Raw genomic sequence first — 110,633 nt, forward strand, 5'->3', positions numbered from 1 at the left:
CGTCGGCTTTGACTCCGGCACCTCCGGACTCGAAGTCCCCGCGAGCGCACGAGCGACAGTAGTGGTTGTCGCCCTCGTTGACCGTCCGCACCGGGATTCCGGCGACGTACGTGCGTTCGTGGTAGGTTCGCTTGACGCCGTTTCCGACCGGTTCGGCACAGACGGAACAGGGCGTAGCCGGTCCGAAGACCGTCTTTTCGTCCGTCGAACGGACTCGGCCGAACGTCGTCGGCGATTTGAATCCGGGGACGAACTGCGGAGCGAGCGAGAGCGACGTGGCGGCCAAGACGAGGAACGCGAGTCCCACGCCGGTCGAGAGCAGCCCCATCGTCGTCCAGAGGATGACGACGCCGACAATGGCGGCGAACACGCCGAAAAAGGAACTCACGAGGAACCCGATGGCGCTTTTCGCCGACCAGCCGGTCGAAACGCCCTCGTTTTCGAAGTACTCCTCCGAGCCGTCCGCACGCAGTTCGATTCTATCCGCGCCCGGCGAGTAACAGTACCACGCGTAGAGCAGGTTGCCGACGCCGCTGGTGGACATGAGCAGGAGGATGTGGAGGGGAATCGACCCGAACCCGCGGTTCACCATCACCACGCGCTCGCCGTAATCGTGTTTCACGTCCCACCCTTCGACCGTGAGGTCTTCGACCCGGCGGCGAAATTCGGGGTCCTGCGGATGGCGGGTGCCCGCACCGTGTGTGTAGCGGCGACCGTCACCCGCCGCTCCGACCGCACTCCCGCATTGCGAACAGAACGAATCGCCGGGGGAGAGCGCCGAACCGCACTGCGAACAGAAGTTGGAGGTTCCGTGGGGACGCATGGGAGAACCATCTCGGCCGCGGGGCAAGAAGATTGTGTTGAAGTGAACGGTTCGAATCGATGAACGAATCCCCGTTCCGATTTTCAGTGCTCGTCCAGCGCGACCGCGATACCCCTGTTCTCGACGTCCTCCGCGAACGCGGACGAATCGGTTTCGAGTGCGTCGAACGTGTCGTAATGAATCGGCACCACGAGGGCCGGGTCGAGGTCGGCGGCCAACGCGGCCGCCTCGCGCCGGTCCATGGTGAAACTGCCGCCGATGGGCGGGAGGAAGACGTCCACGTCGAGCGCCCGGTGGCCCGAGAGCGCGTCGGAGTCGCCCGGCCAGAAGACGGTCGTCCCGTCGAGCGAGAGCAGGTAGCCGATGCCGAATCCCTTCGGGTGGAACGGCTCGCCGCCGTCCCCGGTGTGCGGGCCGTCCTCCTCGTTGTATCCCGGAATCGACCACGCGTCACAGTCGCCGACCGTCAGATGGTCCTCCTCGCCGATTCGCACTACGTCGTAGGGTAATTCGGACGGCGGGATCACGTCCCGACCGATAGCGTCCGCGTCCACGCCCTCGTAGACGACGACCGTGGCGTCCTCGCCCGCGACGCGCTCGATACCGTCCGAATCGTAGTGGTGGTCGTGGGTGACGAACACCGCGTCGCCGTCCGCCGCGCGGTAGTCCACCGGGTCGGGGTGTGCCGCGTCGGGGCTGTCCGGTTCCCACTCGCCCGTCAGCACGCCGTACCGTCCGGGGTCGATGTACGCGACGAAGCCGTCCGCGGTTTCGAGGCGCACGGTCGCGTAGCCGAACCACTCCACCGTCACGTCGTCGTGTCGAACCGTCATGCGTTTCGATAGGGTGGGTTTGGAAGAAAAGCGTTCGGGTGGCGGCCGAATCGGACGACGGCGTATCGGAGCCGGAGTCCGACCGCGACCCAACAGAGGAGAATCACCGCGGCGATAGCCCATCCCACCACGCCGTCGCCTTCCATCCGGTTTCCCGCTTCCGCTCGCGCGTCCGCCATCGCGTCGTCGGGAATCCCGTGTCGGGCGAGGAACACGCCGACGGGTACGAACACCATGTCGTCGACGTAGCCGAGGATCGGAATGAAGTCGGGAATCGGGTCGATGGGACTCACCGCAAGTCCGACCGTGGCGAGAACGACGGCCTTCGAATACCACGGCGTCCGAGGGTCGCGACCCGCAATCGCCAGCGCCGTGACCCCTGTTCGAGTTCCCGCGCTCGCTCACGCCAGTCGAGCATCGTTCGCGTGCTAGTAGCGTGAGGAAGTAATCATTTCGCCCGAAAAGGGGGGAAAACCGCGAGCGACCGCCGACTCGCTCGTCTACTGCATCGCCGCGAGGCGTTCGATTCGTTCCAGCGAGTCGGCGCTCTCCGGCGTCTTGTCGTCGCGCACGCCGAGGAATCGGGGAAATCGGAGGGCGAATCCGGACGAGTAAGTCGGCGACTCCTGTATCTCCTCGTAGCCCACTTCGAAAACGACTGCCGGAGATATTTCGACCGTTTGGCCGTCTTGCGTGGCGATGTGAGGTTCGAGCAGTTCGGTCAGTTCGGCCAACTCCTCGTCCGTGATGCCCGTCGCCACCTTGCCGAGGGTTTCGAAGTCGCCGTCCTCGGTCCGCGCGGAGAGCAGGAATGTCCCGAGGAAACTCGCCCGGCGGCCCTCGCCCCACTCCGCGCCTGTCACAACAAGGTCGACCGTCTCCACGTCGGGTTTCCGTTTCCGCCAGTTCTTCCCGCGGCGCCCCGGCGAGTAGGTCGAGTCGGGGTCCTTGAGCATGATTCCCTCGTGGCCCGCGTCGAGCGCATTGGCCTCGATGTCGGCGATGTCGTCCTCGTCGCCCGTGACGGTCAGCGCGGACACGCCTCCGGACAGAATCTCCCGCAGTCGGTCGTGGCGCTCGGCGAGCGGCGCGGTGAGCAGGTCCTCTCCGTCGGCGTGCAGGCAGTCGAACGCCCGGAGTTCGACAGCGACTTCCTCTCGGGCGCGGGCCACGTCGTGCTTGCGGCGGAACCGCCGGAGCACCTCCTGAAACGGGAGGGGTTCGCCGTCGTCCATCGCCACGACTTCGCCGTCCACGATGGCCGGTGCGGCGAGGTTCTCCTCGGCGTACTCGACGATTTCCGGCAGCGGGTCAGTCACGTCCTCCATGTTCCGCGAGAAGATTCGGACGTCCTCGCCGTCGTAGTGGAGTTGCACCCGCGCGCCGTCGAACTTCCACTCGACGCCCGCCTCCTCCCAGTCCTCCAGCGCGTCCGTGACGGTGCCCGCTTGCGCCAGCATCGCCTGCACCGGCCTGCCGACTTCGAGTTGCAGTTCGTCCAACCCGTCTTCGCCCTCCGATTCGGCTACGCGGGCGACCCACCCGTAGTCGTTCGACACCTGCAATGCCCGCTGGACGGACTCGACCGGCACGTCGAACGCCGCCGCGATGGCGTCCCGAACCGTCCCCTCGCCGACGCCGATTCGCATCTCCGAGAGGACGAGACGGGCCAGATACCGCGCTTCGTGCGATTCCGTGCGGTTGAACAGCCCGAACAGGATGTCTATCTTCGTGTCCTGACTGCCCGACCCTTCGGCGTTCGCCAACGCGTCGAGTTCCGTGGCGACTTCCGCGACGGTCAGTTCGTCCCGTCCCCCGCCGAAGGCGGCGAGTCCCTGCTGGCCGCCGAACTCGTAACTCGCCGCCACCGCGCCGATATCGCCCATCTCGGCGAGGCGGTCCTCCACGTCGTCCGCCGAGACGTTCTGCCCCGCGGCGCGGGCGATGGCGGTGTAACACAGGTTCGGCCCGATGTCGAGCGTCGTGGAATCCCACGCCGGGAACACCCGTCCCTGCACGAACCGGCCCAGTACTTCGAGGTCGTCGTTCGCCGACGAGAGGAGGTCGGTGACGGCATCGATGATGTCGCTATCGGCACTCAATTCCTCTATCTCCGCGGCCGTGTCGGCGAACTCCCCGAACTCCATTATCGGCCGTTGCCGTCGGTCGGAGTTAAGCCTACGGCTTTCGATTTCGGGGGCGTTCGTGACTCAAACACTCGTTTTACCGTCCCGATATTTTATGGATAAACACTTCGGGGTGGTACGCATGCGACGCCGCGAACTGCTCGTCTCGACCGGGGTTGTCGTAAGCGCAGGTTGTCTCGGGAGCTTCGTGGGCGGGCGATGGTCCGAGGGACACGTTCGTGGCGTGGATTTCTCCGTCCAGAAATCTACCGCGGATACCGAGGTAGACGCACCGCCGACCGTCGAATTTCGGCCCGGATCGAATCGGGTCGTCGTCACGGGAGCGCTTTGGGTCGGTTCTAGCTCGTGTAACGAGGCGAAATTGGACGACGTTTCGTACCACGAACGGGACGGGAGACTCGATGTCTCTGTCACGTCCGGTGAGAAGGACGGCCTGCTACACGACGTCCCGTTCCTGCCGGTCGGCTGTACGGCGGACATGTCCGCGGACGCGTACGAACTCGTCGTCACGTTCCGCGGTTCGTTTCCGAAAACCGTGGTCGCGGTCGAACGCGACGGCGAACCGGAACGAACGAAGGCGACGAAGCCCGTGGATTGAAGCGTCTGGCACTCTCACCCCCTCGCATGACGTCCGACCTTGCGTCGCAGGTAAAAGACGTGGCGACGGTAGACAGGGAGGAGTTTCAAGCTCGTGTCGAGGAGGACGCAGAGGTCATCAAGCGAGAACTCGAAGACGGGACGTTCGACAACCCGCAATCCATCGTCGGGTTCGAGTACGAGTTCTACGCGGTGGACGCGGAGACCAAAGCGCTCTCCCGCGTACCGCGGCGACTGCTTTCGCTCATCGGCTTCGAGAAGGAACTCGGTCTACACAACGCCGAGATGTCCACGAGTCCGCAACCGCTGAACGAACACGGCTTGGCCGCACAGGAGGCGGAGGTGAAAGCCCGCCTCTCGGCGGCGGAAGCGCGGACGGGCGCGGAAGGAATGCGCCTCGTCAGCGACGGCCTGTGGACGATTCCGCCGACCGGCGAGACGGCCACCCGGTATCTCACCGACGGCGTGGACGATAACGGCGTTCAAATCGCGTCGAACATGAGCAACTCGGTGCGCTATCACGCGATGGCGAACACGGAGGAGGCCGTCGGGATGGAACTCGACGCGCCGCACGTCTCGCTCTCGGCGAAGACGGTCATGCCCGAGAGCCTGATAACGTCCATCCAGCCCCACTATCAGGTGCCACACGCCCGCGACTTGCCGACCTACTTCCAGTACGCGGTTCGAATCGCGGCCCCGATGTTGGCGCTCGGGGTCAACTCGCCGTTCTTCCCGCCGGACCTGTACGACGACGTGCCGCCGGAGGAAATCGTGGACGAGGCGTGGATGGAGAACCGAATCCACGTCTTCGAGTCGGTGTTGAACGCGTTCGACCCCGGGAAAGTGCGCTTCCCGGAGGACATCGATTCCGCGGCGGACGCCATCGACAACATCGCGGCGGACCGGACCATCGTCCCGATGCCCGTCTCGCGATCGAACCGCTTCGACGACGAGTTCGCCCACTTCCGGCTGAAACACGGCACCTACTGGCGGTGGGTGCGCCCGGTCTTCGGCGGTTCGACGCGCGCCGACGCGAACGCCCGCATCGAGTTCCGCCCCATCGCCGCCCAGCCGACGGTCCGTGATTCCATCGCGTTCCAGGCGGCCTTCGCGGGGCTGTTGGAGAGCACCTTCCGCCGGGAGCACCCGGTGCACCACCTCGATTGGGTGGTCGCGCGGGACAACTTTTACGCCGCCATGCGCGACGGACTCGACGCCGACCTGTACTGGATAACGAACGACGGCAAGGAGACGACGGAGACGGACGACCTGTTCGCCGACCTATTCGCACACGCGAAGGACGGCCTGCAAGCGCGCGGCCTCTCGGACGAGCAGGCCGCGAAGTATCTCTACCCGCTCCGACAGCGCGCCCGCCACGGCGTGACGCCCGCTGGATGGAAGAAACGAGAAGTTCGGGAACGGCTGGACGACGGCGAGACGCTCGCCGATGCGGTCAGCGGCATGCAACGCGCCTACATCGACCAGCAAAAGGAGACGTTGCTCGACGGCAGTTTCACCGACTGGGATTAGAGTACGTCGTCGAAGTCCTTGTGACCGGTGATATCGACGCCTTCCTCGGTGATTTCGGCGAGGAACACGCCGTTACCGCTGCCCGTGTCGCGCTCGACGGCGCTCTTGATACCGCGGGCCGCGACCGTTTTCGCCTCCTCGTTCGAGAGACCTTCCTCGTAATCCTGTTCGAGGACACCGTAGGCGAGTTGCATCCCGCTGCCCGTGACGGTATAGTCGTCGGACATGACGCCACCGGCGGGGTCGAGGCTGTAGATGTGCGAGCCTTCCTCGTCGATACCGCCGAGGATGGGCGAGACCATGAAGAACGGACCGCCGCGGAGCATGTTGCCCGCGAGCGTCGAGAGAGCCTGCATGCTCATCTGCTCGCCGCGTCGGGATTCATAGAGGTTGGACTCGATGCGCATCGTTCGGATGAACGACTGTGCGCCACCGACGGACCCGGCCATCGTCAGGGCCGCCGTCGGGTGAATCTGCTCGACCTTCTGGACGTTCTTGTTGGAGACGAAACGTCCGGCGAGGCTGGCGCGCATATCCGTCGCCATGACGACGCCGTCGGCGGTCGTGAGGCCGATGGTCGTCGTTCCGGTTTTGTTGATGTTCTCCATGTCCTTTTTCGAGTACTCGTTGTCGGGGAGCGAGCCGATTTCCGGCTCGTATGGACTCGTATCGTTACCGTTCAGGCGCTCCAGATTACGCGAGAAGTCGGAACCGTGCATTGGAGTACGCATTACCCGAACGTAATCCGTCAGCACTGATAAAACCAACCCTTCCGGGGTGTAACGAGGGATAAAACGAGCGGCTATATCAGGGCTGTGCGTCCTTCGTCTTCTCGTAGGACGTCGCCAGGGACGCCACTACTCGGTGCATGGGAAACGGAACCCCTGCCCGTCGAGCGACGAGAGCGACCGGAAGCAGGCAGATTCCGGCCAAGACGCTGAGCTGGTACAGGGCAAACAGTGTCGCGCGTCGAATCGGTTCGAACATTGCAACTTCACCCGGGGCTGAGCCACACCCGTATAAATAGATTATTACCATAATAATTATATAACTATTTATAACGAAGAAGAACCGCGTCCCCGTCTTGCGATTCAACCTTGTTTGTGGAGTGTCCAACTCGATGTGAATTCGCGGGGGTCGAACGCGGTGGTCACGGCGTTCCAACGCCGTCAATATGCGTAAGTTATGCGCATCATCATCGTCTCGTGCGCGGTTGACCCCACGCGAATGGCCGAAAGGATTGACGCACGCCGTACCCTATTGTCCCTCGTGAACGTCGTCGTCGAACTACGACTCCCGCATGACGAGTTCGCACTCGGGGAGTTGTTCTCGTATCGGTCCGACATCCGTATCGAGTTGGAGCGTATCGTGCCGACGCGGGAGTGTTCGATGCCGTTCGTCTGGGTCGCCACGGACGACACGTCATTTCTCGCCGATATCACGCCGGAGACACCGGCGCTCGAATCCATCGCCGTCCTCAGCAAAACGGAGAACGGGGCGCTCTGCCGCCTCGTCTGGTCGGATTCGGCAGAGGGTATCCACGAGATTCTGACCGGACAGGACGCGACGCTCCTCGATACCGTCGGGAACGAGGAGGGCTGGCTGTTCCGGATTCGGTTCCCGGACCACGACACGACCACGCGATTCCGAGAGGCCTGTGACGAACGGTCGATTTCGTACGAAGTCCGGCGCATCTATCCCGTCGACGAGTTTCCGACGAAACGATACGGATTGACCGACGAGCAGCGGGAAGCCCTCTCGACGGCGTTCGCATCGGGGTACTTTCACGTTCCCCGCGAGACCTCGCTCTCGGAACTCGCCGAAGCGCTCGATATTTCGCCGCAAGCCGCGTCCGGTCGCCTCCGACGGGGATTGGAGCGAATGCTCGAAGCGACGTTGTTGCCCCGCAGCGACTCGGTGGAATCACGGGAGGGGTAATAAAGACATGAACCACGAAACCCCAAACATTCCGTTTATGGTACGCCTCCGAACAAAGGATGCGAGCGATATCGTTTTCCGTGCGAGCGCAAGGAGGTATTTGACATGAGCCGGGAGTCGAACGAGCATCGGACGCCCCTCTACGAGACGGTTCACGAGGGGGGTCCGATAGCCGAGACGGTTATCGACGCTATCGCCGAAGTGACTGACAGCAGTTCGACGGAGATAGAACCGCTGTACGAGAGCATCGACCCGGACGCACTGGAGGACCTGTTCGGCCGTCACTCCGAGAAACGCGTCCCGAGGCGGGTCGAGTTTATCCACAAAGAGTTCGCCGTCGTCGTCGAACGAGACGGACGAGTCACCATCTACGAGTCGACGTAGCGCCCAGTACGCTTTTGACCGTGTTCGGCGTATTCGCCCCATGCCAGAGAACGAGTACGACGTGTACCTCGTCCCGAGTGGCAAACGGGGGAGAGATCAGAACATCGTATCGCCGGTCGAAGGCGACGAACTCGAGTTCTACGACACGGGGGTTTGGCTGCACCGAAAAGGCGGGAGAAACTTCTTCCCGTACGACCAGATTCGAACGATTCGAGAACACGGGGGAGAGGAAGTAGAAGCGAGCGAGTAGGCGAGAAAGGAAAGAGTCGAAGGAGTGGGAGAGAGCCGAGAGAAATGTCGAAAATACCCGCCGACTATTCAGGCGTCAGGCCGACGATTTCACGCGAGAAGATGTCGGCGTAGCCCGAGAACGACAGTTTTAGCGAGGGGACGCCGGGGAAGGTTAGCGTCTGAATCCCGATCATCGGCCGTTCGACGTCCGTGCCGAGGCTTCGGAACGCGCTCTCGATGGCGGTGTACAGCTTCGCCGTCTCCTCCACTTCGAGGTCCGAACAGACGCCCGCGATTCGAGTCGGGAGTTCGGCAACCACGTCGCCGTCCCTGACAACCGCCCAACCGCCGCCCATCTCGTTGACGTGGGCGACGGCGCGTCTGAGGTCCTCGCCGCTCCCGAGCGCAAGCACGCCGGGCGTTTCCCAGACGAGGCTGGTCGCAACCGCGCCTTCCACCGGGCCGAAGCCGGTCACGAAGCCGGTGAAACCGGTTCCGTCCCCGTCCGGGTGCCGGTTGAGGAGGGTGACTTTCAGCAGGCCGTCTTCGGGCGCGGCGACGAGTCCCCCGTCCTCGACCGCCGGTCGAACCCGCGTCTCGCCCGAAATCAGGCCTTCGCGGTACTCGACGGCGCGAACCTCGCCGTCGTCCGCTACGTCGGCGGGCACGCGGAACTCCTCCGGGTCGGTGCTGACGTTCACGCTGTCGTAGAAGTGGTCCGGATACTCGTAGGAGCGCGGGGCGACGGTCGTCTCGTGGTTGTTGTAGACGACCTCACCGCCGTTGATGACCGTGGTGACGTTGACGGTTTCCAGGTCGTCGATGAGCAGGATGTCGGCGATGTTACCCGGCGCGAGCGACCCGAGGTTCGGCAGGCCGAAGTGCCGGGCGGGGTTGAGCGTCGCCATGCGGATGGCGTCGGCGGGCGCGACGCCCTCCTCGATGGCTCGGCGCACCACCACGTCCATGTACCCCTCGCCGATGAGTTCGCGGGGCCACATCCCGTCGGTCGAGAGCGATATTTCGGCCGCACCGATTTCTTCGTACGCTTCGCCGACCGCCGCCATGTCGTCCCGAATCGACCCACAGCGACCCACGGCGTGGATGCCGTTCTCGACGCGCTCGATGATGTCTTCGCCCGTTATGGACTCGTGGTCGTCGTCCACGATGCTGGCGAACGCTTGGAGTTTCTCGCCGGAACAGCCAGCGCCGTGGCCGGTGACGGTCTTGCCTTCGAGGTGGGCGCGCTCGTACAGTTCCTCCGTCGGCGAGTCGCGGCCGACGGCGTGAATCCAGTCGGTTTCGCCGACGCCGACGACGCGAGCGTCGCCGAGGAGGTCCGTCAGCGATTCGGCGTCACCCCGCGCCGGTTCGAACGTGTCGATGAGGGGTTGGGGAGGGACCGTGGCGAATACCCGAATCGGGAGGTAGGAGGTCGCGGCGAGCAACTGTTCGACCCCCTCCGCGCCGAATGCGGGGCCGAACCCGGAAACTTCGGTCACGACCGTCGTCGTGCCGCCTTCGAGGGCGTAGTGGTAGGCGTTCTCGAACGTCTGGTGGAGGTCGATGTGCGTATGTGCGTCGATGAAACCGGGGGTGACGACGCGGTCGCTAGCGTTGACGACCGTCGTCTCGTCACCTATCGACTCGGTGCCGTCCTCGGGCAGCGCCGCGACGCGATTGTTTTTGACCACGACGTCGCGCGCCTGAAACTCGCACAGTTCCGGCATGAGGACGCGACCGTTCCGGATCACGAGATCAGCGGGTTCGTCACCGAGCGCGACAGGTTGCAGTTCGTTCATTGAGTTACTCCTTCGTACACGACGACGCCACCTTGTTCGTGTCGGTTCACTTCGCCCCGCTCTTCGAGCACGTCGAGGTGTCCCACCGCCTCGCTCATTCCGGGGAAGTACTCCGTCGCGGGAAGGTCGCCGAACAGTTCGGTCATCACGTCGAACGCAGTCGTCGGGCCGTCGACGAGCGCGCGAACGTTCTCCGTCCGCTCCTCGTGTGCGGCGAGGATTTCGTCGATTCGGCCCGCGGGGTCCGTTATCTCCTCGCGGTGGCCCGGAAGGAGGTAATCGAGGTCCCGGTCCCGGAGCGCCGAGAGCGAGCGATTGAACGCCGGGAGGACGCGCGGACGACGGCCGCCTTCTTCCGCGGGCGGTTGGAGGAGCGGGTTCGGCGTGATGTCGGCGAGCACGTGGTCGCCGACGATGGCCTTCGATCGTCCGTCGTGCTCGAACGTGAAGATGGTCTCGCCGGACGAGTGGCCCTGCACGGACTCCGCGGTCAGTTCGACGCCCTCGACGGTGACGGACTCGCCGTCGTCGAGTTCGAGGTCGGTTTCGACGCCTGGGGCCACCGAGAGGTAGGCTTCCGGCAGGTCGGTGACCGTTTTGGCGGTCGTTTCGGCCATCCCACAGCGGTCGAAGAAGTCGGCGAAGTACTCCTGTTCGTACGTCAGTCGGTCGCCGAAGTCCCGGACGATGGCGGCCGCTTCGGTGCTGGCGACGATGCGGGCGCCCGATTCTCGAAGCCGTTTTGCCGACCCGAAGTGGTCGGGGTGGGGGTGCGTGATGAGCACCTGTTCGATGTCCGCGGGGGTGAGGTCGTGTCGCTCCAATCCGTCGAGCAGCGCGGTCCATGCTTCCTCACTTCCCGGACCCGGGTCGACCAGCGTCCGCCCCGCGAGATAGGCGTTCACCGGTCCGATTTGAAACGGCGTCGGAATCGAAAGCCGCGTAAACATACATTCGTCCTTTCTTGGCCCGCGGTAAAACCGTTTTTGAACCGACACTCCCGCCGAATACCGACGGAACGATTATATCTGACCCGCACGTAGCAACATAATCGGAGAGAACGATGAACGCACACTTCAAAGACGCGTGGCACCACCTCCGACATGCCGGGAGCCATCTCGGGCGTGGAGTGCGCGAAGAACTACGACCCGTCGAGCGAAAGGCCCGCGGGGTGACCGGACGAGAGCGACCCGCCGAGCCGTCACGACGCGAACGAATGCGCGAAAACCTTCGCGACGCGGAGCACAGAGCGAAAGAACGGTCGCGGTCCGCGATGCGGGACGCGAAAAAGCGGATGCGGATGAGCTAACCGTCGAAGCCGATACACTCACACGCGGTGAAATCGCTCTCCTCGACGCTCGGCTCCGACGCGTTTTTTCCATCCACATCGACGCGCCCGCCGAACGTCGAGTTCCGGAACGTCGCGTCGTCGGCCTTGACGAGCACCGTCGTCCCGTCGGCGTCGTGCGTCGCCGTCACGCCGTCGAAGACGGTTCGCGCACCGAGGACGTTGATGCCGTTGCGATTTTCGTCCCCGTTCCGAAACGAGAAACGGCAGTTCCGAAGTTCGGCGTCTTCCCGCCACAGTTCGACGGCGTAGCTGTGTTTCGACCCGTCGCCCGAATCTACGAGTTCGACGTCCCCCAGCACGACCGGCCCGTCTCCGTCGTTGACCTTGATGGGGCGTGCCGACGAGGTACAGTCGATTTTCAGGTCGCGTACGCGGGCGGAGCGACTCGAGACGCGGAGGCCGTCGTTGTCGCAGTTCGGCAGGCGGAGTTCGCCGCCGGAGACGCGGCAGTTTCCGTCCTGTAGCCAGAGGCCGCACCCCGTGTAGTTCGTCTCGTCCACCTCGATTCGAACGTCGTGGGCTTCGTCGCCGTCGCCCAAGCGGAGGTTCGCGTTGCCGTTGTCCTTCCAGCGTCCGCCCTCGACGAGACACGGCCCCGTCCCGCCCGCGAGGTAGCCGCCGTTGTTCACCCACCCTTCGACGCGGCAGTCCCGAAACGTCAACTCGCCGCGGTGGTCGTCGGAGACGTTGACCCCGATGGGGTGGCTGGTCTGGGACTCCGCGGGCGACTGGTCGGGATAGCTCTCCGGGGCGAACGCACAGCCGTCCGGGAGCGAGACGGACACGACGCCCACCCCGTCCGGGTGCGTGACCGCCGCGTAAATCGCGCCGAGGGCCTTCTTCCCCGCCGAGACGCACTCGCCGTCGACGGTCACGCCCTCGATTTTCAAGTCCTCGCTCGCCCGCGCCGAGACGGCTTGCGCGCCCACGCCGTCGGCCGTCATGTCGAACGTGAGGTTCCGGATTTCGACCGTCGTCGCCGACGTGTCGGGCGAGACGCCCCAGTCGCCGCCGACGTCGAGGCAGTACTGCTGGTCGGGGTCGCTCACGACCAGCGTGGCGTGCGGGTCGCCCACCACCGCAATCGCCTCGCAATCGTTGTGGACGAACGGCCCGTCGAGTCGATAGCGACCCTCGGGGAGCACGAACTTCGTCCGCGCCCCCGCGTGAGCCGACAGCACCTCGTTGAGGGGTTTCGACCCGTCCAGAACACCGGTATCCACGTCGGCGACGTTTATAACGGTCCAGTCGGTCATGCTCGGGGGTCGGCATCGACGGCCCTTGGTCGTGGTGGCCGCCCGCTCTCGAAAGCAAGCCTTAAGTCCGGTGCAGGAAAACGATGAACTGCGTTCGGGTCGGTAGTCTAGTCCGGTTATGACAGCTCCTTCACACGGAGCAGATCGGCAGTTCGAATCTGCCCCGACCCACTGAATTTTGATGTGAGTAATCTGACAAGCGGCGCGGATGCGCCGCTTGTCTCTCACACGAACGGCAAATTCACTGGGGGGCAGTTCGAAGTAGACGAGACGTGCGCAACGAAGTGAGCTGTATCGCGACGGAGAAGACGAGACTGCACGCCGAGTGTGATAGTCATCCAGGAGCGCGTTTTCAACTACTCGAGCAGTGGTTTTCGCCACAGAAGTGGCACCAAAGCTACCAAAATTTAGTTCAGGAAATCGTTATTGGACTATGTGACGACATTGGAAGCGTAATGTCCGAAAAATCGAACGCGGAACTACCACCGCTCCCGTACGACTACGACGCACTGGAACCGTACATCTCCGAGCAGGTTCTCACGTGGCACCACGACACCCACCATCAAGGCTACGTCAACGGGTGGAATAGCGCGGAAGAAACCTTAGAGAGCAACCGCGAGTCGGGTGACTTCGGAACGTCCGGCGGTGCGCTCCGAAACGTTACTCACAATGGCTCCGGCCACATCCTCCACTCGCTGTTCTGGCAATGCATGAGTCCCGAGGGTGGCGAGGAACCAACCGGCGAACTCGCCGACCGCATCGCCGAAGACTTCGGCTCCTACGAGGCGTGGAAGGGCGAATTCGAGGCCGCCGCGAAAAACGCTTCGGGTTGGGCGCTCCTCGTTTACGACTCGTTCTCGAACCAGCTTCACAACGTCGTCGTCGACAAACACGATCAAGGTGCACTTTGGGGGAGCCACCCGATCCTCGCGCTCGACGTGTGGGAACACTCCTACTACTACGATTACGGCCCGGCTCGCGGCGACTTCATCGACGCCTTCTTCGAGGTCGTCGATTGGGACGAGCCCTCCGAGCGCTACGAACAAGCTATCGAACTGTTCGAATAGCGAGTCCACGAACCCTCTCGGTTGAGTATCGCTCGTACACTATCCGCTCGATGGGGAAGGTTCCACTTCCTCGACTTCGCCCTCCCACTGCAACCACGAAAGTTTCCAGCGACCTTGGCGAGGGTGAGTAACGTAAATCTGCCCTGATAACTGAAACGAGTACAATCACATGACAACCCGAATTTACGCCGCATTGGACTACGCATTGCTCGTGATCGAAGAACGAGGCGGGAACTGGGACGTCAATCAATACTTCGACGGCGATGAACGGCCGTACGCCGTTACCGTCGATCCATTCGCTCCCGAGCGTGCGTACCTTGGAACATTCAACGATGGACTGTGGCGAACGGTAGACGGTGGCGATTCCTGGTCACAGGTCGGTTCCGAGTTCTCGTCGTCACGGGTCATGGCGGTCGCCGTCGCTGCAGAGGATCGACTACAGGAGTACGGAACGGTCTATGCGGGAACGGAACCGAGTGCGGTATACCGGTCAGACGACGGTGGCGACACGTGGAGTGAATGCCCCGGTCTCAGGGATCTCGATTCGGCGACAGAATGGTCGTTCCCTGGCCGCCCCGACACCCACCACGTCCGCTGGATCGAACCTCACCCAGATAATCCCGAGCGACTCTACGTCAGCATCGAAGCTGGAGCGGTTGTGAGGACCAGCGACCGAGGTGAGACGTGGGTCGATCGCGTACCCGACGGACCATTCGATGCACACACACTCGCAACTCACCCGGATGCACCGAATCGAGTGTATGCCGCCGCGGGAGACGGTCAAGTAGAGGAGGGCCATACGTACGGGGAGAGTACCGATGGCGGGGAATCATGGGGCTACTCATCTGAAGGCCTCGAACATACCTACGGATGGTCCCTTGCAGTCGACCCCGGCGACCCAGACACTCGTGTTATATCGACCTCGCCGAACGCAGGCCGAGCGCACGACATCGAGGACGAAGCGGTTCGAACGCACGACGAGCCCAACGACCCGTACTCGGTTGTCTATCGACGGCAGGAAGAGGAAACCTGGCAGCAATGTACGGATGGCTTCCCGGATCCGGCCGGACTCTTCGTGCCAGTTCTCACGACGAAACCCGATGAGCCGGGTACGTTTTACGCCCTGACGAACCGTGGCCTCTATCGGTCGACGGATTCCGGGGAAACGTGGGACGAAATCGACCTCCCATGGAACGATGGGTACCGTGAACAACAGCCCCGATCCGTCGCTGCGACCAGCATTCGAGACGAGTAATCAGGCGGAAAAGCATCGTTCCGAGGAGTACGTTCCCACCAAATAATCCACAGACTGATGATGATTACAGTATGACCGCGTTAATCGGAACATCGGATGGCGTCTATCGGGCTGATACTTTCCCGTTCGGGACCGTCGAGCAGGTTCTCGATGCGGGCTTCGTCACCGAGATACGGACCTTCGATACCGCGGACGGAATATTCGCGGCCACAACGTCGGGGCTGTACCACTCACCCGACGCCGGCGAATCGTGGAACGATCTGGGGGTGTCGACTGGCTCGGTATGGTCGGTGTCTGCAACAGCAACGGCGGTGTATGCGGGAACGGCGCCAGCACACCTGTATCGATCCACCGACCGTGGACGAACGTGGTCCGAAGTTAACGCGCTCCAAGACCAACCGTCACGGTCGAAGTGGACCGCCCCCGGCGATATCCCTCCTCGACTCCGTGCTCTCGGGATTCACTCGGCCGCCCCCGAGAGGCTGGTGGTCGGCATCGAGGCCGGCAAACTTCATCTGACCGAAGATGGCGGAGAGAGTTGGGTCGAGCGGGACGATCCGATTCCAGACGACATCCACCACGTGCACATGGTTTCTCCGGAGGAATTCATCGTCTCTACCGGATATCTAGGGACGGACGGAGTACAACCGGGTGGCCTCTATCGCACGAAAGATGGGGGCGAGGAGTGGTCTCGTCTCGATTCGGGCGACCGCGCGTATTTTCGGAACGCAATCGTCCACGACGGACACCTATACGCTTCCGCAGCACGCGATGCGCCACCTTCTTGGAGTGGTGGTGCGGACGCGGTGCTGTACGAATCGACTGGCGACGAATCGCTGAAAGAGGTGGCGTACCCCGGTAGTCCGAAGGAGGTTATCGACGCGTTGGCCGTCGTCGATGGACAGGTGATCGCAGGGACGGTGTTCAGATCCGCGAAGACCGATCGAGCGATCGATGCGGGTACGGCCGCTGGGTCGAGCGGCAGCGTCTTACAGCGGACTACGCACGGCGAATGGCGGCGAGTCGGAAGCGTTCCCGCTGGAATCCACTCGCTTGCTTCTCTCTGAGGCCGCGAAAGACGTGACTTGTTAGCATCTTTACCCCGTATTGTAATACCCCTGATGGATACGGAGGAGAACGCATAGGCGATTATTTTGGCACCCCTGGAAAGAATGATGCCTCTATTCATCCACGGGCGGATCTTCCACCATCAGGAAATCATCTACCGAAAGTTCCAGTTGGAAATGGACAAATTTTATATTTTTCGAAACGGAAAAATATAATAATATAACGTGATTGAATCCAAAAGCAATGAGTGAAAAAGAACTCGGGCGACGACGCTTCCTACGATCGACTGCGACCGCCGGAGTCGGGATCGCCGGTGGAATCGCCGCGACCGGAACGGCAACGGCAAACACGGATGAAATACGGGTCTATTCCAATAGTAATTACTGGGAGTATCAGGTGCACACTGCCACAGGCTACGACGACCTAGAAAAGGGTGGTCAGGCTAACAGAGATGACGACATTCTCGGTGTGGGAAAGGACTTCGTGGATGGGCAGGTTAGTGACGGCGGGGTAGACAACTACTGGATGGATTCTGACGATTCGATCACCCAGATTAATGTCACTTATAACGACTACGGATGGCTAACGATCGATGTGACGACAGCAAATCTCAAAGCAGCAGTTTCAGTAGAGAGAGACGGGAATCCGGATTGGCCCGGATACGATTACACCATCGACATCAGTGGGCAGGTGCAACCGCACGATGAGTATTTCGACCCCGGTCAAGATGAGATTCAGAACGGTGACGCCGGTCCGTTTGTCGGAACTGTCGACCCCGGCGACATAGACGCGGTCTGGAGAACGGGCGTTCCGACACGCGTATTTATCGAAGATCCAAATTCACCCGGCCTTGGGTTGACCATCTCTCTCCCGGACTGATCGTGGCCTCATAATTCCGTACAGAGCGTATACGAAACCGCGAAGCAACGCGAGACTGTCGATGAACCGGGCAACAACGATTATCGACGGGCGTCTACTACCGACTTGCGCCGCCGCTGAGCGAACCACTTGCCGGTCAAGGAGAGCGTCTCACCGCGGATTGAGATGATACTTATCGCCTGTATGAAAAAATAATGCCCTTAAATAGAGAAAACTTATCACGTTTGGTGCAGCAGTTCCGGCTATGCCTCGAACGGTCATTTCTCGGAAGGGGATACGCTACGGACTGTTCTTTCTCGGTATGTTCATGATCGTCGCCGGGGTAGTCCTCAGCATCGGTGCACTTCAGTACGAGTTCAAACAGGGTTCGAGCGGGGACTATACGGGGCAACCGGTCTACGAATACGGGATGCTCACGCAGCAGCAGCAGCGCGTCGTCGACGGTGCGCTCGACGGAAAGACGTACGTATTTGATTCCAGTGAGTCGCTTCCCGGTGCGTCCAGTCCCGGTTTTCGGCCGAAGAACGTGAAGGTGCACGTGCGGGGAGCGGACCGCACGTTCACCTATCGAATCGTCTTCCCGGCGACGTCACCGAAAGGGTTGGGGACCATTTCGCTCATCGGCGGCGGACTGCTGGCGATGTTCGAAGCGGTCCGTCGCCAGCACTTCTCGACGTCGTGGCCGTGGCAGACCGGCTGAGGACGCCGCGTCTGTGGTGATGGTCGGCCTCGTGGAGCGGTTTTTGCGGTCGATGTGTTCGCCAACAAAACGAACTGCCGAAACTCCCTACGCGGCTATCCGATGTCCACGCGGCCACAGCCGCATGTACTCGGAGTCTGTCACGCTATCATCCCGACTCGCTCGTCACAACGCGGACCGGTTTTGCGGAGCGGTCGCTTAGCGGTACGCTTTTCTCGCGGACAATCTCTGTCGAACAGGCTTCGGTGACTGTCGGAAGTAAACGAGGTAGGTGTTCCAGCACCTGCCTTTACGGCGTTACCCCGTTCTCTTCGTCCTACATATCTGCGTCCGGAGGATTACTGGCATCGACCGACGGGGTCGGATTCTGTCGGGGCGCGCCGAACTGGTCTCGTCCGAAATCGTTCGAGTCATCCAGCGAAACCATTCATTTTTAACACCACACACAAAAATCCGAAAATCTTGGAACGAAATCGAAAATTGGGGATACCATGAGAGATTTATCTCTTCGCCGTTTTGGGAGGACACGTGATAATCGCCGAAATCACAGTGCAAACACCTGTTCTCGAATATACACTTGCGGCGCATCCCGACGTGACTATCGAGGTGGAGCGCGAGCGGAGCGTCGGTTCGGAGGAAACCGTCCAGTTGTTGTTCTGGGCGCACGGTGACGACCACGACGGGTTCGAAGCGGCCATGGCGGACGATTCGTCGATTGCGGAGTTCGAACAACTCGCCGAGGACGACGGTCGTCGGCTCTACCGCGCGAACTACTCCGAAGCGGTGAGTGCCGCGTCGTCGAATCAGGTGTGGGTCGACCTCGGCGGCGTCCTGCTGGATGCGGTCGGGACGCGGGACGGGTGGGAGGTCCGATTCCGGTTTCCCGACCGCGATGCGTTCGCTTCGTTCGTCGACTGGTGGCAGGACAACTACGACACCCTCTCCGTCGATGCGCTGTACAGCAGCGGGGACGACTCCGGCGGGATGGAGTTGACGGAACTCCAGCACGAAACGCTCCGTCGAGCGCTGGAAGCAGGGTATTTCGACGTTCCGCGACGGACGACGCTCGAAGAACTCGCCGAGGAATTCGACATCAGCGCGCAAGCGCTGTCGGTCCGCCTGCGCAAAGGGACCGCTGCGCTGGTCGAGAACAGCGTGACAGAGGACACCATATAAAGATTTGAGACGTAAACCAGCGGACACACCCTTCGGGAGGCGGAAGAAGCATGCGTAATGGACCACGGACTCCCACTGAGTCGTTCGTTCGACGTTCTCTCTCATTATCGCCGTCGTCTCGTTCTCTACCACCTTCTCGAAACGTTCGACGGCGCCGCCCACCACGACGCGCTGGCCGAAATCGTCGTCAACGAAACGGACGGAATGGACGTCACGGCCGAGGCACGCGACCGCGCGATGACGAGTCTCAGGCACGTTCACTTCCCTAAGTTAGCCGATGCGGGACTCATCGAAAGCGGCCACGAGGAGAACACCGTCCGCTTGCGAACGCTTCCGACGATGGTCGAACGACTGCTGGACCTCTCTTCAGACTACGAGATGGGCACCCCGAGTCGGCACTGACGCGAGTACAACAGTAATAGGAGATAGAAAATCGAGTATCGATTATCCTCCCGTCGTGCTCCGGTTGTTTCGGCGGTAGATGACGACCATCGTGAAGGCGGCGAATCCGACCACGATGGCGAATAGACTGGCGACCCAGACGCCGACCAGTTCGGCGAGATACGGAATGACGAGCAGAGCGAGAATGAGATACTGACGGTGCTCGATTCGGCGAAGTCTTTTTTGTAGCTCGGCATCATCCATACAAAACCGAACGGGAACAGGCGGGAAAATTATTCCCCTCGGCTTCGGGCGTCCCGATAGCTGGCGAGTCCGGAGAAGAGGACCAACCCGACGCCGATGGCTCCCCCGACGAACAGCACCGGCTTCCCCGAAAAGAGGAACAACGCGAGTGTAAACACCCCCATCGCCACCGGAATGGCGGTTCCGACGAGTTCCGTCGCGCTCCGTCCGGCGGACGCTTCGATTTTCATCGGACGAGTGTACAGGGGCGGGACTGAAGGACGTTTTGGACGACCGTCCGGCCGACAGCCTGGACGTCTGGACGACCGACAGTTCGAACGAGCGTTCGACTGACGAGCGATACAGTCACGGGACAAAAGAAACGAGAATCGAACCGTTGGAGGACGCTTACAGGAAGTCTTCGATGTTGTCCGCGACTTCCTCAGGGGTGTCGCCGACCGGGACGCCCGCGTCGTTGAGGGCGTTGATTTTGGACTCGGCGGTGCCGGTGCCGCTACCGGAAACGATGGCACCCGCGTGGCCCATGCGCTTTCCTGGCGGGGCGGTGCGGCCCGCGATGAAGCCAGCGACCGGGGTGTCCATGTTCTCGGCGATGAACGCCGCCGCTTCCTCCTCGTCCTCGCCACCGATTTCGCCGCACATGACGACGGCATCGGTGTCGGGGTCGTCCTCGAAGAGCGAAAGGGCGTCGATGAAGTCCGTGCCGATGATCGGGTCGCCGCCGATGCCGATGGCGGTCGTCTGCCCGATGCCGCGCTGGGTGAGGCTATCCACGACTTGGTAGGTCAGCGTCCCCGAGCGGGAGACGAGACCGACGTTCCCGGACTCGAAGATGTTGCCGGGGAGGATACCGAGTTTGGCCTCGCCGGGCGTGATGATGCCGGGGCAGTTCGGGCCGAGCAGTCGCGTGTCGGTCTCCGAGAGGCGCTTGTACACTTTCGACATGTCCTGCGTTGGGACGCCTTCCGTGATGGCGACCGCGAGGTCGAGGTCCGTGTCGAGCGCTTCGAAGATCGCGTCGCCAGCGAACGCGGGCGGGACGAAGATGACGGACGCGTCGGCGTCCTCCTCTTCGACCGCTTCGTTCACGGTGTCGTAGACGGGCACGCCCTGCACTTCCTGGCCGCCCTTGCCGGGGACGGCACCGGCCACGACGTTCGTTCCGTACTCCATCATCTGTTCGGTGTGGAAACTGCCCTCACCGCCAGTGATACCTTGGACGACCACTCGGGTGTCGTCGTCGACGAGAATGCTCATTGTTTGTCCTCCGCGTTTTCGACGGCACGCTGAACCGCGTCTTCGAGCGTCGCTTCGACCTGAACGAGGTCGGTGTTCAGGATATCCATTCCTTCCTCGGCGTTCGTCCCGGCGAGTCGAACGACGACGGGTTTCGGAATCTCGTCGAGCGATTCGAGCGCCTCGTTGATACCCTTGGCGACCTCGTCACCGCGGGTGATGCCGCCGAAGATGTTGAAGACGACCGAATCGACGTTCTCGTCCGAGAACACCATGTCGAGCGCGTTCGTCACGCGCTCGGCCTTCGCGCCGCCACCGATGTCGAGGAAGTTGGCGGGTTCGCCGCCGTAGTAGTCCACGAGGTCGAGCGTGGTCATGACGAGTCCGGCACCGTTGCCGATGATGCCGACGTTGCCGTCGAGTCGAACGTAGTCGAAGCCGTACTCACCGGCCTTGCGTTCGAGGTCGTCCTCGTAGGAGTCCTCCTCCATCTCGGCGAGGTCGGGATGACGGAAGAGCGAATCGTCGTCGATGTTGAGCACCGCGTCGGCCGCGACGACCTCGTCGTCCGAGGTGACCATCAGCGGGTTGATTTCGGCGTCGTTCGCGTCCTTGTCGGACCAGAGGTCGTACAGCGTCGTCAGGACGCCCGCGACGTCCATGGCGATATCCTTGTCCACGCCCGCGTCGAATACGGCCTTGCGGGCCTGATACGGGTGCATGCCGAACGCCGGGTCGATGTGCTCCCGAGCGATTGCCTCGGGCGTCTCCTCGGCGACGGCCTCGATGTCCACACCGCCTTTCGTGGAGACCATGGCGACCGGTTTGCCCTCGCCGCGGTCCATCGTCACGCCGACGTAGAGTTCGTTGACGAAATCGACGGCACCTTCGACCAACACCTGTTCGACCGTGTATCCCTTGAGGTCCATTCCGAGAATGTCCTCGGCGGCTTCCTCGGCCTCGTCACGGTCTTCAGCGAGTTTGATTCCGCCGGCCTTTCCGCGGCCGCCGACGTGTACTTGCGCTTTCACCGCGACAGGGTAGCCGATGTCCTCCGCCGCTTCGACGACTTCCTCGACACTCTCTGCGAGTGCCGAATCCGGCGTCGGAATCCCCGCGTCGGAAAACACCTCCTTCGCCTGATACTCGTGTAGCCTCATGCGTTCGAAAGGGGGTTTCCGCGCCGCTTAAATCCCGCCGGTTCACGCCCAAGGCGGTTTTTGCCGCGACCGGTTTCGGCGGGCGACTACATAGTCCGCGGTCGTCCATTTCGCCGTATTTACCGCCCCTGTATCGGAGACTTCAGAAGACCGCCGACGTGTCGGAGACGATACCATCGACGCCGGCCTCCGCGAGGGCGGCCGCCCCTTCCTCGTCGTCCACCGTCCACGAGTTCACGGTCAATCCGGCCTCGTGCGCCCGCGTCACGAACGACGCGTCACAGAGGTCCGCTCGGGGGTGTACGCACGCGCAGTCCAAATCGACGGCCGTGTCGATGCAGTTCGGCCCGCGCTGGTTGATGTAGGCCAGTCGAACGTCCGCGTCCAGTTCCCGAAGGTTCCGGAGGACGCGCGAGTCGAACGAGGACAGCAGTATCTCGTTTTCGACGGCACCCACCGCGTTCAACACCCGGTCCGCCATCCCGACGTGTTTCAGTTCGAGGTTGATGGCCGTCCCCGCCGGAACCGCGCCGAGCGCGGTTTCCAGCGACGGAACCGTCTCGTCAGACCCGAGAATCGAGAGGTCTCGGAGCACCGACCACGGCGTGTCCTGGACCAATCCGTGTTCGTCGGTCAGCCGCCCGAGTTTCGCGTCGTGGAAGACGACGAGTTCGCCGGAACCACACCGCTGGACGTCCATCTCGATGGCGTCGGCGCTGTCCGCCGCCCGCTCGAACGCGAGCGGGGTATTTTCGGGATAGTCGTCGGCGAACCCGCGATGGGCGATGTGGTTCGGCGAGTCGGTTGGGGGCATACTGTCACTGTGACCCCTGCGGACTTATTTTCCTTCCCATCGTGGCCCCACACATGCGCGCAGTACGCTATCACGAACACGGCGGGCCGAACGTGCTACAGGTAGACGACATCGAACGACCGGAACCCGACGACGACGAACTGCTGGTGGCGGTCCGCGCCGCCGCGGTCAACCCCGTGGACACCTACTTCCGCGAGGGGTCGTACTCGCCCGGCGACCTCCCGTGGATACCGGGGTCGGATTTCGCGGGCGAAGTCGAAGCCGTCGGCGACGACATCGAGGAGTTCGAGGCTGGCGACCGGGTGTTCGGTACCGGCCTCGGGAACGACCGACCCGGAACGTGCGCGGAGTACGCCACGACGCCGACGGATACGGTCGCCCACCTTCCGAATGGCGTCGGCTTCGAGGAGGGCGCGGCGGTCGCCCTCGTCGGCGTCACGGCGTGGCGGGCGCTCATCGACCACGGCGACCTCGAACCTGCCGAAACCTGCCTCGTGCACGGCGGTAGCGGCGGCGTCGGCCACGTCGCGGTGCAACTCGCCGCCGCGACCGGTGCCCGCGTGACGACGACGGCGAGCGAGGGCTACCACGACCGCCTCGAAGCGGTCGGCGCGAACACGGTGCTCGACTACCGCAGGGAGGACCTCGCGGAGGCGGTGGAAGAGGCCGGGAAATCGGACGTTATCCTCGACCATCGGTTGGACGACTACCTCCAGTTCGACGCGGACGTGGCCGCCACGGGTGCCCGCATCGTCGGCATCGGCAACGAGGACGTTGCGGCCGGGTTCGAGAACGTCCCCGCCGCGCGCTCGAAGGAGCTGACGATAACGCTGATGAGCATGTACAACACTCCGGACATCTCGGCGGTGCTGGCGCGGTTGGCCCGACTCGTCGCGGACGGCGAAGTCGTCCCCGAAATCGCCCGGACGTACTCGCTGGACGAGGTGGACGAGGCACAGCGCGACGTGTTGGAAGAGAGCTTCCTCGGCAAACTGGTCGTGGAACCGTAGCGACGGACGACCGCACCCACGAGGCAGGCAACGCGCTTAATTCGCTTCGCTCCCAACGAAAACCACGATGCAGGACAGGCAGGCCGCTGGTTCTGCCGCCTTCGCGCGGCTCGGGTCCGAGGTTCGGTCGGCGCTCTCCGAGCGAGGCTTCTCGACGCCGACGGAGCCACAGAAGCGTGCGATTCCGCCGCTCGCGGAGGGAAAGAACGGACTCGTCATCGCGCCGACCGGGACGGGCAAGACCGAGACGGCGATGTTGCCGGTCTTCGATTTCCTCGTCGAGCAACGCTCGACTGCCGGTCAGACCCCGGCCGACGATGTTGCGCAATCCGACCCGCGTTTCGGCATCTCGGCGCTGTACATCACACCGCTCCGGGCGCTGAACCGCGACATGCGCGAGCGACTCGAGTGGTGGGGCGATACCCTCGACATCGAAATCGACGTGCGCCACGGCGACACCACGGATTACCAGCGCCAGAAGCAGGCCAACGATCCGCCGGACGTGCTGGTGACGACGCCCGAGACGTTGCAAGCGATGCTCACCGGATCCAAACTGCGGAAAGCGCTGGAAGACGTCCATCACGTCGTCGTGGACGAGGTGCACGAACTCGCCAGCGCGAAGCGGGGCGCGCAGTTGACCATCGGGTTGGAACGCCTGCAGGAACTCTCCGGCGAGTTCCAGCGAATCGGTCTGTCGGCGACTGTCGGCGACCCGGAAGAGGTCGGCAAGTTCCTCACCGGCGACAGGGGCTGTGAAATCGTCGAAGTGGACGTGGGGAGCAAGGTGGACTTCCGGGTGCACGAACCCGAAATCACGAACGAGGACGAGCGGTTAGCGGGAGAACTGATGACGAATCCGAACATCGCCAGCCACGTCCGGGCGATTCGGGACATCGTGGAAACGCACGATTCGACGCTCATCTTCGTCAACACGCGCCAGACCGCCGAAGCGCTGGGCTCGCGGTTCAAGGAACTCGGCGCGAACATCGGCGTCCATCACGGGAGCCTCTCCAAGGAAGCCCGAATCGACGTCGAGGACCGGTTCAAGGACGGGGACCTCGACGCCCTGCTCTGTACCTCCTCGATGGAGCTCGGCATCGACGTGGGGCGAATCGACCACGTGGTCCAGTATCAGAGTCCGCGGGAGGTCGCCCGTCTCCTCCAGCGCGTGGGACGGGCGGGCCATCGAATGGACGAAGTGTCGAACGGGACCATCGTCACGTCGAACCCTGACGACGCGTTGGAGGCGATGGCCATCGCTCGACAGGCAACGGACGGCGACGTGGAACCGGCCCACATCCACCACGCGAGTCTGGATACCGTCGCAAACCAAATCGTCGGTCTGGTCATGGACTTCGGGGAAATCGACGCCCGGCGCGCCTACGAAATCGTCACGCGAGCCTATCCGTTCCGCGACTTGGACGAGGAGACGTTCAAGGGCGTCGTGCGGGAGTTGCAGGGCAATCGACTGGTCTGGCTGAACGAGGAGGCCGACCGACTGGAGAAGTCGGGCAAGACGTGGCAGTACTTCTACGCCAACCTGTCGATGATTCCCGACGAGGAGACCTACACCGTCCACGACATCGCCAGCGGGTCGCAAATCGGGACGCTGGACGAGCGGTTCGTCGTCAACTTCGCGGAACCCGGCGAGGTGTTCATCCAGCGCGGCGAGATGTGGCGCATCGCCGAAATCGACGACGACGAGAGTCGGGTCAACGTCTCGCCCATCGAGGACCCCGGCGGCGAGGTTCCCTCGTGGGTCGGCGAGGAGATACCCGTCCCGTTCGAGGTGGCCCAAGAAGTGGGTGAAATGCGCGCCGTGGCGGGACCGCAGTTCGCGCGCGAGGCTCCCAGAGAGGGGGTCGCTCGGGAGTTCACGAACCGCTACCCGACCGACCAGCACACCGCAGAATCGGCACTCTCGCAACTCGACAGGCAGGCCGAAATCGACGCACCGGTTCCGACGGCAGATCGAATCGTCGTGGAGTTCGCCGCCGGGAAGATAGTCGTCAACGCCTGCTTCGGCCACAAGGTGAACGAGACGTTCGGGCGCGTCCTCTCGTCGCTGGTCGGCCAGCGAACCGGATCCTCGGTTGGGATGGACATCGACCCCTACCGAATCGAGTTGGACGTTCCCGCCAAAATCGACGGACACGAAGTCGTCGAAGTTCTCCACGAGACCGACCCCAAACACGTCGGCCCGCTCATCGAACTCTCGCTCAAGCGCTCGGACACCCTGAAGTTCACGCTCGCGCAGGTCGCCGCGAAGTTCGGCGCGTTGAACCGCTGGGAGGGAAGCGGTCCCGTCTCCATGGGCCGTCTCCTCGGCGCGCTGGAGGACACGCCGATGTACGACGAAGCGGTTCGAGAAGTGTTCCACGACGACCTCGCCGTCGATGCGACCGCGGACCTCCTCCGCGATATTCGGGCGGGGGACATCGAAATCGTCACGACCGGCGGGCGGACCCCGGTCGGAAGCGGCGGGCGCTCCTCGGGGCGGGAACTGCTCGCCCCCGAGAACGCCGACGCGAGCGTCATCGAGACGGTCAGAGAGCGCATCGAGAACGACCGCGTCATCCTGTTCTGTCTGCACTGTCAGGAGTGGAAACGCAAAACGGAGGTCGGGAAGGTCAACGACCAACCCAAGTGCGTCCAGTGCGGTTCGACCAGGGTGGCCGCGCTCAACCCGTGGGCCGACGAGGTGGTCAAAGCGGTGCGGACTGACGACAAGGACGAGGAACAGGAGAGGATGACGAGGCGGGCCTACAACGCCGCGAACCTCGTCCAGAGCCACGGGAAGCGGGCCGTCATCGCGCTCGCGGCCCGCGGCGTCGGCCCGCAGAACGCGGCGCGAATAATCGCCAAATTGAGGGAAGACGAGGACGATTTCTACCGCGACATCCTCGCGCGGGAGCGGCAGTACGCCCGGACGCAGGCGTTCTGGGACTGATGAGGGACAAAGGTCGAAAGCGAGGATTCGAAAACTTAATTCTCTCGTTGAGTTATTTTAAAATATAAATCGTCGTCGGTTCTTCAAAGCGAGTTCTTTTTCGGGCTCGTCGGGTCGTTAGTCCAGCCACCGACCTGAATTCCGTCGGGATAAGCGTCGCGGATGATGGAGAGCACCGTGACCACTGACAATAACTTCGACTGATCACTGACCATAACTTCGACATGGAAACGTTCTACTCGTGGATACTATTAAGCCACTGAGCAACCGAATATTTGTATGGCCGGTCTCTCACGCCGCCAAGCCCTCCTATCAACATTCACGGCAGTCTCGAGTCTCGCGGGGTGTTTGGGACGCCGCACGAAACGCCGAGTCACAAACTCCACGCGGGAGACCACGACGAAGACCGATATCGACTTCTACGCGCACGCTGGACAGAGCAACGCGGGAGGACGCGGGGATGCCACGCAATCCCCCGATTTGTCCCCGGGGACCGCCATCGAATATCGGAATAAATCGGCGAGTTTCGCGGACCCGTTAGACGACCCAGTTCAGGGAGGTGTCTGGAACGGGACGTGGTTCGGAGCGGAAACCGGCAGTGCTTGGCCTTCGTTTTTCAAAGACTACTACGCTCACACCGAACGAAAGGCGTGCTTGGTCGGGACAGCAGTCGGTGGCAGTGCAGAACACCGAGATGCAGAATACCACGCCGGAAAACACTGGGACGATGGCGGAGACCTCTATCCCATGTCGGTAAATCAGATACACGAGGCGATGACCGCACTCGAAACCGACGGCTACAATCCGCAATTTCGTGGAATCCTATGGAGTCAAGGCGAACGCGATGCCACCGAGATAACGGACGGCAATCTCACGAAGTCGCAGTACAAATCGGCGTTCGAAACCATGTTATCGAAGTTTCGCACCGAGTTCCGCTCAAGTCTCCCCTTTTTCCTCTTCCAGACCGGAACGCGAAAATCCGGCGATACGACGGGGATGCAACGGGTTCGGGCCGCCCAAGACGAGGTGGTAACGTCGGACCCGTATACGTACATGGTCTCTGACAAACAGAAGGACCTCCCGTACAACAACGACCTCCACTACACGCAAGACGGTTACAACACGATGGGCGAGGTCGGAGCACTGAACGTCGCCCGACTCGTCCACGGTTCGACCTTCCGGGCCAGATACGGGACAACAGCATAGAACGATTTCGCGCTCGAAAACCCGGACGGGACGACGACATACGAGCGAACGGTGAAGCTGTCGGGGACACTCGGTACTCGATTCACGAGAACGACGCTGACCGACGCCTCGAAAACGGACCTCGCACTGATTCGAGCGCGAGTCGGGGAACGAGTCGCCGAAAAGGAACTCGTCGCACACGAAGAACGAGTTATGTCGAGCGTGAAATACAACACGAGGAGTCAGTTGGGAATCGCGGTCTTCGTTTGAGAGGGGTCGGCCCGCGACCAAATTTCGATGCCGTGCCGGTGTTCGATTTACGTCGGCATTTTTAGCATTCATGTCAGGTGTAGGACAACCGTTTAGACGGTCTACGAAGTACGTCCTTCCGGTGGGGACACATTAGTTGGGACTCCGTTCACGACAGATTGCCCGAACAGCCGACGGTGGTACTCTCGGTGCGACTCCTCGTGACGATTCTCCTGTTCCTGTTCGCCATTCGACTGTTGGGGGCGACGACCGACGCGCTCGCGCCGTTCCTCCAGCGAAATCTTCGTCGAGTCGTCGTCGGCGACGCGCCCGCGCTCGGGGCCAGTTGGTTCGCCTCGTACGTGTTGGCGAACGGCTCCATCGTCGCCGCGCTCTCGCTCTCGCTGTTCAGTTCACACCTCATCGTGCAGTCGCAACTGTTCCTGATGATAATCGGGTCCCGGCTCGGCGCGGCGGCCATCGTCATCTTCATCGGCACGTTCGATTACCTCAACGAGGAACTCGACTCGCTCCGCGAATCGGTGAGTCTGGGCCTGCTCGCGTTCCTCCTCACGCACTCCATCTACCTTCCGGTGTTGGTGCTGGGGTATCTCTCGATGCCGGTGGTTCAAACGACTGTCTCGGTCGAGCGGACCCCGATCGCCACGGGAGCGGCACCACCGGACGTGTTTTCGGCGCTTACCGGCGGTCTCATCGACGTGCTCGGTGCCGGAGTGGCGTTCATCGTGGCCATCCTCTGTATCTTCCTGAGCATGCGCCTGTTCGACCGGATACTGAAGAGCCTCGACAAGCAACGGCTTCGACGCCGCTATCTCTCTCGACTGAAAAACAAGTGGGCGTCGTTCTTCCTCGGCCTCGTCATTACCGGCCTGACGACGAGCGTCGCGTTCTCGCTCGGCGTCATCGTCCCGCTGTACAACCGCGGCCACGTCAAGCGCAACGAAATCATCCCGTACATCCTCGGTGCGAACATCGGAACCTTGGTCGATACGCTCATCATCGCGGTCGCACTCGACACGCCCGTCGGCGTGATGACCGTCGTCCTGTTGTTGAGCATCGGCCTGCTGGTGACGCTCCTGACGCTCGTGCTCTATCCGCTGTACACGCCGTTCATCGACGCCATGCAGAACGAAATCGTCGGAACCAAACTCTACTTCATCGGATTTCTCCTCACGCTGCTCGTCGTCCCGCTGTTGCTCATCGTCCTCGGGTGACGGTCGGCGTCCGGCCCTCTCGATTCCACGCGGCGTCCCGGTACTCCCGTGATTTCGGTGCGAGATTCGTCTCGATATCCGACCCACCCCGGCCGCCTTTCCGCGACACCATCAACTAAGCCGCCGCGCCGAAATCGTCCGTGCATGACACTGCTCCTGACGGGCTACGAACCCTTCGGCGACGACGACGAGAACCCGAGCGAGATGGTGGCGCGCGAACTCGGCGGCGGGGAACTCGGCGCCCACGAAATCGTCGGGGAAGTCCTCCCGGTCGAGTTCGACGCGGCGTTCGAAACGATGCGGGACCGCATCGAAACCCACGACCCGACCGCAATCGTCGCCACCGGCCTCGCGGCGGGACGAGCGGGGATCAGCGTCGAGCGCGTGGGTATCAACGTCAACGACTCGGGGAGCACGCCGGACAACGCGGGCGCGGAGCCGAGAAACGAACGAATCCGTGGCGGCGAGGCGGCGGGGTACTTCGCCACGCTGCCCGTCGTTTCCGTCGTCGAATCCCTGCTCGACGCCGGGATTCCGGCCCGCGTCTCGAACACCGCCGGGACGCACCTCTGCAACAACGCCCTCTACTCGACGCGGGCGTATCTGGAGCGCGAAGACCGCGACGTTCCGATGGGCTTCGTCCACCTCCCCTGTACGCCCGAACTGGCGGCGAAACACGCCGAGGACGGGAACGGAACCAGCGGCGCGTCGGTCCAACCGAGCATGCCGCTGTCGATGCAGTGTGCGGCGATTCGACGGACGTTCGACGTGACGCTTGACGAATGAGTTTCGGGTTCGTTTGCAGGGATTGTAGGTCAAAGAGGATGAGTGATACCGATTTGGATGAGGTATACGACGTTAGATTATATGAAATATAGAAGACTTATATAATATTAAAAATATTCGCGGACATGGATATGTTCGCGACCGCGACAAATATTGGTGAACGGGGTCGCACTACTCTCGCCCGCCGGTTTGGAATCGACACACGAGCGTTGGCAACCTTCCGGATGCTCCTGGGCCTCTTGTTGCTCTCCGATCTGGTTCTCCGGTCGCGCGACCTCGCTGTCTTCTACACCGACTCCGGAATTTTGCCCCGCTCGGTTCTCGAAACGCGGTTCCCCGGGATTTCTCACCTTTCGATCCACACGATTTCGGGAGCGGCGTGGTTTCAAGCGGTCTTGTTCATCGTTGCCGCCATCTTCGCGCTGTTGCTTCTCGTCGGCTATCGAACGAGGGTTTCGACGGCGATTTCGTTCGTTCTCCTCGTGTCGTTACATGCTCGAAATCCAGTCCTCCTGAACGCCGGGGATTCCTTGCTTCGGCGATTGCTTCTGTGGGGTATCTTCTTACCGTTGGGTGAACGTTGGTCGGTCGATTCGCTGTACGACGAGGGTCACGGCGAGCGAGTCGCGAGCCTCGCGTCCGTCGGATTGTTGGTTCAGGTCGTCGTTATCTACACCGCCAATGCGCTGTTCAAATTCCGCGGCGAGTTGTGGATGCGTGGCGTTGCGGTGGAGTACGTGTTCAGTCTCCACAATCTCACCACGTTCGTCGGGGATGCTTTGGCCCGGTATCCGACGATGCTTCACGCCTTCGACAAGCTCTGGTTCACGATGATCGTGACGTCGGCGCTTCTGATACTCCTGACTGGCTGGTCACGGGCAGCGTTCGCATCGCTATTCATCGGGATGCACTTTGGAATGTTTCTCACCATGCATCTCGGTCTCTTTCCACTAATTTCTATCACGGCACTGCTTCCGTTTCTCCCGAGCGTCGTCTGGGATTCTGTGGACCGGTTCGTCGAATCGGTCGTGGGGGCACACGACGAGGCACGTTGGATGAGTTGGTGTGAACGTGTCTTTCCTCACCCTCGGACGCCGAAGGTTCCGAATGACGTCCGTCAGGGAATGGAACGAATCGCACCGCTCATTCTGACATGCCTTCTCGTGTTCGTCCTCGTCTGGAACGCCGCGACGCTCGGGTACGTCCGAACGCCAGAACAGATAGAGGGTACGGTGAATCCGGCCGAACATCGCTGGAGCATGTTCGCACCCGAACCGCGAGGAACCGACGGGTGGTACGTCGTTCCCGGACGACTCGAATCAGGGGAGGAGGTGGACGCGTTTCATCGGTCTGCCGTTCGTTGGGACCGTCCGTCCGACGAGGGGCTAGGATTCCCTAGTCATCGGTGGTTGGTATATCTCCTCGACCTCCAGCGGCGCGGCTACGAGACGCTTCGACCGGCGTTCGCCGAGTACGTCTGTCAACGTTGGAACGAAACCCACGACGATGACCTCGTGAACGTCTTCGTCTACTACGTTCGCCAACCGACGAGGCTCGACGGGCCGGAGCCGACCGAACGGGTAGAAATCACGAATCGCTCGTGCGGTGCTCGAAACCGCGGTACGACGTGATACCGGACTACAGCGTCGGTTGAACGAACTCGCGGGCCGCATCGAAGTGGCGCTGCTCGATGACGATTTCGTCAGCGCGCTCGTTGGCCTCCTCGGGCGTCCACTCGTCGGCCGCTTCGCGGATGGCGCGCATCGACGCGCCGCGGACGAGCGCCTCGATGTCGGCGCCGGTGTACCCCTCCAGTTCCGTCGCCAACCAATCGAGGTCGATGTCGTCGGCGAGGGGTTTGTCGCCCGCGTGGACGGACAGGATTTTTCGACGCCCTTCCTCGCCGGGGGCCGGAATCTCGATGTGGGATTCGAGTCGCCCGGGACGGAGGAGCGCGGGGTCGATGGCCTCACGGCGGTTCGTCGCCGCGAGGACGACGAGGTTCGGGTTCTCGGTCAGGCCGTCGAGTTCGGTCAGCAGTTGCGAGACGACCCGTTCGGTGACCTCGTGGGACTCGCCCCGCTGGGACGCGAGCGCGTCGATTTCGTCGAAGAAGATGATGGCGGGGGAGGCCTGTCGCGCCCGGTCGAACACCTCCCGAACGGACTTCTCGCTCTCGCCGACGTACCGGTCCAGCAGTTCAGGTCCGGCGACGGAGACGAAATTCACGTCGCTCTCGCCCGCGAGCGCGCGGGCGAGGAGCGTCTTCCCGGTTCCGGGCGGGCCGTAGAGGAGGACGCCGCTCGGCGGTTCCGTCCGCGTCGCTTCGAACAGATTCGAGTACGAGAGCGGCCACTCGACGGCCTCGATGAGCGTCTGCTTCGCGTCGTTCAGTCCCCCAACGTCCTCGAAGGAGATGTCCGGTGCTTCGGCGACGAACTCGCGCATCGCGGACGGTTCGACGCTCGCCAGCGCAGTGTTGAAGTCGCCGCGCGTCACCTCGACGGAGAGCAACGCGGTGTCGTCCGCGCCGTCGTCGCGCGCCCGTCGGAGCGCCGCCATCGCCGCTTCCGTGACGAGCGTGTGGAGGTCGGCCCCGACGAAGCCGTGGGTCGTCGCGGCGAGTCGTTCGACCGCCACGTCGTCGGCGAGCGGCATGCCGCGGGTGTGGACTTCGAGGATTTCTCGGCGGCCGCCCTCGTCCGGCGCGCCGATTTCTATTTCGCGGTCGAAACGGCCGCCGCGGCGAAGCGCGGGGTCGATGGCGTCCACGCGGTTCGTCGCGCCGATGACGACGACTTCGCCGCGGGATTCCAACCCGTCCATCAGCGAGAGCATCTGGGCGACGAGTCGGTTCTCCATGTCGCTCTCCTCGTCGCGCTTCCCGCCGAGGCTGTCCACCTCGTCGAAGAAGATGATAGCGGGGGCGTTCTCGTTCGCTTCGGTGAAGATTTCGCGGAGGCGTTCCTCGCTCTCGCCCTTGTACTTGCTCATCACTTCCGGGCCGGAGACGGAGACGAAGTGGGCGTTCACCTCGTTGGCGACCGCCTTGGCGATGAGGGTCTTCCCGGTTCCGGGCGGTCCGTAGAGCAACACGCCCTTCGGCGGGTCGATACCCAACCGGCGGAAGAGTTCGGGGTTCGAGAGCGGCAGTTCGACCATCTCGCGGACGCGCCGGAGTTCCTCGTCCAGTCCGCCGATGTCCTCGTACGCCGCGCCGGTGACGTCGGTCGAATCGTCGGCGTTGGAGGGGGATGTGGAGACGGATTCGACCAGATCCGAGAGGGAGACGTTCACGTTCGTGTCGTTCGTCACGCGGACGGTTCCGCCGGGGTTTGTCCGCGAGACGACGAACAGTCCCGCGTCGCCGAGTCGCTCGATTCGCGCGCGCTCGCCGGACTGAACCGGACGGTCCAGCAGTTCCCGTTTCACCGCCCGCTCCAGCGTGTCAACGTCGTCGAGCGAGAAGTTCGCCTTCGGGACGACCGTGATGGAGTCCGCGTCGGAGACGGAGATGGGACGAACGGAAACCTCGTCCCCGATTCTGACGCCCGCGTTCGTCCGCGTTTCTGCGTCGATCTGGACGGTGTTTTCCGGCACCGTGCTCGCGGCGGGCCACACCTTGACGACCGTCGTTCCGTTCCCCTCGACGGCGACCGTATCGCCGCTCAGCACGCCGAGTTGCTGTCGGGCTTCGTCGGCGATTCGGGCGATACCCCGCCCGCCGTCGCGCTTTTCCGCACCCCGGACGGTAAGCGTAACCGTCGGTGTATTCGTCATATTCCCTACTCGTCACCCCACCGTCTTCAGGGTTTCCCGGAGAAACCCCTTTGTCCGATGCTGCCGATTGTTCAATTATGGTTGTTCGAACCGAGCGCGACGATGCGACGTGGTACCAGTGCGAGCAGTGCGGACTGATGTTCGACGACCGGAGCGACGCGGAACAGCACGAGGAACACTGCGACGCGGAGGACCCGAGCTACATCCAATAGCGGACACGACGTCCGGAGCAGGTGACGGCGCACCGATGGACGGGAGACGGTACACGGCGGCGAATACGCGTCGCCGCCGCACCGACTTTCAGAACCGCCAATAGGTTGAAACGAGTGGCCGTCGGGAACGTACTATGGGGTACGATACCACAATCGGCTGGTCGCTGTTTACCTCCGGCGTCGTCACGCTCCTCCTGAAGGTGCTACCATACGATTCGCTCTATTGGGGGATCGGACTCATCGTCCTCGGTGTGGTTGTGATGTCGCGCCGAATCACGTGATGTTGCGTCCGAGCCACTGTGCGACTGATTACCGTGTGTTTTAGATTCCCTCTAAAACCGATATTTGTCAACCCTAATCCATATATTCTTAACCACGGGCGTTCCACGAAGGAACGAATGGCCGACCACCGGAGCGAATTCCTCAAGGCGTCGTGGGCCAACGTGGTGACGAACGTCCTCAAAATCGTGGTGGAGGGGGGACTCGGACTCGCGTTCGGAAGCCTCGCGCTCGTCGCCGACGCCGCCCACTCGGTGGCCGACCTGTTGGCAAGCGGGGTTGTCCTCGTCTGGGGCCGCCTCTCCTTTCACGGGCCCGATTCGAACCATCCGCACGGTCACGAGCGGGTCGAACCGCTGACCGCCCTGTTCGTCGGCGGGACGCTCGTCCTGCTCGGTCTAAAACTACTGTACGACGCGGGGCAAACGATTCGCTCCGCGCCGGAGGCGACCTACAGCATCGCCCTCGTCGGGGGACTCGCCTTCGCCTTTTTCGACCGCGCCTTCTGTTACTGGTACACCAAACGCGTCAACCGAACCGTCGGGTCGTCCGGCCTCGCCGCGCTCGCCGCCGACAGCAAAAACGACCTCTACACCACGCTCGCGGCGATGGTCGGCGTCGCCGGAATGGCCGTCGGGTTCCCGGTTCTCGACCCGCTCGCGGGCGGAGTGGTCAGCCTGCTCGTCATCCACCAGGGCGTGGAGATTTCGCGGGAGAACGTCAACTACCTCGTTGACACCGCCGCACCGGAACCCGTCCGAGAAGAGATTCGGGACGAAGTGCTCTCCCACGACGACGTTCACGGCGTGCACGATTTCACCGCCTATCACGCCGGAACCGTCCTCGAAATCGAGTTCCACGCCGAGGTCGCGGCCGACCACACGTTCATCGAAGCTCACGACATCGAAACCCAACTCCGAGACTCCCTCGTCGCCCGCGACGACGTGGGCGACGTCCACATCCATCTCGACCCCGAGGGACTGGGCGAGTGGAAGGACGCGGACGAGGACTCGACGTCACCGCTCGTCAACTGAACTCCGGCGGCTACCAGTCAACGACTACTCAGTCCAGCCCCGCCCGTTCTCGGTGTTCCGCGGCCAACTCCTCCGCCCCTTCCCGCGATTGGCACGTCTCCCAGCGGACCTGTTCGGCGTCGCCGTACGTGAGCGCGGTTTTCAACTCGTCGCGTAGGACGCCGACGCCGATTTCCAGTAGCTCGCCGTCGGTTCCCAGTTCGTACACCGCCCAGCGCTCCGGAGCCCGCGCGACCGTCCCCCTGTCGAGTTCTCGCCAGCGCTTTGCGAGCGGCATTATTCGTCGTCCTCGACGAACTCGAACGAGCGCTCGCCCAGTTCGTCCTCCTCGAAGACGAACACTCGGCCCCGCGCGATTTCCGGGCTTGCCTCGACTTCGACGGCGTAGCCGTCTGCCCGGACCGTCACGCCGGGGAACAGTTCCTCCTCCTCGCCGGGTTCGAGGATGACTCGGCCGACGCCCGTCTCTTGCAGGATTTCGTCGTGGGTGTCCCGGTCGTTGACGTAGGTCATGACGCCCTCCGTCTCGGTCGGGTCGGTGACGAGCACCTGAATCAGCTTTCCCGGTTGCGTTCGAAGCGTCCCCTGTACCTTCTTCGGAATTCCGTTGTAGAAGACCTCCCGGCCGTCCGTGTATTCGACGACGATGCCGTCCTCGGTGAGTTCGACGCCGAGCGTATCGGGGGAAACGTCGTTGCGGACACTCATACCCGGCGGTTTGTCGGGGACGGGGAAAAGACCCCCGTTCCGGCGCAACGTTCCGTTCGCAACCGCCGGACGACCCGTGCGGGAGGGCGTGGCGAGCCGCGACCACGAATGAAAATTGATGAATGCCAACATCTACACAATATTATTTTAAAATACCATTTTCTAATCGACATCGTGGAAAGATGGTTTGAAATAAGCCAGTAGTATCAAATGAGTGGAACCGTTACGCACGGACGATGAACACCGTGGTGATAGCTGCGCGGTTGGCCGCCGGACTACTGTTGATACTGGCGAACGGGTACTTCGTCGCCATCGAGTTTGCGCTGACCCGCGTCCGCCAGTACTCCGAATCGGAGTTCGACTCGCCCGACTTGCGGAGGGCGTGGGAAATGACGGAGAACCTCGAAATCTACCTCACGAGCTGTCAGGTCGGCATCACCGCGTCCAGCATCGCGGTCGGTATCGTCGCCGAACCGGCGCTGGCCGCCATCTTCGAGCCGATATTCGCGGGGACGTGGTTGGCGTCGGTCGGAGCGGGGGCGCTCCTCGGATTCCTCATCATCAACCTCGTCCACCTGACGCACGGGGAACAGACGCCGACGTACCTCGGCGTCGAACGCACGAAGTTCGTCTGTCGATACGGCGCGACCCCGCTGTACTGGTTCCACCGGGCCATCGCCCCGATAATCACGCTCGGCGACGGGGTGGCGAAGTGGACCCTGCGTCTGTTCGGCGTCGAAATCACCGGCGCGTGGAAGGACGCGGAAGCCGACGCCATCGAGACCCGCGCCGACCTCCATCAGGAACTCGGCTCCGTCCTCGAACGAGGCGACCTCGCGGACGAGCGCCATCGGGAGGTCTTGAACGCGCTCGCAATCGGCGAGATACCGGTTCGAGACGTCATGATTCCGCGCGAGGACATCGTCTCCCTCTCGACGTCCGATTCCCTCGACGAGAACGTCGAACGCGCCAAGAACAATCCGCACACGCGGTTTCCGCTGGTCGGCGAGTCGCTCTCCGAGTACCACGGGAACGTCTACATGCCCGCGCTGTACGGCGCGGACGACGCGCTCCGGTCGGGCGAAACGGACATCGAGGAGGTGGCACACCCGCCGACGACCGTCGCGGCGGACGAGTCCATCAGCGACGCGGTGGACCAGTTCCAGGCCGAAAACCAGGAACTCGCGCTGGTGGTGGAGGACGGGAAAGTCGTCGGCCTCATCACTGCAACCGACGCGTTGGAGGAAATCGTCGGCGAACTCGAGGACCCGACGGACGAACCGACCGAATCGTCCGCGGCCGCGTGACGGCATCACGTATTGCGTCTACCGCCATCCTCAAGACGGATACCCGCGAAGGCCGACCATGCACGGCCGCGCGAAAGCACCCGCCGCCGGGACGATACTCAACGCACTGGCGACCGGTGTCGGGTCGGCGTTCGCCATCGACATCACGACGACCGCGGAGGTCGAACTGGACGATTCCGGCGAGATACGCGGCGAAATCGCCGACGCTCCCGACGCGGACGCTCGACTCATCGAACGCTGTGCGGAACTCGTCCTCGACGTCGAAGACGAGGCGTTCGGCGCGACGGTCCGCACCGAGAGCGACGTGCCGATGGCCTCCGGCCTGAAGAGTTCGAGCGCCGCGGCGAACGCGACGGTGCTGGCGACGCTTTCGGCGCTCGACGCCGAGATGCGGCGCGAAGACGCCTGCCGAATCGGCGTGCAGGCGGCCCGCGACGCGGGCGTGACGGTTACCGGCGCGTTCGACGACGCCAGCGCGAGCATGCTCGGCGGCGTCACCGTCACCGACAACTCGACGGACGAACTGCTCGCGCGCGACGAGGTGGACTGGGACGTGCTGGTGTGGACGCCGCCGGAGCAGTCGTTCTCCGCCGGCGCGGACGTCTCCCGGTGTCGGCAGGTCGCGCCGATGGCCGAACTGGTGGCCGAACTCGCGCTCGACGGCGACTACGGCCGGGCGATGACCGTCAACGGCTTCGCCTTCTGCGGCGCGCTCGGGTTTTCGGCCGACCCGATGGTGGAAGCCCTGCCGGACGTGGCGGGCGTTTCGCTGTCCGGAACCGGCCCGAGCTTCGTCGCCGTCGGCGGGCGAGAGGTTTTAGCGGACGTACGGAAAAGCTGGCAGTCATTGGAGGGCACGACATGGCTAACGACGACGCAAACAGACGGAACCCGAACGATATGACGCTCGACGAACTGCGCGACGAAATCGAATCCATCGACCGCGAACTGGTGGAACTCATCGCCCGACGGACCTACGTGGCCGACACGGTGGCGGAGGTGAAGTCGGCCCAAGACATCCCGACGACGGACGAGTCACAGGAACAACGCGTGATGGACCGGGCGGGCGAGAACGCCGAGAAGTTCGAAGTGGACTCGAATTTGGTGAAGGCGATTTTCCGGTTGCTCATCGAACTGAACAAGGTGGAGCAACGTGACAAGAGATAACATATAGCACGATATAACGGCGGGGTGTATACCTTCCACTCTCAGAAGCGTCCGTAGTATTAACTCAATTTCCCGTGATGTTCGTAGCATGTTCCCCGAATCTCTCACTACCGACCGTCTCCGTCACGAACGGCTCTGTCACGAGAATGTGGAATTGTTCGAATTCTATCGTATCTGTTCGACGGAAGACGGAATCGACGAGATAACCCGATACATGCCGTGGTCGCCCCACGAGACAGTGAACGAGACGAAGACGTTCATCGACGAGACCGAGCGCAAGTGGAACGACGGAGAGAGCCTGAAATACATCATTCGCCCAAAGGACGATGAGGAAGGTTCGGGAAAGTTCGCCGGGTTGACCGGATTCAAACTCGATTGGAGTCGCCGCACCGGAACGCAGTGGATTTGGCTCCGTAAACCGTTCTGGGGACGGGGGTATAACGGCGAAAGTGCCCTCGCCCTCATCGACCTCACGTTAGAGCGATTCGACCTCGACATCTTTGCAATCACTCACGCCGTCGAGAACGAACAGTCTCAGAGTGCCATCGAGAGGTACATCGAAGAGGCAGGTGGCCAGAGGGACGGACTGCTTCGGAACTGGGTGCCACACGACGACCACGTTTCTGACGAAATTCGGTACACGGTGACGCAAGAACAGTGGCAGGCAGGTGAGACGTAGCGCGAGACATCTGCCGCCTCCTAAGGGGAGCAGAGATGACACTGTCTGTTCGTAAAAGCGGCAAAGTAGACGAAATCTGTAACGTCAGTCTGCGACCTGAACAAGGTGGAGCAACGAGAAAATCGGTGGCGACTGACACAACGCACAGTTCGAAAATCGCCACGAAGAGCTATTACTGATTGCGTCCATCTGTGTCGTGGACGAAAGTGAATGGTCACAAAACAAAGCCGCAGAGTACCGTTTCCCGACAGTTGGTGGGTTCCGATCTTGTCGATACCCATTTCGTTCCTCATTTGGCTGTCGGTAACTCTCCTGAACGCCGCCTTCGCACAGCATATCGGACTACAGGTTTCAGGATATCTGAGTGAGACGGCATCAGTGCTAACCGCCGTGAATTACGCACTCTCCGTGTTCGCCCCGTTCGCACTCTACTACGACCGAACGTATGTGAGCGAGAAATCGAAATGGACGCCAACCCTCCTCTACTTGTTCATCTTTGTTCCGCTGTTGAACGTACTGATTTCGACCTCCTATTTGGCCCGCCGACACCGGTTCGTTGGAACTCCGTAGTTCGTTCCACCCTGAAAATAGAGGCAATCCACATAGGATTTGTCACATCAGTGAGGATCTGGACAAGGTGGAGCAACGAGAAATCGATGATCGAGGTGGGGATTCTAGCGAAACATCGGCGGCGGCGTACTCTTCGGCGGGTTCTCCCTCCTGAAAGTCGGCATCGAATGGGCTCGCTTCCGCGCCGAACACGCCGCCGACCCCGGCGGACTCGCGGCGTGGTTGGCACCGCAAAAGTCAGGCTCAATGTTGGGGGACTGAGGGGAACGACCGCTCTCGCGTGGAGACGCCGTATCGAACGGCGAGCGACTTCGTGAGACTTACCGAGTGACGCGAATCGTCGCCAGCTCTTCGTCCGTAGCGTTCTCACGCCACTGCGTTTGCGAGATGGTGTACGTGCGTAAGTCCCGTGGGCCGCCGGAATCGCCCGGAGGAAGCCAATTTCGGAGGATGCCATCGTACTGCCCGCCGTAGGCATCGACGTACTTCTCGATTGCGCGTTTCGACCGCTCGTTTTCGGGTTCGTGTCCGACGCTCACGAGTTCGAGGTCGAGCAGTTCGAAGGCGACGTACAGCATCGTTCCCGCCCGCTCTGCGGAGTAGCCGCGTCCCCAGCACGGCTCTCGAACCCAAATTCCGAACGACGTCTTGCGTTTGTCCCATTCGAGCCACAGCTCTGCGACGCCGACGAATTCGTCGTCCGCGTTCGACCGCATGGCGTAGGTCGCCCGTTCGCCGGACTCCCACGCGTCCCTGACTTCGGTCAGTTCGTCCATCGTTTCCTTCGGTGTCGCGTGCGGCGTCTCCCCGAGCGGGCGCATCACGGTATCCATCTCGCCGGAGCGGTGATACTCGTAGAGGTCGAGGACGTCGACTGACTCGTGTAGCGGCACGTACCGAAGCCGTTCACTTTCGATAGTCGCCAGAAACAAAGTAGTAGGCATGGGCGTGGATACTGCGGGTTCTCCGACGGGGGCTAAAAGCGACGCGGTGCTCTTCGATGGAACGGCCAATCCGGAGTTCGAAAAAACGACACGGGAGACGGAATCCGTATCGCCAGTTCGATACCCGACCAAATCCCTCAGGGGAGTGGAATCCACGCGGCGCTCGGAAATACACCGGCCATCGCGAGGGTGCCGATGATGAGTGACGTTCCCACGATGCTCGCCGCGGGGGGGTCGAGATGCGTGTCGGCGTGAGCGTAAAAGATTCGTTGTGTGATTTCCCCGAAGAGAGCACCGATAGTACCGAATACGGCCCCTAACAGCACCGCCTCTCCGAGTGGAAGTGCTCCGGCGAGAGTTGCGGGAGTCAGCGACCCGAGCGGCGCGTCGACGCTCGCCAGTACCGCGGTACTAGCTGGGAGCGACATATGGTGTGTCACCGGTATTTCGGGAACGCCCGCATTCACGAACGCCAGTGCAACCACACTGATGCCGAATGCGAGGAAGGCACTCCCGGTTACGTACGTGATATATCCCCCGAGAACGCCGACGACGGTTCCGAGCATCAACACGTTTTCCCACCGACACTGATAGGGCAGCCACGGTTCGACCGATTTCCCGCCGTCGGTTTGGACGGAATCCCCGGATTCACCGCTCTGTGCACGCTCGAAGGGTGACATGTCGAACAGATAGCGCGGTGCCGCACCGATGAGGCTGTAACCGAATACGATTCGGTGGACGAGTGCCGACCCCACGACACCCAACGCCACCGGGTCGAGTGGAAGACCGAGCGTCGCCGAGAGCGTCGCTATCCAATATCCGACGATACCAAAAACACCCCCGACAGCCAGCACGTCGGGCTTGCTACCGAGTCCACGTGTCACTTCCTTCGCCGGGTGATAGTCGAAATCGGTATCGATATCGCCCTTCTTTGCGGCGTACGCGACGGCGGCGGCACCCCCGCCGAACGCCACGTGCGGTCCGAGGACGACGCCGAAGGCGATAGACCCCGTGATGTCTATCGAAGCGAGACCGAGTTCCGCCGTCCGTCCTAAAAGAGCATAGAGTTCACCGACGATTACCAGCAACCCTGCGAGCGTGAACGAGGGGAGCGCTCCGACCGCGGCACCGAACGCGCCGCCCGCGAACGCGGCGGCGATCATCTCGATGGCCCAGAGTTCTGAAAAACTCATCGTGCCCGTTAGACTCCTCGTTCAGTGGCGTTCTCGGCGAGTTCGTCGAATAGTTCCGAGACTCTCCGCTCGATGTCGTCCCGTATTCTCCGCACCACCTCGACTTCCCGTCCGTGCGGGTTATCGAGCGCCCAGTCGCGGGCGTCTCCCCGCCACGTCATCGGACAGACGTTCTCCGCGGAACAGCCCATCGTGATAACGACGTCCGCGTCCATCGTCTCGTCGTGCGTGATTTTTCGCGGAGTCCGGTCTTCGAGGTCGAACCCGTTCTCGGCCATCGTTTCGACGACGACACCGTGGACGTGATTCGCGGGGTCCGTTCCGCCGGTGACGATGCGTACCCGGTCTTCGAGTTCCCGTCGGTCACGCTCTCGCTCGGCGAAAGCGGTCGCCATCTGACTCCGCCCCGCGTTCTGGACGCAGACGAACGCGACCGTGACGGCTCCACCGTCGTTCCGCTCCGTCATTCGCTCCCGTCCCGTCGTGGTTTCCGACCCGTTATCGCGGCGGAGACGATGTACTCGTCGAGGTCGAGGCTGTCGTCCCATTCGCGGATGAACTCCCCGCTATCCTCCTTCGGCGTTATCTCGACGTCGACGAAACCGGCCTCGGTTAGCATTCCTCGCAGTTCGTCGATAGTCGACGCGCCACCGACGCAGGCGGCCACGGATTCGGGATCCGTCCGAACCGCGTCCGGGATGGGGGCGGTCATCACGACGTCGGAGACGGCCACCCGTCCGTCCGGGCGGAGCGCCCGAAACGCCTCGCGGAAGACCTGCGGCTTGTTCGGCGAGAGGTTGATGACGCAGTTCGAGATGACGACGTCGGCCGTCCCGTCGGAGACGGGGAGGTGTTCGATTTCGCCGAGACGGAACTCGACGTTCGTCGCGTCGTTCTTCACGACGTTCTCCCGGGCCTTCTCGACCATCTCGGGAGTCATGTCGACGCCGATAACCCGCCCGGACTCGCCGACCTCCCGTGCGGCGAGGAAGCAGTCGAATCCCGCACCGGACCCGAGGTCGAGCACCGTGTCGCCCGTTTCGAGCGACGCGATGGCGTTCGGATTTCCGCACCCGAGTCCCAAGTCCGCGCCGTCCGCTACCGAGTTCACTTCGTCATCGTCGTAACCGAGTTGCTCCGAACTCTGCGTGGCCGATTCGTCACAGCAACCGTCTCCGTCGGCGCAACCGTCCGTCTCCGTGGCGATTCGGGCGTACCGGTTGCGAACGGCGCGTCGCTGTTCCGCGGCGTCTAGATTCCGAGATTCCTCGTCGGTCGTGTCCGTGTTTTCGCTCATTCGTTTTCACCTCGTGTCGCATCGAGCGCCGCAACGATCCGTTCCGCCCGCGCTGTCGTCCGGTAATACCGCCACGTCCCTTCTTTTCGGCGGGATAGCAACCCGGCGTCGGTGAGGTCGGAAAGCGCGTGGCTGACGGCGCTCTCGCTCACGTCGAACAACGGAGTTATCTCACAGACGCAGAGTTCGTCCTCTGCGGCGGCAAGTAGTCGAGTGATTCGGTACCGTGTCTCGTTTCCGAGGGTTTTCAACGCGTCCAAATCGGTCGCGTAGTCGCTCGGAACCCCTCCCGTGAAGGATTCGAGTTCGTCGAGTCGCGCTTCGACATCGGCGTCACAGCATCCGTCGGACTCGTCCGCGATGAATCGCCGGAGTCTGGTCGTGTCCTGGGTCACGGTTGAGTAATTGAACAACCACTCATATTAGCATTCCGAACACCGCGGTATTTGTTCATTGATAACACGCACCATATATGCGGAAGACATTTAGATGGGACCGACCTCTCGGTGGTAGAGGTGATGCGTATTAACGACGACAATCGCCGTTCTGATTCAGGGGTTCGCTCTCGGCGTCTCGATTGCGGCACCGGTCGGTCCGATCGGCGTCCTGTGCATCCAGCGAACGCTTTCTAAGGGGCGGCTCTCGGGGTTCGTCAGTGGACTCGGAGCGGCGTCCGCGGACGCCGTGTACGGCACCATCGCCGGGTTCGGAATCACGATACTGTCCTCGACGCTGCTCGCCCACCGGACAAGCATCCGTCTCGGAGGCGGGGTCCTCCTCCTGTACCTCGGCGTACAGTCGCTCCGCGCCGAACCAGCGGAAACCGCACCCGCCGCGTCCACCGAACCCACCGCAATTACCGGAACCACCGCACCCACTGCCTCCACACTGGACGTGCCCGAGCTCGTGCGAGACTACGGTTCGACGTTTCTCTTGACGATAACCAATCCCGTGACCATCCTCGCCTTCGTCGGCATCTTCACCGGGTTGGGCGTCGGAGCGTCGGGGAACTATACAGACGCCGTCGCGCTGGTCGGCGGCATCTTCCTCGGGTCGGCGCTCTGGTGGTTCGCGTTGAGTTCCGCCGTGGGGCACTTCCGGACGCGATTCGGACGGTCAACCATGCACTGGGTGAACCGACTCGCGGGCGGGATTATCGCCGGGTTCGGTCTGCTCGCGCTGTGGGGCGGGTTGTAGTCTCGGCGACCGTCGCGGCCACGCTTCCTCCGAATCATTGCTCCACTGTTCCGAGAGGAGTTCGAGGAATGCCAGCAGACCGGCGACGAGTCGAACGGAGCGGGGCTGTCGTCTCGGAAGACATCGCCGGATGTTTTAAAATCGGTTGCGGTCGCGTCCTCAGTACACCCAGAGCCGCTCGATTCGTCCGTCTATCTCCGCGTGGTCGTCTCGTAACGTCTCGACGGCGGTTTCGCCGTTCGCGTTGATGACGTGGACTTCTCCTCTCTCCCCGGAGTAGACGTCTTGGAAGTCGTATACGACGCCGATGACGTCCACGTCGTCCGGGATATCGTCGCCGTCCAGGAGGAATTCGACCTGTCTATCGACGTTGTACTCGACGAGGCGGTTGATGGCACCCTCCCGGTCCACGTCGTCCGGGAGCGCTTCGACGCCCGCTTCGAGGCGGGGTTTCAGCAGGTCGAGGCAGTGTTCGATACCCGCGGGTTCGGACACGCCGTCCGTCAAAGCGTCGTACGTCGCCGTGACGGCTCCACAGCCCGTGTGTCCTACGACGACGACGATTTTCGTCCCCGTGTGCTCGACCGGGTAGAGCACGTCGCCGGAGACGACTTCACCGTCGTCCGTGCGCTGGACGACGCGGTTTCCGATGTTGCCGCACGTGAAGACGTCGCCGGGTTCGTCGTTCCCCCAGATGTGGTCCTGCAGGACGCGCGAGTCCGAGCAACAGACGGTGACGACGCCCGGTCGTTGGGAGTCCTGTACGTCGTCAAATCGGGTCCGGAACGCCGCGGCGTGGTCCGCGTTTCGCTGCAACATTTTGACGAACCTGGAGTGCATGGTCGTATGGACTCCCCGCTTCGAGTTTATCCCTTGGGTTTCCGGCCGATTCGCGTCGGAACGTGGTCGAAATCGGCGCGAACGAGGTCGGTGTCGGAATCGGATGGAATTCAGAGCGGATGGAACTGGTGGTGACGGACGCCGCGACCAAACGGGACGATTCTTGTCGAACGGGTTCGTACCGAATCGTATGAACGAGACACGGCGGGCCGTCTTGGACGCGCTCGCGGACGGGCCGATTTCCGGGCCGGAACTCGCGGACAGCCTCGGCATCTCGCGGAACGCGATTTGGAAACACGTCGAGGCGCTCCGTACCGCCGGGTTCGAAATCGAGAGCACGAGCGGTGGCTACTTCCTCGATGACGTCCCCGAGTTCGGTCCATCGGTCGAGTACGGACTCGACGCCCCGTTTTCCATCGAATACCACGACTCCATCGGGAGCACGAACGACCGAGCGCGGAAACTGGCCGAGGAGGGTGCCGAAGATGTCGTCGTACTGGCGGACGAGCAGGTCGGCGGCCGGGGACGTCTCGAACGAGCGTGGGTCGGTCCGTCCGGCGGCGTCTGGTTGAGTCTCGTGCTCCGCCCGGACATCCCGCCAGCGCACGCGCCGCTCCTGACGCTCGCCGCCGCCGTCGCGGTGGCGCGAGCGGCGCGGGAGGCAGGCGTCCCGGCGGAGATAAAGTGGCCGAACGACGTCCTCGTGAGCGAATCGAACGAGGGCCAGTCGGAGCAAGGCACCGCCGCCGGAGCGAGAGGCGGAGAGAAGCTCTGTGGCATCCTCACCGAGATGGAAGGCGAGGCGAATCGCGTCTCGTGGGTCATCGTCGGCCCCGGAATCAACGTCAACATCCCGGCCGACGACCTCCCGGAGGGCGCGACGAGCGTGCAGGAAGTCGTCGGGAGCGTGAACCGACGGGTGTTCGTCCAACAAGTGTTAGAGGAGTTCGACGCGCTCCGAACGGACGTGGATGCCGTCCTTCCGGCGTGGCGCGAACTGTCGGCGACGCTGGGCCAGCGGGTACGGGTCGAAACGCCGGACGGGGACGTGGTTGGAACAGCGGTCGATATCGTCACGCCGGGCGCGCTGGTCGTCGAGACTGAAGATGGAGACGTCCGCGTTCACGCGGGCGATTGCGACCACCTTCGCCCGGCGAACTGACGACCGACGAAAGTGTCGGAGGTTGGAACTGACGGCGTTCAGCTACTGCCGTGTGCTTTGCCGGTCGCCGAGACGTCCGGTCCGTCGTCCTCGCCGCCGACGCGGACCGTGAGGACGGGGACGGTCGAAGCGCGGACGACGCGCTCGGCCACGCTACCGAGCAGGAGGCGGTCGATGCCGCCGCGTCCGTGCGTTCCCATCACGATGAGGTCGAATCCGTCCAATTCGGCGTAGCGGACTATCTCCCTGTTCGGCGGCCCCTCGAGCAGGTGGGTCGTCAGCGAAACGTCGTACTCCTCCGCGACGCGGCGGGCGTCTTCGAGCGCCGATTTGCCCTCCTCTTCGAGCATGTCGGAGACGCCCTCCCACGACGACTCCATGGGGAGGCTGGCGAACGTCGAGGAGTTGATGACGTATATCGCGTGCAGTTCCGCGCCGTGCGCCTCGGCCAGTTCGGCGGCGTGTGCGATGACGCACGTCGTCTCCTCCGAACCGTCGGTCGGGACGAGAATTCGGTCGTACATGGAAGTGTTACCGAATGCCACGGTGTGGGTTGTCTTAACTCATTTGGTGAGAAGTTCCTTCGAACCGAAACGGCATCGGTCGCGGGAGGCACGTTCCCGAAGCCCGGCGCGACCACGGCGGCGGGTCGGCCGTCAGTGAGACGGTGAGGCGGCGAACAGCGGTAACGTGACGGACGCCGATGGGATACCGACCTACAGCACCACGTCGGTTACGTCGCTCGCACCCGCCCGACGGACCACCGAACGAACCACGTCGCGGTTTCCGGCGAGGTTGTCCGAGTCGCCGTCGAGGACGAGCAGTTTCGCGTCGCGTCCGGGTTCGATGACGCCGCGGTTCAGCCCCGCGATGCGCGCCCCGTTTCGCGTCGCCATCCGGAGCACTTCGCGAGGGGAGACGTCCGTCAACTTCGCCGTGAACTCCATCTCGCGGAACATCGACGGACTGTTCAACATCACGTTGTCCGTCCCGAGCGCGACCGTCGTCCGTTCGAGAAGGTCCCGAATCGGGGGCATACCGACCCCGGTCACGAGGTTCGAGCGCGGACAGACCGCGATGGGAATCTCGCTGTCTTCGATTCGGTCGAGGTGAATCGGCTCGGGGTGGACGACGTGAACGAGAAAATCCGGCGAGAGGTCGAGCGCCGGGTTGATGTCGCTCGGGTCGGCCTCGCCCGCGTGGATTCCGAACGTCTTCCCTGCCCGTTTCGTCGCCGTCCGTTCACGCCCGAAGTCGGCGTCGTTGGCACCGCTCGCGCCGAATCCGTCCGCCGCTTCCATCGCATCGACCGTCTCCCGGCCGAGGATGAACGGATCGATGTCCAAGCTCTCGACGGCCTCGCGGAGGGCGAAGACGCCCTCGACGCCGCCCTCGCGGAATTCGAGAAACGAGGCGGTACCCGTCGATTGCATGAACTCCAACGACCGTCGCATCGCTTCGACCTTCTTCGCACGCGACGTCTCCCGGAGAAGTCGGTGTTTGAGACCGTCCGGCGGCGCGACGAGTTCTTCCAACGATAGCCCCGCACCGGCCTCCTTCGCGATGGAGTCTCCGATGTGGGTGTGTGCGTTGACGAACGCCGGACAGACGATGTTCGACGACGAAACGGACTCCTCTTCGATTGCGGTTATCGTACCATCCTCGACGACGACGCGACCTTCCACGGGGTCGAAGTTCGGCCCGGATAGGATGGTTCCCTCCACGAACATAGATGGCGATTATCAATTGTCGGACTTAAACGCCTCGTCCCGTCCAAATCCGTCGATTTCTGCGTTCGGTCACTCCTCTTCCCCTTCGTCCGCCTCGAAATCGGTCAACGTCGTCCGGACGCCTGTCCGGATGTCGCTGACGAGCGCGCCGTCGGTCTCCAACCCGAGGACGCGCTCGGCCGCGTGCCCGACCGCCTCCGTCGTCTCCGCCGGGGTGTACACGCCGAGTCGCCATTGGTCGCGTTGGACCTGCTGGAGCGCCCGTACCAGCGTCGATTGCTTTGCGAGCGGCCGAATCTCGCCGTTGACGACGACCCGCGACGACGATTCGGTCATCTTCGGACGGCTCGGAACGTCGAGCGTGACGTGCTCCGAATCGACGCCCGCGTCCGCCGCGATGTCGTCTTCGTACTCCCGGATGGTCTCGTGGTCCGCGTCGATGATGTCGTCCGAAACGTCCACCATCTCCGCCCAGACGGCGCGTTTGTAGAGGTCGCGGTCCGACAGCCGTCGCGCGAGTTCGGCGGTTTCCGGGTTCGTTCGGAGGGCGACGAGCAGGTCGTGGTCGTCCATCCGTCGCAACTGCTCGGCGTCGATGTCGGGCGAACCGAGCAGTCGTTCGCTGGCCCGCTGGAGCATCGACTTGCTGATTCGCGTGACGTGGTGGTTGTACACCGTCGGGTTCATCAGTGCACGCGCGACGAGAAGGCTCTCTGCGGTCTGGACGTTCCCCTCCGCGAGGACGAGTTTGCCGTCGAAGAACGTCAGTTCGTGCGTCAGTCGCTCGTGGTCGATGGTGCCGTAGGGAACCCCGGTGTGGTGGGCGTCCCGGACGAGGTAGTCCATCCGGTCCACGTCGAGTTCGCCGGAGACGACCTGCCCGAGTTCTCCCTCGCCCGCGATGAGTCCGGCGATGGTGTCCGGGTCCAAGTCGTGGTCGCGGAGGATATCGCCGACCTCGGTGTCCGCGAGGAGGTCGTGAACGTCGTCGTGGTATTTGCCCGTCCGGCGGTGAATGAGTTCCTCGATGGTGTGACTGTACGGCGAATGGCCGATATCGTGGAGGAGGGCGGCCGCACGGACGCGTTCGGCCTGCACGCCTTCGATACCGAGGTTGGTGAGGGCTTCGCGGGCCAGATGGTACACGCCGAGGCTGTGCTCGAATCGGGTATGGTTTGCAGAGGGGTAGACGAGACGGGCCGTTCCGAGTTGCGTGATATGTCGCAATCGCTGGACCGCGTGCGTATCGAGGAGGTCGTTCGCAACGCCGACGACCTCGATGTGGTCGTGAACGCTGTCCTTGATAGTCTTCATTACGTGACCGTTGGTCCGTCATGGTATAAAAACCGAAGGACGAGGCTTTATGCCCTCTCTCGAAGGAATCCGAACCATGGTCACGTTTCTCTCAGGGGGGACGGGCACCCCCAAACTGTTGGAGGGTTCCGCGTCGGTCGTTTCGCGCGCCGAGACGACCGTCGTCGGCAACACGGGGGACGACGTCGAACTCGGCGGCCTCCTCGTCTGTCCCGACATCGACACGGTGTTGTTCCAGCAAGGGGACGTCCTCGACCGCGAACTGTGGTGGGGAATCGCCGACGACACGACGGCGACGCACGACGAACTCCATCGCCTCGCCGAGTCGGCAGGACTCGACGGAGGACCGCGATACCTCCCGGACGACCGGCAGACGAGCGGACGGGACATCTCTCGTTGGCGGCGATTCTCCGGCGTCGCGGAGTTCATGCTCCTCGGCGACCGCGACCGGGCGGTACACGTCACCCGGACGGGGTTGCTGGACGAGGGGAAGACGCTCACCGAGACGACGCGGATTCTGGCCGACGCCTTCGATTCGCCGACGGACGTCGTTCCGATGAGCGACGACCCCGTTGCGAGCATCATCCACACGCCCGACGGGGAGATGCACTTTCAGGAGTTCTGGGTCGCACGCGGCGGCGAACCGGCGGTCACGGACGTGGAGTTCCGCGGCGCGAGCGAGGCCCGGCCGTCGCCCGCCGCCCTCGACGCGCTGACGGACGGCCCCGTCGTCATCGGACCGTCGAATCCGGTGACGAGCATCGGGCCGATGCTCGCCATCGACGCCATCCGCGACGCGCTCGAATCGACCACCGTGGTCGCGGTGTCGCCGTTCGTCGAGGACCGCGCCTTCTCCGGACCCGCGGCGAAACTGATGGAGGCGGTCGGCTACCAACCGAGCACGGCGGGCGTGGCGGAGTCGTACCCGTTCGTCGATGCCTTCGTCCTGGACGACGACGACGGAACGACGCTCGACCGCCCGACGGTTCGAACGGACACGAAGATGGACGACGCGGCGGACGCGGCGCGCGTCGCCCGCACGGTGAGCGACGCGCTGGAGGTGGCCTGATGTTCGAGCCACGGGTCGCGCTCGCCAGCCTCAGCGGGGAGTCCGACGCGGACTGGGCGCGCACCGCGTCGAAACACGTCGGCGCGGCGTTCCTGGGCGGCATCGCGTTGGACGACGAGACGCGGAAAGCGGCGAGGCAGTTGGTGTCGCGCGAGCGAAACGAGTTCCTGCCGGACGACCCCGTTTCGTTCGTGGACGAGCAACTCGCCGCGCTCGCGGACGTGCCGGTTCGCCCCGGCATCAACGTCCGCTCCGCCACCCTTCCGCCGATTCGCGCCGTCGGGGACGTGTGCGAGCGTCACGGCGCGATACTGGAACTCAACGCCCACTGCCGACAGGAAGAAATGTGCGCGGTCGGTGCCGGACAATCACTTCTCCGAGACGCGGACCGCCTCTGCCAACAGGTTCGCGCGGCGACCGAAACGGGGGCCACGGTGAGCGTCAAGGTTCGAACCGAAGTTCCCGGCGTGAACCTTCCGCGGGTCGCACGGCGGGCCGCGGACGCGGGCGCGGATGTCGTTCACATCGACGCGATGGATTCGGAACACGTCGTGGCGGACGTCGCGGACGCCACCGACTGCTTCCTCGTGGCGAACAACGGCGTCCGCGACGGGAAAACGGTCGTCGAGTACCTCGACCACGGCGCGGACGCGGTGAGCGTCGGGCGAGCGAGCGACAAACCCGAGGTGCTCTCTCGGGTCTGTCGCACGACCGACGAGTGGTTCGCGGAGGTGGCGGTATGACGCCCGCAGAACACGCCCAACTGGCGCTGTTGCTGGAGGTCGCCGGGACGCCGAAACCCGGAAACGTGGATCGCGACCGGGACTTCCCCGACTTGCGCTTCGAGCACTTCCTCGCCGGGGCCATCGGGTCCGGGACGGGACTCAGGGCCGCCGAGGAAGGGAAACCGGTCGGCGAGGCGTTCGAGCAAGCCGTCGAGGGCATGAGTCACCAAGAGGGTGGCAACACCCAGTTCGGCGCGTTGCTGTTGTTGGTTCCGCTGGTGAAAGCCGACGAGTTGTCCCCCGAGAGGGTGACGGAGGTCGTGGAGGCGACGACGGTCGAGGACGCCGAGGGATTCTATCGTGCGTTCGAACACGTCGACGTGGCCGTCTCGGACCCGCCCGAGGGGATGGACGAGTTCGACGTTCGACGCGGAAGCAGCGCGGTTCCGGCCCTCAGGGAGGCCGACACCACGCTTTACGACGTGATGGAACTGAGCGCCGACAAGGACGGCGTTGCCCGCGAGTGGACGAACGGGTTCCCGCGCACGTTCCAAGCGAGCGAGCGAATCGCCGAACTGGACGGCGGCATCTCCGCCCGCGCGGCGCAGGTGTACCTCGAATTCCTCGCCCACGAACCGGACACCTTCGTGGCGAAACGCCACGGGAAGAAGGTCGCCGAGAGCGTCCTCGTCCGGGCACAGGAAGCGCTTCAGGAGGCGCGCGAGGGGAACCCGGAACTCGTCACGGCGTTCGCCGACTCGTTGGTCGAGGAGGGAATCAACCCCGGCACGACCGCCGACATCGTGGCCGGTGGCCTGTTCGTCGCGTTGGAACGGGGCGTCTCGCCGTGACCGACGCCGACTGGCCGGTCGAACTGCGCGGCGTGACCGAATCCGTCGTCACGACGCTCGGACCGAACGGGTTGTGGAACGCGGCCGCGCTCGGCCTCCATGCCGACGATGACGACCGTAACGACCCAGTGACGGTCCGAACGTGGGGAAACACCCGAACTCGGCGGAACTTCCACCGACGGGGCGGCGGCGTCGTCCAGTTCACCCGCGACCCCGTGGATTTCGCGGAGGCCGCGCTCTCGATTCGGGAGGACGAAGAGTCGGTCCTCGATTCCGCGGACGCGTGGGTCGAAGTGGAGGCCGAACGGGTCGGTTCGGGTGAAACCGACGGCACGAGCTGGGAGGAGTGGGAGCTGACGCCGGTCGAGTCGGCGGTTCGGGAACGGCGGGTGCCGCTGACGGACCGCGGTTTCGCGGCGGTCGTGGAGGCGACGGTAGCGGCGTCCCGGCTGGGAGTGGACGGGTTCGATGACGCGGACCTCCGCGCACGGTTGGACTACTTCGAGGAGGTCGCGCGGACGTGCGGCGGCGAGCGCGAACGAGTCGCGTTCGACCGGATTCGGGAATTCGTCGAGTGGTGAGGCACGTTCGTCGGCGATTTCGACCCCTCCGTCCGCCGATGGGTCGGGGTGATTTCAAAAGAGGTATCACCCACGCTCGCACTACCCGCCGAGTATGAAACCCCGGTTCGTGGGTCGGCTTTCGCTCGCCGACGCGGTGACGGTATCGAACGCCGCGCTCGGCTTTCTGGCGGTTTCGGTCGCCACCGCGAACCCGAGGCTGGCCGCGCGCCTCGTCCTGCTCGCGGCCGTCGCGGACGGACTCGACGGGGTGCTCGCCCGCCACGTCGGCAGTTCCGCGGCCGGGCCGTATCTCGATTCGCTGGCCGATGTGGCTTCGTTCTCGGTCGCACCGGCGATGCTGGTCGTCGCCGTCGTGCGACAGACGTGGGGGTTCGACCCGCTTCGCGTGGCGATTGCGACGCTCGGCGGTGCGCTGTTCGTCGCCATGGCCATCGTCAGGCTCGGGCTGTACACCGCCTACGACACCGACGACGACGTGACCGAGGGGATTCCGACGACGCTCGCGTCCGTCATCCTCGCCGCGGGCGTCCTCGCTGGCTTCACCGACCCCACCGTGGTCGTCGCGCTCACGTTCGTCCTCGCGGGACTGATGGTCTCGACGATAACCTATCCCGACCTGTTGGCCCGCGACGCGCTCATCATGGGCGTCGTCCACTCGCTCACCATCCTCGTTCCCGGTTTTAAGGGACGGGCGTTTCCGTACGCCCTGTTGACGCTCGCGCTGGCATATCTCGTCCTCGCGCCTGGATTCTACTGGCGCGAGACTGAGGGGAAGACCCCCTCGACGAAGACGACAGAAGGGAAACGCTCTTGACGGCTACGGTCCGAATTTTTCGCATATGAGAGCAACGGCACAGCCGGGGGTGGACGCATGAGCGACGAAGACGCCGAGGAGACGCAGGACTCCGAGGCCGAAGAGACGGAACTCGTCAGTGCGGAGACCGTAGAGGAGCAACTCGAAAGCGCGGAAGCCGAACTCGAAGACGCCGAAACGGAGGCCGAACTCGACGTCGTCGAGGCGCAACTCGACAAAATCGAGGGGCTGCTCGAAAGCGCTGACCTCCCGGAACCGGACGAGGACGACGAGGACGCGGAGGACCCGCGAGAGGAACTGGAGACGCGCCTCTCGGACCTCCGCGACGAACTCGAAGACCAGCGCGGGCCGTACGCGGAAGACGTTATCAGCGACGTGGAAGACGCCGCCGCGACCATCACGGACACCCGCTGGACCGACGACGGGAGTGAAGAACTCGTCACCGTCGTCGAATCCTTCGCCGAGACGGTACAGGACGCGCTCGGGACGGATTTCAGCGTGACGCTCTCGCGCAACGCGGACGACCTCGCCGAAATCCTCGAAACCGCGGCGACCGCCGTCGGTGACGCGGACCTCGACCCGGACGAGGACGCGGACACCATCGAAACGCTCGTCGAAGCGACCGAGGAACTCCAGTCGGGTATCGACGACGCCGAGGAGTGGAGCGACCTGTCCACCCGCGAGCAACTCGAAGCCGAAGGGTACTACGACGTGCTCGACCACCGCAAGGACTACCCGCCGGAGTGGGGCGCACTCAAGGTCTGGGAGAAACGCAACCGAGCCGACATGGTGCTCCTCGCGCTTGATTCCCTCCAGTCGAACTTCATGGAACGCCACTGTCTCGAAGCGCTCGAACGGATGGGCAACGAGGACGCCGTTGAACCCATGCTCCAGCGCGCCCAGCGGCGCGACAAGGACGCCATCAGTATCCTCGGCAAGACCGGCAGCGAGGACGCCATCGACACCATCGTCGATTACGTCGACGCCGACCCCGGAATGGCGAAGACGGTCATCAAGGCGCTCGGCGAAATCGGCAGCGACGAAGTGACCCAAGAGGTTGCGGACCAACTCGTCGCCGACGATGCGGACGTTCGAAGCTACGCCGCACGCGCACTCGGTCGCATCGGCGACACGCGCGCCATCGAGCCCCTTTCGGACACGCTCGAAAACGACGACTCCGACTCCGTTCGCGCGAGCGCCGCGTGGGCGCTGAACCAAATCGGCACCGAAAGCGCGCTCGACGCGGTGCGCGGCTACTCCGACGACCGCGCGTACCTCGTCCAGAGCGAAGCGGAAAAGGCGCTGTAATCGGCCAGTAAGCACTCCTTACCGCTGTATAATCGGTCAATAACGAAGGCCCCCGACTCCCTTTTTCCGAAGAGAGGTTCATGGCGACCGAATCTTCCCGTCTCGGTATGTGTCCGAACTGCGGAAACAGTATCACCAGAGGCTATCTTCTCATCGAGTACGACACCGAGGATGGGTCGGAACGGTTCGCCGAATGTCCGTCCTGTGAGGATATCGTTCACCCCGCTCACTGAGCGAGGAACGTCGCGAAGAATTCGAGCGCGAACGCGAGCGCGAGACAGAACGCACCGACGCGACCGATCCACGTGTACTGTCTGACCTCCATCGGCGAGATGTCGAGGGTGTAGTCGTTGTAATCAGGGTCATACTCGATGTAGTTCGGTACCTGAAAGAACTCGAAGAAGACGAGAACTGCACCGAGAGCACCTAACGCATATCCCGCCAGTTCGAGTATAATCGGAACGTCGACCATACAGAGTGGGCGAAGGTAGCGGACAAAAATCCACCGCTCCGAGCGTTTATATTGGAAGACGGAACCACTTCGCTCCGTGTCTGCCAAAGTCGCGTTCGCGCTCCTCTTGGTGATCGCCGTCTCCCCGGTATCGGCGTCCGGGATAGGGTCGGGAACGGGGGTAACTTCCCTCTCGGTATCGACTCCTGTCTCGGTATCGACTCCCTCCTCGGTGTCCGTCTCGGCCTCCGCGTCATCCTCGACGAATCGCACGCCGAGAATCGTCGCCGTGTACCCGAATCCGGTGGCGATGGACGATGCGGGGGAGTTCGTCCTCGTAGCTTTCCCGAACCGAACGAACCTCTCGAGATGGGCGATTTCGGACGGCGAAGCGACCGCAGACCTCCCGGACCGGACCGTCTCGGGGCGTATCGCGTTCTCCACGGCCCCGAACCGTACCGCGTCCCTCACCTCGTTTCGTACCCTTCCGCTCTCGAACCTCTCGCTCGCGAACTCGGGTGAAACTATCACGTTGTGGCGAAACGGAACAGTTGCCCAGCGCGTGGACGTGGCCAGCTACGCCGATGCCCCGGACGGGGAGTGCTGGCGACCGAAGACGGAGAAGTGGCGTCCCTTGGGCGCAACGAACCTGTCAATCGCTCGCGCCGACGCCACGAGCGTCCGCGCGTTCGTGCTCCCGGACGATCCGAAGGTCCCCGCGCACGTCCTCCGGAATGCGAGTCATCGAATCCTAGTGGCCGGATACTCGTTCACCTCCCGTCGCATCGCGGACGTTCTCATCGCGGCGGCCGACCGGGGCGTGGACGTTCACGTCGTCGTCGATGACGCGCCGGTCGGCGGCCTCTCGACGCGGGAGGCGACCGTGCTCGACGACCTCGCCGCTCACGGCGTCACCGTCGAAGTCATCGGCGGAAAACTGGGGCGGTACGACTTCCATCACGCGAAGTACGCCGTCGCGGACGACGAGGCCGTCGTGTTGACCGAGAACTGGAAACCGGCGGGGGTCGGCGGCCACGCCAGTCGCGGGTGGGGCGTCGTCGTCGGTGGCGACGCCGCGACCGACCTCCGGGAGGTGTTCGCCGCCGACACGTCGTGGAACGACACGGTTTCGTGGTCGAAGTTCAGGGCCGGGCGGTCCTTCACCCCCGCCTCGCCCGCGAACGGAAGCTACCCGACGCGGTTTCGTTCGAAGCGCGTCCCCGTCGATTCCGTGAGCGTGCTCGTCGCGCCCGACAACGCCGAATCGGGCGTCCTCTCGCTCCTTCGGTCGGCGAACGAGTCGATTTACGTGCAGCAGATGACTGCTGGCGGCATCGACCAACCGTTCGTCCGCGCGACGCTCGCCGCCGCCCGTCGCGGCGTCGAAGTCAAAATCCTCCTCAGCAGCGCGTGGTACGTCCGCGACGACAACCGGCGAGTCGCCGACTGGTTGAACGAACGGGCGGACGACGAGGGACTCCCCCTGCACGCGAAACTCGCCGACCCGGACGGCTACGAGAAGATTCACGCCAAGGGGGTCGTCGTGGACGGACGACACGTCGTCGTCGGCAGTCTGAACTGGAACAACCATTCGGCCCGCGAGAACCGGGAAGTCGCGGTCGTTCTCCACGGGGACGCGGCCGGTTCGTACTACGAATACGTGTTCACGGCCGACTGGGGAGGTGGCGAAAAGACGTTCCCGGTGGGTCTCGCCGCGTTCGTCGCGGTCGGCGTCGCTGGCGCGGTATGGATCGCAAAACGGGAGGTGCGATTCGAGTCAGAACGCTAAGCCAGCGGGCAATTCAGTCGTCTTGCTGGTGTCCGACTGTCGTGCTCTGCAGGTCCTCGTCGAGTTCCGCGTCGGCCATCTTTTCGACGAGTGCGTCGAGCACCTGCTCGCGCATGCCCTTGACGAACTTGATACTCCCGACGACGAGGTGGCCGCCGCCGCTGACGCCGCCGCCGACGACCTCCTCGTTGAGTTCCGTGACCATCTCGGGGATGTCGAGGCGCACGCCGTCGCTTCGGAGGACGGCGAAATCCGGGCCGTAGCCGATGGTGATGACGGGTTCGCCCGTCTCCTTGACCTTGCGGTCGTGGATTTCACCGGTCGTCTTTCCTGGCGGCGGGTAGGTGAACCGGTAGGCGTGATTTTCGACGTCCACGCGGTAGAGGTGTGCCTCGCTCGCCAACCGTTCGTGTTTGACGTGGGGCATCGCGGCGTCGAGTTGCTGTTCGGTGTCCTCCTCGGCGCGGTTGGAGAGGAACGAAACGAGTTCGCGGTGGCGTTCCTCGTCGTCACAACCGACGTTGAGCACGTCGTTGATGAGGTTGCGTCCGGGGTCGTACTTCAGCCAGAATGCGCCGTAATCGAGCGCTTCGCCCATGTCCGAGAGGAACTCCTCGTCGTAGCCTTCCGATTCGGCGAGTTCGACGTACTCCGTCATCGCGTCGGCCTTGGAGCGGTCGGAGATTCCTGCGACCGCAGGAACGTGGCGGAGTTCGTCCGTGATGTCGGGCCAAATCATGCGCGCGAGTTCGACGCACATCATCCCCGTCGTGATGCGGTAGTCCTCGTCGTAGAGGTACGGGTTGACGTGGCCGTCGATATAGGGGTCCACCGCCTCGGGGTCGGGGTGGTGGTGGTCGACCACGAGAATCGGGATGTCGTAGTGTGCGAGGTTGGCGTACGCCGGGACGTCCTCCTCCGTGCTCCCGTTGTCGAGCATGAGCAGGAGCGGGAGTTTCTGGCCGTGACGAGCCTGGTCTTCGAGCGCGAAGTTCAGGTCGCGGGTAACGTCCTCCATCTCGTAGAACGGTGCCTTGCTCGGCAGGCGCTTGAACAGGTGACGCTTGGCCTCGGGCGCTTGGTGAGTCTCCTCGATGAAGCGGCGCAGCGCGAGTTCGACCGGGAGGCTCGCACACATACCGTCACCGTCGGCGTGGTGCCGAACGCGAATCGGTCGGCTTTCGAGCACCGTGCGGCGGAGCTGTTTTGCGATTTCCTCGAGGTCGGGGAACAGTTGTTCGAGCGCGGGCCACTCGATGAGCGGCTCCACGTCGTGGGGTTCCGCTCGCTCGTCGAGCGCCGTCTCGATTCGGTCGCGAACGACGTCCTCTTCCTCGCCCTCCAACGCGGTGAGAGACGCGACTTCGACCTGTAGCGCACCGTCGCGTTCTTCGACGACGCCGACGAGGTGGACGAGGTCCTCAATCTCGATTTCAGGGTGTGCACGGACGCCAGCCTCCTCGAACGCGGCACAGGGGACGACACCCGTGTGGTCGCTGACGTGGAAGATAGTCGGGCCGCCCGTCTGTTTTATCTGAACGACTTCGCCTTCGAGGTGGACGGTGTCACCGACCTGTTCGCCGAGTTTGCCCGTCTCGGCGACCTCGTACTCGTGGGCGACGGCGACGGTTTCGGGGTCGTCGATATCGACCGGCGTGAAACTCAGGTCGCCGTTGTCGCGTACTTCGACTAGTTCGACGACGAGTTCGTCGCCGACGTCGTACGACGTAGAGAGATTCGATTCGTGAACGAGACCGGAAACCGAGTCGGAGAGGTCGACGAACACGCCGTAGTCGACGACACCGTTGACGACAGCGTGATACAGCTCGCCCTCAGACGCATCGGAGAGAGTACAGTCCGCCGCCAGTTCGTAGACGACGGGAGTATCCGGCCCACCATCGGGACCGTCTTCAGCGGGATTCATCTTGTGCGTTCTTTCGGCCGCACTATTTTTAACGCTTTGCAACTGCTCCGCCCGCGAACCGATTCCACCACGGTCGTTCACGACGATTCGCCCCGTCAGCGATGACCCGCTCCCTTCGCAACGTTTAGAACGCGGGCGGACGGAGTGTAGCACATGCGGCTGTTCCGGTCGAACGAAATTCTCGGCATCGCGGAGGGCGCACTGACGTTCGCGCTCGAAGCCTCCCGCGATGCCCATCCGAACGAGTACATGGGCTATCTCCGCGGTGAGGAGGCGAGGAAACTCGGCCTCGACCGCGACGGCCTCGTCATCACCGACGTACTCGTCATGCCTGGCACCGAATCGAACAGCGTCAGCGCGACGGTGAAGACGAGCACCATCCCCAACGACATCCGGGCGGTCGGGTCGGTGCACTCGCACCCGAACGGCGTCCTCAGGCCGAGCGATACGGATTTGGGGACGTTCCAGAAAGGAGCGGTCCACATCATCATCGGCGCGCCCTACGAGCGAAACAGCTGGCAGGCGTTCGACCGGCACGGGGAGCCACAGCGACTCGACGTGCTCGACGTGGAACTGCCCGAGGCGGAATCGTTCTTCGACTTCACGCAGGCGGACATCGACGAGGAGCTGAGAGATAAGTGACACACGTACTCGCACAGGGAACTTTCGACATCCTTCACCCCGGCCACGTCCACTACCTCCGCGACGCCGCGGGGATGGGCGACCGACTATCGGTCATCATCGCGCGCCGGGAGAACGTAACGCACAAGAAACCGCCGATTCTGCCGAACAGGCAACGGCGGGATATGATAGCAGCGCTCGGCGTCGTGGACGACGCGCTCGTCGGCCACCCCGAGGACATCTTTTCCCCCATCGAAGACCTCGACCCGGATATCATCGTGTTGGGCTACGACCAGCATCACGACGACGCGGCCATCGAGGCCGAACTCTACCGACGCGGAATCGAGTGCGTCGTTCGGCGCGCTTCGCCGTTGGACCCCGACGACGACGAACTGCTCTCGACCGGTCGAATCATCGACCGAATCTGCGAGGAGCGCTGCTGAATTCGGACCCGACCGTCGTTCGATGCCGTTCTGTGCTGGTCGATACCGGTCGGTGCCGTTCGCGACGTGCCCCGTTGAATCACGTTTCGAGAGACATATACGACGGGAAATCAGAGCGTAAAGCATGAACCGCCGAGCGTTTTTGGCCGGGGTCGTCGGCGCGACATCCGCCACCTTGGCAGGGTGTTCGAACGTGATGAACATGGGGTCCGGGTCCGGTTCGGACGGCGACTTCGACATCGGGATGAGCGCGATGGCGTTCCACCCGGAGACGTTCGAGGTGGAAGCCGGAACGACCGTCGTCTGGAAGAACACGGGAATGCGACGCCACACCGTCACCGCTTACGAGGGCGGCATCCCGGAGGACGCCGAGTACTTCGCCTCCGGAGGCTACGACGACGAGCAGACCGCCCGCGACGCGTGGATGGACGGCAAGGGTGCGGTGGACCAAGGGACGACGTTCGAGCACACGTTCACGATACCCGGAAACTACGCCTACTTCTGCATTCCACACGAGAAAGCGGGCATGTCCGGGACCATCGTCGTCAAAGAGAAGTGACTGCGAAGTAACCACCCTCGATTGACCGCGAAGTAACTGCCCTCGGTTTTTGGGTCGGATAAAAAACGAAACGCGAAGCGTCGCTTAGACTTCGGCTTCTTCTTCGTCCACGTCCACGGAGGTCTCCTCTTCCTCGGCGACCTCTTCGGGGTGGGCTTCCAGCGTCGCTTTCTGGATTTCGACGCGGCGAAGCGGATAAATCGTCTTCGCGTCGCCGTAAATCGCGCTGGAGAGGCGACCCTCGACGACGCTGTCGATGAGGTCCTGGAAGGTGTGGTCCTTCGCGGCGTCCTGCACGATGTCGATCATCGTGCGGCGGATGGCCATCTCCTGACTGTGGTCCGCCTTCTTCGTCGTGAAGGCGACGGGCTGAATCTGGACGCGGTAGTCGTCCGAGGTCAGCACCGTGACGTACGCCTCGACCTTCGAGGCGCCGCGTCGAACGAGACTGCGGAGGTAGTCGCGGGTGAGTTCGTGGCGGACGAACTCCGTGTACGCCGCGTCGCTACCCACGTCGTTGATCTTGAAGACCAACTTCGTGTTGTTTTCGCTGGCGTTGTTCGTCAGTTCGCCGAGCGTTGTTTCGATGGTGCGACCGAGCACCTTCTCCGGTTCGTCTGCGGGGGTCGTTCCAAGCTCCTCTCGGTCGAACTGCTCGGGAGCGAGAACGGTGTACCACCGCTTTTCCTGTGATTTCTTCGAGACTGATCGTTCACTCATAGTTCGTGTTTGTGTGTTGGTTTGCCGTCTGTACTACCTGTGTTGCCACCGAGAGGTTCACGACGTAATCGTCGATGGTCGTCTGGAGTCCGCCGGACGTCGCGCGTTCGATGGTCGTCAGTATCGCGCCGTCCTCCACCCGCGTTTCGATTTCGGGCGTGTTGTCCGGCACGACTGCCGCCGCGATGCGTTCTGCGTCCTCCAGCTCCGTTCGAATCGTCGCTCGTCTCATAGCGCCTCCCGGAACGCCGAAAGGAACTCCTTCGCGTCCGCGTCGAACCGTGCGTATCCCCGCGGTCTGCTTCCGGTTCCGTGGCCGTCGAGCCGCGACCCGGCCCGCCGCATGGCGTCCCCGAGGTCGGTGCCGTCCGAATCAGCATCCTCCCCCGGGTCGCCGACGGCGACCGCCGCGGCCTCGTCGTCGGTGACGACCAGCGCGACCGGTTCCGGCGACCTGAAATCGCCGAGGAGTCGCGCCGCCGTCGCAACGGGTGCGTCGTCCATCCGGGCGACGAACAGGCCGTCGTACCGGCCCGTCGTCGCCTCGCGGAGCACCGCGTGGGCCGCCGTCGCGTGCGTCCGCCACGCGTCGAGCGCGGGCGCACGTGCGTCGTGACCCAGTGCGAGCGCGATGCCGGTTCCGGGTTGTTCCCGGGACACCGCATCGAGCACGTCGGCGTAGCCGCCGAGCGTCGCAAACGGGTGGTCGTCATCGAGTTCGTACGGACGAAGCGCCCGTTCGACGGTTTCGCCCGCTCGCGGCGTCGCGTCCGCCGGTCCGGTGACCGAGAACGCGACGACCGAGGCGACGCGTCGATGGGCGTCGTCGTCCAGTTCGACCGGCAGGCCGAGTTCCGCGAGGTCGGCTTGCACCGCCTCCGCGTCGCCGGAGAATCCGGCGTGAAAGAGGGTCGAATGGGCCAGTCCGTCCGCGAGGTCGTCCGTCGGCGTCGAAACGCCGGGACGCCGCGTCAGTCGGCCGTCCGCCGCATCGAGCAGTCGCGCGGTATCGCCCGCACCCGGCGAGATACCCGCCGCCACGGCACCGGCGAGGGCCAGTACCGGGTCGGGGGTTCCGCCGAGTTCGGCAGCGATATCGAACGCGAGGGCGCTCGTCGGGCGTGTGGCGAGTGCCACGTCGCCGCCCGTCGCGCCGACCGCCACGACGCACTCGTCGTCACGGGACTCGACTCGTCGGGTGGGCAAGGTGGTAGCACTCACTTGAAACGGAATCCCGACTGTCGTGCAGGCGCGGGCGAGGAGGCCGCTCGATGCGAGCGCGTCGCCGTCGGCGTGCGCGACGATCCGAACGAAGTCGGCGTCGCGGAGCGTCGCGGCGATGTCGCTCGCGGTTCGGGCATCCTCGGCTGCGGTTCGACCGGACGTGGACATCTATTCGAGGAGTTCTTTCGCGTTGTCGTAGGAGTACGTGAAGTCCTCGTCGATCTTGTCGCCGCGGTAGTAGTTGACCAGGCGGCGAACCTTCGACTCGGTGTTCTGCAGCGCGCGTTTGTTCTGCTTGTCCTGACCGTTCTCGTTGACGTGCTCACGGAGGCGCACGGCGCGAACCATCAGACTCTCGAGATCTTCCGGCAGCTCGTTCGCTGCGTCGTTTTCTTCGAGAATTTCGGTCACTTTCTTGCCCGTTGCGAGCTTCACGTTCGGGATCGGCGTGCCGGTCACGCCCTCGTCGCGGAGCTTCTGCCCGATTTCGCTCGGGCTGTAGCCGTCCTCCGCGAGTTCGACGACGCGGTCTTCCACGTCGTCAGCATCTACATCGCTCCACTCCGGTGGTTCGTCGGTCACGGGGCGGTCCGAACCGGACGACCCGCGACGTCGTGTGTGCATTCGTGCCATTGTTTGAGGATAGGAACTGCACGAGCCGCTGTGCTGGCGGTGGGTTCCGCCAGTCGTGACATGAGTCACGTTGCACGTCCGCAATCCCAGAGTCGTGAAATCTCACGACGAGTCGGATTTGCGGCTGTGCCGTTCCCTACAGACGCGTTCCGCTCTCGCGGGTTAAAGGGTTTCCATTCGAGCCGGTTTCGGCGGAGCGTGCCGGGACGGCGACTGCAGGGCTGAAGTCCTCGAACGCCCTCGCTACGTGTCGTCATCGGGAATGGTCGAATCACAACTACCGGGATGGTGTCTTCGAAAGCCCCCACCCGCTCGCGGTTGCTCAGCGACATCTCGGCGCAAACCGCACGCCGAGAGGGGTCGCTGAGACAACCACGATGAACGCGACCGGGCGGCCCCTTTCAATCCCACCCAGCACAGCACCGCATCAGCCACACCCTCCCCAACCGATTGCGTTCCTCGGCCGTCGGCCTCCGGTACTCATCCCTCGCATGATACTCAGCAGACCCTCGGACGGTGTGCCCTCGGGCCTGCTGGCGCACGCGCCGCGCGGCTGGTCAGTATCGTGTACCCGTCCCTGTCTCATGGCGCGCGCTGGCGGGACGACGCGGCCAGCTGTCGGCCGCGTCGTCCCGAGAAAGTGTGCGAGGGATGAGCATCACAGCGAAGTTCTCGTGAGCGGAGCGAGCGAGAGCACGAAAGAGCGTGCTCTTTCGGAAACTGCTTCTCACGGACGCCAATCACCGTTTCAGTATAAACAACACGTGACGAGCGGACGGAGGCTTTCGAGGTCGATATCGTAGTCATGCCCGACGTAAAACCGGAGTCAGGGACACGAGGAGAGTGGTGTGGTACTCCGCGTCGGGGGTGGGGCGATTTCGAGAGGTTTATCAATGGTCGCACGGAAGAAGTGAATGCAGACGCGGGCTCGTAGATCAGTGGTAGATCACTCCCTTGGCATGGGAGAGGCCCCGGGTTCAAATCCCGGCGAGTCCACTACCAATTCTCCGTCATATCAAGGGTTCCAGACCGCAAGGTAGGACCTTTGAGGCGGACGGATTTGCCACTTTTGGGCTAAAGAATACTCCCTCACGGAAGGGAGTTCAACAGAATTGCAAGCGCAGGGGAGCGCCTGCTGGCGATTCTGTGAGGGAACAGAGGTGGTCGGCGTGAGTCTCGCCGAGTACCACAAGCCCATCTGTGAGTACTGCGGCTGTGTTATCGACGAATCACCAAAGCATTGTCCGGCACTGAAGAGCGGGAGGTGTCGGCCATGATTTCGTGGACTTCGAGAGGCCACCGACAACAATCATGTACCAGTGGCGGCCTCCGAAGCGCTGACGCCCGACATTCGAAGATGACGGGCGTGTCTGACGATAACGTCGAGCGAGTTCAGCGTTTCGCTCATGTAAGCAGACACCGGCAAGGGGGGAGCTACTGATGCCCTCGGAAATAGAGGGGGAGAAGTGTTTCCTCTGTAGCGGTCCAGCACACGAAATTTTTGGAAGTGCTGTAATCTGCTCATCCTGTCTCAACGACCTCGAGTCGTCAGGCGACAGCGACGACGAGAGAGAAGAAAAGCATGAAACTGGAGATGAATCACACGGTGTATGGGCGGACGCTGATTTCACCGCCCCCGAGACAGACGTCTACTCTCCAGACCGTCTGGAGCGCACGCAGTGGATGGGTCGCGCTGGGAAAACGGGAAAACAACCGTTTGCACCATGGGCAAATCGGGATCATCCCGAAGCCGCTTCCGACGAAGACGCCCGATGGAAGTGGGGAATCACCGACAACTATGTTGACGGTGAAACAGTCGCTCTTGGAGAAGACGACCCGAGACTTGCCGGGCGGGTGTTCATCCAACGCGAGGACGACCCGTTCATGTTCGTCGACGGCGACGATGTTCGCTGTCCCGAAACGGGAGAGGTCCATCCCGAATTCGTTCGAGTTCTCAATGAACTCGGCCTCACGTACGCGGACATCAGTGTCTCCGAGAGCGGTGTCCACGCGGATTACCGCGGTAAACTCCCCGAAGGGGTTAAACAAGCAACGTTCCCGATAGACGACGATTGTTGGGGTGCGAACGATGATCTCCCGGAAATCGAGATCTATGCCGGGAAACACGTGTGTGTGGATACCGGAAAGCACGTCCCCGGCACTCCACTTGAGGTGCGTGAGTGTGATATTGACGCACTTCACGGCATCCTCAAGGAGTACGACCAGCTTCCTGAAGAGAGATCCGAGACGCCAAATCCAGCTGTTGAACATTCGGAGTTTGATGCCAAGACATACACACCGAATACGACGAGCAGCGATGAAACGACCGACGACATTCGTGACGTCTTTTCAGCACTTGACCACCTTGATGCTCAACGGGTGGCTGCACGAACGATCGTACATCGCTGGAACGATAGTGCGTCTACGAGCGACGGGAAGCGCGCATTCGTCCCAACGTGGGGGACCAACGCGAACGGAACAGCAAACGTCGTCGACAGCGAGATTTGGCAGGACACCGGTGGCGGTGGCTACGGTGGCCCTGTCGTTATGGCACTCATTGACTGTGGTGAGATCCGTCCCGAGAGTGCAACCCCGCGTGTTGCGGGAGAAACATGGTGGAAGGGTATCGACCATCTCAGGAAACTCGGCTTCGATATCCCCAAGTACGAATCACCGACTGATGATACCGAACCCGTTCCGGTTCTCCCCGACGCCGATAGTCTGACGACTACCACGAGTGGCTGGGACTGGAAGCATGCGGCCCGCGAGCCGCAACGATCTTTGAGCATTGGGGACGCCCGAGAGCGGACGACCGATGCAATCACGGACGCGTACAACCGACACGACCAGGTGCTCATCGAAGCCCTGCCGACGATGGGGAAGTCCTACGGCAGCGTAAAGGCTGCCGCACAGTCCGATACAACGGTGACCATCCTCACCGGTCGTGGGCGGAAGGAACAGTACGAGCAGTTCCGTGAGTGGTGCGACGAGTTCGGACTGACTCACTACACCCTCCCCAGTTTCACCCACGACTGCGAGACGGCGAACGGAAAGCACGGTGTGGAATGGGCCGAAACGGTCCGAGATTGGTACGCACGCGGTGCGACGCCTCGTGAGATTCACAAGAGTGCCGAATACGTCTTGGGGCACCCTCTCCCATGCCAAGAGCATGAGGGACACACGTGCCCGTACGCTGCAAAGTGGGAGTTCGACCCGAGCGACTATGACGTCCTGATCGGCCACTACAGCCACGCACACAAGGCGAAGGTAACGAGTGGCCGTACTGTCGTGTTCGACGAGTTCCCCGGCGAAGCGTACGAAACTCGCCTCACCAGCAAGTTGCAGGGAGCAGTATCTTACTGGCTCGATCAGCACGACGCCATCCCGTACGACGACTACACTGACCTCATCGAGAATCGTGGCGACCAGCAGCGACGTGCGGACGCGCTCACGTGGCTGACCGACGAGATCGAAACGGACGAGAGTCACGTCTTCGACGACCCGAAGGCACACGCTGCGGCCCCGCTTGCCGTACTCACGATTCTGGGAGCAGACGACCTTGGAAACGGATGGGAACGTGCCGACCTCGGCGACGCTGGAATTGGAACGCGGAACCGGGAGACTGGTGCGGTGTACATCCAACGACCACCCGCAATGGAGTACGCCAGCGGTGTTGTCGCTCTTGACGGCACTCCGACGCTCGACATGTGGGAACTGGCACTCGGAACGCGCCTGAACCGTCGAGCCGTGCTTGCGGAGTGTGAACGCGGCGACTATCTCAAAAACGCATTGAATCTAAACCTTGTTCGGACGACGGATGCAGTGAAGCCCTACAACTCGGCAGATCACGTTAATGTCGAACAGGACGCCGCACTTCTCCAAGAAATCACCGAGCAGCACGGTGACCGACCCGCAGTGATTACGACCTCAACTGCGGAGGACGAATACGACGCTGCAGGAATCCTCGAAGACTACACTAACGGGACCAAGCACTACGGCAATGTCCTTGGCAGTAACGAGTTCAAGGAAACACGTCTCGGGGCTGTCATCGGTTCAAATCACTACGGCGACGACTACATCAAGAAATGGGGCGCGTACGCCAACAGAACTGTTGAACGCGGCGGTGAGAAAGGTGAAGGCCTGACTTACGGTGCTTTCGGTGACAAAATCCTCTCCCACATGCGCGACCACGATACGCTACAGGCAGCCATGCGCTTCGGGCGTGACGGAAACGGTGCTGTCGTCTACGTGCACACGAATACGCTCCCCGCGTGGGTCCCGTTTGCCGGAGAAGGGCGTGTCGTCACCACGTGGAGCGACGGAATGCGGTCCGTGCTTGCAGCAACCCGGGACATCGACGATTGGACGACCCAAGATATCGTCGCGCACGATGCTGTCAGTATCAGTCGGCGGCAAGTGCTCACTCATCTCGATCGGCTCCATGAACAAGGGTATCTTCGCAGAGAGCAGGACCACGAAGACGCCCGGCGGGTTCGGTGGACGGATGATGGGCTCCATCGGGTGAATGAACATGGTGATGTCGACTTAGTATCTGTCGAGCTTGACGACCTCACGAAGGGCGAAGTTGCGGAAGTGGCACGTACTACTACCTATACGTGGGACTTCCGCAACTTAGCCGAAGACAGAGTAAAACCCACCCCGACACCGACAGGTGTGACGTCCGACCAAGAAAGTCGGACAGATGCGGGTAGTGGTGGACCGCCGAATCGGGGGGTGTAACCTGATGAAATCAGGTTCGCCTTCCCCATCTGCGAGAGACATCCGTAGTCACCACGACGCTCGTGAATTCATCGACGAGTTGCTCGAAGAGTGGGGAGTCTGTCCAAAGTGCTTCAATCGGACCCGTCACCGTCATCCAGAGTACGACGAGTACCGTGACGACTACCTTCGGCACAACCTCCGGCAGAGTGTGACCGATATCACGACGGATACAACCTCTCTCGCGGACGGTGGTCAACGTGAGCCCGTTCCAGTACGCGGAGACAGCCACGGGTCAGCAACCTACTGCGAAGACTGTGGCCTCCCGTTCGGGTCGTTCGATGACTCACGAGTGCGTAGCAAGGATCTGCTCAAGGACTGCCTCGAAAACGTCGGTGACCGTCTTCGTGAGAATGACGGGAGTGTAGCGTTCAATCAGAAGTTCGGAGAGGGTGCGATTGACGCTATCGGTGACCACACTTCCGACAATCCCTGGTCGACGGGCGACGACCTCGATTACCTCGCCCTCGCTGTCCATCTCGCCGTGAAGCACGGAGAATAACTTTGGCGTATCTTCTGCATATGCAATAGACTTAATATACTGGCGGTGGTAAATCAAGTAACGCGAGCCCCTTCGCCTGGTGATGGCCGGTTTTGGTTAGTGATAGGCGGAATCGAGTTGTTATCCGTGGGAGAGTCTGCGATTTTTCTTGAGTTGTCGTCTATTCAGTTGAACAGCCACGGGTGCGGGCGACATCGGGGCTTGCTGACGTTAGCATACAATACTAACCATGAGCACCAGCAAGAACATCACGACCCTGCGAGTCAAAGAATCAACCCGCGACGCATTGTTTTACGAAAAGCAACCGGGCGATACCTACGACGACGCACTCCGGCGAGTGCTCGGAATCTCCGACGATTAGTGCCTTCAATGCTGCCCTTTCGCGTTGAATTCCATTTATCATGAGCAGCGATATCGACTACGAAAGCGTAGAAATCCCGACGGACAAATCGCCCGAAGAGTACCACTACAGCCAGCGACGCGCTGATATTCTCCGACAGGTGAACGACGTCGGCCACCCGCGACTGTTAAACCAGCGTGAACTCGCCGACCGGTACGACACATCCCCGCCGAACATTCACAACGACCTCCAGGTTTTGGCAGAATACTTGGACGGTCGGTTAGGGAACCGTCGCGTGATGGTCTCGGAGACCGTGTTCAACAAGGCGATTTCCGAACTCATCGAAGACCGGCAGTGGCGGGATGCAGCTCGGACACTCAAAGAGTACAACGAGTTCATCGACGAGTATCGGCGGACGAACGCACTTGAGGATCGGATCGAACAACTCGAAACCCTACAGGAGCAGCAAGCATGAGTACAATCAATAACTTAGAGAATCGAGTCGAGCAGCTCGAAGGCGAGTACAACAGCGGCGGCGGTGGCATGGAGATCATCATCACACACCACCGTGTCGGACAGGACGGCGATAGCGAACCTGTCGAGGAGAATCGTATCTGGGAGGATTCGACGGGCTGGCACAGTGAGACGACCGAACTCGCTGACGACGTCGACCCGGAAGACCACGATTGGGGTGTCTCATGACGATTCGTGATTTGGAGAATCGAGTTGAGGCATTAGAGCAGGACGAGAAGGAACCGCTCACTGTTTGTGAGATACTGAGTGCAGCACCGTCGTGCGAACACAAGCGAGTTCCTGACGAGTTCTACGACCTATTGGACTTAGAGGACTAACACGCCTTTTCTGCGATGACGCGTCCGTGACACAGCCACGGGTGTCGAGCATTTCCGCTGTGCGTCTGTTCGGTCATTGTCCATAGTCTCGAGACTTTCCAGCAGATCCTGTACCGTCAGCTCACCATTCCGTCGTAGGATTTTCAGTACATTAACAGAGAGAAAAAATGGTATTCGACGTACTTAAGCAAGAATTGGCATTAGACGCAAGTAAATTCACCCGTGGCTTGAAGAAAGCGGGTGCGTCAGTCACATCGTTCGGCTCACTTGCTGGCGGAGAGTTTGACGAAGTGGGTGATGAAGCGGAAGGTGCGGCTGCAAAGACAAGCCTGTTTTCGCATTCACTGTCAGGGATTGCTGACGAAGCGAAAGACGCGATTATCCCGACGACACTGTTGCAGAATCGCCTGGATGAGGTGGGCGATGAGGCACAGTCGGCGGGGCTGAAAGCGGCCTTTGCTTCGACTAGTTTTGCTTCAATGTCGATGGGAACGGACGGTTTGTCTGCGCGTGTTGGGATTCTTTCGACGTCGTTGATGAGTTTAGTCCCAACGTTGGGGGTTGTCGGAGCGGCACTGATTCCGATTGGTGCGGCACTTGCGACGGTCGCAGGTGGTGCTCTCGCCGTGGGAGCGGCGTTCGGTGCGATACTCGGGAGCGGAATTGTCGCTTGGGGCAAAGGATTCCAGAAGGCGTTAAAACGCGTTGGCAAGCAGATTAAGGGACTAGTCGCTGATTTTGGTCAGCAGTTCGTCCCACTGTTAAAGGCCGCAGTCTCTGCATTACCTGGGCTTGTCAAGAACATCATCAAGGCCATCGGGCCGGTCGATCAGTTCAAATCCGGTCTGCGAAAGTTGGGCAAAGCGGCGTTCAAATTCCTCCCTAAGCTCGTTGGGTTCATCTTCGACCTTGCACGGTGGGCACTCCCGGCATTCGTGGACACGTCGAAGTATATCCTGAAGAATTTCGTCCCAGCGTTACGGACGGTCACGAACTTTGGCAAAGACGTTCTCAAAGTCTTTGGTCGGCTGTGGCCTACGGTGATGAGGCTCGGGCAGACACTCAAAAAGGCACTCGTTCCGGTGCTTGATATTATTGTCACCGGGATACAGCGTCTTGTCCGCTGGTTCACCCAACTCTCCCCGAAAGTCCAACTGATTTTTGGAGCATTCACCGCGCTTGCTCCTGTTCTCTCGAGTCTCGCCCCAACCATTCTTAGCATTTCCGGCGCTGTCGCCGGGCTCATATCAACCGTGGGGTCGGCACTCGTTCCGATTAGCGCTCTCTCGCTCGCGTTAGGCGGTGTAGGGACAGCTCTCCTCGCGCTCCTCGGACCGCTCGGAATCGTCGGTGCGGCAGCAGCCGCGTTCGGCCTTGATTTCACAAAGGGAATCAAGGAAGCGCGAACGGCACTCGTCGGGAAAGGTGGGAATGGCGGAATTATCAACAAAGCAATCAACCAGCTCACTACATACCTAAAAACTCAAGCGACGAAAGACATCAAGAAGGCCGCCAGTGCTGCCTTCGGGACGCTCGTTGCTGTGGTAAAGAACGCGAAAATCGCGGTCATAGGGAAAAGCGGCAACAGTGGGATTCTCAATAACCTCATCGGAAGTGCGGCAAGTTACCTGAAATCTACGGCATTCAAGAAACTCTCTAAAGCGGCTGGCAAGGCACTCGGTGAAGGTATCCGCGCTGTTGCGCTCGACGTCTACAACGCTATCATCGGGAAGCAACCGAGCATCATCGGGCGGATGATTAGCGATATCGCCAGCTACCTGAAGAATGACGCATACGGTGACTTGAAAGAGGCAACGAAGATTCTCGTCGGTGGTATCACGTCTGTGTTCGAAGGCCTGTACGATGGCCTCATCGGAAACTCACTAATCCCCGATATGTTCGATGATATTGCGAACTATATCAAGAATGACGCGGCCTCGGACATGGCGAAAGCAGCGAAGAAAGCAGCGAAAGCGGCGGCAGACGCGCTTATCAACAAGTTCAACAAGATACTCCCAGATTCGTTCAGCATTCCGTCGGTGACGTTCGGCGGTGGGAAGGTTGGCGGTATTAGTATCCCGAAGAAAACCATCGGCGGGCAATCCATCGATATCCCGCAGCTCGCCGACGGTGGGATTGTGAACTCTCCAACGCTGGCGATGATTGGCGAAGCAGGACCGGAAGCCGTGGTGCCACTCAATCGCCATAGCTCGGGCGGTGACGGTCGTCGACGTCCTGCCGGTGACATCAACGTGTACCTCGATAAAGAGGAGACGCGGAATCTCATCAGGGAGGGCGCGGCTGAACAGATACAGAAGCGTGAGCGAGAGCTGAAATGGTCACGGAGACGCGCTGAAAGCGGCACGCACTAATCCGTGTCCATCTGCGATGACACCACCTCACTCACCGGAGGCTGGTTGAGCATTGACGGTGAGGCTCGAAAGCTTCTGGTGGTGATGGTACTCCCATCGCCTTTTGATGCATCGACAGACAGACAACCGCGGTTCTAGCGAATACAGACAACAATGACGAACACGACGAAATCACAAGACGCACAGATTCGAGACCTCCTCAAGAAAGTCGAGGAGCTGCAGAAACAACAGCGCAAAGACGACCTGTGGAAAGCGGACTCCTCTCCGTTCGCACCGCCAGCAACGCGCTCGCGTGAGAGTACTGCCAAGGCACAGGACGGGCAGGACGAAACCGAGAAAGCACAGTGGGCGGGTTCGGACTCCCCGTTCGCAGTCGGAGGGAACTAATGTCGGTACACACGTCCACTACCCCCGACCTCGCTGACCCACAAGAGACTATCCTCCGGGCACTCCAGGGAGTCGACCATGTCCGTCGTGTTGACCTCGCTAAGGAGATCAACGAACCATACCCGCCACACGAGGAAACGCTCACTCACCGCGGCATGATGGAAGAAGTCGGCGTGGAGAGTGAAACGAACGAAGACGGCGATACGGTCATCTATCGCCGATTCCGACTGACGAGTGCGGGCGAACGTGCCTTGAGAGTAGCGGCACAACCGGACCCGGAACCGGAATCGGTCGAACCCACCGTCAGAAAGTCCCACCGTGCCCCGTGGTACGAAACGGCGGAGTGGACGGCTGTCTCTCCGGCAGTCGGACGTATTCTCGATGAAACCCAATCCGTGGAGTTCATTCCGGCACAGGACGCTGACAGTGGTGAGGACACCGTTCGCGTCTCGCTCAAACGTGGTGGCGTGACCGGAACGATTGAATTCAACCTTGCTCAGTGGCACCTTTCGACGGGAGTCCAACACTTCAACGATGGGTATTGGGCATCGTTCCAAGAGAAAGCCGGGCTGAAGAACGATGTGCTCCCCGAAGACCAGTTCGGGATTCTCAAAGCGCACTGGATAGACGAGTTTGGCGACGAGGCGGCACCATGAGCGACACTGACGGGCTCGAATCCATCAGTGAGGAGGACGCCGAACGCCTCGTCGCAATGGTTCTCGACGGCCTAGAGGACACGATCGACCAACAGGTGAGTGCACGGCTCACGGAACTCGTTGGCGATACTGACGCTTCCCTCCCGGAGGATAGCACGGTCGACCCGACCGAACCCCACTTCGAAGACACGGACACCCGTGCCTTCTACTGATAATCACAGAGCAATGAGCGATTCAATCGTCAACTTCGACAACGTGGAATACAACGAACGACACCAAGACGTCCTCTCGGTACTTGCGGACGGGAGGGGCACTATCTCCCTGATTGCCGACGAAACCGGCACCACGCGCCCCCACATCAAGGCGGAACTGCAATGGCTTGTACATCATGACCTCGTCAAAGACGTCGCTGACGGTGTGTTTGAGATAACCGCCTCTGGCCGTGACATGCTTGACTGACCGTCATGGCACGCAACGTAGTTGAACAAGTTGTGACCCACGTGGGCAACGCCCTACTTACTGCCGACATCGACGACAACAAGTTCCTCCCCACTGTTCGGAAACAGTTTGGGATTGAAGAGAATCGTGACGAGGTGGTTCAACGAGTGTTCGACGAGGAAGATGGCGACATCCCTCCGAACGACCACTTCGTGACGATTCTCGGGCAATTCCCTGACCACTGCAGTACGGAGGAGCGGCAGCACATCACGACACTGATTCAGAACGGGCAATCAGACAAGGCAGCGGCGTTCCTCGTCCATTGGACGTACAGTGCGCTCGTGACGATTGCGGAGTAGCACGGACTGGCTGGCAGACAACGCGATTTTCGACATACACAACGAGGTTAGATAATCATGCCAACACCAAGTGAGAAGTATAGCGATATCGGAGCGTTCCAGCCGGGAGAAGACGGTTGGTGGTTCGGAAAGACCGGCAACCATCCCGGCTTAAAACAGCGACTGACAGAACTCGGTCTCGACGTCATCCATCGGGACCTAGATGCGAACAAGGGCACTTACACTCCCGAGGACGGGGCCGCGTTCCTCGCTATGGATACCGGAGAGCTTTACAAGGGCGATGGCACCCAGTGGACTCCTGCCGGTGCCCATCGCTCAAAAATCCGTGCAGTGGCTGATACGGGCATTGTGAGTGCCATCGACCCGAGTTCTACACCGACTCCCTGGAAAGACGCGGTGGGAACCGTCTCGGCTGCTGGCGGCGGTGCAGTGCTGCTCCCACCACAAACAATTCATGAACAGACGGGGCGTCTACTCCTCGAACCAGGGGTTTCTATCGTTGGCTACCCTAACGTGAGCGAGATTGTTGTTGACCAAGACGTTTCGGGGGTCACTATTGATGGCGATGACGTCCGTGCAACGCAGTATTGCGGATTCAATGTCACTGCTGGAGTCGGCTCGAATAATTCGACCGGTGCAGGTATTCACATCACCGGTAACGGGAGTATCGCCGATGCAACGTTTGATAAACTCCGAATCAGAGAGTTTCAGCAGGGACACGTCGTCGATGGCGACCAATTCGCGTGTACCTTCCCGTCCATCCGGTTCGATAACATCGCTGCTGGCGGAACGAATGGAGTCATCGACTACCGGACTCAGGGGCGACCTCCTGCACAGTACGGACTCGTCCACGTCTATCCGAGTGGTGCGAACGGAACCGGGGATATCGTATTCAACTACAACACCGAGGTATCAATCCGACAGCTCAACGTCGGTGGTGACGCCGGTCGGGTCATCAATAGCGACTACGGACGTATCTTCGTTGAGCAGATACACTACGAACCCGTGAATCAGACGTCAGTCCCTGATTCGATTGTGAGAGTCGGCGGTGATCGCGGGAGTTTCGTCGGGAATATCAAGCACCATTCCGGCACTGCTGATTATGGATTTATCGCAAGAGGAGGCCCCGGTTACATGGACTTTGGATCGTACAACGCTGTCGATGGGAGTCTGAATAACAACGTTGCGTTAATCGATGGGTCATTCGAAGACCCACGGGGGGCTATCGACATTGGATGCACACACAAAGAGATCGACCTCAACAGTGTTGGCGGAGCATCCCGCCACTACATCAACCCCCGCGGGTCCCGAGCGATGCCACTCGGGACACGAACCAAGAGCATTGCTGCTGGATTCAGTAGCAACCTCTCGATTCCGAACGCCTCCAACGACGTCCCGAATATGAGTACTGGGTTGGTTACGTGGACGGTGACAAACGCAAGTGAACTCAGTGCCGACTACGGACTGTCCATCGACAAGATGTGGTACGACAATTCGGCAGATGCAATGAAATTCGGCTACTCCGAGACGGAAAACGCCGCCTCGACAAACCTCGAAGTCGATTTTATCGTGTGGGCGAAGTGATTCCTACTGGTCCGTGTCTACAAACTCATCAATGAGGTGTCTGAGATTGCGTTTCTTCTCGCCAATATGCATTCCAGTCGAGATATACACGCCGGGGACTGGTTCTGCTGCCCGGTGCATATCTTTCCCCGATTTCTGGACTGGTTCGGTATTGAAGAGATAGCGTTTCTTCGCTCGTGGCTTCTGGTACGGTATCTGGTCCATAGAGAAGTATCCATACTCAAAGAGTAATTGGATAGCCTCAACATAGTGGCCTTTATCCGACTTCTCGCCAGTGAACACGATCTCGTCGTCCTCGGGTGAATAGACCACACCCGCTTCTGATTCGAGAATCTCACAGAATCTGTCGAGTGGCAACACTGATTCGTCTTCTGCGGGGGCATCCGGAGTAGGTTCAACAGGAGTCGTGAGTGTGGTTTGTTCGTCTGTCTCGGGGACGCTATTGTAGTGTGTGAGGACGTTGGTATTCTCCTCATCAAGACGAACCATCATGGGGACTGGATGGCCGCCGAGTCCTTCCAACCGCGCTTTCACCTGCAGTTCGCCGGTGATTTTCGGTGTGTCTGTGGTTGCTTGGCCGTTGGGGGAGATTTCTGACTCGCTAAGGTCCACTTCAACAATGAATCTGTCTTTTGGCATAGGTTGCACTCCAACCCAAATGACTTAGATATTATTGAGGATTAACTGAGTTAGTTGATAGTTGCTATGAACTAAGTTTACCCATAAGTTGCCGTGGTAGGCCATAACCGACCCATAAACCGACATCGGTAATTAACGGCAATTCATAGGTCACATACAGTTCATAACAAAATGTAGAATAGTGCGCTCGCAGACACGGACCAATCCCGTGCCTACTTCCCGCGCGTGGCCCCTCAAAGACAGCTAAGCTCGAAGTTGCTTCTGGATAGTACGCTAGCGATTCTCGTCGGGTCGCACGAACTCAATCCCGAGGTCGTCGAGGATTGCCTGCCGACAATCAGCACAGATGCTGAACTCGGCACCAGTGAGTGACGACGTCGACGCGCCACACTCGGCACAGGTTGCGCTCATTCGTCCCTCCGTGCCTGTCGAACCCACTGCTCGACTATCTCGCGTGACGGCGCTCGCGTTGCTTGTGGCCCGACAACAGTGTGTGTCTCACCCGTGAACGGACAGACAACCGTTCGCTCTCTAATCTCCGTCATTGGCGTGCCTCCGTAGCTTTCCCTTCGAACAAGTCGCTACCCGTCGTACAGCGCGGGCACCCGAACACCTCGCCGTCTTCGTTGCCAAAGACGCGCTGGAATCGGCGGGTGATGTGAGCCTCACAGTTATCACACTGAGGCATTAGAGACCTCCATAATCGGTGACTCTCCGTCTGTGATATGGCAACGAATCCACTCGTCGACCTGGGCGTCGGCTGGTATGCACAGGCGTAGTACCTTCTTAAGATGCTCCTCGCATATGCCGTCTTCACAGTCCTTAAACCGGTAGCAGGCCTCACTGCCACAGTAGAAGCACTGTATCGGTTTCGAACACGGGGGCATTAGAGGCCTCCGTGTGTTTCGCCGTCGTCGAGGACCAGCGCGATGACAATACACAGGATGTACACCTGTGCCATCGACAGCATGGCCGCGTTGCCCGGTGACAGGCCGAACCAGACAGCCGCCGGGACGATAACCGAACCGACGATGATAAGCATGAGACCTATCTGTCTGGGGAGTTCGGGGTTCAGTGCCTTCGCAATCGTATCTCGTGTATAGCGTGTCATGAGTCTCGTGTTTTCACTCGAGTATCGGGTGATTCGGGTCGACGACGTGCCCGCACGGGTGCAGTGTCGCATCCGTTGGTCCTGTCACCGTCACCGTGGCTATCGGTTCGCCACAAACCGGACAGTGCCGACGCTCGTCGTCGGTCATTGACAACAGTCGTCGAGTCCGCTCTTTCGCGTTGCTTCGGCCCCGCACGCCTCACATTTCCAGTACGTGTGGTCGGCGTTTCCGTAGCAGTCGTAGCCGGTGTATGGGCCAGTGATGCGCGTCTGTTCGTCGGGGGTTTCTTGTACCGTTGGTGTCGTAGTTGACATGGGTTTCATCTCCATTCGGAACCCAGGTCGGGTGTTACAGCACCCGGTCAGCTTTTTGACCTCCCTGAGTACCTACTCTCTACTACGCACCTATGCATAATAAAACTACGCATAGGTGCATACTAAGCATCAGTGCGTAGTTTTACTATGCGTCAATGCGTATTTTGATATGCGATGGTGCAAAACAGCACGGGCATGGGACGTTACCGAGCCCTCATGACCGACACTGACCGTGAGTATATTTCAGGCGAAGGCGACGCCACAGATCATCAACGCCAACAGTCAGTCACGCGAGTACGGAGCCGGATTCGTGATGAAATCCCCCAAGACATCGAGATTCTCCGCGAACATCGTCCGGATCTACTCAACGAGCTCCGTGATGTCGTGTGTGGTGAAGAGGAATGAAGGACACACTCGGACGGCGGACATACCTCAGTAGTGTTACAGCGGTTGCTCTCTCTCTTGCGGGGTGTGCTGGCGATGAGACCACAGGCAGTACATCGAGCGAATCGACGACTAGCAGTACACCCTCTAGCACATCGACGAGTACGTCGACGTCGACCACTGAACAAACCGAACAAAGCAAGACAGCATCGCTGTCAGCGAGCGAGGTGACAGTGAAACAGTTCGATGGGTGGTCGCAGACGTTCGTCACGGGGACTGTGAAGAATGACGGCGAGTCCCGAAGCAACACCGTGAACGTAAAAGCGGTATTCAAGGACGAATCCGGATCGGTCCTCTCCACGCGTAACTGGGGTGCGTTGTATCTCGACGGTGGACAGGCATGGAACGTTGCGATCCCTTCCCGTACCGAACAAACCCCTGCTAGCGGAGCACTTGAAGTGAGTGAAGGAGCGAAACCCGACCTCGACAGTTCTGACCTGAAGGTCGTCGATTCGAGCGCGCATACTGGAGAGAACCCACGCGTAACCGGCACTGTGAAAAACTCCGGTTCGAGCGACTTGGAGCAGGTGGCGACTCACGTTCGATTTCTCGACAGTGAGAAGAACATAATTGGTCAGAATGTCCGCTACCTGACGGCGAAGGGTGGAGCAACCACGGCGTTCGAAGTCCCGCTATCGTCGCCGTATGGTAATGAATTCGAATCGTATCACATCGTCCTCGATAGGAATGCATCATACTGAGGCTGACCACTCTGGGGACCATCACTTGCTCAGCCTCCTTCTGGGGAGCTACTCGTCTTGTGACTTCTGTATCGTCGCTTCGGCAAATTCCTCGCTAGTAATTTCATCGGCTGCGAGTAATTGTTTGAGCATATCCGTAGAGAGACTGGCTAGTTCGGATTCAGCTAGCTCCTTTAGGGGCACCCCGCCTTCGATGGTGATGTTGACGTCAACTGCTTCGTAACTCTCACCGAGGCGGACGAGAGCTTTCTCGATGCCAGATTCCACTTCCAACTCTGTCCGCCAGCCTTTATTCGGCGTATTCGGATTCATTTCTGCCTCTCTATGAATGAGATAGAGTAGCATTGGAAGCGCACTAACACTATTTGCAAGGGGTAATTGAAAACCGGGTTCAATCTCACGCTCCTCAGGTTCTGTGAAGGCTTTATCTAGATCGTGAAGGGGGAGTTCCGAGGCAATGAGTTGTATATCGAAGATACTTGCCCGGAGCCGTTCCCGAATCCGTTTTCTCGTCATTCGCTCGGCATCGTGGTCATCGTATCCTTCACCTTGTAAGTAATCTCGCATCCGTTGGGTTAAGATTGAGTTCTGCAGATCATCGGGCATGAACAAACATTGTTCGCAAAGAACTAAGTATGTTACGGACGTTCCATGATATATGAGCGCTTCCGAAACGAGAATACCCATCTCAAAATCCGTACGGCGGCAGCTACGGATGGTAAGGGCTCAAGACGACCGTCTGGATACGTACGATACGACAATCCAGACTCTCATTGAAGCCTACAAAAACAACAAGTGAACGATGCTACTCAACGACGAAGAATCGAACGGCGCGATGACGGGGACGCACCACCATCCCCATAGCGCCGCGAATAATCCAAACGACGACGGCGAGACACCTATCGTCACCCGGATATTAGACGCCGGGCGACTTGGGCTTTTCCCTCGCCATCGTCGATCAGCAATCCAAATCGACGGTAAATGAGTATAACAGATACTAACCCATCTGAAGACAGGCCTTCGAACTGTGTTATCAACGGCGACGAGTGTAGAAAACCAAGTTGTCACTCACGAGTAGATGTCCGTGAGGCAAGCAGATACGGTAGCACGGTGACATTGTGTCGCCATTGTCGCAAGACGTTCTTCGGGGTGAGCAGCTAACAATGTCTGAGACTGACGGGCGACGAAGCACCTTTGCCACCACGGTGAGAGGTGGGCGACGGGGTTCTATGAGCGATAACCTTGAGCCCACGACGCCTGCCGAGGCCGTGGAGTGGTATCTCGCCGAACGAGACCCCGAACTCTCTGAAAAGTCGCTACAGAATCAGCGATATCGACTTGATCAGTTTCTCGCGTTCTGTGATGAGCGCGAGATGGACGACCTGAATAGCCTCACCGGACGTGACCTACATCGTTTCCGTGTCTGGCGGGGAGAAGAAATCAAAACGGTTACTCTCCGAGGAGAGCTCCAAACACTCCGCGTGTTCCTTGAGTTCTGTGCAGCCATCGATGCTGTCGAACCGGGGATGCGCGAGCGGGTACATCTCCCGGAGGTCGATCCCGAGGACGAGGCACGTGATGAACACCTCAAGACTGACCGTGCGGAGGCAATCCTTGAACATCTCGAGCGATTCGCCTACGCAAGCCGAGACCACGTGGTCGTTGCCCTCCTCTGGCATACGGGCATTCGTCTCGGAAGCCTTCGGTCATTCGACGTCGGAGACTTCGACCCGGATGCGATGTGTCTCGACCTTCGGCACCGTCCCGAGACGGGAACGCCGTTGAAGAACAAGAAGGCGGCGGAACGATCCATCGCCGTCGGGCCACACTATCGAGATGTAATCGAGGACTATCTGGCACACAATCACCAGAAGGTCACTGACGACCACGGACGTCGCCCCCTGATTACCAGTTCACAGGGACGACTTAGCGAGGGGGCAGTCCGCGAGACGATTTATCGGCTCACGCAACCGTGTGAGATCGGTGAGTGTCCTCACGGAGAGGATCCCGAGTCCTGCAAAGCGCGACGTCACGGAAAACGAGCTGGGTGTCCCTCTTCGAGATCTCCACACGGAATCAGACGCGGGTCGATAACCGATCACCTGCGAAACGGGACGCCGCAGGAAGTTGTCTCGGACCGTGCGAACGTGTCCAAGGACGTCCTTGATCAGCACTACGACGAACGTACCGAGCGCGAGAAAATGGAAATTCGACGCGACTTCATCAGGGAGGCATAGAACATGACGAACTCCACTTCACGACGACACGGTATCCGTTTTACCCGAGCCTCGGCAGGCATGTGTATTGACGTAGCCCCGGCGAGTCCATTTCCTTCCTTCACTTCGTTCAGTCAGTCAATGGACTCGCCGTAGTCCCCCTCGCTCACTTCGTTCGCTCGCGGGACTCCCGGCGAGTTCGTCGCAAAACGTTCCGTGAACAATCGATACACGGAGCGGGTTTTTCATAAAGTCATTTGCTCGCCAATGCTGTTTTAGTCTGTTTTGACCATCTCAGAAATCACTTATGACTGACTATCGTTTCTTCTCCCATCCTTTGCTGTCACCGATTTTCACTGTATATTACTGATCCATAAGTTGATGACCATGGATTGTCTCTGAGTGAGAAATGACAAAAGAATTTATGCTTGACACAAACATTTTTGATGAAGTTGTAGACGGAAATATAAAAATCTCTGAATTGCAAGAATGCGACGCTACCTTTTATATAACACCTATTCAACGGGCAGAGTTAAAGAACGCCGGAGGAGAACGGGCAAATAAACTTCTCGATATATTCAATCAAGTGTCCGATGAGGAAAGAAACTCAATTCTCGCCTACGATACTGAAGGGGCTGGATACGGTGATGGCGCGTATGCTTCTCAGGCACAGAACGAAATATTCGACAAAGTTGCCGAGGAACACGCACCGGGAGAAGGAGAAGATGTGAATATATCCACAGTCTCTATCAGTGAAGGAATTACATTTGTCACTGCAGACAAACGACTTCAGAATGCACTTGAACGGACCTACCCCGATTCGTACTTAACGCGTGAGGAATTCATATTCAAATTGAATAATGATAAAATATAGAATGATGAAAATTAGCTGAGAACACCCTGAGCAGCCAGCCTGAGCTTCAGGAAGCAAATGACGAAAGCGACCTATGTGACTGTGACCCGGACTACAAAGAAACAGAAGTAATTCAGAAATCTACAGGTGCAAATCTCGACCCTTTCGATGGAAAGCGCGGAGATGGCATTCCTGTCATAATCTGTAAGAACTGCGGCCAGCAGTTCGAGGTAGACAAGAATTCGGAAGGATTGGGTCCGGGAATTGTGTGGGATGGGGACGGATCCGGATTCTTCTGAGATGGTTGCAATCTAATACTAACTACCTATCGTTGCTTCTTCATTTCCAGTAAAGTTGAGCGCTAGCTTCCTTATGGAAAATTGTCTATGAATCAATCTCACCAGCAAAATACGCCCGGCCAGCGTCCGTGATTCGATAGTACGTCTTCTCTTTGGCTGGTTTCTCGATTAAATCTCGCTCCAGTAGTTCCTTGAGCGCTCGTGTGACCGTCGAGCGAGACGGCGGACGTTGCATCTCCAGCTCCAGATTGAGTGTAATTCCGCCCGGAGAAATCGCTACGTCGGATTCGTCCAGCAATTTCAGCACAGGCCGAGTAGCACTGTTCTGCCAATCCTCGTTCTCGGTCACACCAATGTTCCCTGCTCGTTACTGCCGACGAACGAGAACATGAAAGTTTTCTGATTATAATTGGCTCATTTGAGCCAATAATAACCAAAGTTTATTATTCTATCAATTTCATCGCTCTGTACGGAAGCCATCCACGGGCCACACACTCCTCGTTAGCCCCAGTGGGGAGCCGAAGCGACGGAAGTCGCGCCCGTGGTGGCGTCCGTGTTCACGCGCTCGAACCCATGTGCTCCGAGAATTCGCCGGACGATTCGCCCCGAGAACCGTTCCCCGACTGTCCGCGCTGTGGCGCGCCCGTCCTGCTGGTCGTGACGCGCGGGCCGGACACTCACGCGTGCCAGCCCTGTGGTTGTCCGGTCGCTTCGGGAATTACGCCGGGCGCTTCGAAGGGGGATGAATGAGCGCCCTGCCGTTCGCACGGCCCCGAAAAAGATAGCATTCGACCGTCCCCCCGACGCTCCTCGAAGCCTCTTCCGGCCGCTCACACCCAGTCGTAGACGCAGATGTAGTCCACCTCCATGCGCTGGGGGAACTGCGTGCTGGCGTCCGGCGCGCCGGGCCAGTCCCCGCCGACGGCGACGTTGAGTAGGAAGAAGAACGGGCCGTCGTCGAACACCCACTCTCGACCCGCGTTCTGCGCGTCGTACAGCGTGGTCACGAAGAACTGCTGACCGTCCACGAAGAACTTGATGGCGTCGGGGTACCACGTCAGCGTGAAGGTGTGGTAGGCGTCCGAGAACCAGTTGCTTTGGCTGTAGGACCCGCCGACGCCCGCTCCGCCGGAGTCGGGACCGTGGACGGTTCCGTGAACGGTGTCCGGGTCGGAGCCGATGAGTTCCATGATGTCGATTTCGCCGCAGTCGGGCCACCCGACCGACCCGATGTCGGACCCGAGCATCCAAATGGCGGGCCAGATGCCTTGTCCGTACGGAAGTTTGGCGCGCACGTCCACCCGTCCGTACTGCTTGTTGTACTTGCCTTGGGTCGTCATCCTCGCCGAGGTGTAGTCGTACCCGTTGACCTGCTCCTCTCGCGCTTCGATGACGAGGTGGCCGTTCTCGGTCCACGCGTTGTCCCGTTGATAGTATTCCAGTTCGTTGTTCCCCCAACCGTTGTTGTTGCCAGTTTCGAAGTTCCAGATGCCGGTGTCGATGTACCCGGCATCGAACTCGTCGCGCCAGCTGAGCGTCCAGTCGTTCCCGTCGAACGCCTCGGTGTGAACGTCGTTCGAGGCCGCACTCGCGGTGCCGGTGGCGAACGCGCCACCGAGTGCGACCGCCGCGGTACGCAGGAACTGCCGACGATGAAATCCGCCCGTCGTTCGTTCGCCGTTCGCTACGCTGTCGCCCGTCGATTCGCTTGACTCGTCAGTATTCATGGTATCTCCACCGTGCCGGTAGCCACCGCTCACCCGACTGACTGCCACATGCAGGTGGGTCTCGGTCGTCCACCGGCGACATTTTCAATCATTTATTTTAGTACTTAATTATTATTTCTAGAAAGAGTAATTAATATCCGAGGGAGTCGTGTCGCTCGATGTCGAGTACGTCGCGGAGACGGTCGGGGTCGGGGCCGAGGTCGGATTCGGACGAACTATCAGTTTCAGTCCGAGGTGAGGGGTTATCCGTTCCGACGACCTTCGAGGACCACGGACGAATCGAACATAGTCATGAACGTCAATATTTTCGAGACGACAATCGACATCGACGAGTCGCTCGTCGCGGAATCGAGCGACGAAATCCGGGACCAGATACGAGAGTACGAATCGGGCGACCGCGTGGGTTTCGACCTCCGCGTCACCCTTCCCGACGGGATGACCGGGACCGTGATGAGCGCGATGGCCGACATACCGTACGGGGAAACGCGGACGTACGGCGAACTCGCCACGGCCCTCGATACGACACCCATCGCCATCGGGCAAGCGTGCGGTCGAAACCCCGTCCCGTTGGTGGTCCCCTGTCACCGCGTCGTGGGGAGCGACGGGTCGCTGAAGGGCTATTCGGCGGCTGACGGGACCGCGACGAAGCGACGCTTGCTGGACCTCGAAGCGGAGGTCTGTGAACGCTCCCGACAGACCCGGCTACCGACGCGCTGATTCGGAACGACGCGCCTCGTGAAGGGCGGCACAGACGCCGCCTTGACCGTCCATGTTCACCCGGGCGAGCCGCGCGCGGCGGTGGACGAGTTCGCCTCGGTCCGGGTCGATGGGGTCGCCCTCCGGCGTCCGAAAGAGGCGGTCGTCGCCGTCGGCGAAACAGCCGACTCGCTCGGCCTTTGCCAGATAGCGGTCCAGCGGGTCGGCGTCCACCACGACCGCGAGCGCGCCGCCCCGCACGTCGATGGCGACGGACTCCCCGCCGGGGAGACGGTGGCAGTCCTCGCGGGAAATCGCCGCGATTTGCTCGTGGGTCACCCCCGCCGCCAACAGCGCCTCGACGGCGACGTACTGGCGCGCAAGTCGAGCCTTCGAGTCGAGGGTCGCGCGGGTCGCCTCGATTCCGCCGTCGGCGTCGGGGAACGTCTCCTCGAAGCCTCGACCGCCGTTGACTCCCTCCGTGACCTCGCGGGCGTGCATGTGGTCGTTCAGGTGCATCTCACAGCGGACGACGCCCGGCAGCGACTCGACGGCCTCGCGCCCGTCGATGGCCATCATCCACGCGAAAGCCGGTGAACACCACGCCGTCGGCAGCGTGAACCGCACCTCGACGTGCGCGCCGGACTCGTCGGCGTTGTCGAGGTCCGTCGGTTCGTCGGATTCGACGGCGATGTCGTCGATGTATTCGAGTTCGACGATGGACCGGTCGAGTTCGGGGTCGGTCACCCCGTCGAGCGCCGACCGAACGGCTGCTCGGGTCGGATTCCGTCCGTCCTCTCGCTCCGAACCGCCGGAGTTCGAATCGTCCGCGGACATCGTTAGTCGGCCGCCGTGGAGTCCGTCGTTTCGTAGTGGGTTTCCAAGCCGAACCGTTCGGTGATGGCGTCCTCGCGGAACCGACGCTTTTTCTCCTCGATGTCGATGTCGTACAGCCGAGCGGCGTTCTCGCCCATGATTTTGCGCATGACGTCCGGCGTTAACTCCACGCCGTACTCGTCCTTCTGGTCGTCCGTCAGTTCCGCGTTCATCACCGTCTCGACCAGCCAGTCCGGGTTCCACAGCGCGTAGTCGCTCCCGAACAGCAGGCGATCCTCGCCGAGCCAGTAGAGCAGTTCGCCCATGATTTCGCCGAACTTCCGCGGGCGGTTCTGCGCCATCGGCGCGGCCACCGCCAACCCGCCGTACACGTTGGGTTCTTGGGCGGCCAGCCAGCAGAAGTCGTCCAGCCGCGGCAGTCCGACGTGTTCGACGACGAAGTTGAGGGCCGGGAACGACGTGGCGGCGTCGTCCACGTCCTTCACGTCGAAGGCGTCCTTGTTCAGCGGTCGAATCGTCGGTCCCTTGTGCGGGTGGATGTTCTCGATACCCAGTTCGGCGCACTTCTCCAAGAACTCGAAGGACTCCTCGCTGTCGAGTCGCCAGCCCTTCGAATCGCCGAGCCACTCGGCGGTGTAGAGTTTCACGCCTTGGATGTCGAACTCCTCCTTCTGGCGTTCGAGTTCCCGCAGTCCCTCCTCGCCCTCGCGGGGGTCGAAGCGACCGTTGACGATGAAGCGGTCCTCGTGGTCGTCAGCGAAATCGGCGTTCCTATCGACCGTGTTGAATCCCTCGTCGTAGAACTCCTCCAAGTGCGTGGGTTGGAAGATTCCCATATCGACCGCACCGTTGCCGAACAGGTCCTCTATCATGCGCTCTCGCGGGTATTTCCGATACTCCTCCAGCGTCCACTCGCGTTCCGGGGGCGTGAACCCGGTGTGATAGTCGTAAAAGCAGCGGATGAACTGCTCGCCGCCCTCGTGGATGATGTTTTCTTCGCTCGCGTCCCAAAAGTGGATGTGGGAGTCGATGACGAACACGTCCTCCTCGTTCTCCCATCGGCCGTCTCCGGTTCCGCGGTACATATCGACCCCATGGACGGCTTGCTAGCACATAACAGTCATTTACAATCGAGTTATATGTTCGTCCGAACCCATATTCGGATTGAGTAGTGCACGAATATTTATGCGTAATTCGACGGTTATTCTACGCGCCATGGAAGCCGCACGCCTGCACGAGTACACAGAGGATATGGAACACGCGCTCAGCATCGACGAGGTAGAACGGCCGGAACCGAGTCGGTCGAATCACGTCGTGGTCGAAGTCAAAGGCGCGGGGTGGTGTCAGACGGACAACCACGTCATCGAGGGGATGTGGACGGAGTACGTGGACCAGGACCTCCCGATGACGCTCGGGCACGAGAACGCCGGGGAGGTGGTCGAAGTCGGCGGCGAGGTCCACACCGTCGAGGAGGGTGACACGGTTATCTGCCATCCGGTGATGACGTGCGGCCAGTGTCGCCAGTGCCGCCTCGGCGAGGACATGTACTGCGAGAACGTCCAGTTCCCCGGTCTGACGACCGACGGCGGGTTCGCCGAATACCTGCTGACCAACGAGCGGGCGGTCATCCCGCTCCCCGACGGAGTGGACCCCGTGGACATCGCACCGCACGCGGACGCCGGAATCACGGCCTATCACGCGGTCAAGAAGGCCACCCGCGAACTCAACCCCGGCGACCACGCCGTCGTCATCGGCGTCGGCGGACTGGGCCATATCGGCCTCCAGTGTCTGAACGCGATGAGCGCCGTCGAAATCACGGCGCTCGACGTGAAGGAGGACGCCCGCGACTTGGCCGACGGACTCGGCGCGCACCACACGGTGGACCCGAGTTCGGAGGACGTCCCCGACACCATCGCGGACATCACGGACGGCGCGGGTGCCGAGCAGGTCATCGACTTCGTGGGCGCGGACGAGACGACTGGCTACGCCCCGGACATCGTTGCCCCCGGCGGCGACCACCACGTCGTCGGCTACGGCGGCCACATCCACGAACCGTCCCAGTCGCTCGTGGACGGCGAGTTCGCCTACCGGGGAACGCTGGTTGGCAAGTACACGGAGCTACAGGAACTGGTCAAACTCGTCGAACGCGGCGACGTCACGCTGCACACGACGCGGTACGGGCTCGACGACATCAACACCGTCGCGGAAAAACTCGAACACGGCGAAATCGAGGGCCGTGCGGTCATCATGCCGTCGTAGGCGGTTCGCCGGGTTGGTGTGTGGAGAAACTCCGGTCCCGGTTTCCGTTCGCTCGTCGTTCGTCGTCCGTCCTCCTCCGGTCACGCGAGGACGCGCGATAGCACGCGCCGCGAGACGAAACTGAACGACATCGACCCGCCGATATACCAGACGAGCCAGACCTTCACCGGACCGACGAGGGTGGCGGTCAGCGCGACGTGCCCGACGACGGGGAGCGAGAGCGCGACCGGAACCGTCGCCGCCGCGGGGTTCGCCATCGCCCAGCGAACCCACAGGAACACCGGTATCGTGAGCAGCATGCTCCACACCAAGGGACGGAACTGTAGTTTCAGCATCGCCACCCACGACCGCATCAGTTCGCGTTGGTCGTCTTCGAGGGCGTCCGCGTCGTCGCCATCCGGCGGGGACCGCAGTTTCTCCTGCAGGGTTTTCATCCGCTCCTGTAATCGCCCCGTCGCGTCGGAATCCCGCAGGAGTAGTTGAAGGGTCGTCGAGTACAGTCCGGTCGCACCGGCCAACCCGAACAGAAACACCGAGGCGGGAACGAGCGAGGCGAACGGAGCGAGAACGACATCGAACGTCGCCACGACCGCGCTTTGAACCGGTACGAGGTAGTAGCCCGTCATGAGGACGAGCGCGAACACGCCAGCCAGTTTGTCGTACACCGTCCAGCCGCTTTCGAGGACCATACCCCGACATATTTGTTGTTCAAACATCAATTTTGCCCTCGACTTCTTCGTTCGACGGAATCGCGGTTCGTCGCGTTTCGAATTCGTCCTTCGTCGCGTTTCGTAATCGTTCGGGGAGTGAGAGGATCTATATACCACCGATCCGTCCACCGCGGCATGGTCACGTGGCGGAACGCCGTTCGCGTCGAACTCGCACGGTATCGCACGCACACCGGGAGTTCCGTCTTCACCCTCGACGAGGTGTACGCGAACAGCATCGACCACCTTCGAACGCGATTTCCGGGGAACGACCATCCCGAGGCGAAGGTTCGGCAAATACTCCAGCAACTCCGTGACCGCGACGAAATCGAGTTCGTGGACGACACGGGGCGCTACCGAATCGCGTCGCTCGACCTCGCGGACATCGACGCCGCCGAGTTCGACCGCATCGCCGATGCGAAGCCGGACGCCTCCGCCGAACTCCCCGAGGGAACCGACGACCCGGAGCGGGTCCGACGGACCGTCGAGACGGTTGCGAGGAATCGGAAGGTAGTCGAACGGCTCAAGGAGCGCTACGACTACGAGTGTCAGCTCTGTGGAACTCGCCGACGACGAAGCCGAACCGAGGGCTACGCGGAAGCGCACCACATCGAACCGCTCGGCGGTCCCCATTTCGGCCCGGACATGCCGGAGAACCTCCTCGTCGTCTGTCCCAACCATCACCGCGATTTGGACTATGGCTTGCTCCGAATCGACCCGAAAACCCACGAACTGGACCACGCGTACGACGAGTCCGTGAGAGACGCCCTGACCGTTCGAGAGGGCCACTCCGTCGGAAGCGAGTTTCTCCGCTACCACAACGATCGAATCGCCGACTTCTGAGGGAATCTCGCACGTCCGGTCCGATTCCCAACCATTCGTTTCTGTTGACTGTTTGGTATAGATTTATGCAGTTTCGAAGTAGAAATCTGAACGATGATACATCGGAAATCGGACATACAACCGAAAAATCGACGTGGGCAGTCCCCGCTCATCGGTGTCGTTTTGATGATCGGATTGGTGACGGTTTCCGTCGTCGGAGTCCTCCTCATCGGGTCGTCGGCCGTTCATCAGATTCGGGGGACGGTCGGCGTGCAGAACGCGGAGCACGCGATGCGGGAGGCGGACGCCAGATTGAGCCAAGTCGCCTTCGGAACGAACGACGAGCACATCCTCGATTTCGGCGGACAGGACGGGAACGTCGAAGTCACGAACGACGGGGCGATGACCATCTCGCTCGTGAACGGGTCGAACCCGGCGTGTAGCAGGCGAATCGAATTCGGAGCAATCGAGTACCACGGCGCGGACGGCGAGGTCGTCGCGTATCAGGCGGGCGGCGTCTGGAAACGAACCCGAAACGGGAGCGTCATGATTTCACCACCGGACATGCAGTACCGGAACGGCACCTTCAGCTTTCAGTTGGTGAACGTCACCGGGTCCGCTAGCGGTCCCGTCGAGCGACTCCGTGCGACGAAGAACGTCACGGCATCCCGCGCCGACAGCGAGGCGTTCCGCGAGACGTTCAACGCCCCGCGGTGTACCCCGCCGGACAACGCGACGCTCACCGTCGAGAGCGACTACTACCGGGCGTGGGCCGACTTTTTCCGAACCCACGTCGATGGTGGGACCGTGGCAGTGGACGACGCGAACGAAACCGCGTCCCTGACGGTTATTCTGAGCGGTTCGACGGCCGAAAGCGACGACAACAGCGTCAGCACCCAACGGAACGCCTCGGTCAGCGTGGACGTTCTCGGGACCGAAATCTCCTCCGGGGGCAACCTGAACTGGGTCCAAAACGACACGACCGGCGAGTGGGAGGTCCACGGCACGAAGCGCAACGCCCCCATCAACATGCGCATCAACGTCGGCGACGACACGTACGAGCCGTGGGGAGATGGCGTCGGGTCGACGGACGTCATCAGACACGACATCAACGACCCGACCAACGGCGAGCACTATCACTTCTCCGAGAACGTGACCGCGGGCGACGTCATCAGCGTGGAGGGGACCGCGTACGGTATCGGCTCCGTCGATTGGGGTTCGTCGGCGACGAAGCGGCTCAACCAGTACGAATCCGGCGGGGAGCGGTACGATTACGTCTGGGAATCCTACCGGACCGACTACGAAGGGTCGCTGATGACCAATATCGTCGTCGAAGCCGATGGAACGGGGACGAACGAGGGGAACGTCGTGCTCCTCTCGGACGGGATGGAGGTGCCGGGCTACGGCTCTGCGAACCCCGAACAGCGGAACATGTCCCAGATGCTCGGCGGCCGCATCAACGACACCGGCTACCTCGACCTCGACCCGAACGAGTTCGTGTTGGTGTACGAACTCTCCTGTCCCGACGCCACCACCGACGACATCGGGACGGGGAAATGCGGCAGCGGCGACCCCGATTACAACGACGCGGTGGTCCTCATCTCGATTCACGAGGACGGCAGCGTCGGCGAACCCGAGGACTTCCGCATCCACGTGACGATGAATCAGGTCACCATCGAGCGAGCCGACGGGTGAATACCGATTGTAAACGAAAAACGAGGTGACGGCGGTCAGTTAGAAACGCGATGGTGATTATCAGTCCCGGACGGAGAACGCGACGGTCGTCTCTCGGACGACCGCCCGTCGGGTGTGACATTCGTACCACGACCCGTTTTTCGACCAGCCGGTACCCTCGAAGTACCGACGCCACGCCGCGTCGTTCGGCGACGACGCGACGGTTATCCGGACCGTCGTGGCTTGCACCGCGTCCTGTGGCGTCGCGTCGGTCGGGAAGACCAGTTCCTTCGATGCGGTTCGTCCGACGAGGAGCACGGACCCGTCCGTGCGAAGCGCGGACGGTCCCCCCGCACTAACGACCGACACCGACGAGACGAACGCCCTGTCGGGACCGCACCCGAACGCCGGAGGGCGGAGGGTGACGCTTCCGCCGTCGCTCCGACCGAAGACGGCCCCCGATTCGTACCGAACGATGCTCCCGTCGAACGAGTAGACGAGCGACCCGTGCGACAGCGTTCGGTTGAGCGTCACCGCGGACGGACTCGTTTGGTCGACCACGACGCGAAGCTCCGACTCGTTCTCGACCGAAAGCGACCCGCCCGACAGACGAATTTCACCGGCGCGGGTGGGCGCACGACCGCGTTGCAGGTCGTCGAACGTCGTCGCCAGCGCGGAGAACGCCCGCTGGGCGTTCCGCGACTGCTCCGCGTTCCGAGCAGTCGTCAGCGACCCGACCCCGCTGACGTAGAGGATACCGACCGACGCGACGATTATCGAGAAGATGAAGATGAACCCCAACACCTCGCTCACGCCCCGGTTGTCGAACGTCATGGCTTCGTCACCCCGAGCGTTCCGTTCACCGCGTCGTATTCGATGACGACGGTGCCGCCGGACATCCGCCCCGGTTGCACGGGCGTCGCAGTGGCGAACGGCACCGTCACGGTCACGTCGTCGGTCGAGAGGACGAGACACTGCTGGGCGGAACACGGTGGTGTCCCGCCGGTCACGAGTTCGACCGCGTAGTACCTCCCCGCAACCTGCTCGGGGTGGCGCGCCCGCAGTCGAACCGCGGGGTCGTCGCCAGCCTGCACGAGGACGTCAACGCTCGTCAACTCGCCCGCCATTCGCTCGCCGACGACGCCGAGTTCGTTCCGCACCGCTTGCGTTCGCTGATTCTCCACGAGTCCCCCGGCGGCGGTGATGAGTCCGCCGAGGAGCACCGCGGTGATGGCCATCGTCAGGACGTACGTGACCGTGGTCGAAACCGCCCGGTCGTCCGCCGTGAGTCGCGTCGGAATCATGGTTCGTAGAGGGTGGTGTGTATCCGCGTTCCGTAGGTCAGTTCCGGCGTCGCGTAGGTCAACCGCACCCCGAAGTCGTAGACGACGTACGTTCGATACGGCGACGCCGAGGAACCGGTGTGCACCGACCCGGAGGGAACCGTCGCGTCGGTCCCGTTGAGGACGATGGAGTAGTTGCCGCTCGCGTTCGCGCCGTTCCGGTACTCGACGTCGTAGCCGTCGCCCACGCCGTCGGCGAACGTGAACGAACACCCTCCCGCCGAGCCATTTCGGAGGTCGATTCGAACGCGCTCCGCGGCGACCGGACAGCTCGCCGTCGGCGTCGCGGAGCCGTTCGTTCGGACGACGACGTTCGCCCCGTTTCGGTAGACGGAAAGCGTCCAGTCGGCGGCTCCGTCGGTCGTCGTCACCGCGAAGGCCGTGCCGGGGTCGCTCGAAAGCGACGACCGGTTCACGGTGGCGACGTACCGCCGAACGTCCGCGTTACGCGCGACCGTCCAGTTGCTCCCGTCGCCCGCGTCCGAGAAGTTGCCGCCGGAATCCTGTTCGATGCCGGTCCCGACCGTTTCGTCGGTGACGGAGAGGTTCAGCGACGCCGGAGCGCGCCGGGCGAGTCGAAGCCCGATGAGCGTTCCGTACTCCGCGACGCTCCCGTTGACGGCGGTTCGGACCGCGCTCGGCGAGTCGTATCGCGCGTCGTCGTTCACCCGCCGGACCAGCGAGCCGACGTCCTCCCGAACGAGCGCCTGTGCGTCCCGCACGTCTTGCGTGGCCGAAATCGGTTCCCGGTCGGCGACGTTCTCCGCGTAGAGGACGCTGTTGAGGACGACGACCACGCCGACCAGCGCGATGGCGATGACGACCGCCCCGACGAGGATGAGCTGTCCCCGGTCGTCGCCGCGGAGTCTTCGTCGTTCGTCGTCGGCTACCATACGACCAGCCGCACCTCCACGACGTTGTAGACGACGCCATCGCTGGCGTCGGGCGCGTAGAACCCGCCGGAGCCGAGCGCTTCGAGCGTCGCGTTTCCGGCGTCCTCCGGCGCGGTCAACCGCTGGTCGTCGTACAGAACCACGTCGCGGGTGGCCGTCACCGCGTTCGCCGACGGAACCCCGCGGTAGACGACGCGCTCCGTGGCGGTTTCCGTCGGGTCGCTCGCCAGCTGGTAGGTCACGTAGAGGTTGTACGTGTAGCCGCGTTCGGTGAACACGTCGTGGAGCGTGTCGCCGAACGAATCGCACGTCTCGTCCGGCGAGACGGTCGGGACACACGGTGGACGGGTTCCGTATCCCACGTTGGTTCCGTTCGCGTAGGCGAACCCGCCGCTCGCGTTCCAGTAGCGGGTGAGGTTTCGAAGCGCGCCGTCGGTGTCGGCGGTTCGAAGCGCGTCGTTCGCCTGCACGCGGAGTTGTGCTTTCACGTCCTGGTCCACCGTCCCCGCCGTCGTCGGCGTCAGCACGATGGATTGAAAGACGAAGAGCAGCGCGGTCAACACGACGAGCGCGCCGACGAATCCCTCCAGCGTGTACGCCTGCCCCCTGTCGTCTACCATACTCTCACCGTCAGTCGGTAGGTTGTCGCGCCGATTCGCACGACGCGTCCGGTCGCGGCCGTCGGATGTTCGCCCGGCGCGTCGCCCGCGGCCCACGCGACGGTTCGCGTCGCCTCCTCGACGACGGTGACGTTGACGTCCGTCGTCCGCGGGAAGCCGAGCGTCTCGCGGAGTTCGGTTTCGTTCCGCTGGAAGAACGCCGCGGTCCGAGCCTGGTCGAGCACGTTCGGGTGACCATCGACGGAGAGGTTTCCGACGATGAACGTCGCGCCGCGGCTCGCCCGAGCGGTGGTCGAATCGCCAATCGGTGCGTTGAACGGGGTAAAGATGCCCGGGAGGAACGCGACGACGAACGCCACCGTCAGCAGGAAGACGCTGATGCCGAGCACGTAGTCGTTCAGCGTCTGGCCTCTGTCGTCCATCGTCAGCCGACCACCACCCAAACTCCGAGCGCGGTCGTCGCCAACGCGACCGAGAATTTGACGCCCGACAGGAGGTCGGCGTCGCGGATGTAGCCGCTGATGAATCCCGAGAGGATGGCCTGTATCGTCACCGCATGGAAAAAGAGCATCGAGAGCGTCTCGGTATCGATGCCGTCGCCGAAACTCATGCCGGACGAACTCGTGCTCGCTCCGGATGCGCCGTTTCCGCCCGCACTCGCCGAGAGGTTCGCCATCACGTCGAGGAACTGGGTCTTCAAAATCGCCATCACCGCGAGCAGGGTGAGGTACGTCATGATGATGATGACGACCTGCATGCGGGCGCGGGAGCGCCGTTCCCGCGCGATGTCGTCCTGATTCTCGCTCGTCTGCGCCGCCGTCGTCAGAACCGCCGTAATCTGGCTCGACGCCTCCTGTGCCTTGCTGATGAGTTTCACCGTCCGAGCGAGTCGCGGAATGTGGTATCGGTTGTTGAACTCGATGAGTGCCGCCTTCATGCCCATGCCGTATTCGACTTTGGCGTGAATCCGGTCGAACTCGTCGGCGAGTTTCCCCGAGGACGTTTCGGCCACGGTCTTGACGGATTCGAGCAGCGTCAGGCCGGTGTCGTTCGCGCTCGACAGCTTACGCAGGTCGTCCGAGAGCTTTCGAATCACCTTGTGGCGCGACCGGACGTTCCACTCGCGGAAGCTCGCGAGCGGGACCCCGTTCACGTACAGCGGGATGTAGACGTAGACGAACGTCGTCCACGTCGGGTTCGCCCGTAACCCCTCGACGGACGAGGCCACCGTCCCCGTCCACACCGCGCTGGCGACGAGCACCATCGAGGTCGGGAGCGTGATGCCGAGGATGTACAGCGGGTTGTCGCGGAAGAACACGTGCGGGCGCTTCAGCAGTTCGAGGGTGGTGTGCGTTCCCTCTCGGCTTTTGATTCGGTCGAAGACGGAGAACTCGCCGACGAACTCCTCGACGAGGCCGAGGTGGAGGAGTCCCGCCCCGGAGACCGTTTCGAGGCGGTCGCCGCCGTCGCCGGAGTCGAGAAAACCGTTCCCCACCTCGTCCTGTTTCACGGTCGAGACGAGCACGAGGAAGCCGACGCCGGTGAGCGGAATCAGGGCGTACACCGTTCCGTAGAGCAGCATCTCCTGTGCCTTTCCGAGCATGCTCATGATGACGAGGATGATGATGAGCAACAGGGGAAACAGCGAGAGCGTCATGTACATCTCGCCGAACAGTTCGAGGGTTTCGAGCGTCAACTCCTGTTCCTGTTTGGCCGTCCGCATGTGTTTGTCCTTCTTGTCGTCCAGAAATCGAGTCATGTTCCCGCCGCTGTTGATTATCGAGAGCATGTCGGTGAAAAACTGGGACAGTTCGTCGCTTGGCGTTTCGAGCGCCCGCTTTCTGATGGCATTGCGGTAGTCGATGTCGAAGTACTCCGTTTCCTGCACGACGCTCTGGAACTCGCGGGACACCTCGCCGTAGGTGTCGTCCGCCTTCGCCATCGCCTCCAGAATCTCCAGTTGGTTCAGCCCGCCGATGGAGAGGGCGTACATGAACGAGACGGCGTCCGGCAGGAGCATGTTGATCTCCCGCTTTCGCGCCCCGGCGCGGCTGTACGGAATGACGAGCAGCGTTCCGAATCCGGCCAGGAACCCGACCGCACCGAGGATGACGCCGGTGCCGAACACCAACGCGGGAACCTTGAGCGCGTTCAGCGCCTCGGCGACCGTCCCGGTGACGGGCATGCCGAGCCAAACCCCGGTGCCGACGACGCCGAACCGCAAGAGGAGATAGCCGAGGAACAACCCGACCAGCCACAGGGCGAGTCCGGCGAGCGTTCCGATGGCGAGGCCGCGCGAGAGGTACAACTCCGCCGTCTCCGACATCCGCGCCTCGGCGAGCTTCCCTTCGAGGTCGGCGACGAAATCGCTGTTCTCGGAGAAGATGCGGTCGTACAGCGGGTAGAAGGCGTCGGCGAGGGCATCCGCACTCGACCCGTCTTGCGCCGACGCGGAGCCGAGGCTCATCGCTCGTCCTCCGGTTCCTCGCTCGGGGCGTCCGTCCCGTCAGTTTCGTCGCTCTGGTTCGTCCGTTTCTCCACGTCCGAACCATCCTCGTCCGCCCGTTTCTTCACATCCGCACCGTCCGAGTTCGCTCGTTCCACCTCGTCGGAAACCGTGGCCTCTTCGAACCCGCCGAACGGGTCGTCGTCGAGCGTCGGTTCCGGGCCGAATTCGGAATCGCGGTCGTTCCCGCCGAGGGCGTTCGATGGAACGTCGGTCGTCGGGGATTCGGTCGGTTTCGCCGTATCCGCCAGCGCGACCGCGAGGCCCTTGTTCGGGACGTACACGTCTCGATACCGGTCGAAGAGCCGGTTATCCGCCTCGGCGAGGATGTCCGCGGAGAGGTCGGCGATTTCTTCGGTCGGGTCGGGTCGCGGGACCATCTCCTCCTTTTCGGGGTCGATGTCGATGAGCACGCTCTCCATCTCGCGGAGGTCCGCGAGGCTGTCTTCCAGCGCGTCGTTCGCCACCAGCGCGAGGATGGTGTCCGGGTCGTTGATGAACGCCTGAACCGTCGCCGCGACCTGCGTGTACTCGTTCAGACCGTTGTCGATGAGGTAGGCGAGGATCGTCCGGCGTTTCAGGAGTTCCTCGTCCAACCGCGACTGGTCCCACCCGCGGTCGAACTTGATCTCTTCCAGCGTGTTCGACCCGGTGAGCGGTTCGTGTTCGTCCGTCTCGGCGCGCCACTGGAACACGTCTTTGACGTTGATTTCGTCGTTCTCCGTGTCGTAGTGGTTGATTTCTGTCAGCGATTTCGTCCGGCGCACCTTGCTCCCTTTCACCCGCGTCTGCGTCTGGACGGACACCAAATCGAGCGCGGTGAACAGCGTCTTCGAGACGTTGATGGGTTCCGTGGTGAACCGCTTTAGCACCTCGCCCACGGTGTCGGCGTGGAACGTCGTGTAGGTCGTGTGTCCCGTGGACATGACCTGAAAGAGCGTTCGCCCTTCTTCGCCCCGAATCTCGCCCATCACGATGTAGTCGGGGCGTTGGCGGAGCGCGGCCTCCAGCAGGTCGAACTCGTCCACGTCGCCCTTGTCGTCGTCCGAAAACGAGGGGCGCGTGACGCTCGCAATCCAGTTGCGTTGGGGGAGTTCGACCTCGCGCGTGTCCTCGATGGAGACGATTTTGGTGTTGCTGGGGATGAACAGCGAGACGGCGTTGAGGCTCGTCGTCTTTCCGGAGGCGGTACCCCCGGCGAAGATGAGCGAGCGGTGGTTCTCGATGGCCAGCCAGAGGAACGCCATCTCCTCCAGCGAGAAGGTGTTCCAGTTGATGAGGTCGATGGGCGTGAACGGCACGTCCTTGAACTGCCGGATGGTGTAGTTCGTCCCGTGGTCGGACACCTCGCGCCCGAGCGTCAACTGGGCACGGGACCCGTCGGGCAGCGTGGCATCGACCTGCGGTTGACGCTTGCTGATACCCTTTCCGGACCGCTGAGCGAGTTTGACGACGAAATCGTCCAACTCGGTCTCCTCGTGGAAGACGTTCGTGATGACCTGCTCGTAGTCAGAATGGTAGACGAACACCGGCGAGTTGTACCCGTCACAGGAGATGTCCTCAACGTTGATGTCGTGTTTGATGCCGTCGATGCGCTCGTAGCCGATGAAGTTCCGCTTCAGGACGTACAGCAGTTTCTCGACCTGATACTCCGTCAGCGTGTCCGCGTCCTCCTCCAACAGGGCGGGTTCCGGCCGGGCCATGATGCCGTCGAGTTCGCCACCCTCGTCGTCCACTTCGTGTTCCTCGACGGTCTCCTCGATTCGGGTTCGAATCGCCCGACGAAGGCTCTCGTCCCCGGCGCGCTCGCGGAGAAGTTCGTCCCACCGGGTCCGAAACTCGCCGAGACGCCCCCCTCCGGCGGCCGTCGCCGGGTCGTCAGGGGAAGACGGTTCGACCGATTCCGTCGCCGATTCCGCTGTCGATTCCGTCGTCGGTCCCGTTTCCGGGTTCGTCTCTGCTATCGCCTCGGATTCGGGGGTCTGGGCGACTGTTTCGACCGCCTCGCCGTCCGCGTTTCCTCCGTCGGTTTCCTGACCGTCCTCGAGAGTATCGTCTTCTGCTCCGGTTTCCAGTTCTCCCGTCTCCTCTTCTTCGGATTCGTCACCGTCGGTCTCCTCAGCTTCATCGGTCCCTTCCCGTTCCTTCTTCGCACCGTCCGCTTTCTCCGTTTCTTCCGCTTCTTCGGCCTCTTCGTGCTCGCATTCTCCCTCGAAATCGCCGTCCCCGTCCGCTTCGTCTTCGGGTGTGTCGTCCTCGTCGGACTCGTCCACCGCCGACCCGTCGGTCACATCTCCGTCTTCGTCCGTTTCGTCGGGGTTCGGTGCGTTCGGCTCCGATTCCCCGCTCGACTCCGGTTCCGTATCCGGTTCCGATGTCGAATCTGAATCCGATTCCGGGGCCGAACCGCTCGATTCGACGCCGCTCGCCCGCGTCCCTCGAAGGGTTTCCACGTACGGTTCCGCCCGTTCGCGGAGGGTTCGAAGCGTCTCGTCGGTGCGGGTTCCGATCTCCGCGGAGTACCGCGTCCACGTCTCGCGGGCGTGGTCGTACCCCGAAAGCGTTCCCTTGAGAAGGTCGGCGATTTGGTCGTCGTCGAGCCTGTACAGGTCGTAGCGCGACAGGAGGCGAAGCGCCTCGCGCTCGATGACGTCCTCGCGGGCCTCCTCGTCGGCTTCGACGACCACCTCGTCGCTGGCGTACTTGATGGAGGTCCTGAGTTTGCCGGTCAGGAACTCCCGAAGGTCCTCCTCGATTCGCGTTCGGTACGGCTCCACGAGGTAGTACTTCGTCTCGTTTTCCTTCTCGGAGTGGAAGATGATGACGAACGAGTAGGGTTTGTTCACCCAGTATCGGTCCACCTCGCGGAAGTGGCTCTTCTTCGGGAGCGCGACCGCCTTCTCCAAATCGTAGCGGTTGACGACCGTGGTGTACCCCTCGACGGTCGAAAAGAAGGCGTCCTCGTCCAACTCCGGCGGCACGTCGAGCGTCCGCTCGTCCTCTATTTCGAGGAGTTTTCGCGCCTTCGCCGCCCCCTCGGTGAGCAAGTCCGGCAGGTCTTCCTCCTCGAAGCCGAGCCAGTCCGCTTTCTCGAATTCGATGACGTCGCCGTCCTCGTCGCGGGGCTTTTCGTGCGGTTTCTCGCGGTCCGGGTCGTAGTAGTACTCGTACCGGAAGTGCTCCCACAGGTACTCGCCGACCGTGACCGGCGTAGTCGCGGGGTCGAGGAACGCCTCGAATCTGTCGCTCCCGCGGTTTCCGGCGAACCCCCCGCGAAAGAGTCGTTCGGGGAGTTCGTCGGAGTCGAAGCCGAGCCACTCGGCTTCGTCGAACTCGATGACGGTGCCGTCCTCGTCGCGGGGCTTTTCGTGCGGCCTCTCCCGGTCCGGGTCGTAGTAGTACTCGTACCGGAAGTGCTCCCACAGGTACTCGCCGAGCGCGACGGGCGTCTCCTCGTGGTCGAGAAACGATTCGAAATAGTTCCCGAGCGCGGCCGCGGTTTCCGCGGCCGTTTCGACCCGCGATTCGGTTTCCTCCGGGTCGAAGCCGAGGAACTCCTCGGCCGGAAACGGATGCGGCTTTCCCCGCCAGTTGGTCGGGGGGGTGCCGTCCTCGTAGAAGAACTCCTCTTTGAAATCCTCCCACGAGTACGACCCGACCGCCACTCGGGACGGGAGTCCATCGGAGAGACGGATCCCGTTCGGTCCAGCGTCGCCGGGGTCCCCACTCCCGAGCGCTTCGGACTCGTCACTAGCCATTGAGTATCGCCAATCGCTAATCCATTAAAAAACCTTGTTAAAATTAATATACATGTGATTTTTGCCATATTTGTATCTGATGGCTTGTACTCGTGTGGTTTTCTCACCTCAGAAGGTGGATAGTCTTCGCTCGTGTCAATTCGTTTGGAAGGGGGGAGAGAACCACGTCGCAGCGCGAAGCGGAAAGAAGAAAGTCCCCTCCGCGCCGAACGCGGTCATGCCTGACTTGGCTGTTGTCGCGGTATCTTCCGTCGGAAGCTACCGCAGTTCTTGCTGGCCGTTGACACACAATAAATCTTTCATCATGCTTGCGTCGGAGAGCAAACGGAACGGGCGGTCATCGGTCGTGGCGGAACCTCACGCGAACATGGTAAAAACGGCGTGACAGGAGTGAATCGGAGATTCACGAACGCCGAAAGACGCATCGCGTCTTTCGGAATTCCCCCGAACGAAGTGAGGGGGAGTAAGCCACGTCCGTCGACTGAGCGAAGCGAAGAAGACGGGCGTGGCGGGATTCGAACCAGAGCAAGAAATGCTCGCTCCCTTCGGTCGCTGTGCGTTCCTTGCAGGATTCGAATCCCTGTGCCCGTTCCCACGGCTCACTAACGTTCGCCGGAGAACGGGCGTGGCGGGATTCGAACCCGCGGTCGAGAGGTTAGGAACCTCTCGCCCTATCCGCTAGGCCACACGCCCTGTATAATATGTAATAGCTCGCGGGAAAAACAACTACGATTCCGATTCGGTCTGGGTTTCAGTCTGGGTCTGGGTCTCGGTTTCGGTTTCGGTGGTCGTGGTCGGTTCGCTTTCGACCTCGGTCGCGGTACTGGAACCCGAGCTTTGCATCTCCTGCAACTCTTGCTCGACTTCTTCGCGACCTTTCTTGAACTCTCCCATCGCCTCACCGGTCGAGCGCGCAAGTTTCGGAATCTTGTTTGCACCGAACAGGAGAACCGCGATGAGCAGAATCACCGCGAGTTCCATCCCGCCGGGAACCGGCCCGAATAGTGGTATCATTTCGAACATCCTCTACCAGTTTCTTACCCATTGCCAACTATAGGCTTTTTGCTCTTCTCAGGGTCGCTTCCCGACCTATTTTCCGGCCGAACGACCCGTAAAACCCCGTCGCGCCCGAGAGTTTTTCCCCCCAGAACGTGAAAATGGAACATGGACGACGTTGCAACGGAACCGCAAACGGAGAACGGACGGCGTGCGTACGACCCGGACGCGGACCACGCCTTCCCCGACGAAAAGCTGAACGAGGTGCTCGAATTCATCGCGAACGACGACGAGATTCAGGCGTATCTCGACGCACAAAACGTCAACGCGGTGGCACGAAAGGGATACAACGACCACGGGCGAAAGCACATCGAAATCGTTCGGAACCGCGCGCTGCTCCTCTACGACTTGCTGAAACGCGGCGGCGTCGAGTTCAACGGCGCGGCCGACGAAGGGCTGGACGAAGCGGACGAGAGCGTCATCGTCGCCTTCGCCGCGACGCTCCACGACATCGGTCACATCGTCCACCGCGACGACCACTCTTACTACTCGATTCCGCTCGCGGCGGACGTCCTCGACCGCGTACTTCCGAACTTCTACGACACCGCGAGCTCGGTTCGGATGAAGGGCGAGATTCTCCACGCCATTCTCTGTCACCACACCGAGGAAGACCCGCTGACGACGGAAGCGGGAGTCATTCGGGTGTCGGACGCGCTGGACATGGAGCACGGCCGGTCGCGCATCCCCTACGAGAAGGGTGGTCGTGGCATCAACACCGTCTCAAGCCAAGCCATCAAGAAGGTCTCCCTCCGACAGGGGGATACGGTGCCGGTTCTCGTCGAAATCGAGATGCTGAACGCGGCGGGCGTGTATCAGGTAGACAACCTGCTCAAGGCGAAACTTCACGGCTCCGGGCTGGAGGACGACATCCGAATCGTCGCCTTGAACGTCCGCGAGGGAAGCGATCACATCGTGGAACGGGTCGAGCTTTAGAGGACGCGTTCGTACACCCGTTCTAACTTCTCGACCGCGCGTTCGACGCTGATTTCGTCCCGACGGGCGAGACAGGACTCTCGAAGCCGTTCGCGTTCCGCGAGCGTACGGCGAATCGATGCCCGAACATCTTCGATATCGCCGCTCTCGAAGTGATAGCCGGTTTCGCCATCGACGATGGTGTTCGACAGCGCTCCGGCGTTCGCGCCGACGACCGGCGTCCCGCAGGCGTTCGCTTCGAGCGCGACGAGGCCTTGCGTTTCGACGGGACTGGGAAACGCGAACACGTCGAGAGCGGAGTAGAACGCCGCCATCTCGTCCCGGTCGAGAAATCCGAGAAAACGGACATCCACGTCGCAAGTGCGGGCCTGTTTCTCCAACGATTCGCGGGCGGGGCCGTCGCCACCGAAGACGACCGTCAGGTCCATGCCGTCGGCCGCCGCGATGACCTCCGAGAGACGCTTTTCGAAGCCGTGGCGGCCGGTGTAGCCGACGAGCGGGCCGTCCACGTCGAGGTCGTATTTCCGAACGAAGTCGGCCGTTTCGACCGGGTGAAACCGCTCCACGTCGATTCCGTTCGGGACGACGTGCACGGGCGAATCGACGCCGACCGTCTCGACGATGTGCTCCCGCGTCGCCTCGCTCGGCGTCAGCACGGCGTCGGACCGCCCGAAAAACCACCGTTCGTACGCGCCCGCCGCCCGTTCCACGTAGTCGGCGACGGAATCGTTCGGGACGAGATAGTCCGCGTACTCCCCCGTCGGCGTGTGGTACGACGTCACGAACGGAAGTTCGTGTTTTCGCGCGAGTCGGAGACCGCCGAGGCCGATGGCGAACGGCGTGTGGGAGTGGACGATTTCGGCGTCGAGGACCGCCTTCGGAACCCGCGGCGTTCCGAGTCGATAGCCATCATAAAAGGGGAACGGGAGACTTCCGATGGGATGTTCGCCCTTCTCCGGCGCGTACTCGTCGGATTGGGGATACACCACGTCCATCCGCCCGCCGTTTTTCTCCCAAAAATCGCGCCACGTCCGGATGGTGTAGGTGACACCATTGATGGTCGGCAGATATGTGTCCGTGAACGCGGCGACCCATCGGCTCATTGTTCGGCCATTCGAGGACGGGAAGTTAAGTGCTTGTGACTTCAGACGAGTTTTCTATACTCCTCGACAAGACGTTCGCCGACGCGCTTCAGGCTGTGTTCGCTCGCCGTCTCGCGGGCGTTTTCCCCCAATCGCTCCCGAAGTTCGGGGTCGCGTTCGAGTAGTTCGAGCGCGCGTCGGAACTCCGTCTCCGTTTCGCATTTCAGACAGTCCACGCCGTGCGTGAAGAACTCGTCGAAGACGGGGATGTCGCGGAGCACGACGGCCTTTCCGCACGCCATCGCTTCGAGGACGACGATTCCCTGATTCTCGACTTTCGCCGGGAAGCAGAACACGTCGCCCGCCGCGAACGCGCCGCGTTTGTCGTCGACCCACCCGGTGAACGTCACGTTCTCGGGGGGGTTCTCCGTCCACCGTTTAACCGTCGAACTGGCGTGCGGGCCGTCGTCCACCGTCCCGAACCACGCGAAGTCGAAGTCCGTCTGCTGGGCGACTCGGCAGAACGTCGTGAGACCCTTGCGCTCGAAGACGTTCCCCAGTGCGAAGACGACCATGCCGTCCAAACCGTACCGCGCGCGGTACTCGTCGCGGAAGGATTCGAACCCGGCGAGCGATTCGGCGTCCACCCCGTTCGAGATGGGGTGAATCGGCGCATCCACGGGATACCGTTCGAGGACGGATTTCGTGTACTCGCTGGGACAGAGCACGAGGTCCGCCTGCGAGTAGAACCACTTCAGATACCGACCGAGCGGGCGCGCGACGAGGCTCGACCCGCGAAAGCTCTCCGCGAAGTCCTCGCTCGTGACGTGCGAATGGAGGACGAGCGGGATATCGTTCCGTTTCGCGTGGCGCGCGACCGCGACAGACCCCGGCCCGATGACGTTGCAGTGAGCGACGTCGAAGTCGGCGAAGAAACGACCCCCTACCGCCCCGGACAGCAGCGCGCGACCCGGCGTTTTCCCCTCCCACGGCGACGTGATTACGTCCACGTCGGTTTCCGCTAACGCCTTGCGCTGTTGCTTCGTGGAGGTACCGATGCCGCTCCGGGCCAGTCGGGATTCGAGTTCGAGGTAGTTGAGTACGCGCACTGCGGGGGAAATGGCATAGCGCCCAATTACTCCTTTCGGAAAGGACTCATTGAACGACCGCAAAGTATTTGTCCCCATACGAGCATGACTCGCATGGGGCAATACAGGAACGATTTCTATCCTTGTCCTGTCTCGCCCCGGAAACCCCCCACCCCCCCATTCCGAATGACAGTAGCTCAAGAGCGAATAGAGCGTCTCGAAGTACTTGCACGGGACGCCACCGCGGAGTGTAACGACGACCGAGCGCGGGAGTACGTCCGCCTCGCCAGACGAATCGCCGAGCGCCACCGCCTTTCGCTCCCCCGGCAGTTCAAGCGATTCACGTGCGACGCCTGTGACGCCTATCTCCGTCCCGGAAAGAACGCACGAGTCCGACTGCAGGACGGCCACGTCGTCATTACGTGCGACTGCGGCAATCAGGCGCGCTATCCCTACGACTAATCCGCGCGGAGCCGTCCCCCGTTTTTTGATTTCGACGCGTCCCCCGTCGGAAAGGGGCCATTACGCCTCGAATTATCGACCGTAGGAACCCCCTACCGGCGCGTTTTCGCCATCTTCGGGGGCCTCGTCCCCTCTCGACGGTCCGTCCCGTTCGTTGTTCGCGCAGACGAAACTACCAAGTCTCGCGCCATATCACTGTCACCTATGAGTGGACAACGGTGGACGGACATGATAGTGGGGGACAGGATGGCAGTCGATAGGGAGTTCACACAGGAAGTCGCCGACTCCCAGTTCTCGCGCCAGGAGTGGGGACTGGTGATGACCGCGGTCGAGTTCGACATCGAACACCCCGAGGACGACGAGCGCGCGAAGCTCGTCGCCGACACGAGCAAGGTGAAACAGGTGATACCCGAAATGGAGAACATCCAGTCGCAGATGAACTCCATGACGGGCAAGTCGTCCAAGAAGGAAGGACGGGGCGTCTTCGGGTCGGTCAAGGACGCGCTCGGACTGGGCGGCGGTGGCGGGAGCGGCGTCGACGAGGAGCGACTCGCCGCGGCCGAGGGGTTGGCACAGCGGTACGCCGACGAACTCCAGACGCGCCTCGAATCGAACGGGAAGTGGGCGCGCGTCAGAAGCGCGGTTCAGGAGTGATGGAGGTCGCACCCGGCGCGTGGCGATACGCCGCGCCGCCGTTCCTGCTCGCCGGGCCGCTCGGATTGCTCTCGCCGCTCGCCACGCTCGCGGCGCTCGCGCTCGGCGGTGCCGTCCTGCTCTTCTTCCGCGACCCTGACCGTTCTCCGCCGTCGAGCGGCGTCCTCTCGCCCGCGGACGGCCGCGTCTCGGTGATCCGCGAGGAAGGAAACCGCGTCCGAGTCGGCGTGTTCATGAACGTGACGGACGTGCACGTCAACCGCGCGCCGCTGTCGGGACGCGTCGAATCGGTCGAACACGAACCGGGAACCCACCGTCCCGCGTTCAGTAAGGAGTCGGACAACAACGAGAAGGTCCATATCGGCCTGTCGACGTGCGACCTGACGCTCATCGCGGGCGCGTTCGCCCGGCGGATCCATCCGTACGTCGAATCGGGTGACGAACTCGGACGCGGAGAGCGGTTGGGACACATCGCGTTCGGCAGTCGCGCGGACGTGCTCCTCCCGGCGTCGTTCGACGCGGCGGACGTAGAAGTAAGGAAAGGTCAGCGCGTGCGCGCGGGAGAGACGATCCTCGCTCGGCGCGACGACTGAATCGGTTCAGTCGCTCGAATAGTCGCCGCCGTGGAAGAGCGTCATCTCCTCCGCTTCGTAGATGTTGATGAGTTCGTTGATGATCTCGTCGTAGGATTCGTCTTCGACGCGCAGGCTGTCGAGGCGGGAGACGGTCTCCTCGTCGAGTGTTATCTTGGGCATCGATGTTCTCTACCCCCCGGACAATCATTAAAGCATAGGCCGGTCCGAATCTCCCGCCGTCGTTACGGTCTTCTGGAGTGGAGAAGTCCGCCGTATCGCCCGAGTAACCGGTCGTTACCAGAATCGTAGAGTTGTCTTTCCAGACGACAGTGGTTGGTTTCGTCCCGACAGCCACCGGATAACAAAGTACCCACACTGATGTTAGTCGTACCGACGAGGTTCAGCATGACAACGACAAACAGCCAGATTGCCAGTGGAAGCGACACTGTGGCCGAAAACCGATGTCGAAGTTGCGGTTCCTTCGTGACCCGCGATTTCGCCCGCGTGTTCGGGAACAACGAGAACGAGGTCTTCGGATGCCTCGAATGTATGACGGCGACCGAAGTCAAGAAGGGCGGTGCGCGGGCGGAGTTCGTCGACACGTCCAAACTCGTTGGCGGCCGAGAACCGATCCGCTGAGGGCGGCGTCGACGCTGGGGGACGGGGAACCGGGTCGGACAGGAAATGGGGGAACGGGAGAAAAACCAGGCGGTCTCTTTTCCGATTCAGGTGCTCAGGGACGACGTTCGTCGGTCAGCAGCTCGCCGCCGCGTTCGAACACGCGGTTCGCGTCCGGCGCTTCGTAGGGCGGTGTGTGGCTGACGTCCGCCATCGTCTTTTTCGGTCGGTCTCGGTTCGTCGGTCGTCGTGTCGAGTTCTCGTTTGTCATGTATCGGTCGTTGGTGTCGTTCGTCTCTGTTTTCGGTGGTTCGCGGTACGTTGCACGGTCGTCTCTATTCGGTATCGCTTCGAGGGTTCGATGGTGTGAATGCGTAGGGGTCAGACCCCTACGATGAGAATCGAGCCGACGACAGCGCCGCTCGCAACGTTCGTGTGCGAGTGTTTGACATGCTGTTCCATCGCTACCGTGCCAATGTGTACCAATCTATATAACCGTTGCGTGCGTGACAACTGTTGCCACTCCGTCGTTCGCCACAATCGTAAGGTGGGTTCACGTCGTACTCCCAAACGATGACGAGCGACGAAGTAACGGACCTCCTTCGAAAGGCGTACAGCGACGAGATAGAAACCGTGATGAACTACCTGACGAACTCCATCGTCCTCGAAGGCGTGAGCGCGGAAGAGGTACGAGCGAGCCTGGAGACGGATATCCAGGAGGAATTGGGCCACGCGGAGATGATCGGCCAACGGCTCAAACAGTTGGACGAGCGTCCACCGGCGTCCTACGATTTCGAGGCACGACAGGAAGGGTTACAACCGCCGGAAGACAGCACCGACGTCCAGTCGGTTATCGATGGCGTCCTCGAAGCTGAAGAGGACGCCATTTCGACGTATCGAAACGTCATATCAGCGGCGCGAGATGCGGACGACCCCGTGACTGAAGACCTCGGTGTCACCATCCTCGCCGACGAGGAGGCCCACCGCACGGAGTTTCGCGGGTTCAAGCGCGAATACGACAACTGAACCGAACCAAGGCAAGGATTTTTCTCGGGGGGATGAGAGGTACCGGCATGAACGATTCGGGGTTCGATTTGGACCTACAGGCGGCCGAACAGGAGATCGAATTCGACGAGGACGAGCGCGTCATCCTCGGTGTCCTCGACGGGACCACGGCTATCGCGGAACGCCTCGATGCAGTCGAACGCGGACACGTCCTCGTCCTCGCGGTGGACGGCGACCTCACCGAACTCGCGGCCGACCTCGCACCGGCGGTAAAAAAACAGGGCGGAAATCTGGTGCACTTTCGGAAGTTCCTCATCATCTCGCCACCCGGTATCGAAATCGATACGAGCGGACTCTGAGAACTGCCTGCACCTCGGAGGGAAACGGTGGGACATCACCGTTCGTGATGTACGTCAGGGGGGGAACCACAGGGTGGCCCAATCGGCAAAAACACACCAACAGTATATAAAAATTCCATTATGGATGCCAGAAATTTGCATTTTGAGTAGATTGGTCCAATTGATATGGAATTTGACAGCCGATTGCCCAAGAACGATAGTGCAAAGAATCCAATGGGTGTACAGGGCACTGCCGCCATGGAGCACCAACAGTCCCTCACCGAGTACGTTCTCCGGTCCGGAGCACGAACCGCAGTATTACAGGCAATCGTCGACGGCTGCGAAACGACACGCGCGCTGTTGAATCGGGATTTGGCGAGCGAATCCGCCGTCTACAACGCCCTCACGGAATTGGAAAATCGCGGACTGATTTACTCGCCACGCACCAAACGGTGGGCACCGACCGGAATCGGCTCGGTCGTATCCGCGCTCGTCCGCGAACAGCGGAAGACGGAACGAGTACTCCGAATCGACATCGACTACTGGAAACAACACGACGTCACCGCGTTGCCCTCCTCTGATTTGCTTCGTATAGCCGACCTCACCGGGGGAACCGTCGTTCGCGCGACCGACACCCATCCGTCGCGGGCCGTCCGCGAGGTGGAACGGCGACTCGAAACGACGACTTCCGCGTCCGTCATCGCGCCCATTTTCAACGAGCGATACTCCGACGCGCTCCTCGACGGCGACGGCGACGCGCGGCTCGTGCTGGCGACGGACGTCCTTCACTCCCTCCTCGCGACCACGGACGCCACGGTAGACGAAGACCTGAACGTTCGCGTGGCCGACGCTTCGTTCGCGCTGACGGTGACCGACGACAGCGTGTTGCTCTCGCTCCCGCTGTTGGACGGGTCCTACGATACGCAGACCGAGTTCGTCGTCGAGACCGACCGCGCACGTCGAAAGGCAAACGAACTGTTCGAGGCCGTCTGGGCCGACGCGAAACCCGCCGACGAGTACGTCGAGTCGATGGAGACGGACCTCACGTAGTGCCGTCGCCGTCGGGGGACGGAATCGTTGCCCCGTCGATTTATGCGCGTTGACCGACTAGTGAGAGTGTGCCACTGAAAGAAACCGCGTCCCCCACAGAGTATCGGGAAATCGACCGCTGGGACGGCGGCGTCGGCTGGCTCGCACACCCGGAGGAAACGATGGAACGAGCGAGCCACGCGCTCTCCATCGACGGCGACGTCTGGGTCATCGATCCGGTCGACGCACCGGGCATCGACGACCTGTTCGCCGAATTCGGAACGGTCGCGGGCGTCGTCGTCCTTCTCGACCGCCACACCCGCGATGCGAAGGAGATCGCACAGCGACACGATGTACCGGTGTACCTGCCGACGTGGGTCCGACGGAGCGTGAGCGGGGTCCCGGTCCGCCGGTTCGAGACGACGCTCGCCGCCACCGGACTGCGCGTGCTTCGACTGGTCGATAACCCGGCGTGGCAGGAAGCCGCGCTGTACGACGAGACGAACGGTACCCTCGTCGTCCCCGAATCCGTCGGCACCGCCGACTACTTCCGAACCGGCCGCGAGCGACTGGGCGTCCATCCGATGATTCGACTCCTGCCGCCGAGCGAACTCCGTGGGTTGACACCCGAACGGGTCCTCGTCGGACATGGCCTCGGTATCTTCGACGATGCCACGGTCGTCCTCGCGGATGCGCTCGACGGGTCCCGCAGACGATTCCCCTCGTTGTTGGCGAAGACCGTCCGCGGATTTGTATCGTCGTGATACCATAAGAATTGCAAATTGCCGATAGTTTTTTAGCATTTGCTCGATATGCACGACGTATGTGCCATGAGTGCCGGAATTTTTTCCCTCTAGTTGTAGAGGTGATCCGGTGACTATCTCGTTCGATTCCCGTCCGGACGGAATCGAAATTCGAGACCAAATCGAACGACGTACGTGCACGCTTCAGACGTTCGACGCTGTTCGACCTGTCTCGGCCGACACTCACTCGTTTCGTTTTCCCGTCGACCGCGCGATCCGTCTCTCGACCGATGGCCTTCGACTCCCGACACCGGCCGCCGTCTACGTCCGCGACGAAACCGGCGAGATGGTGGCGAGCGTCGAAGGGATGGCGAACGAGGAGCTCCCGTCGGGAAACTACACTATCGAGCTCTGTACCCCGATCAAACTGTATCTCGATGTCGAGGAATCGCTCGACATCGATGCGACGTTCGAGGACATCACGTTCCGGTTCGGGTCGAAGACGACCGTCGTCGTCGGTGGGCGGTCATCCCATCGACACCCGTCGGGAACGGTGACGACGACGAGCGACCCGACGGATATGATGGCGACCATCTCCTCGTTCGGGTCGGCGTTGAAGACGACCAGTCCGGAGCGGTCGTTTCCCACCCTCCGTGGGCACCCGCCGGTCGTCGAACTCGGCGACGAACTCCGCGTCCCGGACGCCTTGCAACCACCCGAAACGGGCGTGACCATCGAAGTGCCACCCGCGTACGAATCTATTTTCCCCGTCGCCTCGCTCGCGTACTACCTCGGTGCGACGGTCGTTCCGGGGAACGCCCCTCGAATCGTCACGGCCGATTTCGAACACCCGCTCGGTGGCGCTCGGGATTTCGAAAGCGAGGTCGAACGGGTGCTGAAACAGACGTTCCTCCTCGACTGCGTGAC

General features: G+C 61.7%; 125 protein-coding genes and 3 tRNA genes (2 of these 128 running past the window's edge). 71 read left to right on the plus strand and 57 right to left on the minus strand.

Going from position 1 to position 110,633, the window contains the following annotated elements; all coding sequences use genetic code 11:
- The 4 genes from V5735_RS01170 to ligA form a co-directional block, all read right to left on the minus strand.
- Positions 1-823, minus strand: partial view of a zinc ribbon domain-containing protein gene (locus tag V5735_RS01170; protein ID WP_423744687.1) — the 5' portion only. Its footprint begins 32 nt before the window's first position; 823 of the gene's 855 nt are visible here — the first part of the coding sequence; the start codon lies at positions 821-823; its stop codon lies beyond the left edge, outside the window.
- An 83-nt stretch (positions 824-906) separates the two neighbouring features.
- Positions 907-1,656: an MBL fold metallo-hydrolase gene (locus V5735_RS01175; protein ID WP_423744688.1), complete on the minus strand. Its 750-nt coding sequence runs from the start codon at positions 1,654-1,656 to the stop codon at positions 907-909.
- Positions 1,653-1,949 carry a YkvA family protein gene (locus tag V5735_RS01180; protein ID WP_423744689.1) on the minus strand — a complete coding sequence of 99 codons (297 nt, stop codon included), beginning with the start codon at positions 1,947-1,949 and terminating at the stop codon, positions 1,653-1,655. The genes V5735_RS01175 and V5735_RS01180 overlap by 4 nt, the downstream gene beginning before the upstream one ends.
- A gap of 207 nt (positions 1,950-2,156) precedes the next feature.
- Positions 2,157-3,803 (minus strand): ATP-dependent DNA ligase LigA, encoded by a 1,647-nt coding sequence (gene ligA, locus V5735_RS01185; RefSeq protein WP_423744690.1) that lies wholly within the window; start codon positions 3,801-3,803, stop codon positions 2,157-2,159.
- A gap of 121 nt (positions 3,804-3,924) precedes the next feature.
- On the opposite strand from ligA, the gene V5735_RS01190 reads away from it, so the two are divergent.
- Entirely contained in the window at positions 3,925-4,401 is a 477-nt protein-coding gene (locus V5735_RS01190; RefSeq protein WP_423744691.1) for a hypothetical protein, read from the plus strand.
- A 26-nt stretch (positions 4,402-4,427) separates the two neighbouring features.
- Complete coding sequence (locus V5735_RS01195) at positions 4,428-5,930, plus strand: hypothetical protein (protein WP_423744692.1); 1,503 nt, start codon at positions 4,428-4,430, stop codon at positions 5,928-5,930.
- Here V5735_RS01195 and psmB read toward each other — a convergent pair.
- Together psmB and V5735_RS01205 are read right to left on the minus strand one after the other, a co-directional pair.
- Positions 5,927-6,661: an archaeal proteasome endopeptidase complex subunit beta gene (gene psmB, locus V5735_RS01200; protein ID WP_423744693.1), complete on the minus strand. Its 735-nt coding sequence runs from the start codon at positions 6,659-6,661 to the stop codon at positions 5,927-5,929. The two genes, V5735_RS01195 and psmB, sit on opposite strands and share 4 nt — an antisense overlap.
- 76 nt (positions 6,662-6,737) lie before the next feature.
- Positions 6,738-6,917: a hypothetical protein gene (locus tag V5735_RS01205; protein ID WP_423744694.1), complete on the minus strand. Its 180-nt coding sequence runs from the start codon at positions 6,915-6,917 to the stop codon at positions 6,738-6,740.
- Between the two features lie 282 nt (positions 6,918-7,199).
- Here V5735_RS01205 and V5735_RS01210 point away from each other — a divergent pair, with 282 nt between their 5' ends.
- From V5735_RS01210 to V5735_RS01220, 3 genes are all read left to right on the plus strand, one after another.
- Positions 7,200-7,868 (plus strand): helix-turn-helix domain-containing protein, encoded by a 669-nt coding sequence (locus V5735_RS01210; RefSeq protein ID WP_423744695.1) that lies wholly within the window; start codon positions 7,200-7,202, stop codon positions 7,866-7,868.
- A 105-nt stretch (positions 7,869-7,973) separates the two neighbouring features.
- Complete coding sequence (locus tag V5735_RS01215) at positions 7,974-8,252, plus strand: HalOD1 output domain-containing protein (RefSeq protein ID WP_423744696.1); 279 nt, start codon at positions 7,974-7,976, stop codon at positions 8,250-8,252.
- 40 nt (positions 8,253-8,292) lie between these two features.
- Complete coding sequence (locus V5735_RS01220; protein WP_423744697.1) at positions 8,293-8,502, plus strand: hypothetical protein; 210 nt, start codon at positions 8,293-8,295, stop codon at positions 8,500-8,502.
- 64 nt (positions 8,503-8,566) lie between these two features.
- On the opposite strand, the gene V5735_RS01225 is transcribed toward V5735_RS01220, so the two are convergent.
- Both V5735_RS01225 and V5735_RS01230 read right to left on the minus strand, forming a co-directional pair.
- Positions 8,567-10,285 (minus strand): adenine deaminase C-terminal domain-containing protein, encoded by a 1,719-nt coding sequence (locus V5735_RS01225; RefSeq protein WP_423744698.1) that lies wholly within the window; start codon positions 10,283-10,285, stop codon positions 8,567-8,569.
- Positions 10,282-11,235: an MBL fold metallo-hydrolase gene (locus tag V5735_RS01230; protein ID WP_423744699.1), complete on the minus strand. Its 954-nt coding sequence runs from the start codon at positions 11,233-11,235 to the stop codon at positions 10,282-10,284. Before V5735_RS01230 ends, V5735_RS01225 begins: the two co-directional genes overlap by 4 nt.
- Positions 11,236-11,348: 113 nt before the next feature.
- Between V5735_RS01230 and V5735_RS01235 the strand changes: the two genes are divergently transcribed.
- Positions 11,349-11,594, plus strand: coding sequence for a DUF7553 family protein (locus tag V5735_RS01235; RefSeq protein WP_423744700.1), 246 nt, complete (start codon positions 11,349-11,351; stop codon positions 11,592-11,594).
- Here V5735_RS01235 and V5735_RS01240 read toward each other — a convergent pair.
- Positions 11,591-12,892, minus strand: a complete 1,302-nt coding sequence (locus tag V5735_RS01240; RefSeq protein ID WP_423744701.1) for a hypothetical protein — start codon at positions 12,890-12,892, stop codon at positions 11,591-11,593. The two genes, V5735_RS01235 and V5735_RS01240, sit on opposite strands and share 4 nt — an antisense overlap.
- 96 nt (positions 12,893-12,988) lie before the next feature.
- On the opposite strand from V5735_RS01240, the gene V5735_RS01245 reads away from it, so the two are divergent.
- From V5735_RS01245 to V5735_RS01280, 8 genes are all read left to right on the plus strand, one after another.
- Positions 12,989-13,063 (plus strand) — tRNA-Val (locus tag V5735_RS01245).
- Between the two features lie 284 nt (positions 13,064-13,347).
- A complete protein-coding gene (sod, locus tag V5735_RS01250) occupies positions 13,348-13,959 on the plus strand; it encodes a superoxide dismutase (protein ID WP_423744702.1) in 612 nt (203 codons plus the stop codon).
- Between the two features lie 169 nt (positions 13,960-14,128).
- Positions 14,129-15,214, plus strand: coding sequence for a WD40/YVTN/BNR-like repeat-containing protein (locus tag V5735_RS01255; protein WP_423744703.1), 1,086 nt, complete (start codon positions 14,129-14,131; stop codon positions 15,212-15,214).
- 71 nt (positions 15,215-15,285) lie between these two features.
- Positions 15,286-16,281: a WD40/YVTN/BNR-like repeat-containing protein gene (locus tag V5735_RS01260; protein ID WP_423744704.1), complete on the plus strand. Its 996-nt coding sequence runs from the start codon at positions 15,286-15,288 to the stop codon at positions 16,279-16,281.
- Positions 16,282-16,525: 244 nt separating this feature from the next.
- The gene (locus V5735_RS01265; RefSeq protein ID WP_423744705.1) at positions 16,526-17,161 is read left to right on the plus strand and encodes a hypothetical protein; all 636 of its coding nucleotides are present in this window, start codon (positions 16,526-16,528) and stop codon (positions 17,159-17,161) included.
- A gap of 244 nt (positions 17,162-17,405) precedes the next feature.
- The gene (locus V5735_RS01270) at positions 17,406-17,861 is read left to right on the plus strand and encodes an ABC transporter ATP-binding protein (protein WP_423744706.1); all 456 of its coding nucleotides are present in this window, start codon (positions 17,406-17,408) and stop codon (positions 17,859-17,861) included.
- Positions 17,862-18,389: 528 nt separating this feature from the next.
- Entirely contained in the window at positions 18,390-19,037 is a 648-nt protein-coding gene (locus tag V5735_RS01275) for a helix-turn-helix domain-containing protein (protein WP_423744707.1), read from the plus strand.
- Positions 19,038-19,094: 57 nt separating this feature from the next.
- On the plus strand, positions 19,095-19,439 hold the full coding sequence (locus V5735_RS01280) for a DUF7344 domain-containing protein (protein ID WP_423744708.1): 345 nt from the start codon (positions 19,095-19,097) through the stop codon (positions 19,437-19,439).
- A gap of 42 nt (positions 19,440-19,481) precedes the next feature.
- On the opposite strand, the gene V5735_RS01285 is transcribed toward V5735_RS01280, so the two are convergent.
- The 5 genes from V5735_RS01285 to V5735_RS01305 all read right to left on the minus strand — a co-directional run bounded on the left by V5735_RS01285 (position 19,482) and on the right by V5735_RS01305 (position 22,892).
- Positions 19,482-19,682 carry a hypothetical protein gene (locus V5735_RS01285; RefSeq protein ID WP_423744709.1) on the minus strand — a complete coding sequence of 67 codons (201 nt, stop codon included), beginning with the start codon at positions 19,680-19,682 and terminating at the stop codon, positions 19,482-19,484.
- Between the two features lie 29 nt (positions 19,683-19,711).
- Positions 19,712-19,912 carry a hypothetical protein gene (locus tag V5735_RS01290; protein ID WP_423744710.1) on the minus strand — a complete coding sequence of 67 codons (201 nt, stop codon included), beginning with the start codon at positions 19,910-19,912 and terminating at the stop codon, positions 19,712-19,714.
- A gap of 157 nt (positions 19,913-20,069) precedes the next feature.
- Positions 20,070-20,939: a succinate--CoA ligase subunit alpha gene (gene sucD / locus V5735_RS01295; protein WP_007980342.1), complete on the minus strand. Its 870-nt coding sequence runs from the start codon at positions 20,937-20,939 to the stop codon at positions 20,070-20,072.
- Positions 20,936-22,078, minus strand: coding sequence for an ADP-forming succinate--CoA ligase subunit beta (gene sucC, locus V5735_RS01300; RefSeq protein WP_423744711.1), 1,143 nt, complete (start codon positions 22,076-22,078; stop codon positions 20,936-20,938). The genes sucD and sucC overlap by 4 nt, the downstream gene beginning before the upstream one ends.
- 142 nt (positions 22,079-22,220) lie before the next feature.
- Positions 22,221-22,892 carry a glycerophosphodiester phosphodiesterase gene (locus V5735_RS01305; RefSeq protein WP_423744712.1) on the minus strand — a complete coding sequence of 224 codons (672 nt, stop codon included), beginning with the start codon at positions 22,890-22,892 and terminating at the stop codon, positions 22,221-22,223.
- Between the two features lie 53 nt (positions 22,893-22,945).
- On the opposite strand from V5735_RS01305, the gene V5735_RS01310 reads away from it, so the two are divergent.
- From V5735_RS01310 to V5735_RS01335, 6 genes are all read left to right on the plus strand, one after another.
- Positions 22,946-23,902 (plus strand): NADPH:quinone reductase, encoded by a 957-nt coding sequence (locus V5735_RS01310; protein WP_423744713.1) that lies wholly within the window; start codon positions 22,946-22,948, stop codon positions 23,900-23,902.
- 67 nt (positions 23,903-23,969) lie between these two features.
- Positions 23,970-26,852, plus strand: coding sequence for a DEAD/DEAH box helicase (locus V5735_RS01315; protein ID WP_423744714.1), 2,883 nt, complete (start codon positions 23,970-23,972; stop codon positions 26,850-26,852).
- Between the two features lie 348 nt (positions 26,853-27,200).
- Entirely contained in the window at positions 27,201-28,058 is an 858-nt protein-coding gene (locus V5735_RS01320) for a sialate O-acetylesterase (RefSeq protein WP_423744715.1), read from the plus strand.
- A 437-nt stretch (positions 28,059-28,495) separates the two neighbouring features.
- Positions 28,496-29,521, plus strand: a complete 1,026-nt coding sequence (locus V5735_RS01325) for a sodium:phosphate symporter (protein ID WP_423744716.1) — start codon at positions 28,496-28,498, stop codon at positions 29,519-29,521.
- A 144-nt stretch (positions 29,522-29,665) separates the two neighbouring features.
- Entirely contained in the window at positions 29,666-30,307 is a 642-nt protein-coding gene (locus tag V5735_RS01330; protein ID WP_423744717.1) for a peptidase, read from the plus strand.
- Positions 30,308-30,432: 125 nt separating this feature from the next.
- Positions 30,433-31,938: an HTTM domain-containing protein gene (locus tag V5735_RS01335; protein ID WP_423744718.1), complete on the plus strand. Its 1,506-nt coding sequence runs from the start codon at positions 30,433-30,435 to the stop codon at positions 31,936-31,938.
- 7 nt (positions 31,939-31,945) lie between these two features.
- On the opposite strand, the gene V5735_RS01340 is transcribed toward V5735_RS01335, so the two are convergent.
- On the minus strand, positions 31,946-34,087 hold the full coding sequence (locus tag V5735_RS01340; protein ID WP_423744719.1) for a CDC48 family AAA ATPase: 2,142 nt from the start codon (positions 34,085-34,087) through the stop codon (positions 31,946-31,948).
- A gap of 77 nt (positions 34,088-34,164) precedes the next feature.
- Here V5735_RS01340 and V5735_RS01345 point away from each other — a divergent pair, with 77 nt between their 5' ends.
- The 3 genes from V5735_RS01345 (at position 34,165) to V5735_RS01355 (ending at position 35,612) form a co-directional block, all read left to right on the plus strand.
- A complete protein-coding gene (locus V5735_RS01345; RefSeq protein ID WP_423744720.1) occupies positions 34,165-34,299 on the plus strand; it encodes a DUF7128 family protein in 135 nt (44 codons plus the stop codon).
- 134 nt (positions 34,300-34,433) lie between these two features.
- Complete coding sequence (locus V5735_RS01350; protein WP_007980322.1) at positions 34,434-34,580, plus strand: hypothetical protein; 147 nt, start codon at positions 34,434-34,436, stop codon at positions 34,578-34,580.
- A 117-nt stretch (positions 34,581-34,697) separates the two neighbouring features.
- Positions 34,698-35,612: a cation diffusion facilitator family transporter gene (locus V5735_RS01355; protein ID WP_423744721.1), complete on the plus strand. Its 915-nt coding sequence runs from the start codon at positions 34,698-34,700 to the stop codon at positions 35,610-35,612.
- A gap of 28 nt (positions 35,613-35,640) precedes the next feature.
- On the opposite strand, the gene V5735_RS01360 is transcribed toward V5735_RS01355, so the two are convergent.
- Both V5735_RS01360 and V5735_RS01365 read right to left on the minus strand, forming a co-directional pair.
- Positions 35,641-35,889, minus strand: a complete 249-nt coding sequence (locus V5735_RS01360) for a DUF7508 domain-containing protein (RefSeq protein ID WP_423744722.1) — start codon at positions 35,887-35,889, stop codon at positions 35,641-35,643.
- Complete coding sequence (locus tag V5735_RS01365) at positions 35,889-36,320, minus strand: DUF5796 family protein (RefSeq protein WP_423744723.1); 432 nt, start codon at positions 36,318-36,320, stop codon at positions 35,889-35,891. Before V5735_RS01365 ends, V5735_RS01360 begins: the two co-directional genes overlap by 1 nt.
- Positions 36,321-36,556: 236 nt before the next feature.
- Here V5735_RS01365 and V5735_RS01370 point away from each other — a divergent pair, with 236 nt between their 5' ends.
- The 5 genes from V5735_RS01370 to V5735_RS01390 all read left to right on the plus strand — a co-directional run bounded on the left by V5735_RS01370 (position 36,557) and on the right by V5735_RS01390 (position 40,043).
- Positions 36,557-37,627, plus strand: a complete 1,071-nt coding sequence (locus V5735_RS01370) for a CNNM domain-containing protein (RefSeq protein ID WP_423744724.1) — start codon at positions 36,557-36,559, stop codon at positions 37,625-37,627.
- A 58-nt stretch (positions 37,628-37,685) separates the two neighbouring features.
- On the plus strand, positions 37,686-38,531 hold the full coding sequence (locus V5735_RS01375; protein ID WP_423744725.1) for a shikimate kinase: 846 nt from the start codon (positions 37,686-37,688) through the stop codon (positions 38,529-38,531).
- Positions 38,489-38,794: a chorismate mutase gene (locus tag V5735_RS01380; protein ID WP_423744726.1), complete on the plus strand. Its 306-nt coding sequence runs from the start codon at positions 38,489-38,491 to the stop codon at positions 38,792-38,794. The genes V5735_RS01375 and V5735_RS01380 overlap by 43 nt, the downstream gene beginning before the upstream one ends.
- A gap of 88 nt (positions 38,795-38,882) precedes the next feature.
- The gene (locus V5735_RS01385) at positions 38,883-39,473 is read left to right on the plus strand and encodes a GNAT family N-acetyltransferase (RefSeq protein WP_423744727.1); all 591 of its coding nucleotides are present in this window, start codon (positions 38,883-38,885) and stop codon (positions 39,471-39,473) included.
- Between the two features lie 210 nt (positions 39,474-39,683).
- Positions 39,684-40,043: a hypothetical protein gene (locus V5735_RS01390; protein WP_423744728.1), complete on the plus strand. Its 360-nt coding sequence runs from the start codon at positions 39,684-39,686 to the stop codon at positions 40,041-40,043.
- A gap of 320 nt (positions 40,044-40,363) precedes the next feature.
- Here the strand turns inward: V5735_RS01390 and V5735_RS01395 are convergent, their stop codons facing one another.
- The 5 genes from V5735_RS01395 to V5735_RS01415 form a co-directional block, all read right to left on the minus strand.
- The gene (locus V5735_RS01395; RefSeq protein WP_423744729.1) at positions 40,364-40,987 is read right to left on the minus strand and encodes a GNAT family N-acetyltransferase; all 624 of its coding nucleotides are present in this window, start codon (positions 40,985-40,987) and stop codon (positions 40,364-40,366) included.
- A 137-nt stretch (positions 40,988-41,124) separates the two neighbouring features.
- The gene (locus V5735_RS01400; protein ID WP_423744730.1) at positions 41,125-42,180 is read right to left on the minus strand and encodes a hypothetical protein; all 1,056 of its coding nucleotides are present in this window, start codon (positions 42,178-42,180) and stop codon (positions 41,125-41,127) included.
- 8 nt (positions 42,181-42,188) lie between these two features.
- The gene (locus V5735_RS01405) at positions 42,189-42,647 is read right to left on the minus strand and encodes a low molecular weight phosphatase family protein (protein WP_423744731.1); all 459 of its coding nucleotides are present in this window, start codon (positions 42,645-42,647) and stop codon (positions 42,189-42,191) included.
- Positions 42,644-43,477, minus strand: a complete 834-nt coding sequence (locus tag V5735_RS01410; RefSeq protein WP_423744732.1) for an arsenite methyltransferase — start codon at positions 43,475-43,477, stop codon at positions 42,644-42,646. The genes V5735_RS01405 and V5735_RS01410 overlap by 4 nt, the downstream gene beginning before the upstream one ends.
- Entirely contained in the window at positions 43,474-43,872 is a 399-nt protein-coding gene (locus V5735_RS01415) for an ArsR/SmtB family transcription factor (protein WP_423744733.1), read from the minus strand. Before V5735_RS01415 ends, V5735_RS01410 begins: the two co-directional genes overlap by 4 nt.
- Positions 43,873-44,089: 217 nt before the next feature.
- On the opposite strand from V5735_RS01415, the gene V5735_RS01420 reads away from it, so the two are divergent.
- Positions 44,090-44,674 (plus strand): LysE family translocator, encoded by a 585-nt coding sequence (locus V5735_RS01420; protein ID WP_423746047.1) that lies wholly within the window; start codon positions 44,090-44,092, stop codon positions 44,672-44,674.
- Positions 44,675-44,833: 159 nt separating this feature from the next.
- On the opposite strand, the gene V5735_RS01425 is transcribed toward V5735_RS01420, so the two are convergent.
- Positions 44,834-45,514, minus strand: coding sequence for a carbonic anhydrase (locus V5735_RS01425; RefSeq protein ID WP_423744734.1), 681 nt, complete (start codon positions 45,512-45,514; stop codon positions 44,834-44,836).
- A 190-nt stretch (positions 45,515-45,704) separates the two neighbouring features.
- Between V5735_RS01425 and V5735_RS01430 the strand changes: the two genes are divergently transcribed.
- The gene (locus V5735_RS01430; protein WP_423744735.1) at positions 45,705-46,676 is read left to right on the plus strand and encodes a biotin--[acetyl-CoA-carboxylase] ligase; all 972 of its coding nucleotides are present in this window, start codon (positions 45,705-45,707) and stop codon (positions 46,674-46,676) included.
- Positions 46,677-46,714: 38 nt separating this feature from the next.
- Here the strand turns inward: V5735_RS01430 and V5735_RS01435 are convergent, their stop codons facing one another.
- From V5735_RS01435 to V5735_RS01445, 3 genes are all read right to left on the minus strand, one after another.
- Complete coding sequence (locus V5735_RS01435; protein ID WP_423744736.1) at positions 46,715-47,200, minus strand: universal stress protein; 486 nt, start codon at positions 47,198-47,200, stop codon at positions 46,715-46,717.
- Between the two features lie 192 nt (positions 47,201-47,392).
- On the minus strand, positions 47,393-48,406 hold the full coding sequence (locus V5735_RS01440; protein WP_423744737.1) for an amidohydrolase family protein: 1,014 nt from the start codon (positions 48,404-48,406) through the stop codon (positions 47,393-47,395).
- 69 nt (positions 48,407-48,475) lie between these two features.
- Complete coding sequence (locus tag V5735_RS01445; protein WP_423744738.1) at positions 48,476-49,720, minus strand: HD domain-containing protein; 1,245 nt, start codon at positions 49,718-49,720, stop codon at positions 48,476-48,478.
- Between the two features lie 76 nt (positions 49,721-49,796).
- Between V5735_RS01445 and cofD the strand changes: the two genes are divergently transcribed.
- The 7 genes from cofD to V5735_RS01480 all read left to right on the plus strand — a co-directional run bounded on the left by cofD (position 49,797) and on the right by V5735_RS01480 (position 55,304).
- The gene (cofD, locus tag V5735_RS01450; protein WP_423744739.1) at positions 49,797-50,789 is read left to right on the plus strand and encodes a 2-phospho-L-lactate transferase; all 993 of its coding nucleotides are present in this window, start codon (positions 49,797-49,799) and stop codon (positions 50,787-50,789) included.
- Positions 50,789-51,532, plus strand: a complete 744-nt coding sequence (locus V5735_RS01455) for a tRNA-dihydrouridine synthase (protein ID WP_423744740.1) — start codon at positions 50,789-50,791, stop codon at positions 51,530-51,532. Before cofD ends, V5735_RS01455 begins: the two co-directional genes overlap by 1 nt.
- Positions 51,529-52,365, plus strand: coding sequence for a triphosphoribosyl-dephospho-CoA synthase (locus V5735_RS01460; protein ID WP_423744741.1), 837 nt, complete (start codon positions 51,529-51,531; stop codon positions 52,363-52,365). The genes V5735_RS01455 and V5735_RS01460 overlap by 4 nt, the downstream gene beginning before the upstream one ends.
- Entirely contained in the window at positions 52,362-52,946 is a 585-nt protein-coding gene (locus V5735_RS01465) for a DUF447 domain-containing protein (RefSeq protein WP_423744742.1), read from the plus strand. Before V5735_RS01460 ends, V5735_RS01465 begins: the two co-directional genes overlap by 4 nt.
- A gap of 94 nt (positions 52,947-53,040) precedes the next feature.
- On the plus strand, positions 53,041-53,763 hold the full coding sequence (locus tag V5735_RS01470) for a protein sorting system archaetidylserine synthase (protein ID WP_423744743.1): 723 nt from the start codon (positions 53,041-53,043) through the stop codon (positions 53,761-53,763).
- Between the two features lie 57 nt (positions 53,764-53,820).
- Positions 53,821-55,071 carry a HEAT repeat domain-containing protein gene (locus V5735_RS01475; protein WP_423744744.1) on the plus strand — a complete coding sequence of 417 codons (1,251 nt, stop codon included), beginning with the start codon at positions 53,821-53,823 and terminating at the stop codon, positions 55,069-55,071.
- A gap of 107 nt (positions 55,072-55,178) precedes the next feature.
- On the plus strand, positions 55,179-55,304 hold the full coding sequence (locus V5735_RS01480; protein ID WP_423744745.1) for a hypothetical protein: 126 nt from the start codon (positions 55,179-55,181) through the stop codon (positions 55,302-55,304).
- On the opposite strand, the gene V5735_RS01485 is transcribed toward V5735_RS01480, so the two are convergent.
- Positions 55,298-55,543 carry a hypothetical protein gene (locus V5735_RS01485; protein WP_073096504.1) on the minus strand — a complete coding sequence of 82 codons (246 nt, stop codon included), beginning with the start codon at positions 55,541-55,543 and terminating at the stop codon, positions 55,298-55,300. The two genes, V5735_RS01480 and V5735_RS01485, sit on opposite strands and share 7 nt — an antisense overlap.
- Positions 55,544-55,619: 76 nt before the next feature.
- Here V5735_RS01485 and V5735_RS01490 point away from each other — a divergent pair, with 76 nt between their 5' ends.
- On the plus strand, positions 55,620-57,311 hold the full coding sequence (locus V5735_RS01490; RefSeq protein WP_423744746.1) for a phospholipase D-like domain-containing protein: 1,692 nt from the start codon (positions 55,620-55,622) through the stop codon (positions 57,309-57,311).
- Between the two features lie 13 nt (positions 57,312-57,324).
- Here the strand turns inward: V5735_RS01490 and V5735_RS01495 are convergent, their stop codons facing one another.
- Positions 57,325-59,235, minus strand: a complete 1,911-nt coding sequence (locus V5735_RS01495; protein ID WP_423744747.1) for a DHH family phosphoesterase — start codon at positions 59,233-59,235, stop codon at positions 57,325-57,327.
- A gap of 153 nt (positions 59,236-59,388) precedes the next feature.
- Between V5735_RS01495 and V5735_RS01500 the strand changes: the two genes are divergently transcribed.
- From V5735_RS01500 to V5735_RS01510, 3 genes are all read left to right on the plus strand, one after another.
- Positions 59,389-59,877, plus strand: a complete 489-nt coding sequence (locus V5735_RS01500) for a Mov34/MPN/PAD-1 family protein (RefSeq protein WP_007980262.1) — start codon at positions 59,389-59,391, stop codon at positions 59,875-59,877.
- Positions 59,874-60,299: an adenylyltransferase/cytidyltransferase family protein gene (locus tag V5735_RS01505; RefSeq protein ID WP_423744748.1), complete on the plus strand. Its 426-nt coding sequence runs from the start codon at positions 59,874-59,876 to the stop codon at positions 60,297-60,299. Before V5735_RS01500 ends, V5735_RS01505 begins: the two co-directional genes overlap by 4 nt.
- Positions 60,300-60,423: 124 nt before the next feature.
- Positions 60,424-60,858, plus strand: coding sequence for a cupredoxin domain-containing protein (locus V5735_RS01510; protein WP_423744749.1), 435 nt, complete (start codon positions 60,424-60,426; stop codon positions 60,856-60,858).
- Between the two features lie 84 nt (positions 60,859-60,942).
- Here V5735_RS01510 and V5735_RS01515 read toward each other — a convergent pair whose 3' ends face one another.
- Genes V5735_RS01515 through V5735_RS01530 form a run of 4 tightly spaced genes read right to left on the minus strand, consistent with a single transcriptional unit; the run spans position 60,943 to position 63,435 of the window.
- The gene (locus V5735_RS01515) at positions 60,943-61,578 is read right to left on the minus strand and encodes a 30S ribosomal protein S3ae (RefSeq protein ID WP_007980256.1); all 636 of its coding nucleotides are present in this window, start codon (positions 61,576-61,578) and stop codon (positions 60,943-60,945) included.
- Positions 61,571-61,810, minus strand: coding sequence for a KEOPS complex subunit Pcc1 (locus tag V5735_RS01520; RefSeq protein ID WP_423744750.1), 240 nt, complete (start codon positions 61,808-61,810; stop codon positions 61,571-61,573). Before V5735_RS01520 ends, V5735_RS01515 begins: the two co-directional genes overlap by 8 nt.
- Positions 61,807-62,970, minus strand: a complete 1,164-nt coding sequence (locus V5735_RS01525) for an exonuclease RecJ (protein ID WP_423744751.1) — start codon at positions 62,968-62,970, stop codon at positions 61,807-61,809. Before V5735_RS01525 ends, V5735_RS01520 begins: the two co-directional genes overlap by 4 nt.
- A complete protein-coding gene (locus V5735_RS01530) occupies positions 62,971-63,435 on the minus strand; it encodes a 30S ribosomal protein S15 (RefSeq protein WP_423744752.1) in 465 nt (154 codons plus the stop codon). It abuts the gene before it with no gap.
- Positions 63,436-64,359: 924 nt separating this feature from the next.
- Between V5735_RS01530 and V5735_RS01535 the strand changes: the two genes are divergently transcribed.
- The 12 genes from V5735_RS01535 (at position 64,360) to V5735_RS01590 (ending at position 75,703) form a co-directional block, all read left to right on the plus strand.
- Positions 64,360-64,431 (plus strand) — tRNA-Ala (locus V5735_RS01535).
- Positions 64,432-64,875: 444 nt separating this feature from the next.
- Positions 64,876-68,175 carry a hypothetical protein gene (locus V5735_RS01540; protein ID WP_423744753.1) on the plus strand — a complete coding sequence of 1,100 codons (3,300 nt, stop codon included), beginning with the start codon at positions 64,876-64,878 and terminating at the stop codon, positions 68,173-68,175.
- Between the two features lie 4 nt (positions 68,176-68,179).
- Positions 68,180-68,716, plus strand: coding sequence for a hypothetical protein (locus V5735_RS01545; RefSeq protein ID WP_423744754.1), 537 nt, complete (start codon positions 68,180-68,182; stop codon positions 68,714-68,716).
- A gap of 401 nt (positions 68,717-69,117) precedes the next feature.
- Entirely contained in the window at positions 69,118-69,531 is a 414-nt protein-coding gene (locus V5735_RS01550) for a hypothetical protein (protein WP_423744755.1), read from the plus strand.
- Positions 69,528-69,758 carry a hypothetical protein gene (locus tag V5735_RS01555; RefSeq protein ID WP_423744756.1) on the plus strand — a complete coding sequence of 77 codons (231 nt, stop codon included), beginning with the start codon at positions 69,528-69,530 and terminating at the stop codon, positions 69,756-69,758. The genes V5735_RS01550 and V5735_RS01555 overlap by 4 nt, the downstream gene beginning before the upstream one ends.
- 316 nt (positions 69,759-70,074) lie before the next feature.
- Positions 70,075-72,279: a hypothetical protein gene (locus tag V5735_RS01560; RefSeq protein ID WP_423744757.1), complete on the plus strand. Its 2,205-nt coding sequence runs from the start codon at positions 70,075-70,077 to the stop codon at positions 72,277-72,279.
- A 153-nt stretch (positions 72,280-72,432) separates the two neighbouring features.
- Positions 72,433-72,666: a hypothetical protein gene (locus V5735_RS01565; protein WP_423744758.1), complete on the plus strand. Its 234-nt coding sequence runs from the start codon at positions 72,433-72,435 to the stop codon at positions 72,664-72,666.
- On the plus strand, positions 72,666-73,322 hold the full coding sequence (locus V5735_RS01570; RefSeq protein WP_423744759.1) for a hypothetical protein: 657 nt from the start codon (positions 72,666-72,668) through the stop codon (positions 73,320-73,322). Before V5735_RS01565 ends, V5735_RS01570 begins: the two co-directional genes overlap by 1 nt.
- Positions 73,319-73,534, plus strand: a complete 216-nt coding sequence (locus V5735_RS01575) for a hypothetical protein (RefSeq protein WP_423744760.1) — start codon at positions 73,319-73,321, stop codon at positions 73,532-73,534. Before V5735_RS01570 ends, V5735_RS01575 begins: the two co-directional genes overlap by 4 nt.
- Positions 73,535-73,547: 13 nt before the next feature.
- A complete protein-coding gene (locus tag V5735_RS01580; RefSeq protein WP_423744761.1) occupies positions 73,548-73,781 on the plus strand; it encodes a hypothetical protein in 234 nt (77 codons plus the stop codon).
- A gap of 32 nt (positions 73,782-73,813) precedes the next feature.
- Positions 73,814-74,119 carry a hypothetical protein gene (locus tag V5735_RS01585; protein WP_423744762.1) on the plus strand — a complete coding sequence of 102 codons (306 nt, stop codon included), beginning with the start codon at positions 73,814-73,816 and terminating at the stop codon, positions 74,117-74,119.
- A gap of 57 nt (positions 74,120-74,176) precedes the next feature.
- Positions 74,177-75,703: a hypothetical protein gene (locus V5735_RS01590; protein ID WP_423744763.1), complete on the plus strand. Its 1,527-nt coding sequence runs from the start codon at positions 74,177-74,179 to the stop codon at positions 75,701-75,703.
- A gap of 3 nt (positions 75,704-75,706) precedes the next feature.
- Here the strand turns inward: V5735_RS01590 and V5735_RS01595 are convergent, their stop codons facing one another.
- From V5735_RS01595 to V5735_RS01615, 5 genes are all read right to left on the minus strand, one after another.
- A complete protein-coding gene (locus V5735_RS01595; protein ID WP_423744764.1) occupies positions 75,707-76,342 on the minus strand; it encodes a hypothetical protein in 636 nt (211 codons plus the stop codon).
- 407 nt (positions 76,343-76,749) lie between these two features.
- Positions 76,750-76,887: a hypothetical protein gene (locus V5735_RS01600; protein ID WP_423744765.1), complete on the minus strand. Its 138-nt coding sequence runs from the start codon at positions 76,885-76,887 to the stop codon at positions 76,750-76,752.
- Positions 76,884-77,030: a DUF7563 family protein gene (locus tag V5735_RS01605; protein WP_423744766.1), complete on the minus strand. Its 147-nt coding sequence runs from the start codon at positions 77,028-77,030 to the stop codon at positions 76,884-76,886. Before V5735_RS01605 ends, V5735_RS01600 begins: the two co-directional genes overlap by 4 nt.
- Before the next feature lie 198 nt (positions 77,031-77,228).
- Entirely contained in the window at positions 77,229-77,453 is a 225-nt protein-coding gene (locus V5735_RS01610; protein ID WP_423744767.1) for a hypothetical protein, read from the minus strand.
- A 144-nt stretch (positions 77,454-77,597) separates the two neighbouring features.
- Positions 77,598-77,768 (minus strand): hypothetical protein, encoded by a 171-nt coding sequence (locus V5735_RS01615; protein ID WP_423744768.1) that lies wholly within the window; start codon positions 77,766-77,768, stop codon positions 77,598-77,600.
- Between the two features lie 216 nt (positions 77,769-77,984).
- Here V5735_RS01615 and V5735_RS01620 point away from each other — a divergent pair, with 216 nt between their 5' ends.
- Together V5735_RS01620 and V5735_RS01625 are read left to right on the plus strand one after the other, a co-directional pair.
- Positions 77,985-78,173 (plus strand): hypothetical protein, encoded by a 189-nt coding sequence (locus tag V5735_RS01620; RefSeq protein ID WP_423744769.1) that lies wholly within the window; start codon positions 77,985-77,987, stop codon positions 78,171-78,173.
- Positions 78,174-78,385: 212 nt separating this feature from the next.
- Positions 78,386-78,913 (plus strand): FxLYD domain-containing protein, encoded by a 528-nt coding sequence (locus V5735_RS01625; RefSeq protein WP_423744770.1) that lies wholly within the window; start codon positions 78,386-78,388, stop codon positions 78,911-78,913.
- 48 nt (positions 78,914-78,961) lie between these two features.
- On the opposite strand, the gene V5735_RS01630 is transcribed toward V5735_RS01625, so the two are convergent.
- Positions 78,962-79,519 (minus strand): hypothetical protein, encoded by a 558-nt coding sequence (locus V5735_RS01630; protein WP_423744771.1) that lies wholly within the window; start codon positions 79,517-79,519, stop codon positions 78,962-78,964.
- A 623-nt stretch (positions 79,520-80,142) separates the two neighbouring features.
- On the opposite strand from V5735_RS01630, the gene V5735_RS01635 reads away from it, so the two are divergent.
- Entirely contained in the window at positions 80,143-81,150 is a 1,008-nt protein-coding gene (locus tag V5735_RS01635) for a tyrosine-type recombinase/integrase (protein WP_423744772.1), read from the plus strand.
- 388 nt (positions 81,151-81,538) lie between these two features.
- Complete coding sequence (locus tag V5735_RS01640) at positions 81,539-82,003, plus strand: hypothetical protein (protein WP_423744773.1); 465 nt, start codon at positions 81,539-81,541, stop codon at positions 82,001-82,003.
- A 363-nt stretch (positions 82,004-82,366) separates the two neighbouring features.
- Here V5735_RS01640 and V5735_RS01645 read toward each other — a convergent pair whose 3' ends face one another.
- From V5735_RS01645 to V5735_RS01655, 3 genes are all read right to left on the minus strand, one after another.
- On the minus strand, positions 82,367-82,630 hold the full coding sequence (locus V5735_RS01645; protein ID WP_423744774.1) for a MarR family transcriptional regulator: 264 nt from the start codon (positions 82,628-82,630) through the stop codon (positions 82,367-82,369).
- Positions 82,631-82,782: 152 nt separating this feature from the next.
- Positions 82,783-82,962, minus strand: a complete 180-nt coding sequence (locus V5735_RS01650) for a hypothetical protein (protein WP_423744775.1) — start codon at positions 82,960-82,962, stop codon at positions 82,783-82,785.
- Positions 82,963-83,111: 149 nt separating this feature from the next.
- On the minus strand, positions 83,112-84,008 hold the full coding sequence (locus V5735_RS01655; protein WP_423744776.1) for a glycoside hydrolase family 16 protein: 897 nt from the start codon (positions 84,006-84,008) through the stop codon (positions 83,112-83,114).
- 291 nt (positions 84,009-84,299) lie between these two features.
- Between V5735_RS01655 and V5735_RS01660 the strand changes: the two genes are divergently transcribed.
- A complete protein-coding gene (locus V5735_RS01660; RefSeq protein ID WP_423744777.1) occupies positions 84,300-84,725 on the plus strand; it encodes a methylated-DNA--[protein]-cysteine S-methyltransferase in 426 nt (141 codons plus the stop codon).
- Here V5735_RS01660 and V5735_RS01665 read toward each other — a convergent pair.
- Both V5735_RS01665 and V5735_RS01670 read right to left on the minus strand, forming a co-directional pair.
- On the minus strand, positions 84,711-85,541 hold the full coding sequence (locus V5735_RS01665) for an iron-sulfur cluster assembly protein (protein ID WP_423744778.1): 831 nt from the start codon (positions 85,539-85,541) through the stop codon (positions 84,711-84,713). The two genes, V5735_RS01660 and V5735_RS01665, sit on opposite strands and share 15 nt — an antisense overlap.
- Before the next feature lie 2 nt (positions 85,542-85,543).
- On the minus strand, positions 85,544-86,626 hold the full coding sequence (locus V5735_RS01670; protein ID WP_423744779.1) for an amidohydrolase family protein: 1,083 nt from the start codon (positions 86,624-86,626) through the stop codon (positions 85,544-85,546).
- Between the two features lie 130 nt (positions 86,627-86,756).
- Here V5735_RS01670 and V5735_RS01675 point away from each other — a divergent pair, with 130 nt between their 5' ends.
- Positions 86,757-87,800, plus strand: coding sequence for an NAD(P)-dependent alcohol dehydrogenase (locus tag V5735_RS01675; RefSeq protein WP_423744780.1), 1,044 nt, complete (start codon positions 86,757-86,759; stop codon positions 87,798-87,800).
- A gap of 80 nt (positions 87,801-87,880) precedes the next feature.
- On the opposite strand, the gene V5735_RS01680 is transcribed toward V5735_RS01675, so the two are convergent.
- Complete coding sequence (locus V5735_RS01680; RefSeq protein WP_423744781.1) at positions 87,881-88,489, minus strand: DUF106 domain-containing protein; 609 nt, start codon at positions 88,487-88,489, stop codon at positions 87,881-87,883.
- Between the two features lie 156 nt (positions 88,490-88,645).
- Between V5735_RS01680 and V5735_RS01685 the strand changes: the two genes are divergently transcribed.
- Positions 88,646-89,350, plus strand: coding sequence for an HNH endonuclease (locus V5735_RS01685; RefSeq protein ID WP_423744782.1), 705 nt, complete (start codon positions 88,646-88,648; stop codon positions 89,348-89,350).
- Between the two features lie 93 nt (positions 89,351-89,443).
- Positions 89,444-91,024, plus strand: coding sequence for a DUF7289 family protein (locus tag V5735_RS01690; protein ID WP_423744783.1), 1,581 nt, complete (start codon positions 89,444-89,446; stop codon positions 91,022-91,024).
- A gap of 60 nt (positions 91,025-91,084) precedes the next feature.
- Here V5735_RS01690 and V5735_RS01695 read toward each other — a convergent pair whose 3' ends face one another.
- From V5735_RS01695 to V5735_RS01735, 9 genes are all read right to left on the minus strand, one after another.
- Complete coding sequence (locus V5735_RS01695) at positions 91,085-91,837, minus strand: DUF7289 family protein (RefSeq protein ID WP_423744784.1); 753 nt, start codon at positions 91,835-91,837, stop codon at positions 91,085-91,087.
- Positions 91,834-92,307 (minus strand): DUF7266 family protein, encoded by a 474-nt coding sequence (locus V5735_RS01700; RefSeq protein WP_423744785.1) that lies wholly within the window; start codon positions 92,305-92,307, stop codon positions 91,834-91,836. Before V5735_RS01700 ends, V5735_RS01695 begins: the two co-directional genes overlap by 4 nt.
- A complete protein-coding gene (locus V5735_RS01705) occupies positions 92,304-93,239 on the minus strand; it encodes a DUF7261 family protein (protein WP_423744786.1) in 936 nt (311 codons plus the stop codon). The genes V5735_RS01700 and V5735_RS01705 overlap by 4 nt, the downstream gene beginning before the upstream one ends.
- Complete coding sequence (locus tag V5735_RS01710) at positions 93,233-93,859, minus strand: DUF7288 family protein (protein WP_423744787.1); 627 nt, start codon at positions 93,857-93,859, stop codon at positions 93,233-93,235. Before V5735_RS01710 ends, V5735_RS01705 begins: the two co-directional genes overlap by 7 nt.
- Complete coding sequence (locus V5735_RS01715; RefSeq protein WP_423744788.1) at positions 93,853-94,281, minus strand: DUF7287 family protein; 429 nt, start codon at positions 94,279-94,281, stop codon at positions 93,853-93,855. The genes V5735_RS01710 and V5735_RS01715 overlap by 7 nt, the downstream gene beginning before the upstream one ends.
- A gap of 2 nt (positions 94,282-94,283) precedes the next feature.
- Positions 94,284-96,326 (minus strand): type II secretion system F family protein, encoded by a 2,043-nt coding sequence (locus V5735_RS01720; protein WP_423744789.1) that lies wholly within the window; start codon positions 96,324-96,326, stop codon positions 94,284-94,286.
- Entirely contained in the window at positions 96,323-100,123 is a 3,801-nt protein-coding gene (locus tag V5735_RS01725) for an ATPase, T2SS/T4P/T4SS family (protein WP_423744790.1), read from the minus strand. The genes V5735_RS01720 and V5735_RS01725 overlap by 4 nt, the downstream gene beginning before the upstream one ends.
- Before the next feature lie 620 nt (positions 100,124-100,743).
- Positions 100,744-100,816, minus strand: a tRNA-Arg gene (locus V5735_RS01730).
- Positions 100,817-100,849: 33 nt separating this feature from the next.
- Entirely contained in the window at positions 100,850-101,146 is a 297-nt protein-coding gene (locus V5735_RS01735) for a twin-arginine translocase TatA/TatE family subunit (RefSeq protein ID WP_423744791.1), read from the minus strand.
- Positions 101,147-101,287: 141 nt separating this feature from the next.
- Between V5735_RS01735 and V5735_RS01740 the strand changes: the two genes are divergently transcribed.
- Positions 101,288-102,112, plus strand: a complete 825-nt coding sequence (locus V5735_RS01740; protein ID WP_423744792.1) for an HD domain-containing protein — start codon at positions 101,288-101,290, stop codon at positions 102,110-102,112.
- On the opposite strand, the gene V5735_RS01745 is transcribed toward V5735_RS01740, so the two are convergent.
- Complete coding sequence (locus tag V5735_RS01745; RefSeq protein WP_423744793.1) at positions 102,109-103,215, minus strand: glycosyltransferase; 1,107 nt, start codon at positions 103,213-103,215, stop codon at positions 102,109-102,111. The genes V5735_RS01740 and V5735_RS01745 overlap by 4 nt on opposite strands.
- Positions 103,216-103,256: 41 nt before the next feature.
- Positions 103,257-104,303 carry a glycosyltransferase family 4 protein gene (locus tag V5735_RS01750; protein WP_423744794.1) on the minus strand — a complete coding sequence of 349 codons (1,047 nt, stop codon included), beginning with the start codon at positions 104,301-104,303 and terminating at the stop codon, positions 103,257-103,259.
- A gap of 165 nt (positions 104,304-104,468) precedes the next feature.
- Between V5735_RS01750 and V5735_RS01755 the strand changes: the two genes are divergently transcribed.
- From V5735_RS01755 to V5735_RS01765, 3 genes are all read left to right on the plus strand, one after another.
- Positions 104,469-104,744, plus strand: coding sequence for a ribonuclease P protein component 4 (locus V5735_RS01755; RefSeq protein WP_423744795.1), 276 nt, complete (start codon positions 104,469-104,471; stop codon positions 104,742-104,744).
- 204 nt (positions 104,745-104,948) lie between these two features.
- On the plus strand, positions 104,949-105,398 hold the full coding sequence (locus tag V5735_RS01760) for a DUF5799 family protein (protein ID WP_423744796.1): 450 nt from the start codon (positions 104,949-104,951) through the stop codon (positions 105,396-105,398).
- Positions 105,398-105,991, plus strand: coding sequence for a protein sorting system archaetidylserine decarboxylase (locus V5735_RS01765; RefSeq protein ID WP_423744797.1), 594 nt, complete (start codon positions 105,398-105,400; stop codon positions 105,989-105,991). Before V5735_RS01760 ends, V5735_RS01765 begins: the two co-directional genes overlap by 1 nt.
- Positions 105,992-105,997: 6 nt before the next feature.
- Here V5735_RS01765 and V5735_RS01770 read toward each other — a convergent pair whose 3' ends face one another.
- A complete protein-coding gene (locus V5735_RS01770) occupies positions 105,998-106,153 on the minus strand; it encodes a DUF7557 family protein (protein WP_007982592.1) in 156 nt (51 codons plus the stop codon).
- Between the two features lie 225 nt (positions 106,154-106,378).
- Here V5735_RS01770 and V5735_RS01775 point away from each other — a divergent pair, with 225 nt between their 5' ends.
- Positions 106,379-106,612, plus strand: coding sequence for a DUF7563 family protein (locus V5735_RS01775; protein WP_049805629.1), 234 nt, complete (start codon positions 106,379-106,381; stop codon positions 106,610-106,612).
- 94 nt (positions 106,613-106,706) lie between these two features.
- Here the strand turns inward: V5735_RS01775 and V5735_RS01780 are convergent, their stop codons facing one another.
- Complete coding sequence (locus V5735_RS01780) at positions 106,707-106,862, minus strand: hypothetical protein (RefSeq protein WP_423744798.1); 156 nt, start codon at positions 106,860-106,862, stop codon at positions 106,707-106,709.
- Between the two features lie 302 nt (positions 106,863-107,164).
- Between V5735_RS01780 and V5735_RS01785 the strand changes: the two genes are divergently transcribed.
- The 5 genes from V5735_RS01785 to V5735_RS01805 all read left to right on the plus strand — a co-directional run.
- Complete coding sequence (locus V5735_RS01785) at positions 107,165-107,617, plus strand: ferritin-like domain-containing protein (RefSeq protein WP_423744799.1); 453 nt, start codon at positions 107,165-107,167, stop codon at positions 107,615-107,617.
- 47 nt (positions 107,618-107,664) lie between these two features.
- Complete coding sequence (locus V5735_RS01790) at positions 107,665-107,955, plus strand: DUF5779 family protein (RefSeq protein WP_423744800.1); 291 nt, start codon at positions 107,665-107,667, stop codon at positions 107,953-107,955.
- A gap of 237 nt (positions 107,956-108,192) precedes the next feature.
- Positions 108,193-108,984: a helix-turn-helix transcriptional regulator gene (locus tag V5735_RS01795; protein ID WP_423744801.1), complete on the plus strand. Its 792-nt coding sequence runs from the start codon at positions 108,193-108,195 to the stop codon at positions 108,982-108,984.
- A gap of 68 nt (positions 108,985-109,052) precedes the next feature.
- The gene (locus tag V5735_RS01800) at positions 109,053-109,727 is read left to right on the plus strand and encodes a hypothetical protein (protein ID WP_423744802.1); all 675 of its coding nucleotides are present in this window, start codon (positions 109,053-109,055) and stop codon (positions 109,725-109,727) included.
- A gap of 109 nt (positions 109,728-109,836) precedes the next feature.
- Positions 109,837-110,633: the 5' end (the start) of a hypothetical protein gene (locus V5735_RS01805; protein WP_423744803.1), read on the plus strand. The gene runs 1,258 nt beyond the window's last position; 797 of the gene's 2,055 nt are visible here — the first part of the coding sequence; it begins with the start codon at positions 109,837-109,839; its stop codon lies beyond the right edge, outside the window.

The sequence above is a fragment of the Haladaptatus sp. SPP-AMP-3 genome (genome assembly GCF_049568665.1).
GTDB lineage: Archaea > Halobacteriota > Halobacteria > Halobacteriales > Haladaptataceae > Haladaptatus > Haladaptatus paucihalophilus.

Bases quoted from the DNA above. Each gene is read 5' to 3' on its own strand.
- V5735_RS01175 (WP_423744688.1), bottom strand. From the start codon at position 1,656: ATGACGGTTCGACACGACGACGTGACGGTGGAGTGGTTCGGCTACGCG.
- ligA (WP_423744690.1), bottom strand. From the start codon at position 3,803: ATGGAGTTCGGGGAGTTCGCCGACACGGCCGCGGAGATAGAGGAATTG.
- V5735_RS01190 (WP_423744691.1), top strand. From the start codon at position 3,925: ATGCGACGCCGCGAACTGCTCGTCTCGACCGGGGTTGTCGTAAGCGCA.
- V5735_RS01195 (WP_423744692.1), top strand. From the start codon at position 4,428: ATGACGTCCGACCTTGCGTCGCAGGTAAAAGACGTGGCGACGGTAGAC.
- psmB (WP_423744693.1), bottom strand. From the start codon at position 6,661: ATGCGTACTCCAATGCACGGTTCCGACTTCTCGCGTAATCTGGAGCGC.
- V5735_RS01205 (WP_423744694.1), bottom strand. From the start codon at position 6,917: ATGTTCGAACCGATTCGACGCGCGACACTGTTTGCCCTGTACCAGCTC.
- V5735_RS01215 (WP_423744696.1), top strand. From the start codon at position 7,974: ATGAGCCGGGAGTCGAACGAGCATCGGACGCCCCTCTACGAGACGGTT.
- V5735_RS01220 (WP_423744697.1), top strand. From the start codon at position 8,293: ATGCCAGAGAACGAGTACGACGTGTACCTCGTCCCGAGTGGCAAACGG.
- V5735_RS01225 (WP_423744698.1), bottom strand. From the start codon at position 10,285: ATGAACGAACTGCAACCTGTCGCGCTCGGTGACGAACCCGCTGATCTC.
- V5735_RS01230 (WP_423744699.1), bottom strand. From the start codon at position 11,235: ATGTTTACGCGGCTTTCGATTCCGACGCCGTTTCAAATCGGACCGGTG.
- V5735_RS01235 (WP_423744700.1), top strand. From the start codon at position 11,349: ATGAACGCACACTTCAAAGACGCGTGGCACCACCTCCGACATGCCGGG.
- V5735_RS01240 (WP_423744701.1), bottom strand. From the start codon at position 12,892: ATGACCGACTGGACCGTTATAAACGTCGCCGACGTGGATACCGGTGTT.
- sod (WP_423744702.1), top strand. From the start codon at position 13,348: ATGTCCGAAAAATCGAACGCGGAACTACCACCGCTCCCGTACGACTAC.
- V5735_RS01255 (WP_423744703.1), top strand. From the start codon at position 14,129: ATGACAACCCGAATTTACGCCGCATTGGACTACGCATTGCTCGTGATC.
- V5735_RS01260 (WP_423744704.1), top strand. From the start codon at position 15,286: ATGACCGCGTTAATCGGAACATCGGATGGCGTCTATCGGGCTGATACT.
- V5735_RS01265 (WP_423744705.1), top strand. From the start codon at position 16,526: ATGAGTGAAAAAGAACTCGGGCGACGACGCTTCCTACGATCGACTGCG.
- V5735_RS01270 (WP_423744706.1), top strand. From the start codon at position 17,406: ATGCCTCGAACGGTCATTTCTCGGAAGGGGATACGCTACGGACTGTTC.
- V5735_RS01280 (WP_423744708.1), top strand. From the start codon at position 19,095: ATGGACCACGGACTCCCACTGAGTCGTTCGTTCGACGTTCTCTCTCAT.
- V5735_RS01285 (WP_423744709.1), bottom strand. From the start codon at position 19,682: ATGGATGATGCCGAGCTACAAAAAAGACTTCGCCGAATCGAGCACCGT.
- V5735_RS01290 (WP_423744710.1), bottom strand. From the start codon at position 19,912: ATGAAAATCGAAGCGTCCGCCGGACGGAGCGCGACGGAACTCGTCGGA.
- sucD (WP_007980342.1), bottom strand. From the start codon at position 20,939: ATGAGCATTCTCGTCGACGACGACACCCGAGTGGTCGTCCAAGGTATC.
- sucC (WP_423744711.1), bottom strand. From the start codon at position 22,078: ATGAGGCTACACGAGTATCAGGCGAAGGAGGTGTTTTCCGACGCGGGG.
- V5735_RS01305 (WP_423744712.1), bottom strand. From the start codon at position 22,892: ATGCCCCCAACCGACTCGCCGAACCACATCGCCCATCGCGGGTTCGCC.
- V5735_RS01310 (WP_423744713.1), top strand. From the start codon at position 22,946: ATGCGCGCAGTACGCTATCACGAACACGGCGGGCCGAACGTGCTACAG.
- V5735_RS01315 (WP_423744714.1), top strand. From the start codon at position 23,970: ATGCAGGACAGGCAGGCCGCTGGTTCTGCCGCCTTCGCGCGGCTCGGG.
- V5735_RS01330 (WP_423744717.1), top strand. From the start codon at position 29,666: ATGACACTGCTCCTGACGGGCTACGAACCCTTCGGCGACGACGACGAG.
- V5735_RS01335 (WP_423744718.1), top strand. From the start codon at position 30,433: ATGGATATGTTCGCGACCGCGACAAATATTGGTGAACGGGGTCGCACT.
- V5735_RS01340 (WP_423744719.1), bottom strand. From the start codon at position 34,087: ATGACGAATACACCGACGGTTACGCTTACCGTCCGGGGTGCGGAAAAG.
- V5735_RS01345 (WP_423744720.1), top strand. From the start codon at position 34,165: ATGGTTGTTCGAACCGAGCGCGACGATGCGACGTGGTACCAGTGCGAG.
- V5735_RS01350 (WP_007980322.1), top strand. From the start codon at position 34,434: ATGGGGTACGATACCACAATCGGCTGGTCGCTGTTTACCTCCGGCGTC.
- V5735_RS01355 (WP_423744721.1), top strand. From the start codon at position 34,698: ATGGCCGACCACCGGAGCGAATTCCTCAAGGCGTCGTGGGCCAACGTG.
- V5735_RS01360 (WP_423744722.1), bottom strand. From the start codon at position 35,889: ATGCCGCTCGCAAAGCGCTGGCGAGAACTCGACAGGGGGACGGTCGCG.
- V5735_RS01365 (WP_423744723.1), bottom strand. From the start codon at position 36,320: ATGAGTGTCCGCAACGACGTTTCCCCCGATACGCTCGGCGTCGAACTC.
- V5735_RS01370 (WP_423744724.1), top strand. From the start codon at position 36,557: ATGAACACCGTGGTGATAGCTGCGCGGTTGGCCGCCGGACTACTGTTG.
- V5735_RS01375 (WP_423744725.1), top strand. From the start codon at position 37,686: ATGCACGGCCGCGCGAAAGCACCCGCCGCCGGGACGATACTCAACGCA.
- V5735_RS01380 (WP_423744726.1), top strand. From the start codon at position 38,489: ATGGCTAACGACGACGCAAACAGACGGAACCCGAACGATATGACGCTC.
- V5735_RS01385 (WP_423744727.1), top strand. From the start codon at position 38,883: ATGTTCCCCGAATCTCTCACTACCGACCGTCTCCGTCACGAACGGCTC.
- V5735_RS01390 (WP_423744728.1), top strand. From the start codon at position 39,684: ATGGTCACAAAACAAAGCCGCAGAGTACCGTTTCCCGACAGTTGGTGG.
- V5735_RS01395 (WP_423744729.1), bottom strand. From the start codon at position 40,987: ATGCCTACTACTTTGTTTCTGGCGACTATCGAAAGTGAACGGCTTCGG.
- V5735_RS01400 (WP_423744730.1), bottom strand. From the start codon at position 42,180: ATGAGTTTTTCAGAACTCTGGGCCATCGAGATGATCGCCGCCGCGTTC.
- V5735_RS01405 (WP_423744731.1), bottom strand. From the start codon at position 42,647: ATGACGGAGCGGAACGACGGTGGAGCCGTCACGGTCGCGTTCGTCTGC.
- V5735_RS01410 (WP_423744732.1), bottom strand. From the start codon at position 43,477: ATGAGCGAAAACACGGACACGACCGACGAGGAATCTCGGAATCTAGAC.
- V5735_RS01425 (WP_423744734.1), bottom strand. From the start codon at position 45,514: ATGCACTCCAGGTTCGTCAAAATGTTGCAGCGAAACGCGGACCACGCC.
- V5735_RS01430 (WP_423744735.1), top strand. From the start codon at position 45,705: ATGAACGAGACACGGCGGGCCGTCTTGGACGCGCTCGCGGACGGGCCG.
- V5735_RS01435 (WP_423744736.1), bottom strand. From the start codon at position 47,200: ATGTACGACCGAATTCTCGTCCCGACCGACGGTTCGGAGGAGACGACG.
- V5735_RS01440 (WP_423744737.1), bottom strand. From the start codon at position 48,406: ATGTTCGTGGAGGGAACCATCCTATCCGGGCCGAACTTCGACCCCGTG.
- V5735_RS01445 (WP_423744738.1), bottom strand. From the start codon at position 49,720: ATGAAGACTATCAAGGACAGCGTTCACGACCACATCGAGGTCGTCGGC.
- cofD (WP_423744739.1), top strand. From the start codon at position 49,797: ATGGTCACGTTTCTCTCAGGGGGGACGGGCACCCCCAAACTGTTGGAG.
- V5735_RS01455 (WP_423744740.1), top strand. From the start codon at position 50,789: ATGTTCGAGCCACGGGTCGCGCTCGCCAGCCTCAGCGGGGAGTCCGAC.
- V5735_RS01460 (WP_423744741.1), top strand. From the start codon at position 51,529: ATGACGCCCGCAGAACACGCCCAACTGGCGCTGTTGCTGGAGGTCGCC.
- V5735_RS01470 (WP_423744743.1), top strand. From the start codon at position 53,041: ATGAAACCCCGGTTCGTGGGTCGGCTTTCGCTCGCCGACGCGGTGACG.
- V5735_RS01475 (WP_423744744.1), top strand. From the start codon at position 53,821: ATGAGCGACGAAGACGCCGAGGAGACGCAGGACTCCGAGGCCGAAGAG.
- V5735_RS01480 (WP_423744745.1), top strand. From the start codon at position 55,179: ATGTGTCCGAACTGCGGAAACAGTATCACCAGAGGCTATCTTCTCATC.
- V5735_RS01485 (WP_073096504.1), bottom strand. From the start codon at position 55,543: ATGGTCGACGTTCCGATTATACTCGAACTGGCGGGATATGCGTTAGGT.
- V5735_RS01495 (WP_423744747.1), bottom strand. From the start codon at position 59,235: ATGAATCCCGCTGAAGACGGTCCCGATGGTGGGCCGGATACTCCCGTC.
- V5735_RS01500 (WP_007980262.1), top strand. From the start codon at position 59,389: ATGCGGCTGTTCCGGTCGAACGAAATTCTCGGCATCGCGGAGGGCGCA.
- V5735_RS01510 (WP_423744749.1), top strand. From the start codon at position 60,424: ATGAACCGCCGAGCGTTTTTGGCCGGGGTCGTCGGCGCGACATCCGCC.
- V5735_RS01515 (WP_007980256.1), bottom strand. From the start codon at position 61,578: ATGAGTGAACGATCAGTCTCGAAGAAATCACAGGAAAAGCGGTGGTAC.
- V5735_RS01520 (WP_423744750.1), bottom strand. From the start codon at position 61,810: ATGAGACGAGCGACGATTCGAACGGAGCTGGAGGACGCAGAACGCATC.
- V5735_RS01525 (WP_423744751.1), bottom strand. From the start codon at position 62,970: ATGTCCACGTCCGGTCGAACCGCAGCCGAGGATGCCCGAACCGCGAGC.
- V5735_RS01530 (WP_423744752.1), bottom strand. From the start codon at position 63,435: ATGGCACGAATGCACACACGACGTCGCGGGTCGTCCGGTTCGGACCGC.
- V5735_RS01540 (WP_423744753.1), top strand. From the start codon at position 64,876: ATGCCCTCGGAAATAGAGGGGGAGAAGTGTTTCCTCTGTAGCGGTCCA.
- V5735_RS01545 (WP_423744754.1), top strand. From the start codon at position 68,180: ATGAAATCAGGTTCGCCTTCCCCATCTGCGAGAGACATCCGTAGTCAC.
- V5735_RS01550 (WP_423744755.1), top strand. From the start codon at position 69,118: ATGAGCAGCGATATCGACTACGAAAGCGTAGAAATCCCGACGGACAAA.
- V5735_RS01555 (WP_423744756.1), top strand. From the start codon at position 69,528: ATGAGTACAATCAATAACTTAGAGAATCGAGTCGAGCAGCTCGAAGGC.
- V5735_RS01560 (WP_423744757.1), top strand. From the start codon at position 70,075: ATGGTATTCGACGTACTTAAGCAAGAATTGGCATTAGACGCAAGTAAA.
- V5735_RS01565 (WP_423744758.1), top strand. From the start codon at position 72,433: ATGACGAACACGACGAAATCACAAGACGCACAGATTCGAGACCTCCTC.
- V5735_RS01570 (WP_423744759.1), top strand. From the start codon at position 72,666: ATGTCGGTACACACGTCCACTACCCCCGACCTCGCTGACCCACAAGAG.
- V5735_RS01575 (WP_423744760.1), top strand. From the start codon at position 73,319: ATGAGCGACACTGACGGGCTCGAATCCATCAGTGAGGAGGACGCCGAA.
- V5735_RS01580 (WP_423744761.1), top strand. From the start codon at position 73,548: ATGAGCGATTCAATCGTCAACTTCGACAACGTGGAATACAACGAACGA.
- V5735_RS01590 (WP_423744763.1), top strand. From the start codon at position 74,177: ATGCCAACACCAAGTGAGAAGTATAGCGATATCGGAGCGTTCCAGCCG.
- V5735_RS01595 (WP_423744764.1), bottom strand. From the start codon at position 76,342: ATGCCAAAAGACAGATTCATTGTTGAAGTGGACCTTAGCGAGTCAGAA.
- V5735_RS01600 (WP_423744765.1), bottom strand. From the start codon at position 76,887: ATGACGGAGATTAGAGAGCGAACGGTTGTCTGTCCGTTCACGGGTGAG.
- V5735_RS01605 (WP_423744766.1), bottom strand. From the start codon at position 77,030: ATGCCTCAGTGTGATAACTGTGAGGCTCACATCACCCGCCGATTCCAG.
- V5735_RS01610 (WP_423744767.1), bottom strand. From the start codon at position 77,453: ATGACACGCTATACACGAGATACGATTGCGAAGGCACTGAACCCCGAA.
- V5735_RS01615 (WP_423744768.1), bottom strand. From the start codon at position 77,768: ATGTCAACTACGACACCAACGGTACAAGAAACCCCCGACGAACAGACG.
- V5735_RS01620 (WP_423744769.1), top strand. From the start codon at position 77,985: ATGACCGACACTGACCGTGAGTATATTTCAGGCGAAGGCGACGCCACA.
- V5735_RS01630 (WP_423744771.1), bottom strand. From the start codon at position 79,519: ATGCCCGATGATCTGCAGAACTCAATCTTAACCCAACGGATGCGAGAT.
- V5735_RS01635 (WP_423744772.1), top strand. From the start codon at position 80,143: ATGAGCGATAACCTTGAGCCCACGACGCCTGCCGAGGCCGTGGAGTGG.
- V5735_RS01640 (WP_423744773.1), top strand. From the start codon at position 81,539: ATGACAAAAGAATTTATGCTTGACACAAACATTTTTGATGAAGTTGTA.
- V5735_RS01655 (WP_423744776.1), bottom strand. From the start codon at position 84,008: ATGAATACTGACGAGTCAAGCGAATCGACGGGCGACAGCGTAGCGAAC.
- V5735_RS01660 (WP_423744777.1), top strand. From the start codon at position 84,300: ATGAACGTCAATATTTTCGAGACGACAATCGACATCGACGAGTCGCTC.
- V5735_RS01665 (WP_423744778.1), bottom strand. From the start codon at position 85,541: ATGTCCGCGGACGATTCGAACTCCGGCGGTTCGGAGCGAGAGGACGGA.
- V5735_RS01670 (WP_423744779.1), bottom strand. From the start codon at position 86,626: ATGTACCGCGGAACCGGAGACGGCCGATGGGAGAACGAGGAGGACGTG.
- V5735_RS01675 (WP_423744780.1), top strand. From the start codon at position 86,757: ATGGAAGCCGCACGCCTGCACGAGTACACAGAGGATATGGAACACGCG.
- V5735_RS01680 (WP_423744781.1), bottom strand. From the start codon at position 88,489: ATGGTCCTCGAAAGCGGCTGGACGGTGTACGACAAACTGGCTGGCGTG.
- V5735_RS01685 (WP_423744782.1), top strand. From the start codon at position 88,646: ATGGTCACGTGGCGGAACGCCGTTCGCGTCGAACTCGCACGGTATCGC.
- V5735_RS01690 (WP_423744783.1), top strand. From the start codon at position 89,444: ATGATACATCGGAAATCGGACATACAACCGAAAAATCGACGTGGGCAG.
- V5735_RS01695 (WP_423744784.1), bottom strand. From the start codon at position 91,837: ATGACGTTCGACAACCGGGGCGTGAGCGAGGTGTTGGGGTTCATCTTC.
- V5735_RS01700 (WP_423744785.1), bottom strand. From the start codon at position 92,307: ATGATTCCGACGCGACTCACGGCGGACGACCGGGCGGTTTCGACCACG.
- V5735_RS01705 (WP_423744786.1), bottom strand. From the start codon at position 93,239: ATGGTAGCCGACGACGAACGACGAAGACTCCGCGGCGACGACCGGGGA.
- V5735_RS01710 (WP_423744787.1), bottom strand. From the start codon at position 93,859: ATGGTAGACGACAGGGGGCAGGCGTACACGCTGGAGGGATTCGTCGGC.
- V5735_RS01715 (WP_423744788.1), bottom strand. From the start codon at position 94,281: ATGGACGACAGAGGCCAGACGCTGAACGACTACGTGCTCGGCATCAGC.
- V5735_RS01720 (WP_423744789.1), bottom strand. From the start codon at position 96,326: ATGAGCCTCGGCTCCGCGTCGGCGCAAGACGGGTCGAGTGCGGATGCC.
- V5735_RS01725 (WP_423744790.1), bottom strand. From the start codon at position 100,123: ATGGCTAGTGACGAGTCCGAAGCGCTCGGGAGTGGGGACCCCGGCGAC.
- V5735_RS01735 (WP_423744791.1), bottom strand. From the start codon at position 101,146: ATGTTCGAAATGATACCACTATTCGGGCCGGTTCCCGGCGGGATGGAA.
- V5735_RS01740 (WP_423744792.1), top strand. From the start codon at position 101,288: ATGGACGACGTTGCAACGGAACCGCAAACGGAGAACGGACGGCGTGCG.
- V5735_RS01745 (WP_423744793.1), bottom strand. From the start codon at position 103,215: ATGAGCCGATGGGTCGCCGCGTTCACGGACACATATCTGCCGACCATC.
- V5735_RS01755 (WP_423744795.1), top strand. From the start codon at position 104,469: ATGACAGTAGCTCAAGAGCGAATAGAGCGTCTCGAAGTACTTGCACGG.
- V5735_RS01760 (WP_423744796.1), top strand. From the start codon at position 104,949: ATGAGTGGACAACGGTGGACGGACATGATAGTGGGGGACAGGATGGCA.
- V5735_RS01765 (WP_423744797.1), top strand. From the start codon at position 105,398: ATGGAGGTCGCACCCGGCGCGTGGCGATACGCCGCGCCGCCGTTCCTG.
- V5735_RS01770 (WP_007982592.1), bottom strand. From the start codon at position 106,153: ATGCCCAAGATAACACTCGACGAGGAGACCGTCTCCCGCCTCGACAGC.
- V5735_RS01775 (WP_049805629.1), top strand. From the start codon at position 106,379: ATGACAACGACAAACAGCCAGATTGCCAGTGGAAGCGACACTGTGGCC.
- V5735_RS01780 (WP_423744798.1), bottom strand. From the start codon at position 106,862: ATGACAAACGAGAACTCGACACGACGACCGACGAACCGAGACCGACCG.
- V5735_RS01785 (WP_423744799.1), top strand. From the start codon at position 107,165: ATGACGAGCGACGAAGTAACGGACCTCCTTCGAAAGGCGTACAGCGAC.
- V5735_RS01790 (WP_423744800.1), top strand. From the start codon at position 107,665: ATGAACGATTCGGGGTTCGATTTGGACCTACAGGCGGCCGAACAGGAG.
- V5735_RS01795 (WP_423744801.1), top strand. From the start codon at position 108,193: ATGGAGCACCAACAGTCCCTCACCGAGTACGTTCTCCGGTCCGGAGCA.